75 protein-coding genes and 2 tRNA genes are annotated in these 90,083 nt (G+C 58.2%); 39 read left to right on the forward strand and 38 right to left on the reverse strand.

All coding sequences use genetic code 11. The features are described 5' to 3' along the window. Positions 1 to 100: 100 nt before the first annotated feature. The 4 genes from HJW02_RS09165 (at position 101) to HJW02_RS09180 (ending at position 6,971) form a co-directional block, all read left to right on the forward strand. Entirely contained in the window at positions 101 to 4,372 is a 4,272-nt protein-coding gene (locus HJW02_RS09165) for an RHS repeat-associated core domain-containing protein (RefSeq protein WP_208050633.1), read from the forward strand. Between the two features lie 5 nt (positions 4,373 to 4,377). Then, positions 4,378 to 5,382, forward strand: a complete 1,005-nt coding sequence (locus tag HJW02_RS09170) for a hypothetical protein (RefSeq protein WP_102733189.1) — start codon at positions 4,378 to 4,380, stop codon at positions 5,380 to 5,382. 501 nt (positions 5,383 to 5,883) lie between these two features. After that, positions 5,884 to 6,474, forward strand: coding sequence for a hypothetical protein (locus HJW02_RS09175; RefSeq protein ID WP_102721089.1), 591 nt, complete (start codon positions 5,884 to 5,886; stop codon positions 6,472 to 6,474). A 113-nt stretch (positions 6,475 to 6,587) separates the two neighbouring features. Next, complete coding sequence (locus HJW02_RS09180) at positions 6,588 to 6,971, forward strand: SH3 domain-containing protein (RefSeq protein ID WP_102721088.1); 384 nt, start codon at positions 6,588 to 6,590, stop codon at positions 6,969 to 6,971. 87 nt (positions 6,972 to 7,058) lie between these two features. On the opposite strand, the gene HJW02_RS09185 is transcribed toward HJW02_RS09180, so the two are convergent. The 8 genes from HJW02_RS09185 to HJW02_RS09220 all read right to left on the reverse strand — a co-directional run bounded on the left by HJW02_RS09185 (position 7,059) and on the right by HJW02_RS09220 (position 13,821). Continuing rightward, positions 7,059 to 8,198 carry a serine hydrolase domain-containing protein gene (locus HJW02_RS09185; protein WP_102721087.1) on the reverse strand — a complete coding sequence of 380 codons (1,140 nt, stop codon included), beginning with the start codon at positions 8,196 to 8,198 and terminating at the stop codon, positions 7,059 to 7,061. Between the two features lie 341 nt (positions 8,199 to 8,539). Then, complete coding sequence (gene tsaA, locus HJW02_RS09190) at positions 8,540 to 9,217, reverse strand: tRNA (N6-threonylcarbamoyladenosine(37)-N6)-methyltransferase TrmO (RefSeq protein WP_022397463.1); 678 nt, start codon at positions 9,215 to 9,217, stop codon at positions 8,540 to 8,542. A 63-nt stretch (positions 9,218 to 9,280) separates the two neighbouring features. Next, positions 9,281 to 10,555 (reverse strand): dihydroorotase, encoded by a 1,275-nt coding sequence (locus HJW02_RS09195; protein WP_146018227.1) that lies wholly within the window; start codon positions 10,553 to 10,555, stop codon positions 9,281 to 9,283. Between the two features lie 6 nt (positions 10,556 to 10,561). Beyond that, positions 10,562 to 11,488 (reverse strand): aspartate carbamoyltransferase catalytic subunit, encoded by a 927-nt coding sequence (locus tag HJW02_RS09200; RefSeq protein WP_022397465.1) that lies wholly within the window; start codon positions 11,486 to 11,488, stop codon positions 10,562 to 10,564. Positions 11,489 to 11,516: 28 nt separating this feature from the next. Beyond that, positions 11,517 to 12,053, reverse strand: a complete 537-nt coding sequence (pyrR, locus tag HJW02_RS09205; protein ID WP_102721084.1) for a bifunctional pyr operon transcriptional regulator/uracil phosphoribosyltransferase PyrR — start codon at positions 12,051 to 12,053, stop codon at positions 11,517 to 11,519. A gap of 21 nt (positions 12,054 to 12,074) precedes the next feature. Continuing rightward, positions 12,075 to 12,485 carry an AIR carboxylase family protein gene (locus HJW02_RS09210; RefSeq protein ID WP_022397467.1) on the reverse strand — a complete coding sequence of 137 codons (411 nt, stop codon included), beginning with the start codon at positions 12,483 to 12,485 and terminating at the stop codon, positions 12,075 to 12,077. Between the two features lie 167 nt (positions 12,486 to 12,652). Further along, positions 12,653 to 13,303 carry a hypothetical protein gene (locus HJW02_RS09215; protein WP_146018228.1) on the reverse strand — a complete coding sequence of 217 codons (651 nt, stop codon included), beginning with the start codon at positions 13,301 to 13,303 and terminating at the stop codon, positions 12,653 to 12,655. 65 nt (positions 13,304 to 13,368) lie between these two features. Then, entirely contained in the window at positions 13,369 to 13,821 is a 453-nt protein-coding gene (locus HJW02_RS09220) for a hypothetical protein (RefSeq protein WP_146018229.1), read from the reverse strand. Here HJW02_RS09220 and HJW02_RS09225 point away from each other — a divergent pair. Beyond that, complete coding sequence (locus HJW02_RS09225) at positions 13,820 to 13,978, forward strand: hypothetical protein (RefSeq protein WP_156340772.1); 159 nt, start codon at positions 13,820 to 13,822, stop codon at positions 13,976 to 13,978. The two genes, HJW02_RS09220 and HJW02_RS09225, sit on opposite strands and share 2 nt — an antisense overlap. 19 nt (positions 13,979 to 13,997) lie before the next feature. Here the strand turns inward: HJW02_RS09225 and HJW02_RS09230 are convergent, their stop codons facing one another. The 9 genes from HJW02_RS09230 to HJW02_RS09270 all read right to left on the reverse strand — a co-directional run bounded on the left by HJW02_RS09230 (position 13,998) and on the right by HJW02_RS09270 (position 22,212). Continuing rightward, a complete protein-coding gene (locus tag HJW02_RS09230; RefSeq protein ID WP_102721081.1) occupies positions 13,998 to 14,630 on the reverse strand; it encodes a hypothetical protein in 633 nt (210 codons plus the stop codon). Further along, positions 14,627 to 15,250, reverse strand: a complete 624-nt coding sequence (locus tag HJW02_RS09235; protein WP_102721080.1) for a hypothetical protein — start codon at positions 15,248 to 15,250, stop codon at positions 14,627 to 14,629. The genes HJW02_RS09230 and HJW02_RS09235 overlap by 4 nt, the downstream gene beginning before the upstream one ends. Positions 15,251 to 15,416: 166 nt before the next feature. Then, positions 15,417 to 16,016 (reverse strand): hypothetical protein, encoded by a 600-nt coding sequence (locus tag HJW02_RS09240; RefSeq protein ID WP_146018230.1) that lies wholly within the window; start codon positions 16,014 to 16,016, stop codon positions 15,417 to 15,419. Positions 16,017 to 16,217: 201 nt separating this feature from the next. Beyond that, positions 16,218 to 16,787, reverse strand: coding sequence for a hypothetical protein (locus HJW02_RS09245; RefSeq protein ID WP_146017941.1), 570 nt, complete (start codon positions 16,785 to 16,787; stop codon positions 16,218 to 16,220). Between the two features lie 236 nt (positions 16,788 to 17,023). Further along, complete coding sequence (locus tag HJW02_RS09250) at positions 17,024 to 17,629, reverse strand: hypothetical protein (RefSeq protein WP_156340771.1); 606 nt, start codon at positions 17,627 to 17,629, stop codon at positions 17,024 to 17,026. Between the two features lie 177 nt (positions 17,630 to 17,806). Next, positions 17,807 to 19,399 (reverse strand): FAD-dependent oxidoreductase, encoded by a 1,593-nt coding sequence (locus HJW02_RS09255; RefSeq protein WP_102721076.1) that lies wholly within the window; start codon positions 19,397 to 19,399, stop codon positions 17,807 to 17,809. Then, positions 19,396 to 20,451 (reverse strand): agmatine deiminase family protein, encoded by a 1,056-nt coding sequence (locus HJW02_RS09260; RefSeq protein ID WP_102721313.1) that lies wholly within the window; start codon positions 20,449 to 20,451, stop codon positions 19,396 to 19,398. Before HJW02_RS09260 ends, HJW02_RS09255 begins: the two co-directional genes overlap by 4 nt. 14 nt (positions 20,452 to 20,465) lie before the next feature. Next, the gene (locus tag HJW02_RS09265; RefSeq protein ID WP_022397477.1) at positions 20,466 to 20,861 is read right to left on the reverse strand and encodes a Minf_1886 family protein; all 396 of its coding nucleotides are present in this window, start codon (positions 20,859 to 20,861) and stop codon (positions 20,466 to 20,468) included. 64 nt (positions 20,862 to 20,925) lie between these two features. After that, a complete protein-coding gene (locus HJW02_RS09270) occupies positions 20,926 to 22,212 on the reverse strand; it encodes a serpin family protein (protein WP_102721075.1) in 1,287 nt (428 codons plus the stop codon). Positions 22,213 to 22,353: 141 nt separating this feature from the next. Here HJW02_RS09270 and HJW02_RS09275 point away from each other — a divergent pair, with 141 nt between their 5' ends. The 5 genes from HJW02_RS09275 to HJW02_RS09295 all read left to right on the forward strand — a co-directional run bounded on the left by HJW02_RS09275 (position 22,354) and on the right by HJW02_RS09295 (position 28,552). Then, positions 22,354 to 23,655 (forward strand): PDZ domain-containing protein, encoded by a 1,302-nt coding sequence (locus HJW02_RS09275; RefSeq protein ID WP_146018232.1) that lies wholly within the window; start codon positions 22,354 to 22,356, stop codon positions 23,653 to 23,655. Positions 23,656 to 23,690: 35 nt separating this feature from the next. Beyond that, positions 23,691 to 24,965 carry an AI-2E family transporter gene (locus HJW02_RS09280; protein ID WP_022397480.1) on the forward strand — a complete coding sequence of 425 codons (1,275 nt, stop codon included), beginning with the start codon at positions 23,691 to 23,693 and terminating at the stop codon, positions 24,963 to 24,965. Between the two features lie 97 nt (positions 24,966 to 25,062). Next, the gene (locus HJW02_RS09285; RefSeq protein ID WP_102721073.1) at positions 25,063 to 26,643 is read left to right on the forward strand and encodes an arylsulfatase; all 1,581 of its coding nucleotides are present in this window, start codon (positions 25,063 to 25,065) and stop codon (positions 26,641 to 26,643) included. 19 nt (positions 26,644 to 26,662) lie between these two features. Beyond that, the gene (locus tag HJW02_RS09290) at positions 26,663 to 27,151 is read left to right on the forward strand and encodes a hypothetical protein (RefSeq protein WP_102721072.1); all 489 of its coding nucleotides are present in this window, start codon (positions 26,663 to 26,665) and stop codon (positions 27,149 to 27,151) included. A 150-nt stretch (positions 27,152 to 27,301) separates the two neighbouring features. After that, entirely contained in the window at positions 27,302 to 28,552 is a 1,251-nt protein-coding gene (locus HJW02_RS09295; RefSeq protein ID WP_022397483.1) for a ferrous iron transporter B, read from the forward strand. A 359-nt stretch (positions 28,553 to 28,911) separates the two neighbouring features. Here HJW02_RS09295 and HJW02_RS09300 read toward each other — a convergent pair whose 3' ends face one another. Next, complete coding sequence (locus tag HJW02_RS09300) at positions 28,912 to 31,230, reverse strand: hypothetical protein (protein ID WP_102721071.1); 2,319 nt, start codon at positions 31,228 to 31,230, stop codon at positions 28,912 to 28,914. 374 nt (positions 31,231 to 31,604) lie between these two features. Between HJW02_RS09300 and HJW02_RS09305 the strand changes: the two genes are divergently transcribed. From HJW02_RS09305 to HJW02_RS09320, 4 genes are all read left to right on the forward strand, one after another. Next, positions 31,605 to 31,985: a hypothetical protein gene (locus HJW02_RS09305; protein ID WP_022397485.1), complete on the forward strand. Its 381-nt coding sequence runs from the start codon at positions 31,605 to 31,607 to the stop codon at positions 31,983 to 31,985. A gap of 115 nt (positions 31,986 to 32,100) precedes the next feature. Continuing rightward, entirely contained in the window at positions 32,101 to 34,242 is a 2,142-nt protein-coding gene (locus HJW02_RS09310; RefSeq protein ID WP_022397486.1) for a DNA gyrase/topoisomerase IV subunit A, read from the forward strand. A gap of 94 nt (positions 34,243 to 34,336) precedes the next feature. Further along, positions 34,337 to 34,411: transfer RNA gene (locus HJW02_RS09315), tRNA-Thr, on the forward strand. A 783-nt stretch (positions 34,412 to 35,194) separates the two neighbouring features. Continuing rightward, positions 35,195 to 35,776, forward strand: coding sequence for a putative peptidoglycan-binding domain-containing protein (locus tag HJW02_RS09320; protein WP_240454338.1), 582 nt, complete (start codon positions 35,195 to 35,197; stop codon positions 35,774 to 35,776). 144 nt (positions 35,777 to 35,920) lie between these two features. On the opposite strand, the gene HJW02_RS09325 is transcribed toward HJW02_RS09320, so the two are convergent. Continuing rightward, positions 35,921 to 36,304, reverse strand: coding sequence for a hypothetical protein (locus HJW02_RS09325; protein WP_102721068.1), 384 nt, complete (start codon positions 36,302 to 36,304; stop codon positions 35,921 to 35,923). A 103-nt stretch (positions 36,305 to 36,407) separates the two neighbouring features. After that, positions 36,408 to 36,734, reverse strand: coding sequence for a hypothetical protein (locus HJW02_RS09330; protein WP_102721067.1), 327 nt, complete (start codon positions 36,732 to 36,734; stop codon positions 36,408 to 36,410). A 368-nt stretch (positions 36,735 to 37,102) separates the two neighbouring features. On the opposite strand from HJW02_RS09330, the gene HJW02_RS09335 reads away from it, so the two are divergent. From HJW02_RS09335 to HJW02_RS09350, 4 genes are read left to right on the forward strand one after another with little or no spacing between them, the layout of a single operon-like run. Continuing rightward, positions 37,103 to 37,990 carry a ParB/RepB/Spo0J family partition protein gene (locus tag HJW02_RS09335; protein WP_102721066.1) on the forward strand — a complete coding sequence of 296 codons (888 nt, stop codon included), beginning with the start codon at positions 37,103 to 37,105 and terminating at the stop codon, positions 37,988 to 37,990. A 23-nt stretch (positions 37,991 to 38,013) separates the two neighbouring features. After that, positions 38,014 to 38,958, forward strand: coding sequence for a M28 family peptidase (locus HJW02_RS09340; protein WP_022397491.1), 945 nt, complete (start codon positions 38,014 to 38,016; stop codon positions 38,956 to 38,958). A gap of 37 nt (positions 38,959 to 38,995) precedes the next feature. Next, positions 38,996 to 40,978 carry a BatA and WFA domain-containing protein gene (locus HJW02_RS09345; protein WP_022397492.1) on the forward strand — a complete coding sequence of 661 codons (1,983 nt, stop codon included), beginning with the start codon at positions 38,996 to 38,998 and terminating at the stop codon, positions 40,976 to 40,978. Beyond that, positions 40,975 to 43,173, forward strand: a complete 2,199-nt coding sequence (locus HJW02_RS09350) for a hypothetical protein (protein WP_102721064.1) — start codon at positions 40,975 to 40,977, stop codon at positions 43,171 to 43,173. Before HJW02_RS09345 ends, HJW02_RS09350 begins: the two co-directional genes overlap by 4 nt. Before the next feature lie 54 nt (positions 43,174 to 43,227). On the opposite strand, the gene HJW02_RS09355 is transcribed toward HJW02_RS09350, so the two are convergent. After that, positions 43,228 to 44,439, reverse strand: a complete 1,212-nt coding sequence (locus HJW02_RS09355) for a hypothetical protein (protein WP_180971062.1) — start codon at positions 44,437 to 44,439, stop codon at positions 43,228 to 43,230. A gap of 195 nt (positions 44,440 to 44,634) precedes the next feature. On the opposite strand from HJW02_RS09355, the gene HJW02_RS09360 reads away from it, so the two are divergent. Further along, on the forward strand, positions 44,635 to 44,991 hold the full coding sequence (locus tag HJW02_RS09360; protein WP_102721062.1) for a hypothetical protein: 357 nt from the start codon (positions 44,635 to 44,637) through the stop codon (positions 44,989 to 44,991). Positions 44,992 to 45,010: 19 nt separating this feature from the next. Here the strand turns inward: HJW02_RS09360 and HJW02_RS09365 are convergent, their stop codons facing one another. The 7 genes from HJW02_RS09365 to HJW02_RS09395 all read right to left on the reverse strand — a co-directional run bounded on the left by HJW02_RS09365 (position 45,011) and on the right by HJW02_RS09395 (position 51,874). Further along, complete coding sequence (locus HJW02_RS09365) at positions 45,011 to 45,991, reverse strand: bile acid:sodium symporter family protein (protein ID WP_022397496.1); 981 nt, start codon at positions 45,989 to 45,991, stop codon at positions 45,011 to 45,013. A gap of 37 nt (positions 45,992 to 46,028) precedes the next feature. Then, complete coding sequence (gene tyrS / locus HJW02_RS09370; RefSeq protein ID WP_102721061.1) at positions 46,029 to 47,210, reverse strand: tyrosine--tRNA ligase; 1,182 nt, start codon at positions 47,208 to 47,210, stop codon at positions 46,029 to 46,031. A 259-nt stretch (positions 47,211 to 47,469) separates the two neighbouring features. Then, complete coding sequence (locus tag HJW02_RS09375; RefSeq protein ID WP_146017944.1) at positions 47,470 to 47,700, reverse strand: hypothetical protein; 231 nt, start codon at positions 47,698 to 47,700, stop codon at positions 47,470 to 47,472. 59 nt (positions 47,701 to 47,759) lie between these two features. Further along, positions 47,760 to 48,122, reverse strand: coding sequence for a DMT family protein (locus HJW02_RS09380; RefSeq protein ID WP_102721059.1), 363 nt, complete (start codon positions 48,120 to 48,122; stop codon positions 47,760 to 47,762). Positions 48,123 to 48,141: 19 nt separating this feature from the next. After that, the gene (locus HJW02_RS09385; protein ID WP_240454339.1) at positions 48,142 to 49,098 is read right to left on the reverse strand and encodes an ABC transporter permease; all 957 of its coding nucleotides are present in this window, start codon (positions 49,096 to 49,098) and stop codon (positions 48,142 to 48,144) included. Further along, positions 49,095 to 50,009, reverse strand: coding sequence for an ABC transporter permease (locus HJW02_RS09390; RefSeq protein WP_102721058.1), 915 nt, complete (start codon positions 50,007 to 50,009; stop codon positions 49,095 to 49,097). Before HJW02_RS09390 ends, HJW02_RS09385 begins: the two co-directional genes overlap by 4 nt. 5 nt (positions 50,010 to 50,014) lie before the next feature. Next, positions 50,015 to 51,874: a peptide ABC transporter substrate-binding protein gene (locus HJW02_RS09395; protein ID WP_102721057.1), complete on the reverse strand. Its 1,860-nt coding sequence runs from the start codon at positions 51,872 to 51,874 to the stop codon at positions 50,015 to 50,017. 340 nt (positions 51,875 to 52,214) lie between these two features. Here HJW02_RS09395 and HJW02_RS09400 point away from each other — a divergent pair, with 340 nt between their 5' ends. After that, entirely contained in the window at positions 52,215 to 54,299 is a 2,085-nt protein-coding gene (locus HJW02_RS09400) for an alpha-L-fucosidase (RefSeq protein ID WP_205575911.1), read from the forward strand. A 355-nt stretch (positions 54,300 to 54,654) separates the two neighbouring features. On the opposite strand, the gene HJW02_RS09405 is transcribed toward HJW02_RS09400, so the two are convergent. After that, positions 54,655 to 55,620, reverse strand: coding sequence for a thioredoxin family protein (locus tag HJW02_RS09405; RefSeq protein WP_102721055.1), 966 nt, complete (start codon positions 55,618 to 55,620; stop codon positions 54,655 to 54,657). 213 nt (positions 55,621 to 55,833) lie between these two features. On the opposite strand from HJW02_RS09405, the gene HJW02_RS09410 reads away from it, so the two are divergent. From HJW02_RS09410 to HJW02_RS09420, 3 genes are all read left to right on the forward strand, one after another. Then, on the forward strand, positions 55,834 to 57,057 hold the full coding sequence (locus tag HJW02_RS09410; RefSeq protein ID WP_022397507.1) for a saccharopine dehydrogenase family protein: 1,224 nt from the start codon (positions 55,834 to 55,836) through the stop codon (positions 57,055 to 57,057). 141 nt (positions 57,058 to 57,198) lie between these two features. Then, positions 57,199 to 57,531 carry an SMR family transporter gene (locus HJW02_RS09415; protein WP_102721054.1) on the forward strand — a complete coding sequence of 111 codons (333 nt, stop codon included), beginning with the start codon at positions 57,199 to 57,201 and terminating at the stop codon, positions 57,529 to 57,531. A 352-nt stretch (positions 57,532 to 57,883) separates the two neighbouring features. Beyond that, complete coding sequence (locus tag HJW02_RS09420) at positions 57,884 to 58,867, forward strand: metallophosphoesterase (protein WP_022397509.1); 984 nt, start codon at positions 57,884 to 57,886, stop codon at positions 58,865 to 58,867. Positions 58,868 to 60,020: 1,153 nt separating this feature from the next. Here HJW02_RS09420 and HJW02_RS09425 read toward each other — a convergent pair. The 9 genes from HJW02_RS09425 to HJW02_RS09465 form a co-directional block, all read right to left on the reverse strand. Next, positions 60,021 to 60,896 (reverse strand): hypothetical protein, encoded by an 876-nt coding sequence (locus HJW02_RS09425; protein WP_146018234.1) that lies wholly within the window; start codon positions 60,894 to 60,896, stop codon positions 60,021 to 60,023. A 52-nt stretch (positions 60,897 to 60,948) separates the two neighbouring features. Next, positions 60,949 to 62,022, reverse strand: coding sequence for a hypothetical protein (locus tag HJW02_RS09430; protein WP_102721052.1), 1,074 nt, complete (start codon positions 62,020 to 62,022; stop codon positions 60,949 to 60,951). A gap of 15 nt (positions 62,023 to 62,037) precedes the next feature. Further along, entirely contained in the window at positions 62,038 to 63,414 is a 1,377-nt protein-coding gene (locus HJW02_RS09435; RefSeq protein ID WP_146018235.1) for a DUF6056 family protein, read from the reverse strand. Between the two features lie 20 nt (positions 63,415 to 63,434). Continuing rightward, a complete protein-coding gene (locus HJW02_RS09440) occupies positions 63,435 to 64,886 on the reverse strand; it encodes a hypothetical protein (protein ID WP_180971065.1) in 1,452 nt (483 codons plus the stop codon). A 25-nt stretch (positions 64,887 to 64,911) separates the two neighbouring features. Then, on the reverse strand, positions 64,912 to 66,123 hold the full coding sequence (ftsA, locus tag HJW02_RS09445) for a cell division protein FtsA (RefSeq protein ID WP_102713795.1): 1,212 nt from the start codon (positions 66,121 to 66,123) through the stop codon (positions 64,912 to 64,914). A gap of 115 nt (positions 66,124 to 66,238) precedes the next feature. Then, positions 66,239 to 66,754 (reverse strand): peptidoglycan endopeptidase, encoded by a 516-nt coding sequence (locus tag HJW02_RS09450; protein WP_240454340.1) that lies wholly within the window; start codon positions 66,752 to 66,754, stop codon positions 66,239 to 66,241. A gap of 127 nt (positions 66,755 to 66,881) precedes the next feature. Continuing rightward, positions 66,882 to 68,822, reverse strand: a complete 1,941-nt coding sequence (locus HJW02_RS09455; RefSeq protein ID WP_240454341.1) for a phospho-sugar mutase — start codon at positions 68,820 to 68,822, stop codon at positions 66,882 to 66,884. Positions 68,823 to 68,951: 129 nt separating this feature from the next. Next, positions 68,952 to 70,736: an ABC transporter ATP-binding protein gene (locus HJW02_RS09460; protein WP_022397519.1), complete on the reverse strand. Its 1,785-nt coding sequence runs from the start codon at positions 70,734 to 70,736 to the stop codon at positions 68,952 to 68,954. Beyond that, a complete protein-coding gene (locus HJW02_RS09465) occupies positions 70,730 to 72,580 on the reverse strand; it encodes an ABC transporter ATP-binding protein (protein WP_180971067.1) in 1,851 nt (616 codons plus the stop codon). The genes HJW02_RS09460 and HJW02_RS09465 overlap by 7 nt, the downstream gene beginning before the upstream one ends. A gap of 178 nt (positions 72,581 to 72,758) precedes the next feature. Between HJW02_RS09465 and HJW02_RS09470 the strand changes: the two genes are divergently transcribed. The 16 genes from HJW02_RS09470 (at position 72,759) to HJW02_RS09545 (ending at position 89,534) form a co-directional block, all read left to right on the forward strand. Next, positions 72,759 to 74,171 carry a hypothetical protein gene (locus tag HJW02_RS09470; RefSeq protein WP_102733199.1) on the forward strand — a complete coding sequence of 471 codons (1,413 nt, stop codon included), beginning with the start codon at positions 72,759 to 72,761 and terminating at the stop codon, positions 74,169 to 74,171. A gap of 75 nt (positions 74,172 to 74,246) precedes the next feature. Beyond that, positions 74,247 to 75,047, forward strand: coding sequence for an ABC transporter permease (locus tag HJW02_RS09475; RefSeq protein WP_102721046.1), 801 nt, complete (start codon positions 74,247 to 74,249; stop codon positions 75,045 to 75,047). A 15-nt stretch (positions 75,048 to 75,062) separates the two neighbouring features. Further along, the gene (locus tag HJW02_RS09480; protein WP_102721045.1) at positions 75,063 to 75,881 is read left to right on the forward strand and encodes an ATP-binding cassette domain-containing protein; all 819 of its coding nucleotides are present in this window, start codon (positions 75,063 to 75,065) and stop codon (positions 75,879 to 75,881) included. A gap of 18 nt (positions 75,882 to 75,899) precedes the next feature. After that, positions 75,900 to 76,883, forward strand: a complete 984-nt coding sequence (locus HJW02_RS09485; protein ID WP_022397526.1) for an MlaD family protein — start codon at positions 75,900 to 75,902, stop codon at positions 76,881 to 76,883. Positions 76,884 to 77,027: 144 nt separating this feature from the next. After that, entirely contained in the window at positions 77,028 to 77,354 is a 327-nt protein-coding gene (locus HJW02_RS09490; RefSeq protein ID WP_022397527.1) for a DUF883 C-terminal domain-containing protein, read from the forward strand. Positions 77,355 to 77,413: 59 nt separating this feature from the next. Next, on the forward strand, positions 77,414 to 77,860 hold the full coding sequence (locus HJW02_RS09495) for a phage holin family protein (RefSeq protein WP_022397528.1): 447 nt from the start codon (positions 77,414 to 77,416) through the stop codon (positions 77,858 to 77,860). Then, a complete protein-coding gene (locus tag HJW02_RS09500; protein WP_022397529.1) occupies positions 77,860 to 78,201 on the forward strand; it encodes a hypothetical protein in 342 nt (113 codons plus the stop codon). The genes HJW02_RS09495 and HJW02_RS09500 overlap by 1 nt, the downstream gene beginning before the upstream one ends. 957 nt (positions 78,202 to 79,158) lie before the next feature. Next, the gene (locus HJW02_RS09505) at positions 79,159 to 80,241 is read left to right on the forward strand and encodes a type IV pilus twitching motility protein PilT (protein WP_022397530.1); all 1,083 of its coding nucleotides are present in this window, start codon (positions 79,159 to 79,161) and stop codon (positions 80,239 to 80,241) included. Positions 80,242 to 80,266: 25 nt separating this feature from the next. Further along, positions 80,267 to 81,361 carry a type IV pilus twitching motility protein PilT gene (locus HJW02_RS09510; protein WP_022397531.1) on the forward strand — a complete coding sequence of 365 codons (1,095 nt, stop codon included), beginning with the start codon at positions 80,267 to 80,269 and terminating at the stop codon, positions 81,359 to 81,361. A 27-nt stretch (positions 81,362 to 81,388) separates the two neighbouring features. Further along, complete coding sequence (locus HJW02_RS09515; protein ID WP_102721043.1) at positions 81,389 to 82,462, forward strand: peptidylprolyl isomerase; 1,074 nt, start codon at positions 81,389 to 81,391, stop codon at positions 82,460 to 82,462. Between the two features lie 13 nt (positions 82,463 to 82,475). Next, complete coding sequence (locus HJW02_RS09520; protein ID WP_180971068.1) at positions 82,476 to 83,528, forward strand: acyltransferase; 1,053 nt, start codon at positions 82,476 to 82,478, stop codon at positions 83,526 to 83,528. Between the two features lie 236 nt (positions 83,529 to 83,764). Further along, positions 83,765 to 83,840, forward strand: a tRNA-Ala gene (locus HJW02_RS09525). Positions 83,841 to 83,892: 52 nt separating this feature from the next. Continuing rightward, positions 83,893 to 85,440 (forward strand): O-antigen ligase family protein, encoded by a 1,548-nt coding sequence (locus HJW02_RS09530; protein ID WP_156340770.1) that lies wholly within the window; start codon positions 83,893 to 83,895, stop codon positions 85,438 to 85,440. Positions 85,441 to 85,537: 97 nt separating this feature from the next. After that, positions 85,538 to 86,287, forward strand: coding sequence for a 3-deoxy-manno-octulosonate cytidylyltransferase (kdsB, locus tag HJW02_RS09535; RefSeq protein ID WP_102721039.1), 750 nt, complete (start codon positions 85,538 to 85,540; stop codon positions 86,285 to 86,287). A gap of 11 nt (positions 86,288 to 86,298) precedes the next feature. Then, positions 86,299 to 87,906: a CTP synthase gene (locus HJW02_RS09540; RefSeq protein WP_022397536.1), complete on the forward strand. Its 1,608-nt coding sequence runs from the start codon at positions 86,299 to 86,301 to the stop codon at positions 87,904 to 87,906. 65 nt (positions 87,907 to 87,971) lie between these two features. Continuing rightward, a complete protein-coding gene (locus HJW02_RS09545; protein WP_022397537.1) occupies positions 87,972 to 89,534 on the forward strand; it encodes a sodium:solute symporter in 1,563 nt (520 codons plus the stop codon). Positions 89,535 to 90,083 lie beyond the last annotated feature (549 nt).

The following is a 90,083-nucleotide window of genomic DNA, read 5'->3' on the forward strand; positions in this document are numbered from 1 at the left end:
GAAGTATACCGACGGCGGCTGGCTGACCATCAGCCGGACGGAGGGATACAAGACCCCTCTGGCCCGGACCACCCTCTATACCTACAACGACCAGTTCCGGATGTCCCTGGAACTCAAGCCCAATGGCGGCTATACGCGCTACGAGTACGACGAGCAGGGACGAGTAGTGCTGCAGGCCTCTCCCTGGGCCGGAGGCGGTGAAAAGGGAACACGCACGACTTACGCCGACTTGCGCTTTAACGACTTCAGACCCGCCACGGAAACTGAAGTAATCATTGCCGAGGACGGGACGGAAACGGCGCTTCTCAAACGCACTTACACCTATGAAGACAGCCCGCAGGTGAACCGCACCACGGTCACGGAAACCGCGCTGGGAAGCGACCAGGTTCATACGAGTGTAGAAGAGACTTATGGGGAAGGAGCCGAATATCCCTACGCCCGGGGCAGGCAAAAGATGAGCCAGAGTATTGACGGGGTGCAAACCGTTTATACTTACGAAGCCGCCGCGGAATACGGAGCCATTCACCAGGTGACGGAGACCGTGCAGGCCAACGGAAGCATCGTTCCGGGACAAAGCACCCGAAACGTGGAATACATCGCTGAAAACGGCGCCACCACCAGGAGAGAACAATACGTTCACACCGGAGAGGACTGGTCGCTGATTGCCTCGGAGGACTACGAATACGACGACGAGCAGAGGCTCATCAAGACGACCAAGGGCAACGGCAGGACCAGCACGACGGAGTGGATGTGCTGCGGCCCGTTGAGGGAAACCGACGAAGACGGCATCACCACCGGCTACGGCTACAACTCGGCCAAGCAGCTGGTGGAGACTATTCGGGCTGCGACGGAAACCACGCCCGAAACGATTATCTCCTACACGAAGGATGCGGCGGGAAGGACGATCGCCACGCGGCGTGACGTGGGTCCCATGACGGCGACGGAAAGCACGGAGTACGACGATCTGGGGCGGGTGATTTCTTCCACGGACATGCTGGGACGCACCACCCGAACCGGGTACGGCGAAGACGGACTCACCACTACCACCACCACCCCGGCAGGCGCTACGCTGATTACCAAAAAGTACTATGATGGAACCATACTCTGGCAGGGAGGAACGGGGCAAAGAGAAGTGGAGACCAAGCTGGAGTTGAGCGAAGAAGGCATCCTGACCACGACCTTGTCCAAGGGAGTTGTGCTGTCGCGGATTCTGAAAAATGGCTTTGGTCAAACCGTCCGGCAGGAACATCCCAATACCAGGGGCGGCTTTATCGTCACCAGGAACTTCTACAACGACAAAGGACAATCGGTCCGCTCTCAAACGGAGGATCTTGCTCCTACCCTCACGGATTACAACGAACTGGGGCAAGCCGTGAAGCAGACCGTTCTTCTGGATGAACTTCATCCCAATGACACCACCAGAAACAGGATATCGGAAAGTTCCTCCTGTTACCGGGTTCGGGAAGACGGCGTCTACCAGGTGCAGACTTCCACCACCTGCAACGCCGACGGATTCCCCCTCACCCAGACCACGGAAAACATGGTTTCCAGACTCAGCGCTGTACTGGAAAACAAATCCATCACCACGGACGTCTACGGCCAGCAGAGCATCCAGTGGACGGAGTACACCTCTCCAACCAGGCGCACTTGGTTCAGCCGCATTCCCACTTCGGAGATCACAGCTGAATCACTGGTCGTGGACGGTTTTGAGACCAGCCAGACCGATCACGCTGGAATCCGTTCTTCACAAACCCGTTCCTACGCCTCCACGGGCATGGTTCTCAAGCACACGGACGCCAGAGGCAATGTCACCACCACGGAAACCGACCTTGCGGGACGTACTGTCAAAGTCACCGATTCTGCAGGCAACGTGACCACCAACAACTACCTGCCCTGCTGTGACAATCCCGCCTGTATCACCGATGCCCTGGTGGGAACGACCTGCTATTCCTATGACATCCGCGGCAGAAAGACAGCCGAATATGGCACCGCCATTCAGCCGGCCTGCTTCGCCTACGACGAAGCCGACCGCATAGTGGCCCTGACTACCTTCCGTGCAAACGAAGGCGACATCACTTCCGATCCTTCCGGCCAAACCGACGGAGATACCACCATCTGGCTCTATGACGAGGCCACGGGGCTGGAATTGAAAAAGACTTATGCCGACGGTTCCTGTGTTTCCAAAACCTATGACGAGCTCAACCGTCAGGAGACACTTGTCAAAGCCAGGGGGCTTGTCACAACGTATAAGTATGCTCCCTTTACAGGAGAACTCATCTCGGTTTCCTACAGCGATGGAACTTCTCCCTGGATCTTTTCATCCAACCATCTAGGGCAGATAATCTCCGTCTATGACGCTTCGGGTCTCAGGGAATTTTCCTATGACAGCTACGGCAGGATGATTCAGGACACTTCCTTTGGACAGGTGGAAAGTTCTCTTCAAGAAGAATACGATGCCCAGGGGCGTTCCAACGGATACCGCCTGATGCTCGGCACACGCACCGTGCAGCACTCCCATCTTGACTACGATTCCAAAGGTGGCATTATTGGGATGAATCTGGAAGGCATCGCTTCTCCCTTTACCTGGCAGTACGATCCAACCAGCGGCTTCCTCAACCATCTCACCTACCCCAACGGCATGGTCCGCCAAAACACCTACCATCCCACACTCAACCTCGTAACCGCTATCGGTTATAAGATGGAGGGAAATGAGGAAACAGTTGTTGGGCATAAATATCAGTACGACGCGCTGATGCGTCCCGTCCAGCTGCGGGACTCGTGGGATGCTACCACTCCTGAGACGATAAGAGATTTTACCTATAACAGCCGCAGTGAACTGCTGGAAGACCGCATCAGCCGGGGAGGAAGCTTTGCGTACTGCTATGACAACATCGGCAACCGCAAAACAGCCCGGGAACTGGAGGAAGAAGTAGCTTATGAATCCAACCGGCTCAACCAGTACACGGATATTGCCGGGGGAGAAGAAGATTTTAACCCCGTCTACGATGCCGACGGCAACCAGACCCGCATCAGGACCTCAACGGGCATATGGGAAGTGTCCTACGACGCCAACGACCGCCCCGTCGTCTTCGCCAGCCAGGATGGCAGAACAACCATCACCTGCGGCTACGACTACCAGGGCCGCCGCTTTGAGAAAAAAATCACTATCAATGCAGTTACCTCTTCTCATTCCTACTATTTATACCGAGGCTATTTACAAATAGCTGAGCTGGATCTGATGCACTCGGAAGCCATGCTGACGAGAACCCATGTATGGGATCCGACGGTGCGTACGGCTACACGCGTCCTGATGACGACCAGATGGAAAAGGGGAGTGACAACGGAAGAGAATTTTTATTTCATGCACGATGCTCGAAAAAACGTGACTTCCATTTTCGACGGCCAACGAACGCGAAGAGCCCGCTACGAGTATGCTCCTTTCGGCGCCCTGCTTACAGCGGACGGAGACATGGCACAATCCAACAAGTTCCGTTTTTCCTGCGAGTTCACAGACGATGAATTAGGGCTTGTCTACTACAACTATCGCCATCTTAATCCGCTCGACGGTAGGTGGATCAACAGGGATCCCATACGGGAACAGGCAGGACGTAATCTTTATGGATTTGTCAGCAATCATTGGGAATGGGATTTCCTGGGACTTCTTCTAACAAAGGATGATATTAATGTCACTGGAACAGATGAAGTAAATGTTATAGAAACGCCTGCTGGATTCATTCCAGAAGGAGTGGGAGAAGATTCCATATTTAAAATTCAAGCTACTGATCCCAACGTTTTTGCAAATACTCAAGTAAAAATAAACCGGGCATCAATCTCTGTTATATGTGGTAAGGCAAAAGCTGCCAAAGCAAGCCCGTGTGAAGTAAAAAGTGTTTCTCTCCAAGCCAGTGTGATTATTGTGATTAATCAGCCGGAAGATTTGACGTATTATAATATTGTTGCGGAGAATGGCATGGTTTTTAAAATTTCAAGTGACTATGTTTACAAATCTGTTGGCGCTACGAATTCCAGTGTTTATGCTCCATATGACTGGGTTTACAGTAAGGAGATGGATCATGTGAAAGATTTTAAAGCTTGGTTAGCCGGGGAGGAATTGAAAACTGCAATTGTTGAAGAATTGAGTAATGGCATTATTTATTTTTTTACCTATGGAAGTTGCAAAGAGAATGCAACTAAGCGTACTATTTCTGTTCTGGATAAGCAGTACAATACGGCAATAGCAAACACAAAAGAAACTTATGACAATGGTCCAAATGCTCCTCATACTTGGAAACGAGTGAATTATCCAGAAATTTCTGATGAGATTGCAAATATAGTGAAGGATCAAGTTGAGGGTGCTCTTTTACCAAGATAAGAAAAATGATGAAAAATAAATTCATACTGGAAATCATCTGTTTAATGCTCTTTTTTCCTATTCATGCCGGGGCATGGACAGTTCAGAATGAAATAAGAAATGACCGAACCTCAATAAGTCTACAATGGGTACAAACGTCATTTGCTGGTTGTTTTGAGAGTTTGCCCTCTTCTGTATGGAGTGAACGCTTGATTCCAAGGAAGGTTGAAGGGGAAGTGTACCTCGGTTTTTTTCTGGAGAACGTGTCTTCATCAAATATTGCCATTTCCGATGTATCTTTTGAGACGTTCGAACTTTTTCGGAAAGAAGGAAAACAGTGGGTAAGAGTCTATCCAGAGCAAAAATTAGGGCGTTGCGGAATAAGTTTGCGTGAAGAAATTGCTCCTAAGACAAAAATGATGATCTTCTTTGCCGTACCTTCTTCACTTCTTGCAAGTGGTTCGTACATGATCAAAAGCTATTGCAACGTTGAACATGACGACAACATGCTGGGCACCATATCATGGCTGACGGGAATATTTGTAATCCCCAAAATTTTGGAAATAAAAAGTTATGGGGATACAACCGGCCATGAGGGAATCTTAGAATGTACCGGCATCGTAGCTGATGAATCGTCGCGGACCCCTCAATTTTATTTGTCAGTCGTTTTAAAGAATGAGACGGATCACCCCTTACAGGTTCCTTTAACCGGGTATACGGGACCTTTGAACGTTGACATGAATTTTCGGTTGGTGGAAGTAATGGAGAATCATGAAAAAATCATCGGGGAAGCTGGCAGGGAAACAAAAAAAGAAGACAGGAAAATTCTGTTGCCGGGAGAACGTTTGTACATTCGAAGTGACGGATTTCAGAAGTATACGGCTGACGCGCACGATCGAAAATTCTTCAATCCTCTAAATTGGAAGGATTTGATTGGTAAAAGATTGAAAGTTACATCCATAAAATGGAGTTCTCAGGAATTTTCTATCAATAGACAGGGAAAGCTGGTAAAAGCGGAAGTCAAAGAATGAAATTGGAAACGGGCTTCTTCAAGAGATAAAAATAGGTTATTTTCTACTGCGGAAAAAAAAATCCAGCTTAAAATTGTTCAATCGAAAAATCTTGTCTATTCCCTTGGAGCGAATCTGGGAATTAAAAGCAAATCAAGGGACTTCATCCGCTTAATGTTTTCTATCTAGCTGCTATGGAAAAGGAAGCGGCATTGACAAGAATTATAATAAAAACGTTCTACTGGACAGCAAAAGGGACTCAACAAAATACTTCCTCACCTTAATGGAGAAGGTGGAAGACGCTCTGATTGCCTACGGCAACTACACCTCCTAGATGCAATACCTGCACAAGGAAAACAACGCCAACAGAGAGGCTTTCCTTCTCTCCCGCACCCTGTACATCAACGGCCAGATGGACTTCCTGAACGTCATTACCGCATCTCACTGCACTATCCCTTGCGGATGGGCAGCGAGATGCGCTTTTACATACCGGAATGCATCAAGACATGCTGCCGGAAAACAATGACCAGCATTGGAATTTTCATCATCCCACCCCTGTTTGAAAGAAGCATGAATAACCGTCTTACAAATATCACTATTGTTCTCCTCGCTGCCGTCTCACTCGTTGAGGGGAGCATTATCTGGCATGAAAAGAGCATCCGCCTCGATTCTCAAAAGGCTGGAACGGAAGAAAAAAGCGAGTGTGCCGACCATAGAGATGACGATTTCGTTCCGGATATTTCTTCCCAGTTTCCCCATCTCTATTTCAAAAACCAGGAAACGCAGGACTCTCTATCTGCTGAAGTAGGAACTCTTATTATTGAAAGAACCCAATCCAGACAATCCGCTGAAAATAGGGATTATGCCGAGACGGAGACGCATTTTATCAATCCCAATGAAACCGCTCATCTTCCTCCGGAAATAAAAAATACGTCTGTCTTATCCATTCTCTGGACATCCGACTCCGTCACCACCAAAACGGAAGAGAATTCTCTTTTCATGGAAATCGGCAAAAAATCATTATCCCCTTTGAAACTAACACTCACCCTAAGGGCCAAAGACGGAATGGGCCGGGAATGGAAACTGGCATGGGTGAAAGCAAATGAAGATTAACCTGATATCCGCCGCATCAGGAACACAAGCTCCCGTCAAATCATGTAACAGCCACTGAGGCGCGAATAGGACTCTATTACCATACGGAAAAAGATCATCACACATATATAATAATGAAAACCTTTAAAACGATAGCTTCACACAGGACGGAATATGAACATCCCATCAAATTGAAAAAGGGGGAAAGCGTTACGCTGGGGGAAAGAGCTCCGGAGGAAAACTGGAAGGACTGGATATGGGCGGAAAACAGTAAAGGGACAGGAGGCTGGGTTCCCGTTCAATTGATTGACTTTCCGGGAGACGGAACGCGGGGAACGGTGCTGGAAGATTACAGCGCCAGGGAATTGGACGTAGACCCGGGGGAAGATATCCTCAAGATCAGGACGCTGAACGGGTGGACGTGGGTCCGGAGAACAAGCGACCGGGAGGAAGGCTGGATACCCAATGAGACCATTGGAGAGGGAGCGGCGCAGGCTTCCGAAAACAACCGTACTTGAAAGAGACGGCGCATACGGAAAATCTCCCTCCTACTCAGGAAGAACGGTTTTTCTTCCTCTGTCCTCCGGTTCTTTCCGGGAGAAAGGTCAGGCCCCCGGCCTCTCCTCCATTTCCTTCATCACTGCGCTGATAAGGTTCCGGGTCTTCACGCCGGGCAGCACGTTCAGGTCCATGCGGTTCATCGCGTAGCCGAAGGAGAGGCCGCAGACCGGGTCCGCAAAGGCGTGGGAGCCGCCCGCCCCGGCGTGCCCGAAGCCGCCGGAGCCGAACAGATGGCGCAGCTTGCGGCCCGTGGCCGGGTCCGCGGGGTCATGCATGAAGCCGCAGGAAAAGGCGGTGGGCGTTTTCAGGGTCAGGTCCGGGCCGTCAATGACAATGTCCTGCATCCAGCCGCGCACGGCGGAAGGGAATATCCGTAGTTCATCCAGCCCCAGGCAGGCCTGGTAGAATTGCGCCATGCCGCGGGCGGAGGCCACGCCACCGAATGCCGGGGCTCCGGACGTCCACGCTTCCGGCGTGTTCATCTGGCGCACGCTGTTCAGGCCTGTCAGGGTGTTGAACGCGCGGTTCACGGGCGTTCCCTTCTTCATGTATTCCTGATAAAACGGCGTGCCCATGTTGGACATGTCCATCTTGCCGGGGTACAAGGTCGCCACCCGGCTGAATTCGGATTCCGGCAGGCGGATGTAAAAGTCCAGGTCCAGCGGCGTACGGATGTATTCCTCCCAGTAACGCCACAGGCGTTTCCCGGTCAGGCGCAGCATGAGTTCATCCAGCATCACGCCGTAGGTATGCGGATGGTAGCCGTGCTCCGGGGGCCGCCACGCCGGAACGGTTTCCTCCAGGGCGCGCACGCAGTCCTCATGGTCAAACACGCTGGCCGTCCGGGAAAAGGCCGCCAGGCCGCACTGGTGGGACATCATCTGCGCGATGGATGCGTAAGGCAGCGGGAATTCCGGCCACAGTTCCCCCATGCTCATCTGCGGTGAGGCTCCCTGCCGGTGCAGGGCCAGCAGCAGGGCGGCGGAAGAGGCTCCCTTGGTAGCAGAGTAAACGGGCACCAGCGAGTGTTCCGTCCACGGGCGCGTTTCATCCGCTACGGCAAACCCGGAATGAAGGGAAACGATTTCCTTTCCGTCCTTCCAGACGGAAACGGAGGCACCCAGTTCCCCGTAGTCACGGAAGTTCCTTTCAAACGCTTCAACTATCTGACGGTCACTGTTCATTCCCTTAAACACCCCGGCGCTACCTCCGGAGTCCGGGCGGAAGGTTACTCCCCCCGGTCATGTAAAGCAAGCCCCGGCCCTGCCTTGAAAAAGACCCCTGAAACAGAGGGCGGGAGCCCATAGAACGCGGCAGAAGGAAAGTTTTCCGGTACCTTGCATCTTCCACTTCCTCCGGGCGCAGCCTCCTGAATCCTCCGGGGCCAGCCACTCCGGCATCAAGGGAGAGGAGTTGCAGGCAAAAGAAAAAGCGCATCAGACACGGGAGAAGAAGCAGTTTTTCCATACTATTTCCCCCTTCCAGCGATGGCATGCTGCTCGCATCATGCCTCCCGCGCCGTACTTCACCCAGCTTTGATTTCATGAAGGGCCAGCACCAGCAGCCGGCTGCCTTCCACCCTGAATTTCACCTCCCAGCCGGAAAACAGGAGGCCGTAAACCCGTTCCGGATCGTCCTGGTACTGCGGGCGCGGATCCAAGGCCAGCGTATCCGCCAGCGCTTTCCGTTCCTCCGGGGTCATGGTGCCGCCAAGAGCGGCGGGGATTTCCACGTCCAGCCGTTCATAGGGAACAGCCGTAAATCCTTCCGAAGCCTCCGGAATGCAGTCCGCCAGCGGAACATATGGCTTGATGTCCAGAATGGGCGTGCCGTCCACCAGGTCCACGCCGGAAAGGTGCAGCACCGGGCCATCCTGCGGGTGCAGTTCCACCTTTTCCAGCCTGACGGCGGACAGGCCGATGGGGTTGGGACGGAACGGCGCGCGCGTGGCGAACACGCCCATGCGCACGTTGCCCCCCAGCCGCGGAGGCCGGACCGTAGGGCTCCATCCCTCGTTTACGTTTTCACTGAATACCCAGATCAGCCACAGGTGGGAAAACCCTTCCAGGCCGCGGACGGCATCCGGATGACGGAACGGCGGCTCAAATACCAGCCGCGCACGCGCACCCGGAACCAGCCCGCTCTGGCGCGGTACGCCGAACTTGTCCGGATAACACGTGCTGACGCGGGCGACAGGATGCAAATGAAAGTTAATAACTAATAGTTAATAATTAACAGTCTCCGTTCTTTCTGCGTTACGCTTTCGTCAAAAGCAGTGGAGCTGTTCTCCGAGCACCACGGCCTCCACCTTTCCCTTCAGGGTTTTGCCCAGGAAAGGGGTATTGCGCGCGCGGCTGCGGAGCGTTTTATCCGTGACGGGCGTTTCACCCTCCGGGTCAAACACCACCAGATTGGCCGGAGCGCCTTCTTCCAGGGAGACGGGAGGCAGGCCCATGAGCCTGCGGGGAGCGTCACTGCAGGCGCGCGCCACCGTCTGCCAGGACATTTTCCCGGGTTCCACCAGATACTGGTAAATGGCGGGCAGGAACGTATCCAGCGCAATCATTCCCTGCGGCGCGACGACGAAGTCCTGAAGCTTGGAGAACGGGGTGCAGGGCGTGTGGTCGGAGACGATGCAGTCAATGGTGCCGTCATTCACCGCGGCGATCAGGGCGTCCACGTCCGACTGCCCGCGCAGGGGCGGGAGCGTCTTGTAGCTGGTATCGTAGCGGCCCACGTCTTCATGCGTGAAGAGGAGGTGGTGGAGCGCCGTTTCCGCGCTCAGCCCGGCGGTCACCGGCTTGCAGCGGCGCAGGATGTCCACGCTGCCGGCGGTGGAAACGGTCTGGACGTGCAGGGAGTTGCCCGTATCCACGGAAAGGCGGATGATGGTTTCCATTCCTATTTCCTCCGCGCAGGAGGGAGAGCCCGTCAATCCCAGGCGGTAGGAGGTGGTGCCCGGGTGCATGGTGGCCTTGGCCGTCAGGGACGGCACGTCCCCCCGCAGGGCGAAAGTAAGATTCAGGTTGCTGGCGTACTGCATGGCGCGGTACAGCAGCAGCATGTTGTCCGGCGCGCGGTCCCCGTCCGTGATGAAGCGCACGCCCTTGGCGCGCAGGGAGTCATAGGAGGCCTGCTCTTCCCCGCCGTCCCCCTTGGTCAGGCAGCCGGAGGGGATGACCTCCACCAGCGCATCCGTGCGGCAGATTTCCATGAACGTGGTGATCTGGGCGGCATTGTCCATCACGGGATCGGTATCCGGCATGGCCATCAGGCCGGTCACGCCGCCATGCAGGGCGGCGGCCGTAGCCGTGGCCACGCGTTCCTTGTCCTCACGGCCGGGCTGGCACAGGTGGGCGTGAAGGTCAAACAGGCCGGGCAGAACCAGCTTTCCGGAGGCGTCCAGCACCCTTTCTGCGGCATCCTCCGGGAGCGTCCCGGCGGGGGCCTTTGCGGCGATTACCCCTCCGGAAACCAGAAGATCCACCGGAGCGGAACCGTCCGCCGTCCGGGCATTGCGAATAAGTACGGAAGTTTTCATGAGCAATCAGTGCTGGGTTTGCGGGGTGAGATGGTAAAGGATGGACATGCGGCAGGCGATGCCGTTTTCCACCTGCCGGTTGATCAGGCAGCGCTCATAATCCATCGCCAGGTCGCAGATTTCCACGCCGCGATTGACCGGGCCGGGGTGCATGATATACAGGCCTTCATCTGAAATGCGCTTCAGGCGTTCTTCCGTGACGCCGTAAATCTTGTTGTATTCCCGGGCGCTGGGGAAGAAGGGGGCGTCCTGCCGCTCCTTCTGCACGCGCAGCAGGTAAATCACGTCCGGCTTCCAGGCGAACGCCTCGTTGAAATCGGAAAAGCGCGGGATGCCGGAGTGCTCCGTGCGCGGCACCAGGGAGCCGGGCCCCAGGTAGGCCACTTCCATCCCCAGCCTCTTCATCAGCAGGGAGGTGGAACGCGCCACGCGGGAATGCAGGATGTCCCCCACGATGAGCACGCGCTTGCCCCTTACCTCCGGAAACACCTCCCGGATGGTGAAGGAGTCCAGCAGCGCCTGGGAGGGATGGGCATGGGCCCCGTCCCCGGCGTTGATCACGCTGGCGCAGGTATGGCGCGCAATCACGTTCGGCAGGCCGCTGTTGTAATGGCGCACGATCACGTAATCCACCTTCATGGCCTGGAGCGTGGCGATCGTATCCTGCACGGATTCCCCCTTCACCACGGAAGAGGTGGACACCGTGAAGTTGGTCACGTCCGCGGACAGGCGTTCCGCCGCCACCTCAAAGGAGGAGCGGGTGCGGGTGCTGGGCTCATAAAAAAGCGTCAAAACGGACTTCCCTTTCAGGGCAGGCACCTTTTTGACGCTTTTGGTGAAGAGCTCCTTCATCGGACCGGCCGAATCCAGCAGCGTATGAATTTCCTCGTCAGTCAACGAGGAGATGTTGAGAAGGTCCTTGCGGGGATTCATGGAAAACGGGTAATGGATTGAAAAGTGTCTAGTGGGAGGAGATGATTACGCGGTCCTCGCCGTCGGCCTCCTTCATGCTCACGATGACCTTGGCTCCGGCGTGGTCCAGCACATGGCCCGTGTAATCCGGCTGGATGGGCACTTCCCGCCCTCCGCGGTCAATCAGGCACGCCAGTTCAATGCGGGCCGGGCGGCCGTAGTCGAAGAGGGCGTTCAGGGCCGCGCGCACGGTGCGGCCCGTGTAGAGGACGTCGTCCACCAGCACCACCCTCATGTCATCCGTAGAAAACGGCAGGTTGGAAGAACGGAGGGAGGGGCGGGCCTCCAGCTTGAAAATATCATCCCGGTACAGGGAAATGTCAATGGCGCCGTACTGGGCTTCCACGCCCAGCTCCTTCACCTTGTCCACCAGCCTCCGGGCGATGACGTCCCCCTGGCTGAGCAGGCCGACGATGGCGAGCGGTTCCCCGGGAAAGCGGGCCACGATGCCGTGGGCCATGCGCTCCAGCGCACGGGAAATCCCCGGGCCGTCCAACACGATTTCCTGTGACGGAGGAGGAGTCATCTGATGGGAAAGGAGTGAACGTTACAGGCCGGCCAGCTTCAGGATGCGGTGGGCGGCCATCGCGGCGTTGACGGGGGTCTTCTTGTGCAGGCCCACCGTGGTGCAGGGCACTCCGCCCGGGCACTGGGCGATCGCCAGCAGGGCGTCAATGCCGTTCAGGGGGCCTCCGGGAACGGGCACGCCGATGACCGGAAGGGAGCAGCTCATCACCACCACGCCTGGAAGGGCGGCGGACAGCCCGGCTACAGCCAGAATGACGGCCTTTTCCCCGCTGGCTTCCAGCTCACCCAGGAACTTGACCAGCTCCGGGAGGTCGCGGTGGGCGGACAGGACGGTTTCTTCATACGGAACATTCTCCTGCGCAAAATACTCGCGGGCGGGTTCCATAAAGGGCTTATCATTCGGGCTGCCGTAGATGACGATGACTTTCATGGCTGTGTGTGCGGTTGTGAAACTTGCAGATTATGGCCCCAAGCCCCCTGCCCTGGCAAGACTTAACCTTCAAAAAAAACGGCGGGGGCCGCGGGCGTGAAGGATGCCCGGACGGAGGCGCAAAAACTCCGGAACGGCCTCACCGGGCACACGCCTTTTCCCCCATTTCACCCATCTCTTTCATGGTCTGCCTGTGAAACCGCCTCTTCCCCTGTTCCGCGTCTCCACTGCCCGGAGCTTCCGGAAGGGTCTCCCGCATCCTCCGGAATAACCGCCTTGCCTGACTCAAGGTCCTTTTTCCACTGGTAAAGGCGCTTCAAAAGGTCAGGGGCGCTTTCCCCCTCCCTCTTCATCGTCCCACGGTCCAGCCAGTCAATCAACGCATTCATGGAGCGGCCCAAATCATATTGATGGTCAAACCGTTCCCTGGCCTCGTCCAGACTGGCCATGAGATTCTGCACAACGGATATGTCTTTCCGGGAAAAATCTCCCTTCCAGTATTCATCCACCATCTTCAGGACGTCAATATACGACTCCCGGAAATCAGGCGGACATTCCGCCTCAAACCGTTCCGGCATGAGGTCAAACATGCTTTTACTCCTGTCACCGGACGGAGTTCCCCGTTCCAGGGAAATAATTTCACAGCACAATTCAAGCATGACACGGTACTTGAGGATAGCCGCGCGGGCTTTCCTGAACTGCTGCACTTCCAAATCCACATTCGGCATGAGCGGTTCCACAACGTCCTGTCCGCTCAATACGCCACAACCGCATCCCCATGCCATACCCGCCAGGGAAAACCATTTGAATAATTTCATCGCCTTTTCAGCGGTGAAAACCTTTTTTCTTTCCCGCACCGGAAACAGCAACAAGCCCAGCCTTCTCATCCTTCCTTCCTCTCTTGGGATATAAACTCCACAGGAACAGCCAGTTTCCCGGACTCCAAATCCTTCTTCAACCGGAGCAAATCCTTCAGGAATATTTCAGGGGCATCATTCCTTTTCCCGGTCTCCAACCGCTTATCAAGCCATTCATTGGACAAATAAATCGCTCGTTCTATTCCATACCGCTCATCCAGGCGTTTCATCACAGCCTCTATCGCAGCACATTCCTTTTTCCCTTGCGGCGTCTCCATCCATTCGGGATTTTCATTCAACGCGGCTTTTATTTTTTCCACATGCTCCATCCATTCTTTCCGGAACATCTCCGGACACCCGGCTGAAATATTTTCAGGAAGCAGATTCAGCAGCCGCTTGCAAAGCAGCCCCGCATTAACATTTCCCTTAATATCAGATTCCAGGATGGCAATCCGCCCGCACAAGGTCCAGAAAAACATGTACCTGGCAACGGCGGCACGTTCCCGGGCAAATTCCGGCGTCTGCCGGTACCCGTCCACATTCGGCATGGAGGGTGACGCCACATCCTGCCCCTGCGCCATTCCCAGGCAGCAGCCCGCCAACCCTGCGGCTAAAATCAGCTTGATCATTAGTTGATAAGAGCATCTGTCCATCCTTATTCCACCTTCTCCCCACACTTTTTCTCCGGAGAGACAGCCCCTTCTTTTTCCGGAGGAGGAAGACTGCGTTCCACATCCTCCATCTGCTCCATCAGGGCCGTGATGAGCGCTTCCCGGTCTGTGGCCGCTTTCATCTGCCTTCTGAGCTCCCGGTCCACCTGCTGAAACCTTTCGGAAAGCGGATACCGGGAAACGACGGGAAGCAGCAATTCATTGCATGCATTAACATAAACGCCGTACTCCTGGATCAATTCCTTTCCCGCCAGCTTCTCTTTTTCCATACGCTGAAGAAAGGCCTTGCTCATGGCATCCACCAGCCAAAACACCTTGCGGTAATCCGGGGGGCATTCCTCCACCAGTCTGACGGGAACGGCTATGTACGATTCCAAAAAAGCGCGGTGCACGCCCTCCATCGGCATCCGGTCCAGCAGCGGCGCCCTTTTCTCCAGATACAGCATGCTCCACATCATGAGCCGGATAATGGCGTCCCGGTCCCTGAACAGTTTTTCCTCCGCACTCTGCGCCTCCCGCACGGACGGTTCCTGCGTAAAAGCAACATCCTGCCCCCGCACCATTCCCAGCCAGCATGCCCATGCCAGAACTGCACAGAAAACTACATTCAGCATCATCTTATCAATCCGGTTTCTTCTTCCATTCCTTCATTTTCCCCTGGAATTTTCAGCTTTCCGGCAATCAGGTCGTCCTTCATTCGTTGAAGCGCCTTCATGCGCTCCTCCCTGTTCAATCCTATCACCTTGCTTTCCAGCATCCGGAAAAAAAGAGAACTGCGTTCCCTCAAACGGTATTTTTCCATCATGGGAGCATTCATTTCATTGCATCGGTTGCAATATTCCTTAAAAACCTTGTCGAATTGTTCATCATCCATTTTTTTCGTCTTCATCCTGTCCAGCAGTCTGGCGGATTCTTCCCTGCACGCCTCAAAGGTTTTCCGGTAATCAGGCGGGCACAACTCCAGCATTCGGGGAGGCGGCGCAGAGTTCATGCGAACAATCATGGCGGCCACGATTTCCCGTGTCTCCCGGCCTTTCATTTCCAGCCTTATCATCGTTCCCAGAACGCATCCCAGCATTTCCACCCGGTCAATGGCTTGCTGATACCGTTCCAGGGCCTTCCCTTCCTCCGTCTCCAAATCCACGTTCGCCATGGAAGGCGCCGCCACATCCTGGGACATGGCGGGGAACGCCGTCAGGAATGCAGAAACCACCACCCGCCGGAACAGACTTAACATGAAACCACGTTACAGGAGCCCTTCACATGCGGTCAACATTATTCTCCCTGTCCGCTACTGCGGAAAACCAGACAGGCAGGTCCGCAGCAACCACAGCAAACGCCCTGAAGGCAACGAGGGGCGCAGCCCGGTAAAAACTGCTCTTCCTCCTCTCGCCGCCCAGCTTCTATCCCTCCTGCTTCTGCATGATTTCCGCAGGAATAACCACTTCTCCGGATTCCAGCTTTTCCTTGATTCCTTTAAGACGTTTGAGCATTTCCTTTTTGCCGGCGCCATCCTCCATCTCCAGGGCAGAAATACCCGCCTTCTTCATCATCCAACCCATCACCGGCTGTATCGCCTCCTGCACCATGTATTTTTCCATCAGCAGGCGTACGTCTTCCCACGCACCCATCTCCAAGTCTCCGGGAACGGCTCCAGACTCCTCCATCTTTTTCTCACACGTATCCTTCCATTGCCGTACTGCGCATCTGAAATCTTCCGGACACCGGGCAAGCGCGTTCATGGGAATGAACTCCCAAAAATGTTTTATTCTCTTTTGCAGATCCATTTTCTCCGCAGGATCCTCTTCCAGCATTAAAATCATCTGATTCAAAACCAGTACAACCATAAAACCGCATATGGCGGCACGCTCCTCCTGAATTTTTTTCCCGGTCGCGGAATCCAAATCAACGACAGGCATTCCCGGTGAAGCAATATCCTGAGCACGGGAGAAAAGAGGGAACACCACACATAACAATAAACCAATCAATAAAAAGCGACTCATGCCAGCCATATTCACAGCATACCACGGGACCGTCCGCGGGCAATAAGTTTTCCGCCATTCCGTAGCGGGGCCGCTTCTTTTCCCATTCATGGACCTTCCCGCACAGCCGCCCATACGCCGGATGCCGTGGATTCCGGGCATCCGCCGCAACAGGCTTGCCCTTTCTTCCGGAAAAACGCCGGAGCGGAACAACTACCGGACTTATTCCTCCACCGTCTCCGGCATGACGAGGCGCCCTGAACGGACATGATCGCGAAATTGCTTGAACGCTTGGGCAAACGAGTCCTGGTCCATGTTGCCGCGGGCGTTGACTTCCCGCTCCATCCAGTTCAAGGCCTGGCGGCACATGTCCTCCATGCCGTATTCCGCCAGAAAGGCCAGAACCTCCGGGTCTTCCGGATTAAACGGCTCGGACTGCAAATCCCTTTTTCCGTCCGCCGCCTCTTTCAGAGCCTGAACCCTGGCATTCATCAGCTTTTGGAGCTTTTGCGGGCATTCCTTCAATTCCTGTTCAGGAAAAGCCGCCAGTATCAGGGGATAAAGGTCCTTTTCCTTGAATACCTCGCCCTGGTTTTCCACGACCGGCAGGAGAACGGCTAAATAAAGCAGCACGAAGAATTTGCGGATAGTCGCCTTCTCCGCCGCCAGCTTCTGCCCGGAAGGCGTTTCCAAATCCACATTCGGCATTCCGGGCGCCCCGACATCCTGGGCGGCACCGGACAGCGCAAACAGCACGGGGCACAGCAATAAAAAGTTCAGGGGCATTCTCATGGTTCACTTTTGGACAGCGGGGCTTCCCGATCGTTCGAAATCTGCGGTAATCCCTTGTTCCTTTAATATTTTACGTTTCCGGGACGTCTTCACCGGGAAAACTTAAAACCTCCACGTTGCGGAATGGGAGCCGCGGAAAGCAATCCATCCCTTCCACGGCTTTCCGCACGTTCGCTCCACCAGGGGCAGATTCCGCCACCGGGCAGGAGGTAAAACGGAAGATAACGGCTTTCTTCTCAAACATCTTCCATCACCTCCCCGTCCTCCATTTCCTCAGCCTCGCCAATATTTTCGGGAACCACGACTTTCCCGGCCTCCATCTCCTCTTTCAGTTCACGGATGCGCCGGGCTTTAAACGCGGGGGTGTCACTTTTCCTGAAACCCAGCCTGGAAGTTACCCAGCGTGCAATCCGTTCCTCTTCATCCTTCAAGCCGTACTTGAACAGCAAGGCGGCCACTTCTTCATCCGCCATGTAAGGCCAGACAATATTCTTTTCAAGCCCGTCCAGGAATTCCTGTATCTTGCTCTTTTTTACAACGACCAGTTCCTGAAAATCCGCAGGACAGCGTTTCAGGGCATTTTCCGGGAATTCCTCCAGGATTACCTGATAAAATTCCGTAGCCAGTCCGTTGCCGCCTCTGATTATTACTTCAAAGGAAGGAAGGTTCCGGACAAGGCACAACTGGGCAAGAAAGCTCCGAATTTCTTTACGATTCCTTTCCCGCACCCTTCCTTCCTCCGTATCCCGGTTCAAGTCCGGCACGGCGGGAGGAGCAATATCCTGGGCGGCCGCCATTCCCGATAAACTTAAAACGATCAGAAAACGAACCATCTTACCCATGAAGACACCATACCACAAACATGCATTCCGGCAATACCGTTCCTCCAGCCGCTTCCCTACCGTCTTGCACGCCCCGATCATTTCCGGAACGAAAGGCTGTTTTTACAAGGCCAACGGCGGGGACGCCGGAATTTGCACGGCAAAGCTTGAAAAGGGATTCACGGAGCGCCGCATCCCTCAACGGGACATCTGCCGCGCCATGGCCTCCGCGCAGCGGCGGCCGTCCAGGGCGGCGGAAACAATGCCGCCGGCATACCCGGCCCCTTCCCCGCAGGGATACAGCCCTTCCAGCCCGGGATGCTCCAGCGTGGCGGGGTCCCGCGGAATGCGCACGGGGGAACTGGTGCGCGTCTCGCAGCCGATGAGCTGGGCGGAGGCCCCGGCAAAACCGCGCCATTTATGGTCAAACTGCCGCAGCCCTTCCCGCATGCGCCAGACGATTTCCCCCGGAAGCAGCTCATGCAGAGGGTGGGATGTAATGCCGGGGTGGTAGCTGGTGGGAAGCAGGGAGGAGGAAACGCGCCCGTTCAGGAAATCCTCCACTTTCTGGGCTGGGGCCTTCTGCATGCCTCCGCCGGCGCGGCTGGAAGCGGTCTCCAGCGCCTTCTGGTACGCCACGCCCGCCAGCACGCCGTGCTCCCTGCGGAAGGATTCCGTATCTTCCGGATGCACGCTGACCACAAAGCCGGCGTTGGCAAACGGGGAATCCCGCCGGGCCAGGGACATGCCGTTGACCACCACCTCGTCATTTTCCGTAGCGGCGGGAACAATGAAGCCTCCGGGGCACATGCAGAAGGAGTGGACGCCGCGGTCCCGAATGGTGGTCGTCACGGAATAGCGCGCCGCCGGAAGCTGTTCCGGGCGTTTCCGGTCCGGGCGCAGATGGTACTGGCGGGCATCCACGAACGCCTGGGGATGTTCAATGCGCACGCCCACGGCAAAGGGCTTCTGTTCCAGGGCCAGCCCCTCCGCCAGCATCATGCGGTACACGTCCCGCGCGCTGTGCCCGGTAGCCAGCAGAACGGCGTCCGCCGCAAATTCCCGGCCATCCGCACAGACCGCGCCGCGTATGCGGCGGCCGTCCGCGGAACGGAGCAAATGCTCCACCCGCGCGTTGAAATGGATTTCCCCGCCCGCGCTCAGGATGGATTCCCGGATGGCTTTCACGACGTTGGGCAGCAGGTTGGAGCCGATGTGCGGATGGGCGTCCGTCAGGATTTCCCGCGGCGCGCCGTGGGCCACGAAAATTTCATAAACCTCCCGCACGGGGCCGCGCTTGGTCGCGCGCGTAAACAGCTTGCCGTCCGAGAACGTGCCCGCGCCGCCTTCCCCAAAGCAGTAATTGGAATCCTCCATCACGGTGCCCTGCCGCAGGATGGGGGCCAGGTCAAACCGGCGGGAGGAGACGTCCTTCCCCCGTTCCAGAACCACGGGTTTCATCCCCAGCTCCAGGCAGCGGAGCGCGGCGAACATTCCGGCAGGTCCGAATCCCACAATCAGCGCCACCGGGGCGCCGGGCCTGACGGGAGGATAGTCCCGGGAAAGAGGTTCTTCCGGAGGCAGAGGGCCGTCCACCCCCGCCAGCAGACGGAGCTGGAACAAAATGTTTTTCTGCCGGGAGTCAATGGATTCCTTCACCAGCCGCAATTCCCTGATGCGGGAGGGGGAAATGCCCAGCTTTTCCGCCACGGCGGCGCGGCGCGCGCGGTCGTCGCCGGCCTTCTCCATCGGCAGAATCACATCCACCGTTACGCCTTCCTCTCCGTTCATGGGGCCTCCTTCCTCGGCCCAGGCTGCTGCTGCGTGATGCAGTGGATGGCTCCGCCTTCCAGCACCAGCTTGCGGGCGTCCACGCCGACTACCTGTTTTCCGCTGAAGCATTCCCGCAGAATGCCCAGGGCGCGGTCGTCATTCCGGGGCTGGTTGAACACGGGAACGATGACGGCTTCATTCACGATGAGGAAATTGGCATAACTGGCCGGGAGCTGGTCCAGCCGCCAGTCCTCCGCATGGAGGGGGTCCGGCATCGGGAGGGGAATCACCTCCACGCCGGAACCGTCCACGCCCCTCAAATCCTGCAGGCGTTCATTATTTTCCGCCAGGGCGCGGTAATGGGGGGAGGATGAGTCCGTCTCCACGATGGAGACCACGGCATCCCGGCACACAAAGCGCACCATGTCGTCAATGTGCCCGTCCGTATCATCCCCCTCAATGCCGGAACCGAGCCAGAAAATGGACCTGGCGCCCAGCATGCGCCGCAATTCCTCCTCAATCATGGCGCGGCTCCATTCCGGGTTGCGGTTGGGATTCAGCAGCACGGATTCCGTCGTCACCAGCAGGCCGTCCCCGTTGCCTTCAATCGCGCCCCCTTCCAGAACCATGGAGGAGCTGCGCACGGGAAGCCCCAGGGAAGCGCCGATCAGGGAGGGAATGCCGTTGTCCAGGTCCCACGGAGCAAATTTGCCGCCCCAGGCGTTAAATTGCCAGTCCGCCAGCATCAGGGAGCCGTCCTCCACGTCCTGCACGAAGACGGGGCCGTGGTCCCGGCACCAGACATCGTTGGCCGGATGGTTGAACAGGCGGTACTGGTCCTCCCGCACCCCGGCGGCCTGCATCGCCTGCCTGATGCCCGGATGAAGGGGTTCCGCGGCATTCACGCACACGCGGGCATGCGGGGCAATGGCGGCGGCTACGCGCCCGTAGGTCTGCTGCAATTCATCCAGGCCGCCCTGCCACAAATCCCTGCGGTGGGGCCAGGAGAGCCAGACGGCGTCCTGCGGTTCCCATTCAGCGGGCCAGCGTACATCGGGTTCCTTGCTCATGGCGGTACGGGGGGTCAACTGGGCTGCTCCTGGAATTCGTAAGGCTCTTCAAAGGCCTTGCGGAAACTCATGAACCCCTTGAAATCGTCCAGGGAATCCTCCGGCTGCTTGGAAAACACATCCTCCTCAATCAGCAGGAAAACCATCTCTCCCACATTTTTCCCGTTTCTCAGCCCCCATTCCTTTAATACGGTGGAGGCCATGGGGCCGAACTGGGCGAGGGCGTAATCCCGGAAGCCTTCCAGCAATTCCTGCCCGCTGACATGCCGCTGGGAGCCGTTTTCCTGCTCTTCAATGCGCTGCATGGTGAAATCCAGCGCATCTTTCAGAAAGGAATACGCCCGTTCCGCAAAACGGGGATCCTTCCGCACAATGCGGCTCACGGCATCTTCAAACGTAGGGGTGGTCATAACGGCTCACCCCTACCCTATACGGGCCCCTGTGAAAATCAAGATTTTTGGGAGCGCGCAAACTTCACGGCTTTCCTTCCTTTTTCCCGCATTCCGGCCCTTCATAAGTTCCCATGAACAGCACGGCCCGGTCCTCCGGGCTGTAAATGAGCCACAGGAAAGGACGGTTGAATTCGATCTCCGGCCCCCTGCCGCGGGGAGGAGCGCCGGCAAATGGATCCATCTCTCCGGCAGTGGAAGCGAACGCATCCAGCCCTTCCTCCCGCACTCTGACCGCGCATTTCTGGTACACGCCATGGATTTTCAACGGCTCCGGCGCGCAGCTCCCCATCCGTGAAAAATCGGCGCGGCCGGTAAACGCGTCCTCCATTCCCAGCGCCTCCAGGGCCTTTTTCAGGGAAAGCGTGGGGGAAGACTGGGAGAAACGCGGCAGCCGCAGATGGTATCTGGAATATTGCTCCAGGGGCTTTCCGCCGGGCTTCCGCGTTTCTTCCGCGGCATCCCGGGCGGACAGGGAGGACAGGATGCCGTTCCATTCCTCTGCGGTCATCCCGTCAATGAATTGCTTCATCTTCCTCCCCTCCGGAGGAAGAACGGCCATGAAAACGGGCGCGCCCTTCCCTCCCGTAAAGAACAGGCTTGCCCCCCGCACGCCGTCCTTTTCATAATACATTCCTCCCTGCCGGGGCCATGACCTCCCCTCCGTGAATACCTGCTGCTTCATCATGGGCACCTGGCAGGCAGCGCCGTCCTCCCGGACAAAGGTCCGCGGCGCGGTGTCCCGCCCTTCAAATTTACTGTCCCAGAACGCTCTCAAATACATGGCGTTCACCAGCACAAGCACCGTCCGGTCACTCATCCGCTGCGGATTCAGAAGATTCCTGATGCGGTTTCCCGTATTCGTTGCCGCCCAGGCGTTCACCTGCCGCACGGCTTCCGCCATGTTTTCCCGGAAGGGCGCCTGAGCCACGGCATCCGGCCCCACGGCCTTTTTATAGGCGTCTTTCAACTCCACGGACCGGTCTGCAAAAATGCGGTTGGCGGAATAACAGCGCAGCGAGCGCGAAAAATCACCAGACAGAAAAGTCCAGTCCCTCCTGATTTTTCTGTCTCCGGGCAATACGGCCGCCATCTGCTTCTCCGTTTCCCCCGCCGCTCCCGGAAGCATGTAACGGAGAACTTCATACAGGGAAAAAGGGGAAATCATGACACTGCCGCCGCTTTTCTCCATGCATGCCCGGAACAGGCACAGCTCCGGAGGAGCGGAAACACCGGGAGACGGAGCAGGCGGAATATCCGCCCATGACACGGAGCCCAGAAGAAACACATATGCCAAAGTCCTGAATATCATGCTTCTACCTTATCAGATAGATACATCGTGGCAAGTTTTACGGACTGATGCCGCCAAAAAGATCCATAAGCAGGAAGGAAACCTTGCCAGCCTCTGGTCCGTTTGTTATGAATGGAATGCTTTATGTTTCGTTCCTCCATCATGCTTCTGGCAACCATGCTGTGCGTTTCCTGCGTATCGCACCGGCCTATCCAGGACAGCAGTTCTCCGCCCATTGACGCGGCCAACCCGCTGGACGGCACCCCCGTGGCCCTGGCGTGGAGCTCCGGAACGCAATTGATGATGGGGGTGGACACGGGAGCGGTCCAGACGTCCCTGCTTTTCTCCCCCGCGGTGGAATCCATCGGCGCCCGCCTGCGCGGCAGGGGCGCCATGCGCACGGCCAATGTGCCCGTTTCCCTGAAGGATGACGGAGAACCCATTTCCCGGAAGCAGGACGTGGTGATGGTGGACCAGGCGCCGTATGACGGACTGCTGGGCTGGGAGTGCATCCGGAAGTACGTGTGGAACATCAACTATCCCAAACGCTCCCACCGCTTTTTCAACAAACTGCCCTCCAAAATACGGAGCTGGCACAAGCTTTCCCTGATACCCGGTTCCGACTACCCGCAGATTGCGGACAAGCACGGCCGGCGCATCATTCTGGATACGGGCGCGCCCCATGCCGTCTACATCTCCAAGAAACGCTGGAACGCCATCAAGCAGGCCTACCCGGACGCGTTCGTCAGCGTTTATTCCGGCTACAGCCCCGCCGCGGGCGGCTTTTACGCCCATGAATGCATGCACGTGAGCTCCTTCCAGCTCGGCCCCCTGGAATTGAAGAACATCCTGCTCTGCGAAAGCTTCGCCAATCCGGAAGTGATGGGCATTCCCGACGACATCGACATCATCCTGGGCTACGGCGCGCTGGCCGCGCGCCAGTTCTGGCTGGACGGCCCGGGGAACGCCCTTTATTTCAGCTCCACCAGCCACCGGATGCCCGCGCCCTCCTCCTTCAACCTGATGGGGGGCACCTTCATCCAGGACCGCAACGGGAACGGCCCCATGAAGGCTTACGTGGCCGAATGGTCGCCCGCGTGGGACGCCGGCCTCAGAACGGGGGACGTGCTCGTTTCCATCAATGGGAGAAAGAATCCGTATCCGGACCTCGTAGAATATGTCACCACCCAGCGGGGGGCACAGGCAAGCGTTGTGGTCCAGCGCAGGAACAGACTGGTGCGCATTCACTGGGAAGTTCCGGCCGCGCCCCCTGCCGGGGATTATTACCCCACGCCCCAGGCCATTACGGAGCAGGAGTTCGAAAACCACGTCAAGCAGCAGGAGGAAAAGGAACAGCCCCAGGATGCCGCGGGAGACCAGCAGCCCGCGCCCGCCGCGACGGAAACTCCGGAGGAGGCCGCCCCCGCGCCTGACGGGAAAACGGACAAGACCCCCGCGGCCTGAGCCAGCCCCTATCCAGCCATCTCTCTACCACCGGCATGAACGACGCACAGCAACAGGATTCACAGGAAGCCGCCGGCGACTGCCGCATTCCCTCACCCTTCCAGAAAAAGACCTGCTGGTACGCCCTGACGGGCGTCGCCATCCTGGTGATGCTGTGCATCGCGGCCTTCGTCATCTTTGAAGTGGTGAAACTCCTGGGCTTTCTGGAACCGGTGCTCCTGCCCATCCTGATTGCCGCCGTGGTGGCCTACCTGCTGGAACCCATCGTCTCCTGGCTGGTGCACTTCAGATTCTCCCGCCCCTGGGCCGTGGTCACGGTCATGTTCGCGGCTCTGGCCGTCCTGGTGGGCTTCGGCGCCACTATCCTCCCTCCCCTGATCCGGCAGACGGATGAGCTGATCGACAACCGGATGGAGCTCTGGGACAAGACCTCCGAGCTGATTGACTCCACCATTGAAATTCCCTTCATCTCCCGCACCATTGACAGCGTTTACAGCACCAGCCTGCGGGAACTGAATACCGGCCATTATACGGACGCGGAGGTCCACGACCTGAGAAACGCCCGGACCGCCCGGGAAAAACTGGGGGCGTACATGACCATCAATTCCTCCTTTTACCAGGACAAGCTGATGAGCTGGCTCACTTCCGGCGGAAGGGCCCTTTACAGCACCATAGGCATCATGGTGAGCATCCTGATCACGCCCATTTTCGCCTTTTATTTTCTGCTGGAAGCGGATAAGATCAGGGAGAAATGGCCCAGCATCCTGCCGCTGAAGGCCTCCAAATTCAGAAAGGACGTGGTGGACACCATGGAGGAAATCAACGGATACCTGATTTCCTTCTTCCGCGGCCAGATGCTGGTGAGCATCATTGAAGGCATCCTGATCGCCATCTGCCTGAAACTGCTCGGCCTGCCGTACGCCGTCACCATCGGCGCGGCGGTCTGCGTGCTGGGCATCGTGCCCTACCTGGGCATCATCACCGCCTTCATTCCCGCGGTCCTGCTGGCCTGGTTTACGTGGGGGGACTTCCAGCACGTGCTGATCGTTTCCGGCATCTTCCTGGCCGTCAACCAGTTTGACGGATGGGTCATCCAGCCGAAAATCGTGGGGGATTCCGTGGAGCTTCATCCGCTCACGGTCATGTTCTCCGTGCTGATCTGGACGCTTATCCTGGGCGGCCTGATCGGCGCGCTGCTGGCCGTCCCGCTGACGGCCGCCATCAAGGTTCTCTACAAGCGTTACATCTGGCAGAATGCCAGCATGCGCCCCATGACGGAGCCCCTGCCGCCGCCGGAGGAGCCTCATTAAAAGCGCCAGCCAAGACCGCGCGGCCCTTCCCCGGCAGAATCCCGGCATTTTTCCAACCATCTTTTGATCAACCGCAACACCACACACACCTGACAACATGAACAAACCCGCATTACACCTGATGCTTGCCCTGGCGGCGGCAGCGGCCTGCCCGGCCGCCACCACGCCCCAGGTCAAGCCGCCCAAAGCCATCGTCATGATTTACGCTGACGACCTCGGCTATGGAGACGTAGGCTGTTATGGAGCCAAGGGGATTCCCACCCCTTCCATTGACAAGCTTGCCAAGCAGGGCGTCCGCTTTACGGACGCCTATTCCACCACCTCCGTCTGCACTCCCTCCCGCTATGCCCTGTTCACCGGGGAATATCCCTGGCGCAAGGAAGGCACGGGCATTCTGCCGGGGGACGCCGCCCTGATTATTGACACCAAGAAGCCCACGCTGCCCAAGATGCTTCAATCCCACGGCTATAAAACCTACATGGTGGGCAAGTGGCACCTGGGCCTGGGGGAAAAGGGAAAGAAGATTGACTGGAACAAGCACATCGCCCCCAGCCCTAACGAAATCGGCTTTGATGAAAGCTTCATCTTCGCCGCCACGGGCGACCGCGTTCCCTGCGTGATTCTGGAAAACGGCAACGTCCGCAACCTGGACCCGAACGACCCCATTGAAGTGTCCTACCAGCACAACTTCCCCGGTCTTCCGAACGGGAAGGACAACAAGGACCAGCTCAAACTCATGTGGAGCCACGGGCACAACCAAGCCATCATCAACGGCATCGGCCGCATCGGCTTCATGAAGGGCGGCAAGAGCGCCCTGTGGAAGGATGAGGAAAACGCGGATGTGATCACGAACAAGGCCATTGAATACATCCAGAAGAGCGCCAAGGCCAAGGAACCGTTCTTCCTGATGTTCGCCACGCATGATATCCACGTGCCGCGCTGCCCGGAAAAACGCTTTGTGGGCAAGAGCCAGCATGGCGTGCGGGGAGACGTGACCGTGGAACTGGACGACTGCGTCCGCCGCATCACGGAAGCCCTGAAAAAAGCCGGACTGGAAAAGGACACCCTGGTGATCTTCTCCAGCGACAACGGCCCCGTGCTGGACGACGGCTACAAGGATTTTGCCGTCCGGGACAACGCCACCCACTCCCCGGCAGGCCCCTTCCGCGCCGGCAAATACAGCATTCTGGAAGGTGGCTCCCGCATTCCGTTCATCGTCAAATGGCCCGGAGTAGTCAAACCCGGAGCGACGAGCAAGGCCCTGTTCAACCAAATGGACCTGGCCGCCTCCCTGGAGCAGCTCCTGGAGCCCGGCAAGGCCAATTCCTTCCGGGACTCTGAAAACGTGATTCCCGCCCTCCTGGGCAAATCCGCCAAGGGACGCGACTACCACGTCATCAACAGCACCGGCAAGGCTCTGGCCATCCGCCACGGCAAGTGGAAGTTCATTCCCGCCGGCGTAGCCATCCGCGACGGGATCAACGGACTGGGAGCGAAAATGACCAAGTCCCCGGAAGGCGGCAGCCTGTTCGACCTGGAAAAGGACCCGAAGGAACTCAACAACGTAGCAGCCCAGCATCCGGACATCTGCGAGCAGATGAAAGCCAAGCTCCAGGAAATCCGCCAAAGGCCGGAAACCAAGGCCGACCGGGCGGACCTCCTTCCGCTGGACGACTAACACCCATTCAGCCTGAATCATGAGAGAATCCGCCACATGCTCCCTGTGCGGGCACGGGTATACCTACCCGGCCGGGCTGGATGAAAAAGCCGGCATGCACTGCACGGCGTGCGGCGTCCTGATTCACGTTAAAACGGGGCTTCCCTTTGGGGAAGCCCCCTCTTCCCCCTCCGGGCAGAAACCGGAAAACGCCGTAAAAACACCGGCATCCCTGCCCCCCGTCAAGAAAAAGCAGCCGGCTTCTTCCGGACGGGACGCGGATGGGCGCGACCCCAGGGAAGCAAGCCGCTCCCGGCTCACTGCCGCTGGCTCCGGCACTGCCGTCCCCGCCGTGTCCTGGCTGGCATGGGGCCTGGCCCTGATTGCACTGGTCATGGCTTTCATCTTCCCCTCTTACGGGAACGACTCCACGGACCCGCTATATATGCTCCAGCGCCTGCCCTCCATGGTCTTCGGCTGCACGGCGGCCATTCTGTTCATTCAGGGGCTTGCGGCCATGCGCCGCTAGCAGAAGCCGGGCTTCCGCAGTTCCCTGGGAAACAATCCGGAACAGGCACCGGCTCAAAGCCGGCCAAACGGCCCGGCCGCCTTCCCGCAAATCCGGGATTTTAAGCTTGCCTGTCAAATTCACAGGTTCTAAGTTACTCCCCGGTAATTTATGGAACGGGAGGCAGAGGCGCAGGACAACAGGTGGAGAACCAGGCTGGACGCCGTCCTGATGCACAGGATATGGGGTTCCCTTATCTTCCTGTGCATCGTTTACATCATTTTCTTCCTGAGCTTCGCCATCGGCGACCCTCTGGTCAGGCTCATCCAGACAGGCACGCAGATGTTCAGCATCTGGGCCTGCCGCATGCTGGAACCGTGGCCCCGCCTGCAATCCCTGCTGGGGGAAGGCGTGGTGGGCGGCGTAGGCGGCGTGCTGGCCTTTCTTCCCAACGTGGTGCTGCTCTTCGGAGCCATCACCCTGCTGGAAAACAGCGGATATATGATGCGGGTCTCCCGCCTCATGAGCCGCATCATGAAAATCATGGGCCTGAACGGCAGCAGCTTTGCACCCCTCCTGCTGGGCTTCGGCTGCTCGGTTCCCGCCATCCTGTCCACCCGGAGGATTGAAGCGCGCAACGACCGCCTGGTCACCATCGCCGTCCTGCCCATGATGAGCTGCGCGGGTCGCCTGCCGATTTACATGATGTTCGTCTCCGCCCTGTTTCCCTCCCGCCTGCAGGCCACCGTATTGTTCGGGATTTACGCCAGCGGCGTCCTTCTGGCCCTGTGCTGCGCCCGGCTCCTGAAAAACACGCTCTTCAAGACCGCCCAGAGGGACTCTCTCCACCACATGAAGCGCCTGCGCCTCCCCTCCCTGCGGAAGGTGGGCGCCCTGATGTGGTCGCGGGCCTTCATGTACGTCCGGAAGGCGGGAACCTTCATTCTGGGGGCCTCCATCATCCTGTGGTTCCTGAACACCTACCCCAGGCCGGAGGAAGGAACCGCGCCGAATGCGGCAGCGGCCATGGAACATTCCTACGCCGGACAAATAGGCCACTGGATGGAACCCGTCACGCAAGTGGCCGGATTTGACTGGAAGATCAATTCCGCTCTTCTGGGCGCTTTTGCGGCCAAGGAAATCTTCGTCACCCAGATGGGCATTCTCTATGCGGTGCAGGACGGGGACTCCGGCCCGGCAGCCCAGCAGACCCTGAACGCCCGCCTTAAAGCCAGCTACACCCCCCTCCAGGGCATCAGCATCATGATGTTCTGCCTGATCGCCCTCCCCTGCATCGGCACCGTCACCGTCGCCAAACGGGAAGCTGGCACCTGGTGGTTTGCTCTGGCGCAATTCGGTGGATTGACCCTGCTGGGGTTTCTGACAGCTACGCTGGTGTACCAGACAGGACTGTTCCTGTAAGAGCCGGATGCGGAAAAAACGGCGGCAGGAAATATTTCCGGCAGGCCGGAATGGCGGGGAAATGCCATACGCCCCTGGAAAGTCCGTCCCTTCCCGGCAACGCTACTGCCCCCCCTCCTGGGAGCGAAGGCCATCCGGCCTTCGGATTCGGTCTGGCTCCACAGTCAACGGAAGAGAGCTTTCCTTCTTCCGTTTTTTGCCACCGCTGGCAAGGAGCAGGAGCCACTTGTTCCCAGGGAGGAGCCCATCGTGTACCGGGAACAAGGAATCCTCGTTTCCGGCAGCGAAGGGAATTCCCTTACATACAAAAACCGGAGGGATGTCCTCCCTCCGGTTCCGGATACGTCTAATGAAGCCGTTTAAATCGTCTTGATGACGGAAGATTCGTCGTCCTCCCTGTCATCGGAGGAAGCGGCCTTCCTGGTGGGCACAGGCGTCTTCCTGACCTTTTCCAGGGCCTTGTCCACCGCCGTAATTACCTTGTCTTCCCCTGTTTTCTGGCTGGCCAGCTCATTATAGATTTTTTCCTTGGCTTCATAATCAGCCTTGGCGGCGGCATCGTTCGGGTTGGCCTTGAATTTGTCCTCTGCCTTGAACAGGGCTTCCTCTGCGGCCTGGAACTTGGGTTCCACCACATTCCTGTGGTCTTCCGCCGTCTGCTTGATGCGGCCCAGCAGGCGGATCACATAGGGGCGGTTGCTGAGCCTCTTGAAGGCGGAAACCAGGAACTGGCGGCGTTCGCTCGTCTTGGCGTCCGCTATCAGGGGCTCGAACAGCTTGAGCGTGGCGTTGTCATCCCGGTCACGGTCCACGGAGAGCACGCGGAGAATGGAATCATGGGCCTGGGAACGCACGCGTTCATGCAGGGATTCATCCTTCCACGCCTTGAACAGGTACGGAACGGCGTCATCCGTGTTCCAGTCCCCCCAGGCGGTGATGATGGCGAGCGCCTTCTTGGGGTCTTCCTTGTAGCTCTTTTCCATCATGTCCAGCACCTTGGGATCGCCGGTGCGGGCCAGCAGCTTGTAGAGGACCTTGACGTTTTCCTCCGGCATGTTCTTCTGGTACTGGAGCAGCTTGGAAGAGAGCGCCATGCGCTTGGCCGGGGGGGCTTCGTCAATCAGGTAGCGGGCCGTGCGGAAGGCGGAGGAAACCAGGTCCTGGGAAGCATCCTTCTGCTGGAGAATCTTCATGACGTCGTCCAGGTCGTCCAGCTTCATGGCAAAGCGCATGTACTTGAGCACCACGGCCTGCTTGTCCTGAATTTTCTTGTTCTTGCTATCACTGATGGAGGCGTACAGGTCTTTCAGCATGTCGCGCATGGCGGGGCTGGAAGATTTGGCCAGCAGCGTCACCATCATGGAGTATTTCTCCTTGCTGTACCTGCCGACGTTTTTCTTCATGTCTTCCACCACCTGGCGTGCGATGTTGTCATCCATCTGGGCCATGATGGAAACCAGGTGGGCGGCGCCGGGCCAGTTTTCCCGGTTTCCCTTGGCTCCCCTCACATTGGCTAGGAGCAGGGCGGCGTCCTCCGCATTGGGCACCACCTTCACGTCCGGAACGCGGCTGAGATTTTTGGAATCAAACAGACGGCTGCGGCCCAGTTTGCCGCCTTCCACCACCAGTGCATTCAGGCGCGCGTTTTCCCCTTCCACCTGGTCTTTCTTGCTGTTGGTATGCCAAGCATAAATTCCTACCCCGGCAGCGGCAAGCACCAGGGCGCATACCCCGTAAATGACGCCCCTCAGCAGGGATTTGGATTTATCCACGGAGGCGACCATTTCCCGGGTGGTTTCCGTGCCGGCAGGCGGCTGGATGCCGCCCGTGCCCGCGAGGGGAACGCTGGCGGTGGGAGAAACGGATGCGGCAGCCACGGGCTGGGAAGCCGCGGCAGACGCCACGGAAGGAACGGGCGCGGTCCCCACAGGGGATTTCAGCACCTTCAACCGGGGCACGGCGCTTTCCGCCGGGGCGGCGGCAGGGGCTTCCTCCGCCGGGGCAGGAGCCGGGGAAGTCTTTAAAACTTTCAATTTGGGAATGGAGCCTGTGGAAGCCGCGGCAGACGCCGGAGCAGCCGGTTCAGGCGCCTGAACGGCAGCGGGAGCCACGCCGGCGGCCTGCGCCAGGGCAGCGGCCTGCGCGTCCGCCAGGGCTTTCTGGGCCTCCGCCACCTTGGCAAGGGCATCCTGAATCTGGGCATCCACCGCCGGACCGGGCAATGGTTGGGAAGCGGCTTCCTTTTCCTCCTGTTCCGCCGCAAGACGGGCCCTTTCCTCTTCCGCCGCCACACGGGCCGCTTCCTTCTCCGCGGCAATGCGAGCGGCTTCCGCGGCCTCCTGCTCCGCCCTGATTCTGGCGGCTTCCTCCTCGGCGGCTATTCTGGCCGCCTCTTTTTCCGCAGCGATGCGGGCGGCCTCCTGCTCGGCTGCCGCCTTTTCCGCCGCAATCCTGTCCGCCTCCGCCTGTTCTGCGGCACGGCGCGCGGCTTCCTCCTGTTCCTGGGCCAGCTTGGCCTGCAATTCAGGAGTGAGGAAACGCGGTTTGGCAACTTCCACGCCTTCCGCGGCGGGGGAAGCAAACTTTACTTTGGGCGCTGCCGCAGGGGCTGCCGTTACCAGGCGGCGGCGTAATTTGGGAGCCTCTGGAGAAGACGGGGTTTCTGGCTGGTCGGTCATGATGATAAAATGGCTGGAAGATTGGGGCGATTTTACACGATCCCTCCGGCTCCTGCAATCTCAAAATCCGGACTGACGAAGGGACGCGAAATTCTCCGGAACTCCTGATTCAACAAGGAATTCAGGGAAAAAGACTTCATGCGGCGCAGAAAATAAAAAAGCGTTTAAACATCCCGCAAGCGCCCTTGCACGGAATGTTAAACAATTCAAATTTTAAATAATAAAAATCATGAATAAAATAAGCATATTACCTCTGAACGTCAACAATATGCCCCCTATATTTAAACAGTCTTTTAAATTATGTCAAAATACTTGCTCTTTTTGCTTGCTACCCTACGGACCTTTGATTAAACAAATAGCCACTCGTCAATATCATGAACTCCAACGACAGCACCAAAAACAAGAGGCGCTATACGCCTGAAGAAAAACAATCCGTTCTTGACTTCATCGCTGAACGGAAAACTCAGAACAAAAGAGGCGCCCAGAAGGAAGCCGCTGAACGCTTCGGCATCAGCACGGTAACCATTTCAAGCTGGATGAAGGCCACCAAGGCCAAGCGCGGCCGCAAGCCCGGCACCAAAAATACAGCCGCTCCCAAAGCTCAGCCTCTCGCTGCGGCCCAGCCCGCGGACCTGCGCCGCCTGGCAGCAGTCCTGGAAGAAATCGCCGACCTTGAAGCCCAGACAACCAAGCTCGACACCCTGCGCGCCGAAGCGGAGGAACTCAAAAACAGACTTACGGCCAAACAGGCCTGATTGCGTTTAGCCATTCCTTTTTCCGGTAACCGGCTTTCCTTAACGGAAGGCCGGTTATTTTCTTTCCGGAGATCGCACTTGCCCCTCCGGAACAATTCCTTTAATATTTGCGCCCGTGACTCAACCCGCCCACATTGCTCCCGCGAGCCAGTCCGTGGAAGGCATGTATGCCGACTACTTTCTGGATTACGCCTCGTACGTCATCCTGGAACGGGCCGTACCCAAGATCAATGACGGGTTCAAGCCCGTGCAGCGCCGCATCCTGCACGCCATGGACCGGCTGGACGACGGGCGCTATAGTAAAGTGGCGAACATCGTGGGGGACACGATGAAATTCCACCCGCACGGCGACCGCTCCATTGCGGACGCGCTGGTGGGGCTGGGACAGAAAGGGCTGCTCATTGACACGCAGGGGAACTGGGGCAACATCCTGACCGGGGATCCCGCGGCGGCCTCCCGCTACATTGAAGCGCGCTTCACCTCCTTCGCCCGTGAGGTCGTCTTCAGCCCGAAGGTCACGGAATGGCAGCTTTCCTATGACGGCAGGAACAAGGAGCCGGTCAGCCTTCCCGTCAAATTCCCCCTGCTCCTCGCCCAGGGAGCGGAAGGCATTGCCGTAGGCCTTTCCAGCAAAATTCTTCCCCACAATTTCAACGAACTGATTGAAGCCTCCATCGCGCACTTGCGCGGCCAGCCCTTCCAGCTTCTGCCGGACTTCCCGACCGGAGGCGTGATGGACGCCACCAACTACCGGGACGGGGAACGCGGCACAGGGCGCGTCCGCATCCGGGCGCGCATCCTCACGGAATCGAAGAAGCTTCTCCGCATCACGGAAATTCCGTTCGGGGTCACCACGGAAATCCTGATTGATACCATCGTCTCCGCCGCGGAAAAGGGGAAGATCAAAATAGCCCGCATCGAGGACAATACGGCCCAGCACGTGGACATCCTGGTGCATCTCCCGGCCGGAGCGGACCCGGAGCAGACCAGGAAAGCCCTGTTCGCCTTCTCCGCCTGCGAGGTCAGCATCTCCCCGAACGCCTGCGTCATCGTGGAGGAAAAGCCCCGGTTCATGTGCGTGAGCGACATCCTGCGCTACAACACGGACTCCACCAGGGAAATCCTGCGCCAGGAACAGGAAATACGCCTCAAGGAACTGAATGAGGCATGGCACCAGGCAAGCCTGGAAAAGATTTTCATTGAAAACCGCATTTACCTCTCCATTGAAGATTCCGAGACGTGGGAGGAAGTGCTCGGCACCATTGACCGGGAATTGCAGCCGTTTGCCGCCCAGCTGCGCGCGCCCATCACCAGGGACGACCTGGTGCGGCTGACGGAAATTAAAATCAAGCGCATTTCCAAGTTTGACGCGTTCAAGGCGGACCAGCACATCCGGCAGCTTGAAGCGGACATTGAACAGACGCAGAAGAACCTCAGCCAGCTCACCAAATTCACCATCCGCTGGTTTGAAGCCCTGCGCAAGAAGTACGGCGCGGCCTATCCCAGGAAAACGGAAATCTCCTCCTTCGGCTCCGTGGACCGCGCCCAGGTGGCCGTGGCCAATGAAACGCTGTATATTGACGAAGAAGGCTTCGCCGGGTACGGCGTCAAGAAGGGAAACCCCGTCTGCAAATGCTCCACGCTGGACGACGTGCTGGTCATCGACAGCGCGGGCGTGCTCAAGATCGTGCGGATTCAGGACAAATTCTTCGCCGGTAAAAACCCCCTTTATATTTCCGTCATCAAGAAGGATGATGACCCCGTGTTCAACCTGATCTACCGGGACGGAAGGGACGGCCCCGTGTACGCCAAGCGCTTCCGCATAGGCGGTTTCACCAGGGACAAGGAATACCCGCTCACCCGCGGCGCGAAGGGAACGCGCATCTTCCACTTCTCCGTGCATGAAACGGAGGAAAACAGCTCCCAGATCAGCGTGAACGTCTATCTGAAAGCCGTGCTGAAGCTCCGCAACCTGGTCAGGCCCTTCCACTTCGCGGACCTGAGGATTAAAAACCGCGGGGTCCAGGGCAACATCATTACCAAACATCCGGTGGAGCGCGTCTCCCGCATCATGCCCCCGGCGAAAACCGGAGACGAGGAAACGGAGGAAGAAACGCCCTCCCCTTCCGCTGCCACGGAACAGGCGGAAAACACGTCCGTTCCGGATACGGAAACGCCGCAGGCCGGAACATCTCCCGGACCGGAGGAACCTCCTGCCGGACCGGCACTGGAGCAGGGCTCCCTGTTTGACTCCTGAAGCGGTTAAAATGAGGCGCGCCATGCCTGCCACCCCATTTTCGGCTTGCCACCATGGGCCATCTTCTGTAGATATGGGCCACCTCATTCACCACGCCGCTTTAGCTCAGTGGTAGAGCACCCGCCTTGTAAGCGGACGGTCGTCAGTTCAAATCTGACAAGCGGCTCCATTATAAACCCCTCAAGTTCACCGCTTGAGGGGTTTTCTTTTTCTTGCCAGGGAGAACCCAGTCCCACGTCAGGCCGCACGTCAAAACGGAAAAGGCCGTTCCCTCCGGATTTGTCCTGAAACGGGAATGCGCGGCATGCCGTTTCCGGTTACGCCCATCCTGAACCGGAAACGGAGTCAGGAGTTCATACCGTCCGCAGTATCCGGAACATGACGAGCCGCATTCATAAAAAAGCCCCCTGGCACGGAGGCCAAGAGGCGAAGTATCCTAACGTAAAGTCCTTTGACAGTGGCACCATTCCCAACGGGACGCAAGACTTAATCATCCTTTTTGCGCATAATAAATTCCGGGTGCACCGAAGCAGTCGCTGAAAATCCCTGTGCCATGCTTCGGAGGGGAGCGCCACTTTCCTGAATGGCTCCCAGAGTCCGGGGAATATCCGGAAACGATTCCACGGCGTCTTTAATGCCGCCAATCTCCGGAAATGGAAGGAATCACTATCCCTCACCGGGTTTTGTGAATTTCAGGCGTTATGCTTTTTGTTTTCAATGGTTCATGAATAGCCTAGGAATAAAGGGCCCAGCGCCGCCGGGGAAAGAACGGCACCCCCATACAGGAACGCATCAAACCGTTCCGGAGACGCCTCATTTATCCCCGGCAGCCGTGCAGGCAGCTCAAGCGGCGGACCGTTCATTGATGGAAAACGGCAGGTCAAAAAGCCATTTTTCCCTTTGAAGACGCATTCATTGCAGGTCCGCCGAACCTCCACCACTATTGGAACCTATGAATACTACAGAAAAAAAGATGGCTGCGGCCATTCTCCGCTTTGAAGACGACCGCGTCACCGGGCCGGCCTCCCTGCGCGTTTCCCGCCTCCCTGCCGCTGACAAGGGCGGCAAGTGGGAAATCTGCGGCATCTGCGACGGCATTGAACCCGCCGTATTCAACCGCCTCAAAGCCTTGCTTGACGCCGGAAAACAGGAAGAAGCCTGGGAAGGCTGTCTTCAATATATTCTGGACAATACCGCCGCCGTCCGTTCCTGGATTGGTTCTGACGCCCATCCGGGCATTGAGTTCTTCCTGCGGGACCATTATTTCAATTCCGGCAGCAAGAACACCGGGAAGATATTGCAGCGAGCCTTGAACGACTACGGCGCCGGAATTGCCGTGGACGGCATTCCCGGAAAACAAACCCGGCAAACGCTGCAAACCGTTCTTGCAGAATCCGGAGAACGCAAACTCCTTGACAGCCTTTACGAGCGGCGCGAGTCGTTTTATTGTTCATGCAGGCAGTTCAGCACCTTCGGTAATGGCTGGCGGAACCGTTGTAAAAATGCCTACGAGTTCGCCGCCGCCCTGGCCTAGCAGGACTTTCACCAGAAATGCCGCGAACCGGGAAGCGGCCGGCGCCTTTGAATGCCTAGCACGCTTTCATCAGGGCGGCCTCCAGCAGGCAACAAAAGCATCCATGCGGTTTTCCGCATGGATGCTTCCGTTTCTTCAACAGGGTCAGGAGAGCGGTCCGGCAACCGCAGACGCCGCCAGCAGGCGGCAGAACCGGGAAGAAGACAACTTCATCAGCCGCCCGTCCCCGCGCTTGCCATGCTGGGTCAGAATCCATGGCAGGGAAAGAATTTCCCGTTCATAAGTCAACAGTTCCCGCGCCTCTCCCGCCAGAAAATGGAGATGCCAGGCATCGCACCGTTCCGTCTCAAACCGGCAGCGGACATCGATAATCCTGCCGAAAGGAGCGGAGGAATCCACCCGGCGCGCCATCAGGACAAGCTCCGGGGTACGGACATAGACATCCTGGCAGCGCCCATCCTCATCCATCTCTTCTTCCCTCCTGCCCGCAGCCAGATAATAGGCGGCGGCGGCTGATAAAGCGTTCATGCCATCCCCCTTTCGCCACAGGCCATTCACTTCCGCAATTCCCGCCGGGACGGCTCATGCAGAACCGCTTGTCCCGGCAGGTTGCGAACCGGACGGCACGGAATCATTTGCCTTTCCGGATTCTCTGGATCACAGGCTGTACCTCCGTCTCCGGCTGGGCCTGGGAATAGGACAGGCGCCCCGGTTCCAGCACCAGGCACGCGCCGTCCCTGCATATCTCCGTCCGCTCCGCAGTCACGTCTATGGTATGCCCGCAGCCGGAAAGGAGGGAGGACGCCGCATAGGCCACTCCCGCCAGAACCACCCACAGGAGGCGTTCCCACCACGTCAATCCGGGTCGGGACTTGCTTTTCTCATAGGCGTTTTTCATGCCCTGCTTTCCCGCTTCCAGAGCGGCTTTCTTTTGTCCTTCCGTCAGATTGAGCTTCATCGGCGGGCGGGGGCAAGGGGTTCAAGGAATTCAGGTGCGCGCTGCGCCGCAGCGGTTCCACAGGGAAAGCCTGCGCCATGGCAGGATTGTTCATTGCTGTTCATCTCGTTCATTTGTTGGTTCATGGCCTTGAAACGCCCCCTGCCCTGCACGGGACAGGATATCCGCAGCCTGCCGGAAACCAGCGCGGCGGCAGCGGGCCGTTCAAGGCACCGCCATCTTTGACCTGCCCGCGGGGTGGGGCGCAACACGCCTGACACGTCCGGGAACATGGAGGATGAAACCGGCCGCACAAGCGGGAATTTCCGCTGCGGATAACAAATACCCTGTTGAAAACGGAACCGGTTCATGCTAGTTTCTTCCCTGCTATGGCAAAACCGGCTCTGGGGAAAGGCTTTGACGCCCTTATCAATCAAAATCTGTCTCGTGAATCCTTGGCGGCTCCCCAGGCGGGAGACGTTGTGCATCAATTATCCCATGCCTCCATTATTCCCAGCTCCCTCCAGCCGCGCGCCATCTTTACCCCGGAACAACTGGCGGAGCTGGTGGACTCCATCAAGGAGCACGGCATCATCCAGCCGCTGATCGTCCGGAAAACGGAAAGCGGCAAGTATGAGCTCATTGCCGGGGAAAGGCGCTGGCGCGCTTCCGGCATCCTGGGCCTGTCCACCGTGCCCGCCATCATCCGGAAGGCTTCCGACAAGGACGTGCTGGAGCTGGCGCTGATTGAAAACCTCCAGCGTGAAAACCTCAGCCCGCTGGAAGAGGCCTCCGGCTACATGCGCCTGAAAACGGAATTCCGCATGAAGCAGGGGGACATCGCCAAGCGGGTAGGCAAATCCCGCGCCGCCGTAGCCAACAGCATGCGGCTTCTGGATCTTCCCCAGGCGGTCCAGGACATGCTGGGCAACGCCTTCATCAGCGTGGGACATGCCAAGGTGCTCCTGTCCCTCAAGAACCAGGACCAGCAAATCCAGCTCGGGCGCGACATCGTCAACAAGGGCTACACCGTGCGCCAGACGGAGAAAGCCATCCAGAAGCTTCTCAATCCTCCGGAACCGGCGGCTCCCGCCAGAAAGCCCTCCTCCCCGCAGTACAAGAAGATTTCCAGCGTGCTCGCCAAACAATTCGGCACGCCGGTAAATATTTCCGGACAGGGAAGCCGGGGCTCCATTGAGATCACCTTTTCCAGCAAGGCCGAATTCGTCCGCATTCTTGAACTTCTGGGCCAGGATGAATGGTCCGCTTCCAAGTAAACCTTCCACTCCGTCTTTTTCCCATGACGCCCCGCATCGGACTCATCCTGCTCACGGCCCTGCTGATGCAGTGCGGAAATCCCGTGGAAACGCCCCTTCCGGGTGCGGAAACCATTCCCGCCCGGCTCCAGGAAACAACCCACTTCAACGGAGGAAACGCCATGTTCCACGCCGCCCGGATGACGGAGATGGGGGACCGGGGTTCCGGCACTCCAGGCTACCGCCAGCAACTGGACTACCTGAAGAAGGAACTGGCCAAACACGGCTGGACCTGCCAGGAGCAATCCTTTGAACAGGAAACGTCCAAGGGCCCCATCCAGTTCGTCAACCTGCGGGCCCGCTTTGGCAAGGCGCCGGATTTCCAGGCTCCGGTCCGGGGACTGCTGACCTGCCATATCGACACCAAGCAGGGCATCGCCGGCTTCACCGGGGCCAATGACGGGGCTTCCGGCGCAGCGGCCATTCTGGAAACGGCCCGCATCCTGGCCGGGGAACCCGCGCGCGCCGGAGAATTGGAGCTGGTGTTTTTTGACGGAGAAGAGAGCTTTGCGGAACACATGGACAGTGACGACGGCCTGTACGGCTCCAAGCACTATGCCGCCGCCATGCGGAAGCCGCTGCCCAAGTGGATGATCAACCTGGACATGGTCGGGCGGCAGGGAAAAAAGATACGCATCCCGGTCATGACGCCCCAGTCCATGTACCGGGTTTATTCCCGCGCCATTCGTGAACTGGGCTATTCACCGGAGGAATGGGGGGTCTCCGGCTACGCCATTCTGGACGACCACGTCCCCTTCATGGACCTCGGCATGGATACGCTGAACATCATCGACGATTTTCAGGACGGCAACTGGTGGCACACGTCCAAGGACAACATAGGCATTCTGGGTGAGAAATCCTTCAAGCAAACCGGAGAAATGACCCTGCATATCCTCCGCCAGCTGCTGCCCGACCCGCCCTCTACCTGACAACCAGGCCTGAATCCCCAACTACCCCTATCCTCCCATGTCCTTCACCTCTCCCTGGCTGCTATGGGCCCTCTTTGCAGCCTCCATTCCCATCATCATCCACCTGGTCAACAGGTGGCGGCACCGCTCCGTCCATTGGGCGGCCATGGAATTCCTGCTCCGCGCCGCCAGGGAAACCCGCGGGACGAAAAAACTGCTGCACTACCTGATTCTGGCGCTGCGCGTCCTGGCCGTGGCGGCGCTGGTGACGGCCTTTGCGCGACCCCTGCTCAGCAGCTTCTTCGGCTGGGGGAGTTCCGGACTGAATGAAGTCCTGCTGGTTCTGGACCGTTCCGCCTCCATGGACGCACGGCCGGACAAAACCAACTCCCTGCGGGACGCCATCCCGCCGCTGGTGGAATCCACCTTTGCGCAGCTTGGCCACTGCCGCCTGTCCCTGCTTGATTCCGCCACCGGAACCGTCACCCAGATTCCCGCCCCGGAAGCCCTGGCGGACCTGACCGTCAGCAAAACCACGGACGGCGGCGCAGATATTCCGGCCCTGCTGCAAAAAGCCATCCCGTATCTGGAGGAGTCCGGTTCCGGAAAGACGGAAATCTGGATTGCCTCAGACATGCAGGCCTCCTCCTGGAGGCCGGATTCCCCCCTCTGGCCCGGCGTGCGCCAGCGGCTGGCCGCTCTGGCCATTCCCCCCTCCATCCGCATCATGGCCCTCCGCGACAGGCCGGAAAGCAACCGCGGCATCAGGGTCAGGCAGGCCCAGGTGAACAACGGCAGGCTGGTGCTGGACCTGGAGGTGCTGCGCCAGGGCTTCAACCCCAACCAGCCGGAGGACGTGCCGGTACACCTTTCCGTGGATAATGCCGCCGCCTCCGCCACGCTGCAACTGGCCGGGGAAAGCACCGCCATCAGGAAGGAAATTCCGCTGCCGCAGGGGAAGGAATCCGGCTTCGGCTTCGTTTCCCTGCCTCATGACGACTTCACCAGGGATGACATTTCCTTCTTCACCTTCGCCCCCCGGCCCCTCGCCAACATCCTGATCTGCGGCCCTTCCGGAGAAGTGGGGAAAACCCTCTCCCTGATGTCCGCCCCTCCCGGCCTGCCCAACAGGAAGGCCACGATGCCCGGCAACACGCGGGCGGCGCAGGCCGCTCTGGCCTCCCAGTCCATGGTCGCCTGGTACGGACCGCCGCCGCGCGCGGAAATGGAAGAAAAGCTACTGGCCTTTATTGAAGAAGGGGGAATCGTCCTCTTCCTGCCGGACGATACGGCCCACGGCACGCGGCATCCGTTCCTGGGCGTCTCCTGGGGAGCGATGGAAACGGCCCCGCCCGAGGAGTACTACCGCCTGGAAACATGGGACCGCCAGCGCGGCTTCCTCCGGGACGGTTCCGACCAGGCGGCCATTCCCGCCAACCGGCTCCGCGCCGTGCGCCGGAAGCCCCTGCTGGGCAAATACCGCACCCTGGCCTCCTGGGATGACGGCACCTGCGCCCTGGCCCAGGTCAGGGCCGGAACGGGTTCCGCCCTGTTTCTGGGGACTCTGCCCAGATATTCCTGGTCCAACCTGGCGGACGGCCACCTGCTGCTCCCCCTGCTCCAGCGCATGGCGGACCGCGGGGCGGAACGCTTCTCCACTTCCATCTCCCTCCGGGTGAATGACCCGGCCCTGCCGCAATCCGCCACGGACATCCCCGTGCGCATGGACAACGCCCAGGGCAGCCACCCCTCCGGCTCTCCGGCGGACACGGCAGGCGTGTACCGCCTGGGAGCGCAGACCTATGCCGTGAACCGCCCCTGGTCGGAAGACAATCCGGACCAGATTACGGATGAAAAGCTCCGCCTCCTTCTGCCGGAGGCCTCCATCAGCTCCATGCAGAGCACGGCGGAAACGCCCTCCCTGGTGCAGGAGGCCTGGAAACTCTTCCTCATCATTTCCCTCGCCTGCCTGCTGCTGGAAGCTTTCCTGTGCCTGCCCAGGCACACGGCCAAACGCCCCTCCCCCACCATCCGCCCATGAGCCTGAGCCTTCAACCTACCGCTTTAAGCGTCCTCCTGGCCGTCCTGGTCATGGCGGCCGGCGTCTGGATGAGCCGCACCGCCTGCAAACGCAACCACCGTCCGCTGACGTTCAAGCTGGAACTCCTGCGCCTGGTGATTCTGGGGGCCATCTGCTTCCTGCTCTTCCAGCCGGAATGGGTCGTCACCTCCGCCCCGCAGGAGAAGCCCAAGGTCTCCATCCTGGAGGACCGCTCCGGCTCCATGGAAACGCAGGACGTGGAAATCACCCCCCAGCACGTCGTTACCCGCACGGCCTACGCGCAGGAGCTGATCAAGGGCAACAGCACGGAATCCCTGAAAGACACGCACGTGGTGGAATCCGCCGCCTTCGGCTCCCCCCCTCCGCCGGATTCCCCGGATTACGCCATGGCCTGCACGGACCTGGCCAAGCCGCTGGAGGACGCCATGCAATCCTCGGACAACCTGCGGGCGGTCATCATGTTCACGGACGGCGGCCACAACGCCTCCTCCTCCGTGCTGACGCAGGCCCAGCGCATGCGCACCAGGGGCATTCCCCTCTTCATCATTCCCGCCGGCAGTCCGTACCCCCTGCCCGACCTGGCCCTCCAGGACGTGAAAGCCCCCACCTACGGCATCATCGGGGAGACGGTGCAGATCCCCTTCACCATTAAAAGCACGCTGGGCAAGGAAACGCGCACCACGCTCACCCTGGCCTCCAGGGACACCGGAAAAACCGTCACCCGCACGGTCACCATCCCGGCCCAGGGGGAAGTGTCCGACGCCGTCCTGTGGAAGATAGAAAAGGAAGGGGCGGAAACGCTGGAGCTCAAGCTCCCCGTCCAGCCCCAGGAACGGATGCACAACAACAACGCCTCCTCCTTCAGCATCGCCGGCAGGAGGGAATCCATCAAGGTGCTGGTGATCGACACGCTGCCGCGCTGGGAGTACCGCTTCATCCGGAACGCCCTGTACCGCGACCCGGGCGTGGACGTGCATACCTTGCTCTTTCACCCGGGGCTGGAGGAAATGGGGGAAGGCCCCGGCTACCTGGTCAAATTCCCGGACAGGATGGAAGACCTGGCCCAGTATGACGTCATCTTCATCGGAGACGTGGGGCTGGGCCCCAAGGGGCTGACGGAGGAACAGGCCGCCCTGCTCAAGGGCATGGTGAAAAACCAGGCCAGCGGCATTGTCTTCCTGCCCGGCTACCAGGGCAAGCAGATGGAACTCCTGAAATCCGAGCTGGGAGACCTGATGCCCGTCACGTTCCTCACCGCCAAGCCGGAGGGAACCACCCAGCCAGCCCCCTCCCCCCTCATCCTGACGCCAGAGGGGCGCGGCTCCCTCCTTACCATGCTGGCGGATACGGAGGGTGAAAACGAGGAAGTGTGGCGCAACCTGCCGGGCTTCAACTGGTACGCCCCGGTGGAACGGCCCAAGGCAGGAACCACCGTCCTGGCCGTGCATGCGGCGGACAAAAACGCCTACGGCCGCATTCCCCTCATCGTCACCCAGTCCTACGGCAACGGAAAAGTCCTCTTCATGGGGACGGACTCCGCCTGGCGCTGGCGGCGCGGCGTGGAGGACAAATACCACTACCGCTTCTGGAGCCAGGTGGCCCGCTGGATGAGTTACCAGCGCAACATGGCCGCCGGGGAAAGAATCCGCCTGATTCCCAACCCGGAACGCCCCCGCCTGGGGGATACGCTGACCGTCAACGCCATGGTCTCCGACAAACTGGGGGCGCCTCTCCAGAACGGGGAAGTCTTCCTGGACATCACCGCCCCGGAAGGCACCACCAGCCGCGTGCAGATGGACAACATGGACCACACCTGGGGTTCTTTCACCGCCTCCGTCAAAATCAACCGCCCCGGCACCTGGAAGCTGACCGCTTCATCCTCCGCGGAACCGGACAAATCCGTCACGCTCCCGGTCATCACCATGGGCGAGACGCTGGAAAAAATCGGCCAGCCCGTCAATACCGCCCTGATGGAAGAAATGACCTCCATCACGCGCGGACGCATGGTGAAGGCGGAGGAAATACAGCAGCTCATCAAGGAAATCAAGGAGCTGCCCGTGCCGCCGCCCATGGAAACACGCATCCTGCTCTGGTGCAGCCCGTACACGCTTGCGGCCCTTCTCTTCCTGCTCACCCTGTTCTGGATAGGCAGAAAGCTCAACGGCACCATCTGACCCGGTGCGCTCCGGATTTTCCGGAAACCGGAGGCTTTTCCACCCCTCCTTCCGTCATTTCTCCGCCGTCTTTTTCCCGTTCGCAGCGGGAGGGGCGGACGGTGAAAACTTCAGCTTCACGCCCAGTTTTTTCCAGGCTGCGGCCATTTCCCGCTCCACCTCTTCCGGAGCCTTCCCGTCCAGCAGAACGGCGTGCGCCCCATTGACGTCCTCCGCATCCCAGGCTTCCAGGTAACGCCTGAGGCGTTCCGCCTTGCCGTCCCCTTCCAGATGGCACCAGTACACCGTCCATAACAGATCGGCCCAGTACCGGGACGCGTCCCCCTTTGAAGGGAGGCCATGGCCTGCGGCGGAATGAACGGAATCCCGCGCCAGCAGGTCCGCCAGGGCAGGCAGCGGCTCCCTGCCCGTGCGCACGGCGCGGGGAAGCATGGCAGCCAGCCTTCCCGGAAGCTTCCGGAATACCATCGCCTCCTTCTCCATGGGAAGAAAAGCCATGTACGCGGAAAAACCGTCCACCAGCCAGTGTTCCAGATCCATGGACTGCGCCACCCAGTGGGTGACGGCAAAGCGCGGATCCACCGCGTCCAGCTTCAGCGGCTTTCCCTTTTTATCCCGCAGCAGCAGGGCCGTAAAACTGGTGGGGGAAAACTTGAGCCTCCCGTTCCGCAGGCCCGGCGCCTTGTTGAAATCCTCTTCCTGAAAACATACCCTCACCAGATACTTGCGGGAGGGGCGGCGGGCCACCGCCAGATTCATGGGAACGGCCGCCAGGGCGGACAGAATGGTTTCAAAACGCCGCGCCAGGGCCATGCGTTCCGTTTCCGGCAATTTTCCGGGGGACTCAATGACGAAATGGTCCGTTTCATACACGCTCAGCTCATCCGTCTCCTGCACGGCCTTCACCAGCAGATAGCCGGGCGCGGCCGCCCTCTCCGGCCACGGAGCGTCCCAATTCGGCTCCAGGGGAACGTAACGTCCGCCGGACGCACCCTGCGCGGGAGGGTTCTCCGCCCCCACATCCGTATCCGGAAGCGTGCCGCCGGACTTCACCCATTCCAGGATATACGCCTGGTCGGCGCCGGAAAAAACGTTCTTGGGAACGGCTACTATCCGGCCGTCCTGAAGCTTCAGGTCCACCTCCGCATCACGGACGGCCACCAGCACGGCTACGACGGTAGCGCCCCGGTCATTCGTCCAGATGCGCGCCTGAACGCTTCCGGCCAGGCTCAGTCCTGTCAATACGGACAGTATCTTTACGGGCACGGTCATAGGGCTCCCTTTGTCCGCACAAGCTACCACATTGTCCCGCGGACGCAATCCTTTTTCCGTCCACCCTTGCTCCGCCGGAACCCGTTCCGCCAAAAGAACATGGAGCGGCTCCGCGTCATGGCTTTCCTCCGGAGGGGTTGACACGTCCCAGTAAAACCCATAATCTTATGGAAGAAAGGAAAAGCAGGCATGCACATCAGTCCCCTCAGAAAAAACATTCCGCTGACCGTCGTCACCCTGGCGGCCCTGGGCATCATGCTCTTCCTGTTCTTCATGCACCCCTCCACCCCGGAGGAATCCCTGGAATTCTACACGCCGGACGGCAACGGCGTAGGCTCCTTCCGGGTGGAAATCACGGACATGTCGTCCAACCCCGCCTATACGGAAGTGAAGATCATCCCGGAGGACATGGAGCCCTTCCAGCGGTTCATGTCCAAATTCCGCAACAAGCCCGTCACGGCCAAAATCCCCTCCTACGGCAGCCATGTAGTCGTTCCTGGCCGGGACATGCAGTGTGACGGAGTCCTGCGCCTGGCCGGGCATTGACCGGCAAGCGGAGGCAGCCTTACAGCTTGTCTCCCTTTCCCACGTCCTTCGCCCACTTCCGGGCCAGGAAGGAACAGACCATCAGCTGGAGCTGGTGGAAAACCATGATGGGAATCACCAGCAGCCCGATGGGCGCTCCGGCAAAAATCACGTTCATCATCGGGATGCCGGTGGCCAGGCTCTTCTTGGAGCCGCAGAAAATAATCGCGATGCGGTCCTCCCGGGAGAAATGCAACTTGCGGGAAAGGAAGGCCGTCAGCCACAGGGCCGCGGCCAGCAGAATGCCGCAGAAGACAAGCACCTCCACCAGGGAGAGCCAGGGCAGGTTCTTCCACACGCCGTTAATCATCGCATGGCTGAACGCCGTGTAAATCACCAGCCAGATCGTGCTGTGGTCCGTCCAGGAAGTAATGTTCCGGTGCGTGACCACCCATTTGCCGATCCAGCGCTGGGCAACCTGCCCGGCCACAAAGGGCACCAGAATAATATAGCAGATGTTCAGGAAGGTGGAAAAATCCACGCCCCCCTCCCCTCCGCGGGACCACACCAGCCCCACCAGCAGAGGCGTGAGGAACACTCCCAGCAGACTGGAAACGGAGGCGGAGCAGATGGCCGCGGCCACATTCCCGCCCGCCATGGAGGTGAACGCTATGCTGGACTGCACCGTGGAAGGCAGCATGCACACGTACAGCATGCCCATGCACAAATCCGGCCCCAGCACGCTGTTCCACAGCGGCATGCTCAGAATGCCCAGCAGGGGGAAAATCACGAAGGTGCTTGCAGCCACCAGGCCCTGGAGGCGCCAGTGCATCAGCCCCTCCCATACGGAGCGGCGGGAAAGCTTGGCCCCGTACAGGAAAAAGAGCAGGATGATGGCCGCATCGCTCAAGCGGCTGAACACCGTATCCCACACGCCGGAACAGGGAATCAGAATCCCCGCGCTCACGCTGACGATGAGGCCGACGGTAAAGCGGTCCAATTTGGAAAGGAATCCCGGCATGGAGGAAGGAAGAAAGGTGAACGCCGTTTCCGGCTCCCTACTTGAAGCGCACGGCGTGCTTCTTGCTCAGGCGCAGAACGCTGCCGGGGGCCAGCTCCGGCACGGCGGCGGGGTCCGTCACCTTGGCGTCGTTCAACTGGATGGCGCCGGGCGTGAAATGCTCCTTGCGCAAAACGCCGTTGGACTTCTTCACCTGGAAAACGTTCTCAAAAAGGAAGGCCACCAGGGCCAGCGCATTCATGCCGGCAGGCAGGGAGGCGATTTCCACTTCCGGCAAATCCGCGGCGGCCAGGTCCCTCTTGGAGAAACGGGTTTCCCAGTCCGCGCGGGCGGCGTCCGCGGCGGCGGAGTCGTGATAGCGGGCCGTAATCTTCCAGGCCAGCAGCTTCTTGGCTTCCATCGGGTGCAGTCCCATGTCCCGCTTCTCGCCCAGCAGCACCTGGTAATAGCGGTCCATCAGCTCGTCGCTGGCGCTCATCATCTTGCCGAACATCATTTCCGGCGCTTCATCCACGCCCACGTAATTCCCGTAGGACTTGGACATCTTGCGCACGCCGTCCAGGCCTTCCAGCAGGGGCATCGTCATGGCGATCTGGGGCAGCATGCCCTCCTCCTTCTGGAGGTCGCGCCCTACCAGGATGTTGAAAAGCTGGTCCGTGCCGCCCAGTTCCACGTCCGACCGGATTTCCACGGAATCCCAGCCCTGCATGATCGGGTACTGCATTTCGTGCAGGCGCACCTCCTTGCCGCCCTCCACGCGGGCCTTGAAATCCTCCCGGGCCAGCATCTGCTGCATGGTCACGCGGGAATTGAGCTTAAGCACTTCCTCATACGTCATCTTGCGGAACCAGTCCCCGTTGTAGACGATCTCCGTCCTGTCCCGGTCCAGAATCTTGAACGCCTGCTTGGTGTACGTCTCCGCATTCTCCAGCACCTGCTCACGGGAAAGAGGGGGCCGCGTGACGGAACGGCCGGAGGGGTCCCCGATGGTGGCCGTGAAATCCCCGATGAGCAAAATGGCCTGGTGGCCCAGTTCCTGGAACTGGCGCAGTTTTTCAATAGCCACGGTATGGCCCAGGTGAATATCCGGCGCGGTGGGGTCCACCCCCAGCTTCACGCGCAGGGGACGGCCCAGCTTGAGGCGCTCCTTCAACTCTTCACGGCTGATCACGACGGCGGTACCGCCCATCAATATGTCTAATTGCTCATCTATAGTCATTGATCTGGCGCATAGAGTGCCGGGGGCACCGCGCCTTTTCAAGCTTATATCCTGTGCGCGAAGCATCAGGCCCGGCAAAGGGCCCTCCGGAGCCCGTGCCGGTACCGGGAAGCGGGCGGCCCGGAGGTGGTATCCGTGCCACGCAGGGAACGGCATGCCAAAACTGCGTCCCTTCACACGCGCCCTTCCCGCCAACGCCGCTCCATGATTTACGCTGCCCTTTTCCGCAAGCGGCGGCGTTCCTGCGGAACCGCAAAAACTACATGAGCTGGTACAGGCGGGGATAGGAAGCCTGGTTGGCGGTCACGTAATGCGGGCGGGGCTTGGGACCCGGCCTGTTCTGCCCGTGATGCCAGCCGTTGTTATAATCATTATGGTTATAATGGTGCGACGGACCGGGGCGGTAATAATCATTATTATTATGGCGATGGTGGCAGCCTGCGGCCAGGACGGCTACGGCTGCTGCTGCAAGAATAGGTATTATTTTCATATTCATCTTTCTAAATGGTAAGACCACCCTGAAAGAGGAATGCGAACGAAAAAAGTCTGTCACCCGAGCAAACGCTCCCTATTGACAAAGAAAACGGCCCCCAGCACGCATAAAAAAGCCCACAGGTAGTCCCACTTCCATTTCTCCCCGATGTAGAACAGGGCGAAGGGAATGAACACGCACAGGGTGATCACCTCCTGCATGATCTTGAGCTGGGCCACGTTAAGGCCTCCCGCATTGCCCAGGCGGTTGGCGGGAATCATGAAGCAGTACTCGAAAAACGCCACGCCCCAGCTCATCAGGATAATCAGCAGCAGGGGCTTGTCGTCCGCCGCGGAACCCTTCTTCAAATGCCCGTACCACGCCCACGTCATAAAAACGTTGGAGACCACCAGCATGGAAATCGTTAAAGCAACCTTCATTGTCTTTTATTCAAAAGCGTCAATCCTTGGAAGACTTGGGGTCCAGGGCGTCACGCAGCCCGTCCCCCAGGAAATTCAGCGCCAGCAGGGTGGCGGAAAACAGCAGCGCCGGGAACAGGAGCAGTTCCGGGCTCACCTCCATGCGGTCCGCCCCCTCCTTGATCAGCGTGCCCCAGGAAGAATTGGGAGCCTTTACGCCCAGGCCCAGGAAGGACAGGACAGCCTCCAGCAGCATGATGCCGGGAACGGCCAGCGTCGTGTACACGATGACGGACCCGAACAAATTCGGCGCAATGTGGCGGAACAGAATTTTCATGTGCCCGATGCCCAGGGAGCGGGCCGCCTCCACGAACTCCTGCCCCTTCAGCTCCAGCGTCTGCGTGCGGACGATGCGCGCCAGCGTCAGCCAGCCCAGCGCGCCGATGGCGATGAAGAGGGGAATCAATCCGGTCATGGGACTCACCATCTCCACGGACCAGCCCGTGACGCCGGAAACCCACTGCGTCAGCTGCTGGGCGGGGTCCTCCACGGACAGGGAGAAAATAATCACCAGCACGATGAACGGCAGGGCGAAAAGCACGTCCACCAGGCGCATCATCAGGGCGTCCAGCCTGCCCCCGGCATAACCGGAGACCAGCCCGTACGTCACGCCGATGACCAGGGAAACGCCCGTGGCCACCACGCCCACCAGCAGTGAAATGCGGCCTCCGTACAGCACGCGCGCCAGCAGGTCCCGCCCGAGCTGGTCCGTGCCGAACCAGTGCTGCCAGGAAGGACTTTCCGCAATGCGGGACAGGTCCTGCACATTCGGATGCGGCAGCCACGGCAGCAGCGGACCCAGAAAGCAGGCCGCCACAATCAGCGCCAGCGCCAGCAGGGAACACATGGCCGCGCGGTTGCGCGAAAGCCGCAGAAAGGCGTCTTTCCACAGGGAGGAGCCCTGCTCCTCCATGCTGTTCCATTCCCTGTTCTTCATGACTCCGCCCTCAATCTGGGGTTGACGGCCATCTGCACCAGGTCCACGGCCAGGTTGGCCGCGACGATCAGGATGCCGTAAAACAGGACAAGCCCCTGGATCAGGAAATAATCCCGGTCCGTGGTGGCGTTCACGAAATGCTGGCCCATGCCGGGAACCTGGAAGCAGGTCTCCACTACAAAGGAGCCGGTAATCATGGCGGCAAAGGCCGGCCCCAGGTAGGAAAGGGCCGGAATCAGGCCGCCGCGCAGGGCGTGCTTCCAGACCGTGCGGAAGGGGGCCGCCCCCTTGGCGCGGGCCGTCCTGATGAAATCCTGCCCCAGCACCTCAAGCATGCCGCCGCGCGTCAGGCGCGCCAGATACGCGGCATTCACCAGCCCCAGCGTCAGCGCAGGCAGCACCACGCAACCGGGAGAATCCCATCCGGCCACGCTCAGGCCGGGCACATGCATGCCCAGCGCCACACCCAGCAGCGGAGCCACCACGAAGGCGGGAATACAGATGCCGGCCATGGAAACCAGCATCACCCACCAGTCCATCCACCGGTTCTTGTACAGGGCCGCCACGATCCCGGCGGGAATGCCCACCAGAATAGAAATCACCATGCCTATGACGCCAAGCTGGAGGGATACCGGGAATGACTGGCCGATCATGTCCGCCACGCTGATGCCCTCCTTCACCAGGGACGGCCCCAGGTCGCCATGGACCAGCATGTTCCACCAGTAGCGCCCGTACTGGACCAGGGAGCTCTGGTCCAGCCCGTAGCTGGCCTGGAGCTGCTGGAGGACGTGCTCCGGCAGCTTCTTCTCCCCCATGAAGGGGTGGCCCGGCAGCAGGCGTATCAGGAAAAACGTCACGGTCTCCAGCACCAGCAGGACCAGAAGCCCCTGCCCCAGGCGTTTCAAAATCATCCTGGTCAAGGCGCGGCCTCCTTCCCCTGCTCCCTGGGCGCGCCCAGGCTGATGTCTTCAAACAAATGGTTATCCAGCAGCAGGGGATGCCATCCCCGCACCTCCGGCCTCTTCAAATAGGACCGCCTGGCCCAGTACAGGGGAATCACCGGAGACTCCGAAAGCATCAGCGCTTCCGCACGGGCCAGCAGGGCCATGCGCTTCTCCTGGTCTCCCGTGGCGCGGCTCTCCGCCAGCAGCCGCTCATACTCCGGGCGGGACCAGCCCGTGTTGTTGTTCCCAGAGGCGGAGCTCCACAAATCCAGAAAACTGGACGGGTCCAGATAATCACCGGACCAGGAGGAGGAACTGAAATCATACTGCATGGAATTCTGCGCGAACTTGTAGGCCGTCCATTCACAGGAACGGATATCCACGTGAACGCCCAGGTGCTTCTTCCACATGCCCTGGATGGCTTCCGCCATCGTCTTCTGCACCTCCCTGGACGTGGTCATCAACTCCAGCCGCGGAAACCCCTTCCCGCCGGGGAAACCCGCCTGCGCCAGCAGGGCGCGCGCCTTCTCCGGATTGAACTCCACCCCGTGCGGCGTCTTGTAGCCTGCGCCGTCCGGCGTAAAGCCGAAGCACGGCTGGCCGCCCCCGCACACCACGTCACGCACCAGGGTCTCCCGGTCCACGGCCAGGGAAAGGGCACGCCTGACGCGGGCGTCATCCAGAGGCGCGCGCGACGTATTCAGCCGGTAAAAAATAGTCACGTAATAATCATCCTGGCAGAAATCACCGCCGCCGCGCTCCCGCGCGTACGCCGTCATCTCCGGGGGAACGTTATTGGTGACATGGAGCTTGCCGTTGAAAAACATGCGGGTTTCCGTAAAGCCGTTCACGGTGGGTAGAAAACGGACCCCGTTCAGCCGGACGGAGGAGGCGTTCCGGTAGCGGGGATTGCGCCGCACCTCCACATAATCATTGAAACGGTGCTCCGCCATCAGAAAAGGACCATTCCCCACAGCCTTGCCGGGCCGCGTCCAGCCCCCCGTCCTGTCCAGCATGCCGCCGTGGGCTTCCACCGCATGGCGGGGAACCGGAAACCAGGTGCAATGAAGCAGCAGCAGGGGAAGCTGGGGCATCGGAGAACGCATTTCCAGCTCCAGGGTATGATCGTCCGCGGCGCGCACGCCCACATGGGCCTCTTCCCACAAATCCGGTCTTCCGGCCCGGACATCCTCCAGCATCCGGGCCGCGATTCTCCGCGCGCCTTCCTCCGGCATTCCGTCCGGCCACTCCATCCGGGAAATATCCTTCCGCAGCGCCTCCAGCTCCCGGGCGCCCATGCCGTCCAGCCTCTCCCAATCCACCCGTGCCAGAGCCTCTCCATCCAGCCCCGCTTCCCCGGCCAGCCGGGAACCGGGGCCGCACAGCAGCAGGCTGCGCCTGTTCCGGTTGTAAGCCTCCGCATTCTTCAGCGGATAAAGCATGTCCGCGTACCTCCCGCCAAACTCCGGATGAAGCAGGCGGTGGTAGGCATAAACGAAATCATGGGCCGTCACCGGAACGCCGTCGCTCCACACGGCGTCCTTCCGCAGGGAAAAACGCCACTTGTCCGCCTCCGGATTATGCGTCCAGGACTCCGCCACGGCTGGATGAAAAACGGAGTCATCCCTGGAATCACCGCGCAGCAGCCCTTCCATCACGGCATTGATAATCTTGAAATCGGAAACGGAGGTGGCAATATGCGGATCAAAACTCTGCGGTTCCGCATTATTGCCCACGATCAGCACTCCTTCCTCCTGCGCCCGTTCCACGCTGGTACGCGTATCGCATCCGGCGAGCAGCAGCATCACACAGAACATCATGAACAGGCGCATGGCGGGATTCTGTCAGGTTTCCTTCCCCCGCGCAAGGCTTCACGTCAAGAAATACGACGATAGAGCCGCAACAGCCGGAGCCGCCGCCGTGAAGCGCCGGGCAACGGCGTTAAAGTTCTTCATCCCGCTCTGGGCCGGTTCCCCGTTCGTGATAAAAATTCCTCTCTTGTACGGCTGCATTGCATGCAAAATTTCACAGAAAACAACACCGCACCCTCCTCACTGGTCTTTTATAAAACGGGTTCCTTTATCCTGTTCGCCCGGCCATTCTCTCTTTAAGTTTTTGCTTATGTTCAAATTCAAAAACCATGCCTTCTGTCTTCTGACCGCATTTGGGGGGATGCTCCTCACTCCGGCCTGGGGAGAGCCCGTAGCTCCGTGGCTCAGAGCCTACATTAACGGGGAGGAAGTGGTCGGAACCACGCTGGAGAGCCGCTACAGCACTCCTGAGGACGAACCCGCCAGCCCTGTCATCCAATGGGAAAAAGCGGATTCCCGGACCGGAAAGCCCGTGCTGGTGCAGCAGGGCAAGGACGCGGAATCCTACACCCTGACGGACAAGGACGCCGGAAAATATTTCCGGATCATCGTGGGCGGCGGCACGAAGGATGCGATTGCCAGCCCGTGGATAGGCCCGGTCATTACGGAAAAGCAGGCGGAAAGCATCAACAACCGTTTTGACCCCGGCAAAAGCTATCAGGAAAACGTGGACGCACTCCAGAAGGAGCTGTCTGAAAAGCTCAAGGACGCCGTTTATTTCACCGTGGACACGGACAAACTCCACGGCGCCCCCTACGCGATGGCGGCCAACGAACGGATAGCCCTGCCGGAAGACATCAGGCCCTTCCGGGAAAACGGGAAAATCTATGTAAACCACCCCTTTGTGCAGGCCGTTTTCAAGAAGGAGCTGCCGGACGAAATCATGGAGGAAGCGGGCGGCCAGAAGGCCTACGAAATAGGGAACGTGGCCAGGGCGCTGAAACTCAACCTCTGGCTGGGAGACAAGGAAAAGGCTCCCCTCCCGAACTTCCGCATGCAGCCCATGGCGGAAGGCCTGGTGATTCTTTCCCCTGAAAAAAACGTCTTTTCCCCGGTCGCGGACCGCGACCTGATCAATGAAGCCGTCAACAGGCTCTTCGACTTCAAGGCCAGCGACGAACAGTTAAAATGGTTCCGGGACGCCAAATTCGGCCTCTTTGTCCACTGGAACCCCTCTTCCCTGCTGGAACGGGAAATCAGCTGGGAACGCAATGCGGCGCGCCCCAAGGACAGCGCAAGCGGCCATAAAAACATCATGGACTTTGAATATGACTCCGCCCACCGCCGCTTCAATCCCAAACAATACGATCCCCGGAAGTGGATGTCCGTCGCCAAAAAAAGCGGCATGAAATATGCCGTGCTGACCACCAAGCACCACGACAGCTTCTCCAACTTCCCCTCCGACTACGACACCTTCACCATCGCCAATACCCCCTACGGCAAGGATATCGTGGGGCAATTCGCGGCGGCGGTCCATGCGGCAGGGCTCAGGCTGGGCTTCTACTATTCCGGGCGGGACTGGTACAATCCCTACTACCTGACCGACCAGCACTACCGCTACCTGGAATACTACTTCGGCCAGATCAGTGAACTGCTCACCCGCTACGGACAGGTGGACGTGCTGTGGTTCGACAGCCTGGGCAACAGCTCCCTCAACCAGTGGGATCCCCGCACCATGATGCGCCGCATCAAGCAGTACCAGCCGGACATTCTGGTCAACAACCGCATGAACGGCACCCGCGGAGGCAACAAGGGTCCGCTGCCCGACGACCTGAAAGGAGATTTCCTGACTCCGGAATGCAAGCTGGGGCCGTTCAACGACAAAACGCCCTGGGAAAGCTGCATGACCGTGGCGGACATCCCCGGCACCCGCTGGACGGGCAACTGGTCCTACACCTCCAAGGCGAAGGCCAAGCCCGTGGAAACCTCCATCAAATTCCTGATCAACAACACCGTCAAGGACGGCAACCTACTTTACAACATCGGACCCACGCCGCTGGGCACGTTCGACCCGAAACAGGCTGAAACCTTCCTGGCCATGGGCAAGTGGATCGCCCCCTACCGGGAAGCCATTTACAACACCCGCGGAGGTCCCTACAAGGACCAGCCCTGGGGCGGCAGCTGCTACAAGACGGACCGGCGCGGCAAAAAAACCGTCTACCTGCATGTCAGCCCGCTGATTGCTCAACAAGGAAAAGAGCTGAAAGGCTCCGAACCTCTCTTCATCAAGGACATCGGCGAGAAATTCACAAAAGCGACCGTCATCGTGAACAGCAGTGGAAACGGAAAAGCCGCCAAGCTTGAAAAGGAAGGCGCCCAATACAAAATCACGCTGCCCGCAGGCGTGACCTGGGACAGCCTGGACACCGTCATCAAGCTTCAATAACCCCCTTTTTCTCCCACGGAGAGAGCATGCAGCCAGCCGGCCCGGCATCATGCCGGGGCCGGTTTTTTTATTCCGCAAAACAGGCATGCATGCTCCACAGGATTCCTTTCTCTTCCATAACCGGGCTTGGCGGAAAGAGCGGCGCGGCGCGATGCTCCCTTCTCCGCAGCCGCGTGTAAAAGAGGAACAGACGCCTTTAAGGCAGGCTGCACCCGGCGGGAACTGACGGGCACCCTCTCAACGGAAGCCGCTTAAGCGAGCAGCTCATGGCGAAAAAAAGAAAAGCCCCGCAGCGGCATGAACTGCTGCGGGGCCGTTTTCCCAAATCAGGGGATCAAGGAAAGGGAGCTTTTACTTACTTGCTCTGGGCCTTCTTGGCTGCTTCAATCTGAGCTTTGATCTGGTCCTTGTTGGCAAGAATGCCGGCCTTGATGCGGGGAGCACGCTGCCCGGCTTCCGTACCCGGCATCAATTCGGCCACCTTGTCCAGAATCAGCACGGCACCGTCTACGTCACCAGTGGAATTCAGGTAGGTCCCGAACTCCATCATCAGCAAATCCTGCTGGGTTTCCGGCAGAAGCTTGTCACGGTCGGGATAAGCCTTGACCACCTGGAGAGCTTCCGCAGGCGTGGTCTTGTCCGTCAGCTTGCCGGCAAGATAATCCTGGACGTCCTTCTGTTCCTTCTTAAGCTGGTCGGCGTGCGCGTCAGCGGCTTTCAAGCCGGACTTGTCATCCTTGTCCAGCTTCTTGATTTCCGCCTTCACGTCGCCGTAAAAATTGTCCACATACTCCTGGGGAGCCAGCTTGAGCACTTCCATCAGGGCGGCAACCTTCGCTTCATCCGTGGTGGCCTTGGCTACATTTGCCTCAGCGGCGTTCAGGGCTTCCTTGTTCTTCAAGGCGTCCTGCATGGCCTTCATCACGTCATCCTTGGAACGGCCGCCCACAAATCCCCCGAAGGGCTTACCGGAAGCGTCCGCAAATACGATCGTCGGGAACCCCTGCACGCCGTACTGCTGGGCAAGCTTGTCATTGGCGGCTTTCATTTCCTTGGACTGTTCCTTGCCGCGCGGATAATCCAGCTCCACGAGCACGAAATTCTTCTGGGCGTCCTTCTGGAAATCAGGCTTGCTGAACACGTTGGCGCGGAGCTGCATGCAGGGTGGGCACCAGTCGGAACCGGTGAACTCGATCATGAGGTCCTTCTTCTGTTCGGCGGCCTGCTTCTTGGCGGCATCCATATCGGTAATCCATCCTTCCGCGGCAAAACAGGGAGCGACGCAGGCGGCAACAACTATTGGCAGAATTTGTCTAATCATATCTACAGTTCAATATTGAAGAGTCCGACATCCAGCGTCAATCTCTTGTTCAATCATTTTTGGAAAATTTCCAAAAGGCCGCGCCTTCCGCAAGGAAAACGCCGTTCGGCAGCCGACGGGAACGGCCATTTGGACCGTGGGAAGGCAGTGTCATTATTGCACCAAATCCGGGGTTGCCTTTCAAACTGTTTTCACTTATGTACTGGGCATATCATGAACACGGTTTTAATCATTGGAGCAGGCGGCGTCGGACATGTGGTAGCCAACAAATGCGCCCAACTGCCGGACATCTTTCAAAACATTCATCTGGCCTCCCGCACGAAAAGCAAATGTGACGCCATTGCGGACGATGTACGCGCCAGAACGGACGTCAATATCACCACCCACGCCGTGAACGCGGACGACGTGCCCGCCACCGTGGCCCTCATCCGGGAAGTCAAGCCGCAGCTGCTGATCAACGTGGCCCTTCCCTACCAGGATTTGAACCTGATGGACGCCTGCCTGGAAACCGGCGTCAATTACCTGGACACCGCCAACTATGAACCCCGGGACGTAGCCAAATTCGAATACTCCTGGCAATGGGCGTACCAGGACAAATTCCGCAAGGCCGGACTCTTTGCCCTGCTGGGCTCCGGCTTTGACCCCGGCGTCACCAACGTCTTCACGGCATGGGCGCTCAAGCACCACTTTGACGAAATCCATACGCTGGACATCATTGACGTCAACGGCGGCAATCACGGCAAGGCCTTCGCTACCAACTTCAACCCGGAAATCAACATCCGGGAAGTGACTGCCCCCTGCCGCCACTGGGAAGACGGCGCCTTCCGGGAAACCGCCCCCATGAGCATGCACCGGAGCTTCACCTGCCCGCAGGAAGTGGGCACCTATGAAATCTACCGCATGTACCATGAAGAAATGGAAAGCCTGGTCAAGCACATCCCCACCATCCGCCGGGCCCAATTCTGGATGTCCTTCTCCCCGAACTACCTCAAGCACCTGGAAGTGCTCCAGAACGTGGGCATGACCCGGATTGACCCGGTCATGTACAATGGAGTGGAAATCATTCCGCTTCAATTCCTCAAGGCTGTGCTGCCGGACCCGGGGGACCTGGGCAAGACCACGAAAGGAAAAACCTGCATCGGCAACGTCATCACCGGAACCAAGGACGGCCAATTCAAGGCCGTGTACATCTACAACATCTGCGACCATGAAAAATGCTTTGAAGAAGTTGGATCCCAGGCCATCTCCTACACCACGGGGGTTCCGGCCATGATCGGCGCGGAAATGATCCTTACGGGCAAATGGTCCGGCGCTGGCGTCTTCAACATGGAGCAGAACGATCCGGACCCCTTCATGGACGAACTCAACAAGCGCGGCCTTCCCTGGCACTGCGTGGAACTCACGGAAGAACAGGCCAAAGCCCTGCAAGTCCATTGACAGCAGCCTCCGGCCGAAGCCGTCCGCTCCATCAAAAGCCGGGCATTGACTTCTCAAATGCCTGGCTTTTACTCTCTCAAATCTTCACGATGCCCATAATCATTGGCGGTTCCCGGGCGATGCCTTAGCAGGAACGAATCCATGAAAGCATATCTTATCCTATTGCTGGCGATTGTTCTGGAAACAATCGCCACCTCTTTCCTGAAGCAGAGCGAACAATTTACCAGGCTCCTGCCCACCATCGTAACCGTAGCCGGATATGCAGGCTCCTTCTACTGCCTCAGCCTGGTGCTGAAAAACATCCCTGTGGGCATTGCGTATGCCATCTGGTCGGGAATGGGCATTGTGCTGATCTCCGCCATCGGGTGGGTGGCATTCAAGCAGCACCTGGACTTGGCGGCGATTTCAGGTCTGGCGCTCATCATTGCCGGAGTATTGGTAATCAATATCTTTTCCAATTCCGTTTCCCACTGATGGGAAAAAACGGAAAAGCATTCCCTGCAAGGGGATGACGGCCCTCCCCTCCAGGCAGCGGCAACCGGAATAGAAAAACGCCTCTTCACTGAAAAGAGGGTAAAACCTTCCAGAGGCCCGGCAAGCCGGTCTTCACAATGGCTCATTCCTCCGCCAATAAAATCCGTCAAAGGACCTGTTTCTCCGGTGAAAAAGAGTATCCCTCTCATGATTCTAACTGCTGTGGAGCTTTTCCGGCCAGCCCCGAACTGCCACCTTTAAAAGGAAAAAGAGAAGCACCCGTCCGGCCTTCTTCCGGCGCATGCATAATTTTCTGGCCTGGAAAGCAGGCGGGCGGTAAAAACGGGGTGCCATGAAATATCTTGCGCTATTTCTCATCTTTCTGTTTCAAGCGGTGCACGCGGAGGAACCCGCTCCGTGGAGAATCGCCATCATCGGCGACACGCATGACTCCCCCAAACGCATGGAAGGAAGCGAAGGGGTAGCCGTCAACTTCATCAAAACCCTCTATGGGGAAATCCTGAAGCACCAGGTGGACATGGTCGTCCAGGTGGGGGACATGGCGGACATTGAAGGAAGCGCCCCCGTCAACGGACTCGCCAAGCGCAAGGAACTCAACAAGATGCTGGAGGAAAAAGGCATCCCCTTCTACGCCGTGCGCGGCAACCATGAATCGCTGCCCTTCCGCGCGGAACAATTCAGGGAACTCTTCCTGCCTACCCGGAAACAGGGCGCCAAAGGGCTGGCCACCAGAAAACTGAACTACGGCATCCGCCATAAAAACGCCTCCCTGTACTTCATGGACATTGACCTGACCCCGGACCAGCTCGTAGACTTCAGCGCGTGGGTCAAACGCAACAGGAGCAAGGCCAACACCGTTCCGCGCCATTGCCTAATTTTCACCCACCGCACCCTGCAAACTCCCATGCAATTCCGGGAATGCCTGTGGGGCCGCTACAACGACAGCGCGGCGGAACAGCAGAACATCTTTTACCGCAACCTCCGGGACGCCGGCGTTCGGTTCGTCGTCACCGGGCACCTGCATGCCCACGACCTGTACATGATTACATCCCCGGACGGGAAAAACACCCTCACCTCCCTCATCTGCGCCCCCGCGGGCAACAAGGTGCTGCCCATCCCCTTCCTTCTGCCCGCAAAATCCCGCGTAAAAACCCTGCAATACCGCTCCGGCATCACGGCCTACTACATCCTGAACATCTACCCGGACTCCATGACTCTGGACACCTATGCCGCCCCCAACAACGGCATCACGGACCAAGGCCCGCAAGGAAGCGAATTCAAAAAACTGCACTCTTACGCGATTCCGATGAATTGAATAACTTCCTACCCATATTTTTCTTTCCATCCCGGAACAAACTGGAGTCCGCCACGCTTTCCGGGCAAGCCTGAAGACGCTCCTGTCCACGCAAAGAAATAGAAGCCTTCCTCTTTTCCGGATAGTTCATGTTCCCGCGTATTATTCCAAACGCCCGGAACCGTGAGGCTCCAACTTTCTATCGTGCTGGTGTCCGCGGCCTCCCTTATATAAAAATTCCGTTCCGCCATCACGCCCGGCAGCACGGTCATCAATCAGGCTTCCGATTTCCTAATCAGCGTATCCGGCCTTTTTAAGATACTTGACCTCTTCTCCGGCCTGGCCCGGATAAAAGTGAACCAGCATCTCCACAAACGCAGGCTCCAACCTCTTTTCCAATTCGTACTTGCAACTGTCGTTTCTTTTTTCATTGCTCATCAACTTATTATTGCAGTAGAGAGCCCAAGGCTCCTGTTCCCGGTTCAATTCCGGATCATACCGCTCCCGGAATGTTTCTAACACAGTCGCTCCATATCCCGGTCAAATCACTTCTTTTCACACGGCATCGAGTGACAATTCCAGATATATCCAAGGCTAAACCGTTCATTCGCCTCACCACTCTGGTCTTCAATTCATAATCCATGCTGCCACATAGCAGCCAAATTTGGTAATCATCACGATATGGTACCACTGTGGTCCTCAAATTTCCCGCCTTTAAAAATCCGCAAAACAAAAATGGCATCGCGCTTTCACGATCTCGTGGCCATCAAGGCTTTCCGAGTCCTCTCCCTCCTCCCATCATGGATGCACACCAGGAACACACCCAGTCCCACGCTTGGGGAAATGGGAATGTTCCAAGTCGACGGCAAAAATCCCCCCCCGTGACATTATCCTACAATTGATTCGTTGCAAATACTTCTATGACTTCATTCGCACCATTCTTGGAATAACCTGAGTCGAAATCCGTATCGGAAGGCTCCTCCCTTTTGTCCCTCTCAATAATTTTGACATAGCGGAAGCTCCTATAACGGTGGTCGCACCTTCCGGAAACCTCTTTGTCACCGTTCCTCCATCCTTATATTCTGCCCTGATCTCTTAGGAAACCACTATGATCTTTGCCTATTCACTACTCATTAGCAAAACTCATAGTTTTCTTTTCAAAAATAACTATAATTTATTTCTTCTTTCCAGTCTGTTGCCGGAGCGCCTGTTCATATCTGCGTCCTCGATCACCCTTGTATAGGAATTTAGTGCTTGCATCCCTCCCTACAGTTCGATTGATCAATTCGTCCATCGCCTTTCCTTCATATCCTGCCAGTTTAAGATATTTTTCCACCTCATTTTTATCGCCCGGAAAACATTTCAATAAAATTTTCATTAATGCCGGCTCAAGTGAATTTTTGAGATAATGGGAAGCTGAATAATTTCTAACTTCATTGGAAGCTATTTTATTATAATAATATATACGCTTTTTTTCAATATCACCAGAACCCCAAACTCCATCTCCCCTATGCTTCTCTGCATACTCTTTTAACCGTTTCTGTACTATTTTTTCATATTCTCCAGCCATCTTTGCATGTTTCTCAGATAGCTTTTCATCATAATCATCACGTACAGTTTTGGTCATTGCAGCAGTATACAAAGATAATAATTCTGCCAGTTCTTTTCTTTTCAGGTCATGCTGAGAAACAATTTCCGGCAGGCTCCAGCACATTCTTACCACTTCACCAGCCAAATTGTCTCTTTCTCTGTAATCCAAACCTTCATGGTTGGTAGAATCTGTATTTTCATCATAATCGACCTGAAAAGCAGGAGCTTTGGCGACATAATAACATATCCATAAAAATTTATTGAGATCTCCTTCTTTCAATTCATCCCAATCCATTTTCTCAATAAATTCCTGAGACTTATGGACCTTCTGATAAAATTCCTTCAATTTTCCATCTCTCAGCAACTGCGCCCATCCCTGGACCAATTCCGGTTCATCCTTGAAAATAGGGATAACATCCGGAGCTTTAATTATTATCACTTGCGCTGCATTAACATTCATGACAGACGCGAGGAGAAAAATACCTATGATGCTTAAATAATTTTTCATTCTGTTATTTTTTATTTTCAGGACCAAAAAAATATCTCAAATTCAATGTATTCCTTGTTACAAAACAGCCAAATTTCTTTATAGAAGAATTTAGATAAGAATGCCCATTAGCAAGAGCTAATTTTTCAAATACAAAACATTGATTTTCTTCTACGATTACTGCACCGTCCTTATTTTTACTGTCCAATCCTCCTCCTCCATAATGAACTCTCCATTGACATGCCCAATGCCACTTTTGAGGCAACTTATGCAGAGGAGGAACTCCATTAATCTCTATTACAAAACGGACATCCACACTTGATGTAGCTCTATCCCAAAATTTATTGCCGGGCAAAACATCTATTTTCGCATCACAGCCTGTTGCAGGCGTATGCCTTGGATCTATGCTTTCACTTATACTTCCTTGATCCTTGAAAGAGCCCAAGTCCCTTTCAATCACATCTATTTCAACAAAGCTCACCTTCAATGGCTCCAATCTTAATTCTAATAACATGGAAGCTCCCATCGTCAACTCATCCTGAAAAGAGGCAGGAACTCCTCCTTGGGCATGCTTGCTCCACATTTTTTCAGGAAAGAGAACCTCTATCTCCAACTTTTTTGTCTTTTTCCCATTTAATTCTGCCTGAATCACAACCTTACCGTCTTTCTTTTTCCCTTTTTCATCTAATGAATCTTTCAGAAATTCTTTTTTTGCTTCTACATTCAAGGTTGACCTTCCATCAGTATTTTTTGGCCATTCTTTCAAATACTCTTGGCCACTTAGAAGGTGCCACTTAATATTTTTTACGTTCTGGGCATTTTGCCCCTCGACAAGCTTGCCTGATAATATCAACTTGAATCTTTCTCCAATTCCGACCTCTTTTCTTTCATAAGCCTTTTCTTCATCCCGGTGAATATTCAGGACGAATTCCGCAGAAGGCTGTTCTGTTTTTGTTATAATCTTCAACAAAGAATCATTCCAGCATTCCTCCTCATCTTCTGCATGAAGAGGAACATTGATACAGAGCACGCACAGCAGAAATATCATCCCATATTCCCACAATTTTTGAATTGCTGATGAACCAAGAAAATATTTCATATTCTTTATTATTATTTAATTTTCTAATTTTTCAATAAAAATTTTCCTAACTCCATAATACACAGCCGCGCCCCGGTTGACGTAGTCTTCCGGGTTTTGCGACAGGTCCACCCAGAAGATGAAGGAGCACCACGGGGAGGGTGGAACGAGGGGAGGAACCACAATTTCCCGAAAGCCGGCCTTTTTCTGTTCCAGAATCAGGCGGACGCGCTTTTCATGCTGCCGGAACAGAAGCAGGTGATCGTGAAGGGTGGAAAGAACGCATATTCCGGACAGCGCCAGAAAAACAGCCACAGTCATCCGCGGACGGGGCTCCGCGGCGGGAATGCCGTACCACACACGGAGAAGAGCCAAAACGCCAATGCCGAACAGCAGGGTGGCGGAGAACATGGCATGGTCCGCCGGAACGACGGCGGCGGCAAAGGAAAGAGCCATGGCATACGCCGTCAGAATGTATGCTGCCGCTGTTCCGATGAAAATTTTCCATGGCCGGAAGGCATTCCGGTTCCTGCGGAAGCTTCTCCACAGCATCCAGGCAGCCACCGCACCCAACAGCAGGGGAAGGACCAGGTATTCATGCATCCGGAGCAGGAGCGCGGGGACCGCTTCCCATCTGTCCCAAACGCCGGAGAGGGGTTCCGCGCAGCCGGGAGTGGCGGAGTGCATCCGCGCAGAGAGGCCGGGCGCAAGCAACATGCACAGAGAACCTGCTACCTGCGCCGCAACGCCCGCATAAAACCACAAGGGAAGTTTTTCCTTCCGGACCAGGCGGACGAAGACAAACAAGGCTCCCAGCAGAAGCCAGGTTCCCGGAATGTTGTTTTCATTAGTCATGCCTGCCAACAATCCCAGTACCACTACGCCAGCCCACTGCCCGAAACCCTTTTTAGCAGGCTTTCCTTTTTCCCCGTTTTCCCGATTTTCCAGCAATCCCCGGTACAGGCACAGGAAACCGAGCCAGAGGGCGGCTCCCCAGGAATAGTTGGTAGCGCCGGAGAGCCAGTAAATCGTGACGCCGGGCCGGGCCGTACAGGTGAAGAGCAGGAGAAGCGCCAATCCGAAGAGTCGCACGTCCGGCCAGGAACGGGGGTCCACCCTGCGCCCGGAGGCCAGATAGAACATCATCAGCGCGAGGCAGACCTGTACAAAGGGGTTGAGCAGAATGAAGAGCCATTTGCCCGCTGTCGCCACGGCAAAGGCCAGGTATTCCCCGATTCTGGGGTTCCAGCTCATGTAGGAGGCCACGCAGCGTTCCCAGACCAGGCTGAGGGAGAAACGGTGTTCCATGCCCGTCAAGGCGTGATGGTACGTGTCTGAGGTGAAGGGGCTCCACCAGCTAAGCAACGCCACATACAGCAGGGCGGCTGCAACCAGCGCCCAAAACCATACCATGGACGTACGGGGAGACGGCATCAGCTCGGGTCCGGTTTCTTCTTCCGCAGCGCCGGGGGCAGGTCCAGGTCTTCCCCGTCCAGAATGAGGGGGCGTACATGGGCAAAGAGTCCGTGTCCCGCGCGCTCTTCCTCTCCTTCTTCCGGGGGAGTTCCTTCTTCCAGTTCCTTGATGTCGGGAACCGGGTCCAATTCCTGTTCCGCATCCGCTCCGAGTTCCTGCGCTGCAGGCGCGGGTTCCGGGAACGTTTCCTCCACGTCCGGCACGGAGGGAACAGGCCTTACAGGCACCAGTTCCTCTTCCAGTTCATGGTCATCCCTTCTGACGGAGGGAATGGAAACGGGAGGTTCCGGCTCCGGACGCCGTTCCGGTTCGGGAACCACGGCGGGAGCCACAGGCTGAATGATGGTTTTCCCATCCCCGATGAAGGGTTCTTCCTCCGGCACAAGAACTGTCTGGAGCTCCGGTTCCCTACGGAAAACGGGAGCAGGAGAAATTTCCGGTTCATTCACGGGCACAACGCCCAGCACGGTCAGGGACAGGCGGTCTTCCGGCTGTTCCGCCACGGAAGCGCCGATATGGAGGCGCACGCCGCTCCCCAGGATTTCCGCCACTCCGCCAGCCAGCGCTTCCAGGCGTTTCAGGGTCAGGGAATTGCCGCCGCGCACCAGCACCAGAACATCGTCCACTTCCCCCAGCCGTTTTTCCAGGAAAAGGGGAGAGTGCCGGACCTGGTCCAGCATGTCCGCCGTGGAAACGTCCGCGGACGCTTCCCCTACGCCGAAGGAGCAAATTCCCTTCCCCGTTCCGGCCACGCGGAGCAGGTCATCCAGCCCTACGCGGAGCAGGCTTCCGGAAGAGTTGAGAAGGGAGGGCACGATGAGCACGGCGCGGGCAATGAGGGCATTGACCACGGAAAAGGCTTCCAACACTCCCTTGTCGGGATCAATCAGGCTTTCCATGGCGTCATTGTCAAACCGCAGCACCATGTCGGAATACAGGGCCAGCCGGGACAGCGCCTCGTCCGCCTGGGCGGCGCGGCGGTCTCCTTCAAACCGGAAGGGGCGGATGACGACGCTGACGACGTAGGAGCCCTGCTCCTTGGCCAGCCGCGCCACCTCCGGCGCCACGCCGGAGCCTGTTCCGCCTCCCAGCCCGGCGGCGAGGACGGTCAGCGCACTGCCTTCCAGAGCCCGGAGGATGGAGGATTCACTTTCACAGGCGGCCTGTGCCCCCACGGAGGCATCCCCGCCGGAGCCGAGCCCCCGGGTAAGCCTGGCCCCCAGATGGACCTTGCACGGAACGGCGGAGGCGTTCAGCAAACGGGCATCCAGATTCATGGCGCACACGGAAACCGCCTGCGGAGCCAGCAGCAGAACTTCCTCCATCACCTTGGCGCCTGCGGCTCCAATGCCGCACAGGCAGATTTTTCCGGATAGCCCGGACGGGTCCTGGGGAGAAAATTCCAGCATGGTTTTTAATTGGGGTAGAGATTGATCAGGAGTTCTTCCTGCCGAAGAGGCCCAGCACGCGCCCCAGCCAGCTCCGCTGCTGCGGCAGCTCGGCATCCAGAATCTGGGCATACCGTATCAGCCCGATGGCCGTACAGTAACGCGGGTCATCCAGATAGGAAGGCGCTCCGTTTTTGACCAGCGTGGGACGGCTGATCGCCACGCCGAACACGTGGGAGGCCAGTTCCCCCACGCCGCGCATCAGGCTGGCGCCCCCGCACAGGTAGACGCCGTGGCAGCGGTTGCCCTTGAAGGTGTCCTTGGGCAGGGAGGATTTGACCAGATTGAAGATTTCCAGCAGGCGGGAACGGATGATTTCATTCAGAACATTGCGTTCGATGGCGGCATCCTTCATGTTTCCTTCCCCGCGCACGCGCACCATTTCATTGGTCTTTCCGGAAAAGCTGTTGGCATCCCCCTCCGTTTTCTTGAGCAGTTCCGCCTGTGCCAGCGGAATGCCGGTCATCAGCGTGATGTCATTGGAAATGTGGTCGCCGCCCAGGGGCACGCATCCGGAGGCCACGAGCTGGCCGTCCAGGTAAAGAACGTAATCCGTAGTGCCCGCCCCCATGTCAATGAGGAGGGCTCCCGCCTGCTTGACCTGCCTGTTGAGCACGAACTGGGCCGTGGCAATCGGGGCGAAGACCACGTCCGCGATGTCCAGGGGAACTTCCCGCACACAGCGGAAGGAGTTGGTGATGCGGGATTTGATGCCGTGGATGATATGGCAGTCGATGTCCAGGGTCCTGCCGGTCAGCCCGGCGGGATTGGTCAGGTTTTCCTGCCCGTCCACGGAGAAAAGGCCGGGCACGCGGTGCAGGACGAATTGTTCCGGCCCCAGGGCGATGTCACGGGCGATTTCCGTCACCTCGTCCATGTGCTCCTGGGAAATGATGCTTTCATCCGGAGGCAGGCGGAAGGTTCCACGGTTGTTCTGCCCCACGATGTGGGCCCCGGTCACGGACAGGTAGACGGTCATGATGTCCACGTCCGCATGGTCCTGGGCCATGTTCCAGGCATCGTAAATGCACTGGATGACCTTGGAGGTGTCTTCAATCTCGCCGCGGACCACGCCCTCGCTAGGAACCTCACCCACGCCGATGATCGTCACGGTTGCGTCGGGCTTCACTTCGCCCACAACCATGCAAGTCTTGCTTGTCCCTATCTCAAGCCCTACGTGAATTTTTGTCTTAGCCATGAAAGTCAAGGAACTATCAACGTCCTCGCACCTGATAGCACATTACTTTCCATTGTTCAAGAAAGCCTGCGCGAACATACGCAAAAAACGCGGTTTTCCGTCGCGCAGGCCCGGATCAGAGACCCGTGGGGTGGCGCACCAGGAAGTTCCGGGCATTGCGGCCGTCCACCCTCCAGCGGGGGCCTTCGCCGCGGCGGCCGCTTCCGGTGGTGTCAAACCGGAGGCCGCAGATGACCATGAATACGTGCCCGTTCTTGGCATAGACGGAAATCCAGTCCCCGGCGCCTTTCTGCCCGTAGTTCAGGAACAGCTTGGAATGGCGGGTGGAAGTGAGCAGGCCGGCTTCCTTCAGTACAAAGGAGGTGCTGCCGGAGCAGTCATAGTGGGAGTCATAGTGTTTCCTGTGGCCGCCGCCCAGGCGGTAGGGCTTGTTGACCAGGGAATTGGCGGCCGCAATGGCGCGCTTGACCTGCGGGGGGGCATTCCTGGGGGGAATGGCCTTCCCGTTGTGCAGTACGGCCGTTTTTCCCGGTACAAAGTGGTAGGCGGGGAGCCGTGCCGGGGCTTCGACTTGTTGGGAGGTGGAGGAGCAGGAGGAGAGAAGAAGACCGGCCAAAAGAGCACCGGCCACGGAGAGAGTTTTGTGGACCGCAAATGTCATAAGAATTATAAACTGCGGAATTCCGGCCTCCTTGGCAAGAAAATAAATTTCCCCCGTCCACATTACATGGTAGACGGGGGAAAGAAATCAACAACATTTAGCCGTTGGAACGGGCGAAGGCGTCCTTCTCCACGGCAGCCCACAGGGAGTCCAGGGAGGCCTGGACCGCCGGCAGGGCTTTCTTCACCGGAGCGCCCGGTTTCCCGTGGCCGAAGAGGTAGTACTTGATCTTGGGTTCCGTTCCGGAGGGGCGCACCGCAAAGCTGCGGCCGTCCGCCATATCCACAAAGATCATTTTTTCCGCCGGAATGGGGTCGCCCTCCGCATCCACCATGTCACCCTTGGAGAAGTCCCGGATGCCGCTGACGGCCACGCCGTCCACTTCCGTGGGAGGATTGGAGGAATAGGAGGCGGAGAGGGCGGCGATTTTTGCCGCGCCGTCCGCGCCTTCCATGACCAGGGATTTGCCCATTTCCAGGTACACGCCGAATTGTTCAAAGAGTTCATGCAGCAGTTCCAGCAGGCTCTTGCCGACGCTTTCCGCATAGGCGGCCAGCTCCGCAAAGATGATGGCGGCGGAGTTGGCGTCCTTGTCGCGCACGAAGTCCTGGGCCAGGTAGCCGTAGCTTTCCTCCCCGCCGAAGACAAAGTAGCGGCTGTATTCCAGGCGCAGGGCGCGCGTCTGTTCCTCGCTCATCTTCCGGTAGCCTTCCCGCTTTTCCGCAGGAATGGCTTCTTCATATTTGCCGAGCTTCTGGGCGATGTACTTGAAGCCCGTGAGCACGTTGACCACTTCATAGCCGAAGTGGTGGCCGATGGCGTCCTGAAGGCCCGTCGTCACAAAGGTTTTCACCATCACGGCGCGGGAACGGTTGGAGTCATTGATGATGCCCAGCCCGGACATGCTCATGCAGCGGTACCACGCCAGCAGGGAGCCGATCTGGTTGCCGGTCAGCAGGTGCATTTTCCCATCTTCCCCACGAACGGCCACACCCATGCGGTCCGCGTCCGGGTCCGTGGCGATGACGATGTCCGCGCCGGAAGCGTCCGCCTGCTCAATGGCCAGGGCCAGGGCCGGCGGGTTTTCCGGGTTGGGAGAGGCCACCGTCGGGAAGCGGCCGTCCTGCACGTCCTGCGCCGCCACGGTCTGCACGTTGCAGCCCAGTTCCTTCAGCAGGGGAACGATGATATGGCCGCCCGTGCCGTGGAGGTTGGAGTAAACGATTTTGGCGCCGCCCTTGCTGAAGAGCTCCGGACGGAGCAGCACGGTTTTCAGGCGGTCCATGTAAACGCGGTCAAAGGAGGCGTCCAGCACGTGAAGGGTGCCGCGCCGGTCTTCCGGCAGCGGTTCATATTCCTCAGAGGTCAGGGAGTTCACTTCCTCAATCACGGCCTTGTCATGCGGAGGCACCAGTTGGGCGCCGTCGTTGAAATAGGCCTTGAAGCCGTTGTCGTGGGAGGGGTTGTGGCTGGCGGTCAGCACCACGCCGGAATCCGCATTGAGTTCACGGATGGCGAAGGAAACTTCAGGGGTGGCCCGGGGGCTGTCGAACAGGTAAATGTCACAGCCCAGGTCCGTGCCGATTTTCGCGCAGAATTCGGCGAAGTCACGGGAGAAGTGGCGCGTGTCATGGCCGATGACCAGCCGGGGCTTCCTGCCCGGGTCCGTGGCCTCCACATGCTTTTTCACGTAAATGATCAGGCCGCGCATCGCTCGCCCCACATTGAAGTAGTTCATGCAGGCGGTTCCCACGCAGGGATATTCCGGGCGGCCGTTCACGCCGCCGCTCCCCTGCTCCGCCCGGGTTACGATGCTGCCGATGGTGCGGCCGCGCAGCCCCCCCGTACCGAAGGCCAGGGTCTTGTAAAAACGGTCATTCAATTCCTGCCACTCCCCGGCGGCAGCCAGTTCCTCTACGGCCTCACGCGCTACGGGGGATTTGGTTCCGGCCAGCAGAAGGCGGATATTGGTCAGGGAAGACTCCAAAAGCTCCCCCTCTTTAACGGCATTCGTCAGGGATTCATCCAGTGTATTCATGCTGGCGGAATAGTACATCATGACCCTTGTTTGACAATAGCTCTTTCCACCATGGCCTGAGAAAAACCGCCATGTGCGCTCCGGCACGGGCGCGGGAAAAGCCTTCCGTCTCCGTCCCCCCCCTTTCACCTAGAGGGACTGGCGGTCATACAATTCCCGGTACAGCGGGCAGGAGGCATAAAGTTCCGCATGAGTGCCGTCCCCGATGATGCGGCCGCCCTCAAACACCAGAATGCGCGTCGCCACGCGGATGGAGCTGAAGCGGTGGGCTACGATGAGAGCCGTCCTTCCCTCCACCAGGCGGTCCAGCTCCTGCTGGATCTGGGCCTCGCTTTCCGCGTCCAGGGAGGCGGTGGCTTCATCCAGAATCAGGACGGGGGCGTCTTTCAGGAAGGCGCGGGCAATCGCCACGCGCTGGCGCTGGCCGCCGGACAGGCCGCTGCCTCCGTCGCCAAGCATGGTCTGGTAGCCGTCCGGCATCCCCATGATGAAGCCGTCTGCGGCGGCGGCGCGCGCCGCCGCCATCACTTCCTCATCCGTGGCGTCCTGCCGCCCCAGCCGGATGTTTTCCATGATGGTGCCGTGGAAGAGCACGGGATGCTGGGAAACGAAGGCAATGTTCTTGCGCACATCGTGCAGGGAGGCGTCTCTCACATCCACGCCGTCCATGCGCAGGGTGCCGGAACTGACGTCGTAAAATCTGGGCAGAAGGCTGGCAAACGTGGTTTTCCCGGCGCCGCTGGGGCCTACCAGGCCCACCACTTCCCCGGGGCTGATATGAACGTCAATGCCGTCCAGCACCTTGCGTGCGCCGTCGTAGGAGAAGGAAACGCCGTCATAGTCCAAACGCCCGGAGGCTCGCCCCAGGGGAACGGGATTGGCGGCTTCCGGCATGGTGTCCGGCTCCTTCAGCAGGTAGTTGATGCGTTCCAGGGAGGCATGCGCGCTTTTCAGGTTGGTCAGCGTCACGCCCAGGCGCTTGAGGGGGTCGTAACACATGAACAGGGCCGCGGCCAGGGCCGTGAAGTCAGCCTTGGTGATTCCCATTTCATGGCCCCTCACCAGCAGAATGCCCAGGCCCAGCGCCGTCACCATTTCCAGCACCGGCACCAGGAAGTGCCTGTACTTCACCGTTCTCAGATTGATCTTGAAGAAGCGTTGGATCAGCCCCAGGAAAAGCCCCACCTGCTGTTCCTGCATGCCGTAGGAACGGATTTCACGCTGGGCCGCCAGGTTTTCCTGGGCGGCGGCCGTGATATTGCCCAGCTCGTCCTGCGCCTGCTTGGCCTTCTTCATCACGCGGCGGCCAAAGAAGCGGATGGGCCATATCGCCAGCACAACCAGCCCCAGATTCATCAGCACCACCGCCGTGTTCGGGTCAACAAAGACCTTGTACACCAGGAAGGCGAGTGCGGTCAGCAGGGTAAGGGGCTGTTTGATGATGTCATTGGCCGCTATTACCAAGCCTCCCTGCACGTTGGCCGCGTCATTAATGAGGCGGCTGATCAGGTCCCCCCGTTTCTGGCGGTCAATGAAGGAGAGGGGCAGCGTTTGCAGTTTGGAAAAGGCATCCAGCCTGATTTCCTCCAGCACCTTCATGCTGACGATGCTGATCCAGTACACATTGAAGAACGTGCCTATGCCCCGGATGGCAAAAACCAGCGGCAGCAGGGAACATACGGCCACGAGCACAGCGGTGTGCATGTGCTCCGGGGCCACCAGATGGGCGATGATGTTCTGAAGCTCCGGGGGAATCTGCGTATTGTCAAACACCACCGGGAACACCTTGGCAATCATCAGCGGGAAGCCGAAACCGCTGGCGGCGGCGGCCAGCGCCCCGGCGGCCAGCGCGGCGATGAACAGCTTCATCACCGGCTTCAAATACCGCGCGTACTCAAAAAACTGTCTTAACATGAAGCGCCTCCTTCCTCTTCCGCAACCATCTGCTGCTTGTTGTAAAGTTCCCTGTACAGGGGGGAGGAGGCCATCAGCTCCTCATGCGTGCCATCCGCAATGACGCTCCCTTTTTCCAGAACCAGAATTCGGTCCGCCATCCGGATGGTGCTGAACCGGTGGGCAATGATGAAGGCCGTGCGTCCGGAAGCAAGCTTTTCAATCTCCTTCTGGATGAGTTCCTCGCTCTTCATGTCCAGGGAAGCCGTGGCTTCATCCAGCACCAGGATAGGCGCGTTTTTCAGAAAGGCCCTCGCCAGGGAAACGCGCTGCCGCTGGCCGCCGGAAAGCCCTTCCCCCATTTCTCCGATCATGCGGGAATAGCCTTCCCCCGTCTCATTGATGAAGCTGTCCACGGCGGACATGCGCCCGGCTTCCTCCACCTCCGCGTTGGAAGCGTCCGGACGGCCGATGCGGATATTGTCCGCCACGGATCCGCGGAACAGCACGGGATACTGGGAAACCAGCGCGATATGGGAAAGCAGGTCCTTCTTGGCCATCTCCCGCACGTCGATGCCGTCCACCTTCACGCTGCCGGAAAGTACGTCGTAAAAACGGCACAGCAAATTGATGAAGGTCGTTTTCCCGGCGCCGCTGGGGCCTACCAGGGCCACCACCTGGCCAGCCGGGATGCGGATGTCAATGTTCTTCATGACGGGGGCGTCCTGCTGGTAGCCGAAGCACACATTGCTGAACTCCACTTCCCCCTTCCAGGCTTCCGGACTCTTCGGGTTTTCCGGTTCCGGAACGTCGTCCGGAGCGTCCAGCACATGGTTGATGCGCTCCAGCCCGGCATTCAGGGTTTCCGCCTTGTTGTGGACCGCCCCCAGCTTCTTGACCGGTTCATAGCAAAGGTACATGGCCGTAGCCAGCGCGGCGAAGTCCCCCATGTTCATGCCGTTCATGTTGCCGACAAAGAGAGTGGCCGCCATGGCGATGGCGCTGACGAATTCAATCAAAGGCGTCAGCAGGCTCTGCCACCTGACCGCACTGATGGAAGCCTGGATGTAACGGTGAATCCTGTTCCTGAACAGACTTGTCTGCTGCTCTTCCAGTTCAAAGGCCCGGATGTCCCGCTGGGAGGAAAAGTTTTCCTGAAGCGTGGAGGAAAGATCCCCCTGGCTGGACTGCACCACGCGGGCGCGGGCGAGCATTTTCTTGCCGATATAGCGGATGGGAATCACGCAAACGCCCACCAGAAGCATGTTCGCCAGCAAAATAAGGAACTGCTGGCTGACGGAGGCCCTGTAAATCAGGAATCCCAGCGCGGCCAGGAGGGTCAGGGGCTGGATAATCAGGTCATTGGCAATCTGCACCAGGCCGCCCTGCAGGAACTGCGTGTCCTGCATCAGGCGGCTCAGCAGGTCTCCCTTCTGCTGACGGTCGTGAAAGGCCAGGGACAAATCCTGGTATTTTCTGTACACCTTGAGCCGCAGCGTTTCCAGCACGCCCAGCCCTATTTTGGAAAGCAGGTAGACATTGACGAAGGAGGAGAGGCCGCGCACCACCACTACCATCGGGAGCATGGCCGCCGTGGCCCACACCGTCACCCAGGGCAGGTTTTCCGGACTCACGTACCAAAGGAGCACGCGCTCCGCCCACGGGGGCAGCGGCTTCCCGTCAAAGATCACGGGAAACATTTCCTGCAAAATCACCGGTATGCCGAAGCCGCTGGAAACAGCGGCCACCATGCCGCCGATCACAGCCCACACCAGCGTGCCCTTATAAGGGAGAAGATATTCGCGCCATAATGCTACGGCACGCTGGATGGAGGATTCCTGCCCCTCTGTTGACTGTTTCCTCATAAGTAATTCCGGATTGATGCGCCCGGGAACGGACGGCGCGCAATCGGTGCAGATCATACCATGAAGACCGCGGATGACAAGCTCCTTGCGATAAAAACTCCTCAGGAAACGCCCGGAGGGAAAGCCGCCGGGCATCCCGGCTTGCCCGCCTCCCCGGAATGGTCTACCCTGCCGGCGCATGCTGAAGACAGGATTAATCCAGCCGGAGACCATCCCCGGCCATTTCCCCAGGAACCTCAGAACCATCGTGGAACTGTACCGTTCCTGCGTGGACGGCGGGGCGGAGCTCGTTCTTTGTCCGCCGCTGGCCCTCAGTGGCGCGCACACCGGGGAACTGGCCCTGCGCAGCGGTTTCCGGTCCCAGCACAAGGCGGCCCTGGCCTACCTGGCCCGGGAAATAGCGGACGTCCCCCTGCTGCTGGCAGCGGCGGACGCGGACGGCAGCCGCTTCCACATGCTCCGGAACGGCCTTTCCTTTCCACGGCAAGCCGTTATTTCCCCAGCCGCACACGGAACGGTGGCCGTTCCCGTTTTCGGCATCTGCCGGACGGCGGATGAAGCGGGTTTTTCCATCATTTCATGGCCGGAATCTTCCCCTGCCTCTTCTTCCGTACCCCGCCTCTTGCTCCGCACCCATTCCGGCGCGTGGCATGAAGGACTGCTGGAGCAGGATGAGGAGGAAGCCTGCCGGCTGGCGCGGGAAACAGGGCTGCCGGTCCTCACCGCCCGCCTGGCCGGGGGAGAAGGCCCGTTTCTGTTACCCGGCGCGTCTTCCGCATGGTCCGCCCACGGGATTCTCCTCAAACGGCTGCGTCTTTTTGAACGGGATTCCGCCGTCATTTCTCCGGAAAATTCCATGGAGGCGTCTTCTCCGCTTCCCGCTCCGGAAGAACAGCTCCGGCACGCCCTCCGGAAAGGCACGGCGGACTTCATCCTGAAAAGCGGGCATGGCGCCGCCTGCCTGAACCTGCTGGAAAGCTCCGCATCCCTCCTGCTGGCTCAACTGTTAAAAGAGGAACTGCCTTCCCTGCCCTTGACGGGCTTCATCCCCCGCCTCCCCGGCATTCCGGAACAGGACACTGCCCGGGCGCAAACCTGTGCGGACAAGCTGGGCATTCAGGCCCGGATGCTACCTCTCCCTGCAGATGCTGCGGCCGGAGGACCGGATGACCTGTTCACGGCCGCATGGCTCATGCGCCAATGGGCCCAGGAGGAAGGTGCCCTGCTGCTTTCCGCCCTGACCGGAACGGACATCATGACCGCTCCCCGCCTCCTTCCGCCGGCCCTGGCCGCTGACTTCATGCCGCTGGGGGATTTATATGAAACGGAACTGGCGGACCTGTTCCCCGGCTTCCTTTCTCCCGCGCCGGATGCGGCCATGCGCGACAGCCTCCTCATCCGTCTGCACCGCGCGCATGAATCCGCCACGCCGCTGGCAGGCCTCTTCCCGGAATCGGAGCTTGAAATCCGCCGCTGGCAGCGCCGGGCCCGCGCCTCCGAATGGATGCGCCGGAAACTGCCGCCGCGCCTCACGCTGCGCTCCATTCCCGGTGCACCGGAAACGCCTTACGTCCACCGGCTGACGGATTGACGCGGCGCGTTGCTTTTCTTCCCGTGGCGTACATTGCGCTTGCTCTTGAAGTGGAAGAAGTGATTAGTAGAAGCCATGCAATTCTATGTAGCCACCATGATCGGCCGCGCCGCTCTAAGGCTGGTTGACCGCCTGGGGTCAATCGGATTGCTGCTTTACCAAGTGGCCGCATGCATGTGGTCCGGCAAATTCCGGATGCGCGTTCTTGTGGAGCAAATTGCAAAAATCGGGGTGCAGTCCCAGCCGGTGGTCATCATCACCGGCGCGTTCACCGGAGCCGTGCTGGAAGCCCAGACCCTGTTCCAGCTCCAGACGGTGAGGATGGAAACCATGGGGGGCGCCGTCGTCGCCGTGGGCATGTTCCGGGAACTGGGGCCCGTCATTACCGGGCTGATGCTTGCGGGCCGCGTCGGGTCCGCCATGGCAGCGGAAATCGGGACCATGAAAGTCACGGAACAGGTAGACGCCCTTAACTCCATGAACGTGGACCCGGTGGACTACCTGGTGAAGCCCCGCATCCAGGCCATGCTCATTTCCATGCCTATCCTGATGATGGAAGCCGTGCTGGTGGGCATCGCCTCCGCCTACATCGTCAGTATCACCTCCTTTAACGTGGACCAGGCTTACTGGATGCACTTCATGAGCAAATTCGTCACCATGGGGGACATCACCGTGGCCCTGGTCAAAGCCCTGGTCTTCGGCCTCATCATCTCCACCATCTCCTGCCGGGAAGGCCTGAACACCACGAACGGAGCCGTTGGCGTCGGCAAATCCACCATGCAGGCCATGGTGTATGCCTCCGTGGCCCTGCTCATCGCCAACTTCATTCTGACCATGATTCTCAATTCCATCTTCCCCATGGGATTCATGAGATAACCCTTCCGCGCCGCCATGCAGCCATTCATCCGCGTCCACCAGCTCAAGCAAAGCTTCGGCACCCAGGAAGTGCTGAAAGGCGTGAGCTTTGACGTGGGAAAGGGAGAGCTGATGGCTCTGATCGGCGGGTCAGGGGCTGGAAAAAGCGTCATCCTGAAACATCTGGACGGCCTGATGGACCCGCTGGACGGCTATGTGGAAATAGACGGCAGGCGCATCAGCGGAGCGCCGGAAAAAATCAAGAAGCAAATCCGCGGTAAAATAGGCTTCATGTTCCAGCAGGGGGCACTCTTCGACTCCCTCAGCGTAGGGGAAAACGTCGCCTTCCCGCTGCGCGAGGAAGGAATCCGGAATGAAGAGGAGCTGGACGCGCGCATCTCCGCCGCCCTGGACTCCGTGGACCTGCTGGGGCAGCAGGAAAAAATGCCGGCAAGCCTCTCCGGAGGCATGATCAAGCGCGTAGCCGTAGCCAGGGCCATCGTCACCACGCCGGAATGCCTGCTGTATGACGAGCCCACCGCAGGCCTGGACCCCATTGTCACGGACAGCATCAGCTTCCTCATCCGGCAAATCTGCAAGGACAAGGGAATCACGACCGTCATCGTCTCCCATGACATGCCCAGCGTGATCCGCATTGCGGACAAAATCGTCTATCTCAGGAACGGGGAAGTTTACTGGACGGGAACCCCGGAGGAGCTGCTGCATTCCAGGGATGAAAACCTGCAAAGGTTCCTGTACGGGGATTCCGGGGAAGACTGGGCCTCCCTGACCGGCAGGCATGAAAACTTTCAACGGGTTCTGCTGGAACGGGCGGAACGTGAACGGAAACAATAACCATCTTACCACAGAGCCATGAAGCAGAAACTTAAGCCGGAAACCTGGGTGGGCATCTTCCTGATTGCCGGAATCCTGATGATCATCGGCGTCATCCTGGGGTTCGGCAACATCAAGACCTCCAAGGAGCAAACCTACCCCATCAACATCATTTTCAAGGACGCGGCGGGCCTCATCAAGGACTCCCAGCTCCGCCTGGGCGGCGTTACGGTGGGAAAGGTCACCAAGGCGCCCGAACTCCTGCCCTCCGGCAATGAAGTCATGCTGGAAGCCAGCATCCTGAGCGACGTGAAAATCCAGGAAGGCTCCGTCTTCCGCGTGGACATGCAGAACATCCTGGGAGACAAGTACATCGACATCGTTCCCCCGGCACGCCCCACGCACGAATACATCCCGCCCCATGCCACCATCATCGGGCAGCCTGAAAGCGATTTCAGCAAGATCAAGAACAACGCCGTGGGCGCCACGGAGGAAATACTGAAAATCCTCAAGCAGATTGAAAAAAATTCGGACAACATTGACGAGGCCATCCTCAACATCGGGGAAGCGGCCAAAGGGCTTGCCCAGACCACCAAGCTGATCAATGAAGGCATCCTGAGCCGGGAAAACCTCCGGCACCTCAACAGCGTGCTGGCTCAAATGAACAAAGCGGGCGAACAGCTCCCCGCGACGATGGCGGCCATGAAAGACACCGTCAGTGACGCCCGCAGAATCATCGCCGGAGCGGAAGAAAAGCTCAACAGCCTGGACCCCGCCATCAAGGAAATCCCCCCCACGCTGACCGCCCTGCGCAAGGCTTCCGAGCAAATCGCCTCCGTCACGGCGGACGCCCGGAAAAACCAGGGCTTCCTGGGGCTGCTCATGTACGATGCGCGCTTCCGCGCCAATGCCCAGGAATTCATCCGTAACCTGAGGGACTACGGAATTCTGCGGTACCGGAACCCGAACGAGCCCCAGGCCAAACCAGACCCCCGCGGCGGTTTTTCAGGAAGCCGCCGCTGAGGAACGCGCACAATTCCGGGTGAAGCCGCTTTACACACTTGCCAATAGAGGGAAGCGTGCTAAATAATTCCCAATGTGAGAGGCGAAAACATGTAAGCCGACATGTTTTTCAACAGGAACCAACCCTTAACACTCTAATCAACCATGCAAGACAACCAAACCGAACTTGAACCGACCGCAGCAGCAAACGACACCGCCTGCTCCTGCCCTTCCGCCCGCGAGCTTGCCGTAACCAGATTTCAACAGGCCAGGGCCTTCGCCGCGGCCAAAGTAAACCAAATCCGCAAGGCGGCTACGGAACAGGCCAGCACCATCCGTGACTACGCCCAGGAAAAAGGAGAAGTCATCCGTGACAAGGCCAAGAAGTTCCATGAAGCGGGCGAAGAATACGTGAAGGAAAAACCCACCCAGTCCGTGCTGATCGCCATGGGCGTGGGCCTTCTGATCGGCATGCTCATCCGCCGCCGTTAACCCTCATTCCGCGCCATGCGCATCAAGCGCATGGCGCCCTCACCCCTTCAAACCGAGCCATGGGACTGATTGACAAACTCAAACGCACCTTCGTCGCCCCCATTGTGGAGGAAAAGGAAGAAGGAGCGGCCATGGTCCGGTCCCTCCGGGAAACCGGAGCGGCGGCGCTTGACCATGTGGAAGCCCTGGCCGCGCTGCTCAAGCTGGAACTGGAGGAAGCGTCCAAAAGGCTGGGCAGGAAAATGGCCCTGCTCCTGCTGGCCGCCTTTATGGCCATCTTCGGCTATCTGTTCCTGTGGTGCTTCCTGACCATGGTCATGGCCCACTTCTGGGGAATCATTGCCGGACTTGCCGTAACCACCGGCATTCATCTGGTGGCGGCTGCCGTGGCGCTCATCCTTTTCAGCCGAACCCATGTAACGCCCATCGCCCCGGCGACGGCGGAAGAACTTAAAACGGATTTATCATGTCTGCAAATGGCTCTCAAGAAAAGCTCGCACTCCTGATGCGGGTGGCTTCCTCCCGGCTGGATATCGTCAATGAGACGGATACCCTGGTCCAGAAGACGCAGCAGCAGGCCGACCACTTCCGGAAGCTGAAAAAAAAGGCCATGTCCCTGCCTGTGATCGGCTCCATTGTCGGCACGGTGGGAGGCATTCTGCTCATCCGCATGTTTACGGGGAAAAAAAGCCATCCGGCGCCCCCGCGTCCGCATGTTTCCGGAAGCTGGATCAATTCCCCTATCTTCCGTTTCATCATTGAAATCCTGGTAACCCTCGCCTTCCCGTCCCTGAAAAAAATGGGCTTCGACCTGGCAGGCAAGAAATTCTTCAACCTGTTCAAGTAACAGGATTTTCCGGTCGATGCGGCGCAGCCTTTTCAAGCCGTTGCTTTAAAAAAGAACTCAGGAATTCCGCTGTTGCGGGAGAAATGTCTTCATATCCTTGCGGCGTCAGATGCGCGCCGTTCCGGGAATATCGTCCCCCCTGCAGGACAACTCTTCATGCAGACGGCCGCGATACCTCATAAAATAACGACCTGCCGCCAAAGAAAACAACGCCCCTTTGTTCATACGTACCTCGCCAGGCTGGACAGGCATTTCGGCATGGTCCATGCGGCGATATTGGAATGAAACAGGAGACCAGGGCATGCCTGACCCCAAAAAGGCATCGGCAGCTCAATTCCCCTTTCCAGCGCTTTCCGCCATGAACAATTCCTGCCAAAAATAACAGGGCGCAATCAGGAAAAAAGCTACCTGGCCATGAAAGGGAGGCCCCAATATAGGAAGACGACCATCATGGCGGAAACATGGCCTTCCCAGTCATCGCGGCGGCGGGGAATTTGGAAATGTTCCGTCCGTGTCCCCGTTCGGAGGAACAGGAAAAATTGATGAAGAAAGTCATTTAAAACAATATCCCGACCTTTCCCCCGGAGGCAAAAATGCAACCGCGCCATAGACTTGTCCTCAATGCCGCCATTTCACATTTAACCATGAAAACAGCAGCGGGATTGCTGTCGGCTCTTTCCGCCATGCCAAACGTATGCCTCTGCCGGGAAAGTCCGTGAAAAACCGCGATTCCTCAGGGTCCGGTTCCCGAAACGGCAGAAAAACATAAATGCTCTTTCCCGCTCCCGGAAATAAACTTTTGCGAGCCTTCCTCAAGGCTTCTCTCCAAAAATCCTCCCCCGCCACGGGACGGCACAGGGCCGCCTGCACAGAAATCATTTCCCAAACATTTTTTGCTGGTCAAAAAAGCCCCGTTTTCGTTAGTATGTAGCTTTATCAGTTTGCTGCATTCACAACATGAGCGAATACATTTTGCCCCACGTCGACGGATATCTTAAGCTTGGACAGGACTTTGACTGTTCCGATATCCACCTTGCCGTCAACAGCCGCCCCACCTGGCGCCGGTTCGGCCAGCTTCTCCCCATCTGGGAGGAAGCGCCCAATCTCACGCCCCAGGACACGGAAGTTCTGGCGAGGGGCTTTCTGGAAGACCCGGAATGGAACCGCCTTCAATTAAAGGGGGACGTGGACTTTGCCTATGCCAACGACTTCGGACGCTACCGCGCTTCCGTGGTCAAGCAGCGCCTGGGCTATGACATCTGCTTCCGCATCATCAACACGCGGGTGCGCACCATGGAGGAAATCGGCCTGCCGACGGAATACGTGGTGCCCCTCACCCGCTACACCAACGGCCTCATTCTGGTGACGGGCTCCGTGGGTTCCGGTAAATCCACCACCCTGGCCTCCATCGTGGACTTCATCAACCAGGACCGCCACGACCACATCATCACGCTTGAAGACCCCATCGAATACCTGATTCCCTCCAAAAACTGCCACGTCAACCAGCGTGAAGTGCACAAGCACACGGAATCCTTCGCGCGCGCCCTCCGCGGGGCCCTCCGTGAAGACCCGGACGTCATCATGGTAGGTGAAATGCGCGACCTGGAAACCATCTCCCTGGCGCTCACGGCGGCTGAAACCGGCCACCTGGTGCTCGGCACCCTGCACACGGGGTCCGCAGCCCGCACGGTGGACCGCGTGCTGGACGTCTTCCCGGTGGAGCAGCGCGACCAGATCCGCATCATGGTCAGTGAATCCCTGCGCGGCATCATCTCCCAGCAGCTCGTTCCCAGGGCGGACGGCAACGGCCGCGCCCTGGCCATTGAAATGCTGGTCAATACACCCGCCATCGCCAACTGCATCCGCGAAGGAAAGACATTCATGATTCCCGGCTGCATCCAGACCGGGAAGGCCCAGGGCATGATCCTGATGGACGACTCCCTCCGGGCGCTGCACCAGGCGGGTCTCATCACCACGGAAGACTGCATCTTCCGCGCGGAAGACAAAACCATCATGAAATCCTTCCTGGGAATCAAGTAACCTTTAACTTTGACACACTCCTGTTATGGCTGTTATCGACCAATACTTCAAATACCTCGTAGAAGCGGGCGGCTCCGACCTTCACCTCAGCGAAGGCCAGCCTCCGAAAATCCGCGTCAACGGGACCATCTCCGCCATCTCCGACGAAAACCTGGAAGGCCAGTCGTTCAAAAACCTTCTCGCGGAAATATGCGACTCCCAGGCCTTCCAGAAATACCTGGAAGAAGGGGATCTGGACTTCGCCTATGAAATGGATGAAACCTCCCGTTTCCGCTGCAACTACTTCAGGCAGCAGCACGGCCTGGGAGCCGTCTTCCGTCTCATTCCCACAAAAATCGCCACGCTGGAAGAACTGGGCGTGCCCACGGTCGTCAAGGAATTCGCCCACATGAGATCAGGGCTGGTGCTGGTCACGGGTCCCACGGGCTCCGGTAAATCCACCACCCTGGCCGCCATCATTGACTACATCAACAGCAACCAGGCGCGGCACATCATCACAGTGGAGGAACCTATCGAATTCGTTCACCCCAATAAAAAATCCATCGTCACCCAGAGGGAAGTGCCCCTCCAGACACCCTCCTTCGCAGACGGCCTGCGGGCTTCCCTCCGTGAAGACTCCGACATCGTGCTGGTGGGTGAAATGCGCGACCTGGAAACCATCTCCCTAGCGCTCACGGCGGCTGAAACCGGCCTTCTGGTATTCGGCACCCTGCACACGAACAACGCCAGCAAAACCATTGACCGTATCATTGACGTATTCCCGTCCGACCAGCAGTCCCAGGTACGCACCATGCTTGCGGGCTCCCTCCGCGGCGTCGTGGCGCAGCTCCTGATGAAGCGCAGCGACAAGCCGGGACGCGTAGCCGTCAATGAAATCCTCTTTGCCACGCCCGCCGTGGCGGCCATCATCCGTGAAGGCGCCACGCAGAAAATCCCTGACGTCATCGTCGGCGGAAAGGCCATGGGCATGCAATTCATGGATGACGCCATCTGGCAAAAACTCCAGCAGGGCGTCGTCTCTCCGGAGGAAGCCTACATGAAGTGCATTGAAAAGAAGAGGTTCCGCAACTTCCTTCCCCCGGAATCCGTCCGTCTGGCAGACTCCGGCGGTGGAAACTAGGCTCTTTGTCCCTTCCCTGTCCCTCCCATGTCCCCCACTGGAAAATTCACGTTCAAGCTCGTGATCTATGGAGCATTCCTGCTCTATCTGGTGGGGGATTTGTTTCTCTGGCACGGCTTCCTGGCCGGCAGGATGGACGCCTACCTGAAACCGATGCCGGGACCGCCCGGAGACAACTCCGCCCGGATTGCGGAAGTTTACGGCGAACCCGTCACCGCCAACCAGCTCTCCCGGAGGGTTGCGGAACTCCGGCTCCTGCGCCAGCCTCCCGTGCTGGACATGGACGGAGGCATCAGGCTCACCCATGAACTGGACGTAGCCGGAGACCTGGCTCCGCGGGCTAGGTACGATCTGATCGGCTCCTCCCTCCTGCGCCTGAAAACCAGCGTCAACGACCTTCAGCTTCCCAACCGCAATGCGGAAGCCGCGCGCGCCGCGGAACAAATCCGTTCCCGCTTTGACGGGAACACGGAACAATACCTGAAAACCCTGCATGACCAGAAATTCACGCAGCAGCAATTCCAGGAAAAAATAGCGGCGCGGCTCAAGCAGACGGAACAGCTCTACCGGGCGACCGCCCAGGCGGCAGAGCCGTCCGACGAAGACCTGAAAACCTATTATGATTTGATCCGGGACCAGCTTAAAACCCCTGACCTCCGGAAAACCAGGCACATCTTCCTGGCTACCCTTCACAAGGATGAAACCCAGGTCAAACAGGCGGCGGAAACGCTGCTGGCGCGCCTGCAAGGCGGGGAAACCTTCTCCCGGCTTGCCAGGGAATTCAGTGAGGACGAGCGCTCCGCGCCCGCAGGCGGGGAACTTGGCTGGGTCAGCCCCGCCCGCGCACGGGAAACTCTGGGCCTGGAGCTGGCAAACGTTCCCGACAACAAGCCGGTGCTTCTTAAAAGCCGGTGGGGATGGCACCTTGTGGAAGCCTCCCCCCTCAAAAAAGGAAGTATCCCTTCCTACGAAGAAGCGCTTCCGGCCCTGAGGAATGCAGCCCAAAGCCTCAGAAAAGCGCAGGCCGTGGGGCTGTACATGGAGGGCCTTTTTGAAGAAGCCCACCTCAGGAGCCGCATTAAAAACAAGCCGGACCGCTGATGCTCCAGTTCCAATGAGCGCCCCTTCCTCCTTCATTACAGGCATCTCATTAATCCGCATCATCCTCTGCCTGATGATCTGCGCCTTCCACTGGGCGCGCTGGTCGCCCGTTGCGGGCTCCGTGGGCGTGGACTGGTTCATCGTCCTCTCCGGATTCCTGATGACGTTCACCCTGAAAGAAAATTCGTTCAGTCCGCCCTCCTTCTACATCTCCAAATTTGCGCGGCTGTGGCCGCTCCTGTTCACGGCCATCCTCCTGTCCAGCCTGGTCTCCTACAAGGAGCAATTCCAGCTGGACAACCTGCTCGGCGTCCTGCTGGTTTCCTTCGGCGGCAATCAATTCATGAACCTGCACACGGGAGACAATTATGCCTTATGGTACATGAAGCTGGAAATCCTCTTCGTCCTTATCTTCCCTCTCGTGGCCTATGGAAGGAAACGCCTTCCCCTGCTGCTGGCGCTGGGCCTTGTAACCGCTGTCGCCTGCACGTTCCTGGAACCCGTCGCACGCCTTTACTTCTTCCCGCCCTACCGTTTATGGCAATTTCTCGCCGGCTGCTGCGCGGCACGGCTCTATAAAAAACACGAACGCTTCTTCCGGTGGAGCCCGGCTGTGTTCTCCTTCGGGGTGCTCTACCTTCTCTACCAGACCTTCACCGGCGCCTTGTGGGGCTCCGGCGGGAAAGTTGCCTCCCTGGCCTTCCTCCTTCCCGACACGCTGATTGCCGTGCTGACCATCGCCAGCGCGTGCTCACTTGCAAAATCCCCTCAGCCGCCGGCTGTTAAAATTCCAGCGGTGCTCATCCATTTGACCAACCGGGCCAGCCTCCTGACCTATGCCGTCTTCCTGCTGCATGTTCCCCTCCTGCAATTCATGCAGTACATCTGGCCGCAGGACCGATACGGAACCCGTCCCATCCTCTTCTGGATATGCGCTGCGCTCCTGTTGATTGCCGTGGGAGCCGCCATGCATTACGGCATTGAACAACCATGCGGAAAATGGCTTTCCTCCCGCTTGAAACGTGCCTTTGCCAGAGTCCGGAACATCAAATTCACCGCTCTTTGAACTGCCGTCCGCTTTCCACGGGAATACAGGCATTCCTTTTCCCGGTTCCCGTATTGCGCCGTCTCCCGGCTCTTTCCGGAAAAATGAATCTCTCCCCCTGCGGCAGACTTCCGCCGGACAGGAAACGGCGGCATGCGGAAAAGGAACACGAAATCTTCCATCTTATTTGCGTTGCCTGACGAATTCCTCTTGCTTTCAGGCGGCGGATGGAATAGATTCCCCCCGGTATTTTCCACGGGGTATTAGCTCAGTTGGTAGAGCGTCTCGTTCGCAATGAGAAGGTCAGGGGTTCGAATCCCCTATACTCCACCATCCATCTCTCTTTCCCGCCATTGTCTTTTATGCGGGAATCACGGGCAGCCCTATGAATGGTAATTTATTTAAAATTGTACTGATTTCAGTAGTTGCCATTCTCCTAGCCATCATAGGCGGCGTCATGTCGGCGGATGGAGACCCCTTTTCCATCGCCCTGGCTGTTTCCCCCTTCCTCCTGGCCGTCCTTTTCCTGATGAAGGAAAAGGTATGGTACCTGTGGATATGGCTTCCCCTGCTCTTCCTGCCCATACCGGAACTAAAGGACTACGCGCCCCTCTTCGCCTACGGCATTACCATTCCCTTCTACTTGTGGAATGCCATGCTCAAGCGTTCAACCCTGACATGGAATGCCGCCCCTCTCCTGGACGCTGTCATTCTCGTGCTGTTCATGCATGTGGGCTACGTCTTCCTGAGCCACCCCTTCGGCCTGGGCCTGAATGTGCTGGAAGACTACTACGGGGGCAAGGGATACGTCCTCTTCCTTCAGGCGCTCCTTGCCTATCTTTGCCTCTCCTCCCTGAAAACCACCAGCAATGAACTGGGAAAGGTGCTTCAATGGGCCGTTTTTCTGACCATTATCTTCACGCTGGTCTCAACCGCCCAGGGCATCCTTTCACCGAATTCTGCCGGAGCGAACCCGGCGGCGGCCGCAGTCTCGGCAAGCGCCGCCTCCGAAGACACGCGGCAATCGACCTTCCTCCAAATTTCCCTATTGGCGGTTCAACTACTCATCATCAACTACTCCGTATGGCAGATGATCAAACGTCCCTGGTGGGGCGCCCTTCTTGTCCTTGGAACCATCGGAGTCCTGTTTAGCGGATTCCGCTCCTTTATTGCGCAGCTTCTGCTCCTGTTTTTCACAATATCTCTGATCTACAAAAGATGGTTCTTCTGCATCCTGGTTCCCATCTTCGGAATGCTTTTGCTTCTGCTCCTCTCCTCCTCAGGAATGCTCCATTCCTTTCCTTACGGTATCCAGCGCACACTTTCAGCCCTTCCTTTCCTGGATGTCAGCATGCAAGCCAGAGTAAACGCGGAAGCGTCCATGACCTGGCGCTTTGAAATGTGGGAATGGGCTCTGGACGACCGCGAACACTTCATTCAGGACAAGGTATTCGGAGACGGCTTTTCACGGGATATCAGCATCGTGAAAGCCAACATCTATGAGGAAGCCTACAACCTCAGCCAGGGCCAGTCATCCTTTGCCTGGAACGGGCTATGGCACAGCGGCCCCATTTCCACCATTCAAACGCTCGGCTACGTGGGGCTTTCCCTGTACCTCATCCTGTCCGTCATCGGCATGACCTATGCATGGATCGTCAGCAGAATCTACCGCAACCACAAATACAAGCTGGGCATTCTTTACGTTTCAACCGTCTACTTCATCAAGCCGCTCACCTTTCTGCTGATCTTCGGGGATAGTACCACCATCTCCATGGACATCATCTCCCTGGCCATCATCAAGGTACTCTTCTCCTGCGCCAAAAAGGAAGGCCTGTACATATCCCTCCACGTCCGCAAGGAATACATGCCGCTCATTATCCGGAAGACGGAGGCAAAACCGCAGCCTGCCGCCGCGCCCGCCATTTCCGCCTGACCGTTCCGCCCCTACTCCGGAAAAACGGGCGCATCTGATGCTTGAGGCTGGACTAATTCAAGGGGAGTTGCTACCTTTCGATGCGTTTCCTCTTCTCATGGCAGCAGACTCTCCTCATCATATCATCGGCCTCATCCCGTCACGCTGGGGGTCCTCCAGATTTCCGGGCAAGCCGCTTCACCTCATTGCAGGAAAACCGCTTGTCCAGCACGTATGGGAACGCGTTTCCCGCTGCTCCCGCCTTGACGACATCGCCATCGCCACGGACGACCAGCGCATCTTCGACACCGCCGTGGCCTTTGGCGCCAAGGCGATCATGACCTCTCCGGACCATCCCAGCGGCAGCGACCGCCTGGCGGAAGCGGTGCAAGCCTTCCCCTCCGCCACTCATGTGGTCAATATCCAGGGAGACGAACCCCTCATTGACCCGGCCCTGATTGACAGGCTGGCGGACGCGCTGGTTTCTGACGGGGCCCTGTCCATGGCTACCGTGGCCTGCCCCATCAGCGCGCAGGAAGACCTGGACAACCCGAACATCGTCAAAGTGGTCCTGGCCGGCAACGGCGACGCCCTGTACTTCTCCCGTTCCGTCATTCCCTATGCCCGCCATCCCCGCGTCACCCCCCCGCTGCGCCATCTGGGCATTTACGCCTACCGCCGGGACTTCCTTGAAAACTACGTGCGCTGGGAACCCACCCCCCTGGAACAAACGGAATCCCTGGAACAACTGCGCGCACTGGAAAACGGCGCCAGAATCAGAGTCATTCTGACGGACCATGTCAGCGTGGGCGTAGACACGCCGGAACAGGCGGCCCAGGTGGAACAAATCTTATTAAACATACATTAAGAACCATAATCATGAAATACATCTTCGTCACAGGTGGTGTTGTCTCCTCTCTCGGCAAAGGACTGGCGGCGGCATCCATCGGTACTCTGCTGGAACGCTGCGGTCTCAAGGTCACCCTTCAAAAATTCGACCCCTACTTGAATGTAGACCCCGGCACGATGAGCCCGTTCCAGCACGGGGAAGTGTACGTCTTGAACGACGGGGCGGAAACGGATCTGGACCTGGGCCATTATGAACGCTTCGTCCATTGCAACCTCTCCCGTCTTAACAACCTTACTTCCGGCCAGGTCTTTGAAAGCGTGCTGCATAAGGAACGCCGGGGAGACTATCTGGGTAAAACGGTTCAATACATTCCGCACGTCACGGATGAAATCAAAAACCGCCTTTATGAAGTCACGGAACAATCGGACGTGGACATCATCATCACGGAAATCGGCGGCACGGTAGGGGACATGGAAGGCCACATCTTCCTGGAAGCCCTGCGCCAGTTCGCGCTGGAAGTGGGCCGCGACAATGTCTGCTTCATCCACGTCACCCTGCTCCCCTACATCAAGGCCGCCGGGGAAATGAAAACGAAGCCCACCCAGCAATCCGTCGCCAAGCTCCGGGAAATCGGTATTCAGCCGGACGTGATCATCTGCCGGACGGAATACGATATGAGCGAAGACGAAAGGAGGAAAATCGCCATGTTCTGCAACGTGGAAGCCAAAAATGTCATCGCCTTCCGCGACGTTAAAAACACCATTTACGAATGTCCTCTGGACCTCAGCCAGGACAAAATAGACCGCATCGTCACCAAGCGCCTGGGGCTGGACGTTCCCGCTCCCAACCTGGCGGACTGGCAGCGTTACGTGGGGCGTGTCATCAGCCCAAGCCACTCCGTAAGGATTGCCGTAGTCGGCAAATACATCGCCCTTCAGGACGCTTACAAATCCATCTATGAATCCTTCACTCATGCCGGTGCTGAAAATGACACTCGCGTGGAAATCCTCCGGATAGACGCGGAAGAAATTGAAGAAAAAGGCGCGGATGCCCTGATAGGTTCCGTGGACGGCATTCTGGTGCCGGGCGGCTTTGGAGACCGCGGCATTGAAGGAAAAATACAAACAGTGGAATATGCGCGCACCAAGGGCATCCCGTTCCTGGGCATCTGCCTGGGCATGCAGGTAGCCGTCATTGAATACGCACGCCACATCTGCGGCATGGACGATGCCAACTCCACGGAATTCGACCAGAAATCCACCCACCCCGTCATCAGCCTTCAGGAAGAGCAGAAAGGAATCAAAGCCATGGGGGCCACCATGCGCCTGGGCTCCTATAAAGCCCTGATCCAGCCCGGAACGCTGGCGCACAAGCTGTACGGCAAGGACAGCGTCACGGAACGCCACCGCCACCGTTACGAATTCAACCCGGCCTACCGTGAAGAACTGGAAAACGCAGGCATGGTCATCAGCGCCGTTAATGATGAACACGGCCTGGTGGAAGTCGTGGAACTTCCCTCCCATCCCTTCTTCATCGCCTGCCAGTACCATCCGGAATTCCAGTCCGCACCCAACCGGGCTCATCCGCTCTTCTCCGGTCTGGTTTCAGCCGCGCTGGAACACAAGAGCCGCTCCTGACCCTTCACCAAGCCCGGGGCCTTTTCCGGAAACCCTGTTCCGGAAAAGGCCTTCTCTTTCCAGGCATGTTCACGGACCTCCTTGTCATCGTCGTCTACTTTCTGGCTATCTTCTGCATTGGCATCTATGCGGGACGCAGGCAGAACTCCCTGACGGACTATGCCCTGGGCAACCGCTCCCTGCCCTGGTGGGCCATTCTGGCCTCCATCCTGGCGGCGGAAATCAGCGCGGCCACCTTTCTGGGGGCTCCGGGGGAAGGCTACCATACCCGCAACTTCACGTACGCCCAGCTCTGCATCGGCACTATCCTGGGCCGCATCATCGTCGGCAAGCTCTTCCTCAAACCCTACTATGACTACAAGGTGGTCTCCATCTATGAATACCTGGAAAAAAGATTCGGGCTCCTGACGCGCCGCACGGCCTCCATGGTCTTCCTAGTCAGCCGGGTGCTCGCCAGTGGAACAAGGCTTTACTTTGCAGGCATTCTGCTGGTCATTGCCTACCAATTCATGACGGACACCACGGCGGACGCCAACCAAATTGTCCTGCTTTACATTGCCGCGCTGGTCGTCATCTCCATCGCCACCACTATTTACACAGCCATCGGCGGCTTGAAAGCCGTCGTCTGGACGGATGTCCTCCAGGCCGTCGTGCTGGGCGTCTCCATGCTCTCCGCCCTGTGGGTTCTCTTCTCCCACATTCCCGGAGGGTGGAACTCCATCTCAGCCGCCATGAACGGAGGGGACGACTGGAAATTCTTCTCGTGGGGCACCAAGGAAGGCCTGGACTTCCTCCAGCAATGCGCCCATGTCCTGGGTCAGGAATACACGGTATGGGCAGCCTTCCTGGGAGCGACCTTCATCACCATGGCTACACACGGCACGGACCAGGACATGGTGCAGCGGATGCTGGCCGCAAAAAGCAGCAAGGCGGGAACGCGGGCAGTCATCGTATCCGGGCTGCTGGACTTCCCCATCGTCATCGTCTTCCTCTTCACGGGCATTCTTCTCTACGTCTTCTACCAGTACAATCCGGCGTCCCTCCCCGCAGACACGCCGCAGCTCCATGTCTTCCCCTACTTCATCATCCATGAACTGCCCAACGGCATCCGGGGGCTGCTGATCGCCGGGCTCCTGGCAACCGCCATGGGTTCCCTGTCCACCGCTCTCAACTCCCTGGCAACCACCGCCACCAAGGACTGGTACCAGGGAGTATTCAAACCGGAAGCCACGGAACGTCAGCTCCTCCGGTGCGTGCGCTGGGGAACGGCCGGCTTCTCCCTGCTGCTCATCCTCGTTGGTTCCATCACGGCGTGGTACGTGGTGCACCACCCGGAAGTCCGCATCATTCAAATCGCCCTGGGCATCTTCGGCTACACCTACGGCTCGCTGCTTGGCATCTTCCTGCTCGGGATGCTGACGCGCACCAGAGGAAACGATTCAGGAAACATCATTGCCATGGCGGCAGGCTTCCTGGTCATTGCCTTGCTGACCGAACTCATCCCCCTGCCCGCCGACTGGAGGCAATATATTCCGGAAATAGCCTTTCCATGGCGCGTAACCATCGGCACCCTGGTCACCTTTGCCGTCGGCTTCGGTTTCAGGAGCCGCCACATCTCCGCACGCTGAACGGCATCCGCCGTTACCCGGCTTGCGTTCCGGCTTTCCCCTATTAAGGAAACTTGAAACCTTATTGCAGTTTCAGGACATCCCGTTATCCATTCGACGCCTCATTCTTCTGAAAGGCATGTTGACCACCACTCCTTTGCCCATAAAAAATGCATTCTCCAGCAGCGCTCTTCCCGTTTACCGGAACAGAAAAGCAAAAATGAAGGTATTCTTTGCAAGTCTCCAACATATGAAACTGGCTGTGGAATAAACTACCGCTTTTATCTTTCCAGGAAGGCCCCCTCCTTCTATCCAACGGCACCTATCCTCTCCCAAGGAGAGGAAGAGAAACCTGGTTAAGAAATCGTCACAATCAGCAACGCATTGGCAGAATTACAGTTGTGCAACACCCCCACTTCCCGTCTTCCATCCCGTCCCTATTGTCTAAATAGTCCATCTTGTCTACCGGCAGAACCCCGCCGTAAAAACAATTCCTTCCCTCCCTCTTCCCTATTCCTCCCCTTAAGCACAAAAAGAGCCGCTCCCCGTGGATGGGAAGCGGCGCTGGCC

The organism is Akkermansia sp. GGCC_0220 (assembly GCF_017566105.1).
Lineage (GTDB): Bacteria > Verrucomicrobiota > Verrucomicrobiia > Verrucomicrobiales > Akkermansiaceae > Akkermansia > Akkermansia massiliensis.

Excerpts from the sequence above, each read along its gene's own strand:
- HJW02_RS09505 (WP_022397530.1), top strand. The coding sequence starts at position 79,159 with ATGAGCGAATACATTTTGCCCCACGTCGACGGATATCTTAAGCTTGGA.
- HJW02_RS09290 (WP_102721072.1), top strand. The coding sequence starts at position 26,663 with ATGAGAGAATCCGCCACATGCTCCCTGTGCGGGCACGGGTATACCTAC.
- HJW02_RS09480 (WP_102721045.1), top strand. The coding sequence starts at position 75,063 with ATGCAGCCATTCATCCGCGTCCACCAGCTCAAGCAAAGCTTCGGCACC.
- HJW02_RS09380 (WP_102721059.1), bottom strand. The coding sequence starts at position 48,122 with ATGAAGGTTGCTTTAACGATTTCCATGCTGGTGGTCTCCAACGTTTTT.
- HJW02_RS09320 (WP_240454338.1), top strand. The coding sequence starts at position 35,195 with ATGAATACTACAGAAAAAAAGATGGCTGCGGCCATTCTCCGCTTTGAA.
- HJW02_RS09235 (WP_102721080.1), bottom strand. The coding sequence starts at position 15,250 with ATGTTAAGTCTGTTCCGGCGGGTGGTGGTTTCTGCATTCCTGACGGCG.
- HJW02_RS09515 (WP_102721043.1), top strand. The coding sequence starts at position 81,389 with ATGTCCCCCACTGGAAAATTCACGTTCAAGCTCGTGATCTATGGAGCA.
- HJW02_RS09520 (WP_180971068.1), top strand. The coding sequence starts at position 82,476 with ATGAGCGCCCCTTCCTCCTTCATTACAGGCATCTCATTAATCCGCATC.
- HJW02_RS09375 (WP_146017944.1), bottom strand. The coding sequence starts at position 47,700 with ATGAAAATAATACCTATTCTTGCAGCAGCAGCCGTAGCCGTCCTGGCC.
- HJW02_RS09220 (WP_146018229.1), bottom strand. The coding sequence starts at position 13,821 with ATGTTTTTCTGGACCTTGTGCGGGCGGATTGCCATCCTGGAATCTGAT.
- HJW02_RS09495 (WP_022397528.1), top strand. The coding sequence starts at position 77,414 with ATGGGACTGATTGACAAACTCAAACGCACCTTCGTCGCCCCCATTGTG.
- HJW02_RS09545 (WP_022397537.1), top strand. The coding sequence starts at position 87,972 with ATGTTCACGGACCTCCTTGTCATCGTCGTCTACTTTCTGGCTATCTTC.
- HJW02_RS09345 (WP_022397492.1), top strand. The coding sequence starts at position 38,996 with ATGTCCTTCACCTCTCCCTGGCTGCTATGGGCCCTCTTTGCAGCCTCC.
- HJW02_RS09400 (WP_205575911.1), top strand. The coding sequence starts at position 52,215 with ATGCTCCTCACTCCGGCCTGGGGAGAGCCCGTAGCTCCGTGGCTCAGA.
- HJW02_RS09395 (WP_102721057.1), bottom strand. The coding sequence starts at position 51,874 with ATGCGCCTGTTCATGATGTTCTGTGTGATGCTGCTGCTCGCCGGATGC.
- HJW02_RS09165 (WP_208050633.1), top strand. The coding sequence starts at position 101 with ATGTCCCTGGAACTCAAGCCCAATGGCGGCTATACGCGCTACGAGTAC.
- HJW02_RS09405 (WP_102721055.1), bottom strand. The coding sequence starts at position 55,620 with ATGATTAGACAAATTCTGCCAATAGTTGTTGCCGCCTGCGTCGCTCCC.
- HJW02_RS09280 (WP_022397480.1), top strand. The coding sequence starts at position 23,691 with ATGAACGACGCACAGCAACAGGATTCACAGGAAGCCGCCGGCGACTGC.
- HJW02_RS09500 (WP_022397529.1), top strand. The coding sequence starts at position 77,860 with ATGCGGGTGGCTTCCTCCCGGCTGGATATCGTCAATGAGACGGATACC.
- ftsA (WP_102713795.1), bottom strand. The coding sequence starts at position 66,123 with ATGGCTAAGACAAAAATTCACGTAGGGCTTGAGATAGGGACAAGCAAG.
- HJW02_RS09455 (WP_240454341.1), bottom strand. The coding sequence starts at position 68,822 with ATGAATACACTGGATGAATCCCTGACGAATGCCGTTAAAGAGGGGGAG.
- HJW02_RS09350 (WP_102721064.1), top strand. The coding sequence starts at position 40,975 with ATGAGCCTGAGCCTTCAACCTACCGCTTTAAGCGTCCTCCTGGCCGTC.
- HJW02_RS09335 (WP_102721066.1), top strand. The coding sequence starts at position 37,103 with ATGGCAAAACCGGCTCTGGGGAAAGGCTTTGACGCCCTTATCAATCAA.
- HJW02_RS09175 (WP_102721089.1), top strand. The coding sequence starts at position 5,884 with ATGACCAGCATTGGAATTTTCATCATCCCACCCCTGTTTGAAAGAAGC.
- tyrS (WP_102721061.1), bottom strand. The coding sequence starts at position 47,210 with ATGACTATAGATGAGCAATTAGACATATTGATGGGCGGTACCGCCGTC.
- HJW02_RS09430 (WP_102721052.1), bottom strand. The coding sequence starts at position 62,022 with ATGAAATATTTTCTTGGTTCATCAGCAATTCAAAAATTGTGGGAATAT.
- HJW02_RS09240 (WP_146018230.1), bottom strand. The coding sequence starts at position 16,016 with ATGAGTCGCTTTTTATTGATTGGTTTATTGTTATGTGTGGTGTTCCCT.
- HJW02_RS09425 (WP_146018234.1), bottom strand. The coding sequence starts at position 60,896 with ATGAATGTTAATGCAGCGCAAGTGATAATAATTAAAGCTCCGGATGTT.
- HJW02_RS09180 (WP_102721088.1), top strand. The coding sequence starts at position 6,588 with ATGAAAACCTTTAAAACGATAGCTTCACACAGGACGGAATATGAACAT.
- HJW02_RS09325 (WP_102721068.1), bottom strand. The coding sequence starts at position 36,304 with ATGAACGCTTTATCAGCCGCCGCCGCCTATTATCTGGCTGCGGGCAGG.
- HJW02_RS09250 (WP_156340771.1), bottom strand. The coding sequence starts at position 17,629 with ATGGGTAAGATGGTTCGTTTTCTGATCGTTTTAAGTTTATCGGGAATG.
- HJW02_RS09435 (WP_146018235.1), bottom strand. The coding sequence starts at position 63,414 with ATGGTATGGTTTTGGGCGCTGGTTGCAGCCGCCCTGCTGTATGTGGCG.
- HJW02_RS09365 (WP_022397496.1), bottom strand. The coding sequence starts at position 45,991 with ATGCCGGGATTCCTTTCCAAATTGGACCGCTTTACCGTCGGCCTCATC.
- HJW02_RS09390 (WP_102721058.1), bottom strand. The coding sequence starts at position 50,009 with ATGATTTTGAAACGCCTGGGGCAGGGGCTTCTGGTCCTGCTGGTGCTG.
- kdsB (WP_102721039.1), top strand. The coding sequence starts at position 85,538 with ATGGCAGCAGACTCTCCTCATCATATCATCGGCCTCATCCCGTCACGC.
- pyrR (WP_102721084.1), bottom strand. The coding sequence starts at position 12,053 with ATGACTCCTCCTCCGTCACAGGAAATCGTGTTGGACGGCCCGGGGATT.
- HJW02_RS09295 (WP_022397483.1), top strand. The coding sequence starts at position 27,302 with ATGGAACGGGAGGCAGAGGCGCAGGACAACAGGTGGAGAACCAGGCTG.
- HJW02_RS09255 (WP_102721076.1), bottom strand. The coding sequence starts at position 19,399 with ATGAACGGAGAGGAAGGCGTAACGGTGGATGTGATTCTGCCGATGGAG.
- HJW02_RS09215 (WP_146018228.1), bottom strand. The coding sequence starts at position 13,303 with ATGAAATTATTCAAATGGTTTTCCCTGGCGGGTATGGCATGGGGATGC.
- HJW02_RS09540 (WP_022397536.1), top strand. The coding sequence starts at position 86,299 with ATGAAATACATCTTCGTCACAGGTGGTGTTGTCTCCTCTCTCGGCAAA.
- HJW02_RS09465 (WP_180971067.1), bottom strand. The coding sequence starts at position 72,580 with ATGAGGAAACAGTCAACAGAGGGGCAGGAATCCTCCATCCAGCGTGCC.
- HJW02_RS09330 (WP_102721067.1), bottom strand. The coding sequence starts at position 36,734 with ATGAAGCTCAATCTGACGGAAGGACAAAAGAAAGCCGCTCTGGAAGCG.
- HJW02_RS09210 (WP_022397467.1), bottom strand. The coding sequence starts at position 12,485 with ATGAAAGTCATCGTCATCTACGGCAGCCCGAATGATAAGCCCTTTATG.
- HJW02_RS09270 (WP_102721075.1), bottom strand. The coding sequence starts at position 22,212 with ATGATATTCAGGACTTTGGCATATGTGTTTCTTCTGGGCTCCGTGTCA.
- HJW02_RS09360 (WP_102721062.1), top strand. The coding sequence starts at position 44,635 with ATGCACATCAGTCCCCTCAGAAAAAACATTCCGCTGACCGTCGTCACC.
- HJW02_RS09490 (WP_022397527.1), top strand. The coding sequence starts at position 77,028 with ATGCAAGACAACCAAACCGAACTTGAACCGACCGCAGCAGCAAACGAC.
- HJW02_RS09340 (WP_022397491.1), top strand. The coding sequence starts at position 38,014 with ATGACGCCCCGCATCGGACTCATCCTGCTCACGGCCCTGCTGATGCAG.
- HJW02_RS09260 (WP_102721313.1), bottom strand. The coding sequence starts at position 20,451 with ATGAGCAAGGAACCCGATGTACGCTGGCCCGCTGAATGGGAACCGCAG.
- HJW02_RS09440 (WP_180971065.1), bottom strand. The coding sequence starts at position 64,886 with ATGCTGGAATTTTCTCCCCAGGACCCGTCCGGGCTATCCGGAAAAATC.
- HJW02_RS09410 (WP_022397507.1), top strand. The coding sequence starts at position 55,834 with ATGAACACGGTTTTAATCATTGGAGCAGGCGGCGTCGGACATGTGGTA.
- HJW02_RS09300 (WP_102721071.1), bottom strand. The coding sequence starts at position 31,230 with ATGACCGACCAGCCAGAAACCCCGTCTTCTCCAGAGGCTCCCAAATTA.
- HJW02_RS09265 (WP_022397477.1), bottom strand. The coding sequence starts at position 20,861 with ATGACCACCCCTACGTTTGAAGATGCCGTGAGCCGCATTGTGCGGAAG.
- HJW02_RS09415 (WP_102721054.1), top strand. The coding sequence starts at position 57,199 with ATGAAAGCATATCTTATCCTATTGCTGGCGATTGTTCTGGAAACAATC.
- HJW02_RS09275 (WP_146018232.1), top strand. The coding sequence starts at position 22,354 with ATGCTTCTGGCAACCATGCTGTGCGTTTCCTGCGTATCGCACCGGCCT.
- HJW02_RS09230 (WP_102721081.1), bottom strand. The coding sequence starts at position 14,630 with ATGATGCTGAATGTAGTTTTCTGTGCAGTTCTGGCATGGGCATGCTGG.
- HJW02_RS09195 (WP_146018227.1), bottom strand. The coding sequence starts at position 10,555 with ATGAAAACTTCCGTACTTATTCGCAATGCCCGGACGGCGGACGGTTCC.
- HJW02_RS09185 (WP_102721087.1), bottom strand. The coding sequence starts at position 8,198 with ATGAACAGTGACCGTCAGATAGTTGAAGCGTTTGAAAGGAACTTCCGT.
- HJW02_RS09305 (WP_022397485.1), top strand. The coding sequence starts at position 31,605 with ATGAACTCCAACGACAGCACCAAAAACAAGAGGCGCTATACGCCTGAA.
- HJW02_RS09510 (WP_022397531.1), top strand. The coding sequence starts at position 80,267 with ATGGCTGTTATCGACCAATACTTCAAATACCTCGTAGAAGCGGGCGGC.
- HJW02_RS09285 (WP_102721073.1), top strand. The coding sequence starts at position 25,063 with ATGAACAAACCCGCATTACACCTGATGCTTGCCCTGGCGGCGGCAGCG.
- HJW02_RS09460 (WP_022397519.1), bottom strand. The coding sequence starts at position 70,736 with ATGTTAAGACAGTTTTTTGAGTACGCGCGGTATTTGAAGCCGGTGATG.
- HJW02_RS09475 (WP_102721046.1), top strand. The coding sequence starts at position 74,247 with ATGCAATTCTATGTAGCCACCATGATCGGCCGCGCCGCTCTAAGGCTG.
- HJW02_RS09225 (WP_156340772.1), top strand. The coding sequence starts at position 13,820 with ATGTACCTGGCAACGGCGGCACGTTCCCGGGCAAATTCCGGCGTCTGC.
- HJW02_RS09170 (WP_102733189.1), top strand. The coding sequence starts at position 4,378 with ATGATGAAAAATAAATTCATACTGGAAATCATCTGTTTAATGCTCTTT.
- HJW02_RS09200 (WP_022397465.1), bottom strand. The coding sequence starts at position 11,488 with ATGAATCCCCGCAAGGACCTTCTCAACATCTCCTCGTTGACTGACGAG.
- HJW02_RS09420 (WP_022397509.1), top strand. The coding sequence starts at position 57,884 with ATGAAATATCTTGCGCTATTTCTCATCTTTCTGTTTCAAGCGGTGCAC.
- HJW02_RS09385 (WP_240454339.1), bottom strand. The coding sequence starts at position 49,098 with ATGAAGAACAGGGAATGGAACAGCATGGAGGAGCAGGGCTCCTCCCTG.
- HJW02_RS09470 (WP_102733199.1), top strand. The coding sequence starts at position 72,759 with ATGCTGAAGACAGGATTAATCCAGCCGGAGACCATCCCCGGCCATTTC.
- HJW02_RS09530 (WP_156340770.1), top strand. The coding sequence starts at position 83,893 with ATGAATGGTAATTTATTTAAAATTGTACTGATTTCAGTAGTTGCCATT.
- HJW02_RS09245 (WP_146017941.1), bottom strand. The coding sequence starts at position 16,787 with ATGAGAATGCCCCTGAACTTTTTATTGCTGTGCCCCGTGCTGTTTGCG.
- HJW02_RS09485 (WP_022397526.1), top strand. The coding sequence starts at position 75,900 with ATGAAGCAGAAACTTAAGCCGGAAACCTGGGTGGGCATCTTCCTGATT.